Origin of the sequence: Enterobacter chuandaensis (assembly GCF_003594915.1) — a bacterium.
GTDB classification, from domain to species: Bacteria; Pseudomonadota; Gammaproteobacteria; order Enterobacterales; family Enterobacteriaceae; genus Enterobacter; species Enterobacter chuandaensis.
In genome coordinates, this window is the sequence record NZ_QZCS01000002.1 from 343,756 (window position 1) to 459,098 (window position 115,343).

106 protein-coding genes and 2 pseudogenes (2 of these 108 only partly in view) are annotated in these 115,343 nt (G+C 55.1%); 40 read left to right on the top strand and 68 right to left on the bottom strand.

Annotated features, from left to right (window positions below; all coding sequences use genetic code 11):
• Positions 1–840 carry the 3' portion of an acyl-CoA thioesterase II gene (gene tesB / locus D5066_RS04825; RefSeq protein ID WP_080328051.1) on the top strand. Its footprint begins 21 nt before the window's first position, so the window shows 840 of its 861 coding nt (coding positions 22–861); the start codon falls outside the window, past its left edge; the stop codon is at positions 838–840.
• A gap of 96 nt (positions 841–936) precedes the next feature.
• Here tesB and amtB read toward each other — a convergent pair whose 3' ends face one another.
• The 5 genes from amtB to D5066_RS04850 form a co-directional block, all read right to left on the bottom strand.
• A complete protein-coding gene (gene amtB / locus D5066_RS04830) occupies positions 937–2,223 on the bottom strand; it encodes an ammonium transporter AmtB (RefSeq protein WP_014882787.1) in 1,287 nt (428 codons plus the stop codon).
• Between the two features lie 35 nt (positions 2,224–2,258).
• Complete coding sequence (gene glnK / locus D5066_RS04835) at positions 2,259–2,597, bottom strand: P-II family nitrogen regulator (RefSeq protein ID WP_008503304.1); 339 nt, start codon at positions 2,595–2,597, stop codon at positions 2,259–2,261.
• Between the two features lie 220 nt (positions 2,598–2,817).
• Positions 2,818–4,599: a SmdB family multidrug efflux ABC transporter permease/ATP-binding protein gene (locus D5066_RS04840; protein ID WP_119915232.1), complete on the bottom strand. Its 1,782-nt coding sequence runs from the start codon at positions 4,597–4,599 to the stop codon at positions 2,818–2,820.
• Positions 4,592–6,364: a SmdA family multidrug ABC transporter permease/ATP-binding protein gene (locus tag D5066_RS04845; protein WP_119915233.1), complete on the bottom strand. Its 1,773-nt coding sequence runs from the start codon at positions 6,362–6,364 to the stop codon at positions 4,592–4,594. The genes D5066_RS04840 and D5066_RS04845 overlap by 8 nt, the downstream gene beginning before the upstream one ends.
• Before the next feature lie 30 nt (positions 6,365–6,394).
• Positions 6,395–6,853 (bottom strand): Lrp/AsnC family transcriptional regulator, encoded by a 459-nt coding sequence (locus D5066_RS04850; protein ID WP_008503307.1) that lies wholly within the window; start codon positions 6,851–6,853, stop codon positions 6,395–6,397.
• Positions 6,854–6,968: 115 nt separating this feature from the next.
• Between D5066_RS04850 and D5066_RS04855 the strand changes: the two genes are divergently transcribed.
• Positions 6,969–8,015, top strand: coding sequence for a PLP-dependent cysteine synthase family protein (locus tag D5066_RS04855; protein WP_119915234.1), 1,047 nt, complete (start codon positions 6,969–6,971; stop codon positions 8,013–8,015).
• A 41-nt stretch (positions 8,016–8,056) separates the two neighbouring features.
• Here the strand turns inward: D5066_RS04855 and cof are convergent, their stop codons facing one another.
• The gene (gene cof, locus D5066_RS04860) at positions 8,057–8,875 is read right to left on the bottom strand and encodes an HMP-PP phosphatase (protein ID WP_119915235.1); all 819 of its coding nucleotides are present in this window, start codon (positions 8,873–8,875) and stop codon (positions 8,057–8,059) included.
• Positions 8,876–8,976: 101 nt separating this feature from the next.
• Between cof and D5066_RS04865 the strand changes: the two genes are divergently transcribed.
• Complete coding sequence (locus tag D5066_RS04865) at positions 8,977–10,677, top strand: SgrR family transcriptional regulator (RefSeq protein WP_119915236.1); 1,701 nt, start codon at positions 8,977–8,979, stop codon at positions 10,675–10,677.
• A gap of 66 nt (positions 10,678–10,743) precedes the next feature.
• On the top strand, positions 10,744–11,439 hold the full coding sequence (gene queC, locus D5066_RS04870) for a 7-cyano-7-deazaguanine synthase QueC (RefSeq protein ID WP_119915237.1): 696 nt from the start codon (positions 10,744–10,746) through the stop codon (positions 11,437–11,439).
• Between the two features lie 2 nt (positions 11,440–11,441).
• On the opposite strand, the gene D5066_RS04875 is transcribed toward queC, so the two are convergent.
• From D5066_RS04875 to bolA, 10 genes are all read right to left on the bottom strand, one after another.
• Positions 11,442–11,771 (bottom strand): helix-turn-helix domain-containing transcriptional regulator, encoded by a 330-nt coding sequence (locus tag D5066_RS04875; protein ID WP_119915238.1) that lies wholly within the window; start codon positions 11,769–11,771, stop codon positions 11,442–11,444.
• Between the two features lie 164 nt (positions 11,772–11,935).
• Complete coding sequence (locus D5066_RS04880) at positions 11,936–12,334, bottom strand: YbgC/FadM family acyl-CoA thioesterase (protein ID WP_014830880.1); 399 nt, start codon at positions 12,332–12,334, stop codon at positions 11,936–11,938.
• Between the two features lie 97 nt (positions 12,335–12,431).
• On the bottom strand, positions 12,432–12,812 hold the full coding sequence (locus tag D5066_RS04890; RefSeq protein WP_119915240.1) for a helix-hairpin-helix domain-containing protein: 381 nt from the start codon (positions 12,810–12,812) through the stop codon (positions 12,432–12,434).
• Between the two features lie 148 nt (positions 12,813–12,960).
• Positions 12,961–14,832: a peptidylprolyl isomerase gene (gene ppiD, locus D5066_RS04900; RefSeq protein ID WP_119915241.1), complete on the bottom strand. Its 1,872-nt coding sequence runs from the start codon at positions 14,830–14,832 to the stop codon at positions 12,961–12,963.
• 212 nt (positions 14,833–15,044) lie between these two features.
• The gene (gene hupB, locus D5066_RS04905; RefSeq protein ID WP_002444653.1) at positions 15,045–15,317 is read right to left on the bottom strand and encodes a nucleoid-associated protein HU-beta; all 273 of its coding nucleotides are present in this window, start codon (positions 15,315–15,317) and stop codon (positions 15,045–15,047) included.
• A 210-nt stretch (positions 15,318–15,527) separates the two neighbouring features.
• On the bottom strand, positions 15,528–17,882 hold the full coding sequence (gene lon / locus D5066_RS04910; RefSeq protein ID WP_023334706.1) for an endopeptidase La: 2,355 nt from the start codon (positions 17,880–17,882) through the stop codon (positions 15,528–15,530).
• Positions 17,883–18,065: 183 nt separating this feature from the next.
• On the bottom strand, positions 18,066–19,340 hold the full coding sequence (clpX, locus tag D5066_RS04915; protein WP_080328063.1) for an ATP-dependent protease ATP-binding subunit ClpX: 1,275 nt from the start codon (positions 19,338–19,340) through the stop codon (positions 18,066–18,068).
• A gap of 127 nt (positions 19,341–19,467) precedes the next feature.
• Complete coding sequence (gene clpP, locus D5066_RS04920; RefSeq protein ID WP_014069126.1) at positions 19,468–20,091, bottom strand: ATP-dependent Clp endopeptidase proteolytic subunit ClpP; 624 nt, start codon at positions 20,089–20,091, stop codon at positions 19,468–19,470.
• Between the two features lie 260 nt (positions 20,092–20,351).
• Positions 20,352–21,650 (bottom strand): trigger factor, encoded by a 1,299-nt coding sequence (gene tig, locus D5066_RS04925; protein ID WP_008503318.1) that lies wholly within the window; start codon positions 21,648–21,650, stop codon positions 20,352–20,354.
• Between the two features lie 330 nt (positions 21,651–21,980).
• Positions 21,981–22,298 carry a transcriptional regulator BolA gene (bolA, locus tag D5066_RS04930; RefSeq protein WP_003859051.1) on the bottom strand — a complete coding sequence of 106 codons (318 nt, stop codon included), beginning with the start codon at positions 22,296–22,298 and terminating at the stop codon, positions 21,981–21,983.
• A 306-nt stretch (positions 22,299–22,604) separates the two neighbouring features.
• Here bolA and D5066_RS04935 point away from each other — a divergent pair, with 306 nt between their 5' ends.
• From D5066_RS04935 to D5066_RS04970, 8 genes are all read left to right on the top strand, one after another.
• Positions 22,605–23,183 (top strand): lipoprotein, encoded by a 579-nt coding sequence (locus tag D5066_RS04935; RefSeq protein WP_023310568.1) that lies wholly within the window; start codon positions 22,605–22,607, stop codon positions 23,181–23,183.
• 46 nt (positions 23,184–23,229) lie between these two features.
• Positions 23,230–24,705, top strand: coding sequence for a muropeptide MFS transporter AmpG (gene ampG / locus D5066_RS04940; RefSeq protein ID WP_119915242.1), 1,476 nt, complete (start codon positions 23,230–23,232; stop codon positions 24,703–24,705).
• 478 nt (positions 24,706–25,183) lie between these two features.
• Positions 25,184–26,131, top strand: a complete 948-nt coding sequence (gene cyoA, locus D5066_RS04945) for a cytochrome o ubiquinol oxidase subunit II (protein ID WP_080328065.1) — start codon at positions 25,184–25,186, stop codon at positions 26,129–26,131.
• Between the two features lie 16 nt (positions 26,132–26,147).
• Complete coding sequence (cyoB, locus tag D5066_RS04950; protein ID WP_116341615.1) at positions 26,148–28,139, top strand: cytochrome o ubiquinol oxidase subunit I; 1,992 nt, start codon at positions 26,148–26,150, stop codon at positions 28,137–28,139.
• Positions 28,129–28,743, top strand: a complete 615-nt coding sequence (locus D5066_RS04955) for a cytochrome o ubiquinol oxidase subunit III (RefSeq protein WP_003859057.1) — start codon at positions 28,129–28,131, stop codon at positions 28,741–28,743. Before cyoB ends, D5066_RS04955 begins: the two co-directional genes overlap by 11 nt.
• Entirely contained in the window at positions 28,743–29,069 is a 327-nt protein-coding gene (locus D5066_RS04960) for a cytochrome o ubiquinol oxidase subunit IV (protein ID WP_006176899.1), read from the top strand. The genes D5066_RS04955 and D5066_RS04960 overlap by 1 nt, the downstream gene beginning before the upstream one ends.
• Positions 29,070–29,080: 11 nt before the next feature.
• The gene (gene cyoE / locus D5066_RS04965) at positions 29,081–29,968 is read left to right on the top strand and encodes a heme o synthase (RefSeq protein WP_119915243.1); all 888 of its coding nucleotides are present in this window, start codon (positions 29,081–29,083) and stop codon (positions 29,966–29,968) included.
• A 148-nt stretch (positions 29,969–30,116) separates the two neighbouring features.
• Positions 30,117–31,478: an MFS transporter gene (locus D5066_RS04970; RefSeq protein ID WP_119915244.1), complete on the top strand. Its 1,362-nt coding sequence runs from the start codon at positions 30,117–30,119 to the stop codon at positions 31,476–31,478.
• A 32-nt stretch (positions 31,479–31,510) separates the two neighbouring features.
• On the opposite strand, the gene D5066_RS04975 is transcribed toward D5066_RS04970, so the two are convergent.
• Complete coding sequence (locus tag D5066_RS04975) at positions 31,511–32,002, bottom strand: YajQ family cyclic di-GMP-binding protein (RefSeq protein ID WP_023293165.1); 492 nt, start codon at positions 32,000–32,002, stop codon at positions 31,511–31,513.
• Between the two features lie 121 nt (positions 32,003–32,123).
• Here D5066_RS04975 and panE point away from each other — a divergent pair, with 121 nt between their 5' ends.
• The gene (panE, locus tag D5066_RS04980) at positions 32,124–33,035 is read left to right on the top strand and encodes a 2-dehydropantoate 2-reductase (protein ID WP_119915245.1); all 912 of its coding nucleotides are present in this window, start codon (positions 32,124–32,126) and stop codon (positions 33,033–33,035) included.
• Complete coding sequence (gene yajL / locus D5066_RS04985) at positions 32,998–33,588, top strand: protein deglycase YajL (RefSeq protein ID WP_119915246.1); 591 nt, start codon at positions 32,998–33,000, stop codon at positions 33,586–33,588. Before panE ends, yajL begins: the two co-directional genes overlap by 38 nt.
• Before the next feature lie 67 nt (positions 33,589–33,655).
• Here the strand turns inward: yajL and thiI are convergent, their stop codons facing one another.
• A complete protein-coding gene (thiI, locus tag D5066_RS04990) occupies positions 33,656–35,104 on the bottom strand; it encodes a tRNA uracil 4-sulfurtransferase ThiI (protein WP_080328069.1) in 1,449 nt (482 codons plus the stop codon).
• Between the two features lie 191 nt (positions 35,105–35,295).
• Between thiI and xseB the strand changes: the two genes are divergently transcribed.
• The 4 genes from xseB to D5066_RS05010 all read left to right on the top strand — a co-directional run bounded on the left by xseB (position 35,296) and on the right by D5066_RS05010 (position 39,363).
• On the top strand, positions 35,296–35,538 hold the full coding sequence (gene xseB / locus D5066_RS04995) for an exodeoxyribonuclease VII small subunit (protein WP_008503331.1): 243 nt from the start codon (positions 35,296–35,298) through the stop codon (positions 35,536–35,538).
• A complete protein-coding gene (gene ispA / locus D5066_RS05000) occupies positions 35,539–36,438 on the top strand; it encodes a (2E,6E)-farnesyl diphosphate synthase (RefSeq protein ID WP_008503332.1) in 900 nt (299 codons plus the stop codon).
• A gap of 24 nt (positions 36,439–36,462) precedes the next feature.
• A complete protein-coding gene (dxs, locus tag D5066_RS05005; RefSeq protein WP_119915247.1) occupies positions 36,463–38,325 on the top strand; it encodes a 1-deoxy-D-xylulose-5-phosphate synthase in 1,863 nt (620 codons plus the stop codon).
• Between the two features lie 63 nt (positions 38,326–38,388).
• Positions 38,389–39,363, top strand: coding sequence for an aldo/keto reductase (locus tag D5066_RS05010; protein ID WP_119915248.1), 975 nt, complete (start codon positions 38,389–38,391; stop codon positions 39,361–39,363).
• A gap of 57 nt (positions 39,364–39,420) precedes the next feature.
• Here the strand turns inward: D5066_RS05010 and thiL are convergent, their stop codons facing one another.
• The 5 genes from thiL to nrdR form a co-directional block, all read right to left on the bottom strand.
• Positions 39,421–40,392 carry a thiamine-phosphate kinase gene (gene thiL, locus D5066_RS05015; protein WP_119915249.1) on the bottom strand — a complete coding sequence of 324 codons (972 nt, stop codon included), beginning with the start codon at positions 40,390–40,392 and terminating at the stop codon, positions 39,421–39,423.
• 77 nt (positions 40,393–40,469) lie between these two features.
• On the bottom strand, positions 40,470–40,889 hold the full coding sequence (nusB, locus tag D5066_RS05020; RefSeq protein ID WP_006809908.1) for a transcription antitermination factor NusB: 420 nt from the start codon (positions 40,887–40,889) through the stop codon (positions 40,470–40,472).
• A gap of 21 nt (positions 40,890–40,910) precedes the next feature.
• A complete protein-coding gene (gene ribH / locus D5066_RS05025) occupies positions 40,911–41,381 on the bottom strand; it encodes a 6,7-dimethyl-8-ribityllumazine synthase (RefSeq protein ID WP_006176874.1) in 471 nt (156 codons plus the stop codon).
• An 87-nt stretch (positions 41,382–41,468) separates the two neighbouring features.
• Entirely contained in the window at positions 41,469–42,572 is a 1,104-nt protein-coding gene (gene ribD / locus D5066_RS05030) for a bifunctional diaminohydroxyphosphoribosylaminopyrimidine deaminase/5-amino-6-(5-phosphoribosylamino)uracil reductase RibD (protein ID WP_119915250.1), read from the bottom strand.
• A gap of 4 nt (positions 42,573–42,576) precedes the next feature.
• Positions 42,577–43,026 (bottom strand): transcriptional regulator NrdR, encoded by a 450-nt coding sequence (gene nrdR / locus D5066_RS05035; protein ID WP_008503337.1) that lies wholly within the window; start codon positions 43,024–43,026, stop codon positions 42,577–42,579.
• A gap of 152 nt (positions 43,027–43,178) precedes the next feature.
• Here nrdR and D5066_RS05040 point away from each other — a divergent pair, with 152 nt between their 5' ends.
• Together D5066_RS05040 and D5066_RS05045 are read left to right on the top strand one after the other, a co-directional pair.
• Complete coding sequence (locus D5066_RS05040; RefSeq protein ID WP_119915251.1) at positions 43,179–43,718, top strand: SadB/YajI family lipoprotein; 540 nt, start codon at positions 43,179–43,181, stop codon at positions 43,716–43,718.
• Positions 43,719–43,988: 270 nt separating this feature from the next.
• Entirely contained in the window at positions 43,989–44,867 is an 879-nt protein-coding gene (locus tag D5066_RS05045; RefSeq protein WP_080328174.1) for a nucleoside-specific channel-forming protein Tsx, read from the top strand.
• 120 nt (positions 44,868–44,987) lie between these two features.
• Here the strand turns inward: D5066_RS05045 and D5066_RS05050 are convergent, their stop codons facing one another.
• From D5066_RS05050 to queA, 7 genes are all read right to left on the bottom strand, one after another.
• Positions 44,988–45,668: a helix-turn-helix transcriptional regulator gene (locus tag D5066_RS05050; protein ID WP_119915252.1), complete on the bottom strand. Its 681-nt coding sequence runs from the start codon at positions 45,666–45,668 to the stop codon at positions 44,988–44,990.
• 14 nt (positions 45,669–45,682) lie between these two features.
• A complete protein-coding gene (locus D5066_RS05055; RefSeq protein ID WP_119915253.1) occupies positions 45,683–46,048 on the bottom strand; it encodes a VOC family protein in 366 nt (121 codons plus the stop codon).
• Positions 46,049–46,191: 143 nt separating this feature from the next.
• Positions 46,192–47,163, bottom strand: coding sequence for a protein translocase subunit SecF (secF, locus tag D5066_RS05060; RefSeq protein WP_119915254.1), 972 nt, complete (start codon positions 47,161–47,163; stop codon positions 46,192–46,194).
• Between the two features lie 10 nt (positions 47,164–47,173).
• Entirely contained in the window at positions 47,174–49,021 is a 1,848-nt protein-coding gene (secD, locus tag D5066_RS05065) for a protein translocase subunit SecD (protein ID WP_080328076.1), read from the bottom strand.
• Positions 49,022–49,048: 27 nt separating this feature from the next.
• Positions 49,049–49,381, bottom strand: a complete 333-nt coding sequence (gene yajC / locus D5066_RS05070; protein WP_000007630.1) for a preprotein translocase subunit YajC — start codon at positions 49,379–49,381, stop codon at positions 49,049–49,051.
• A gap of 22 nt (positions 49,382–49,403) precedes the next feature.
• On the bottom strand, positions 49,404–50,531 hold the full coding sequence (gene tgt / locus D5066_RS05075; RefSeq protein ID WP_047347295.1) for a tRNA guanosine(34) transglycosylase Tgt: 1,128 nt from the start codon (positions 50,529–50,531) through the stop codon (positions 49,404–49,406).
• A gap of 53 nt (positions 50,532–50,584) precedes the next feature.
• A complete protein-coding gene (queA, locus tag D5066_RS05080) occupies positions 50,585–51,655 on the bottom strand; it encodes a tRNA preQ1(34) S-adenosylmethionine ribosyltransferase-isomerase QueA (protein ID WP_080328077.1) in 1,071 nt (356 codons plus the stop codon).
• 92 nt (positions 51,656–51,747) lie between these two features.
• Between queA and acpH the strand changes: the two genes are divergently transcribed.
• Both acpH and D5066_RS05090 read left to right on the top strand, forming a co-directional pair.
• Complete coding sequence (acpH, locus tag D5066_RS05085; protein WP_080328078.1) at positions 51,748–52,329, top strand: ACP phosphodiesterase; 582 nt, start codon at positions 51,748–51,750, stop codon at positions 52,327–52,329.
• Positions 52,330–52,456: 127 nt separating this feature from the next.
• On the top strand, positions 52,457–53,059 hold the full coding sequence (locus D5066_RS05090; protein ID WP_013095829.1) for a peroxiredoxin: 603 nt from the start codon (positions 52,457–52,459) through the stop codon (positions 53,057–53,059).
• Between the two features lie 43 nt (positions 53,060–53,102).
• Here the strand turns inward: D5066_RS05090 and D5066_RS05095 are convergent, their stop codons facing one another.
• From D5066_RS05095 to phoB, 7 genes are all read right to left on the bottom strand, one after another.
• Complete coding sequence (locus D5066_RS05095; RefSeq protein ID WP_119915255.1) at positions 53,103–54,488, bottom strand: DUF3999 domain-containing protein; 1,386 nt, start codon at positions 54,486–54,488, stop codon at positions 53,103–53,105.
• Entirely contained in the window at positions 54,485–57,106 is a 2,622-nt protein-coding gene (locus tag D5066_RS05100; protein WP_119915256.1) for a DUF2339 domain-containing protein, read from the bottom strand. The genes D5066_RS05095 and D5066_RS05100 overlap by 4 nt, the downstream gene beginning before the upstream one ends.
• An 86-nt stretch (positions 57,107–57,192) precedes the next feature.
• Positions 57,193–59,010 (bottom strand): maltodextrin glucosidase, encoded by a 1,818-nt coding sequence (malZ, locus tag D5066_RS05105; protein ID WP_119915257.1) that lies wholly within the window; start codon positions 59,008–59,010, stop codon positions 57,193–57,195.
• Positions 59,011–59,151: 141 nt separating this feature from the next.
• Positions 59,152–60,525, bottom strand: coding sequence for a proline-specific permease ProY (gene proY, locus D5066_RS05110; protein WP_119915258.1), 1,374 nt, complete (start codon positions 60,523–60,525; stop codon positions 59,152–59,154).
• A gap of 80 nt (positions 60,526–60,605) precedes the next feature.
• Positions 60,606–61,925: a branched-chain amino acid transporter carrier protein BrnQ gene (gene brnQ, locus D5066_RS05115; RefSeq protein WP_080328083.1), complete on the bottom strand. Its 1,320-nt coding sequence runs from the start codon at positions 61,923–61,925 to the stop codon at positions 60,606–60,608.
• 409 nt (positions 61,926–62,334) lie between these two features.
• On the bottom strand, positions 62,335–63,630 hold the full coding sequence (gene phoR, locus D5066_RS05120) for a phosphate regulon sensor histidine kinase PhoR (protein WP_119915259.1): 1,296 nt from the start codon (positions 63,628–63,630) through the stop codon (positions 62,335–62,337).
• A gap of 21 nt (positions 63,631–63,651) precedes the next feature.
• Complete coding sequence (phoB, locus tag D5066_RS05125) at positions 63,652–64,341, bottom strand: phosphate response regulator transcription factor PhoB (protein WP_003859122.1); 690 nt, start codon at positions 64,339–64,341, stop codon at positions 63,652–63,654.
• A gap of 187 nt (positions 64,342–64,528) precedes the next feature.
• On the opposite strand from phoB, the gene sbcD reads away from it, so the two are divergent.
• Positions 64,529–65,734 carry an exonuclease subunit SbcD gene (sbcD, locus tag D5066_RS05130; protein WP_119915260.1) on the top strand — a complete coding sequence of 402 codons (1,206 nt, stop codon included), beginning with the start codon at positions 64,529–64,531 and terminating at the stop codon, positions 65,732–65,734.
• The gene (gene sbcC, locus D5066_RS05135; RefSeq protein ID WP_119915261.1) at positions 65,731–68,862 is read left to right on the top strand and encodes an exonuclease subunit SbcC; all 3,132 of its coding nucleotides are present in this window, start codon (positions 65,731–65,733) and stop codon (positions 68,860–68,862) included. The genes sbcD and sbcC overlap by 4 nt, the downstream gene beginning before the upstream one ends.
• 532 nt (positions 68,863–69,394) lie before the next feature.
• Here sbcC and mak read toward each other — a convergent pair.
• Positions 69,395–70,300, bottom strand: coding sequence for a fructokinase (gene mak, locus D5066_RS05140; RefSeq protein WP_119915262.1), 906 nt, complete (start codon positions 70,298–70,300; stop codon positions 69,395–69,397).
• Between the two features lie 123 nt (positions 70,301–70,423).
• Between mak and rdgC the strand changes: the two genes are divergently transcribed.
• The gene (gene rdgC / locus D5066_RS05145; protein WP_080328087.1) at positions 70,424–71,338 is read left to right on the top strand and encodes a recombination-associated protein RdgC; all 915 of its coding nucleotides are present in this window, start codon (positions 70,424–70,426) and stop codon (positions 71,336–71,338) included.
• A gap of 46 nt (positions 71,339–71,384) precedes the next feature.
• Here rdgC and ppnP read toward each other — a convergent pair whose 3' ends face one another.
• The 5 genes from ppnP to D5066_RS05170 form a co-directional block, all read right to left on the bottom strand.
• Complete coding sequence (ppnP, locus tag D5066_RS05150) at positions 71,385–71,672, bottom strand: pyrimidine/purine nucleoside phosphorylase (RefSeq protein ID WP_045328300.1); 288 nt, start codon at positions 71,670–71,672, stop codon at positions 71,385–71,387.
• A gap of 71 nt (positions 71,673–71,743) precedes the next feature.
• On the bottom strand, positions 71,744–72,421 hold the full coding sequence (locus tag D5066_RS05155; protein ID WP_028012129.1) for an AroM family protein: 678 nt from the start codon (positions 72,419–72,421) through the stop codon (positions 71,744–71,746).
• 237 nt (positions 72,422–72,658) lie between these two features.
• Complete coding sequence (yaiA, locus tag D5066_RS05160) at positions 72,659–72,850, bottom strand: protein YaiA (RefSeq protein WP_013095817.1); 192 nt, start codon at positions 72,848–72,850, stop codon at positions 72,659–72,661.
• Between the two features lie 44 nt (positions 72,851–72,894).
• Positions 72,895–73,419 carry a shikimate kinase AroL gene (gene aroL, locus D5066_RS05165; RefSeq protein WP_119915263.1) on the bottom strand — a complete coding sequence of 175 codons (525 nt, stop codon included), beginning with the start codon at positions 73,417–73,419 and terminating at the stop codon, positions 72,895–72,897.
• 144 nt (positions 73,420–73,563) lie between these two features.
• Positions 73,564–74,022 (bottom strand): YaiI/YqxD family protein, encoded by a 459-nt coding sequence (locus tag D5066_RS05170; RefSeq protein ID WP_010428006.1) that lies wholly within the window; start codon positions 74,020–74,022, stop codon positions 73,564–73,566.
• A 97-nt stretch (positions 74,023–74,119) separates the two neighbouring features.
• On the opposite strand from D5066_RS05170, the gene proC reads away from it, so the two are divergent.
• On the top strand, positions 74,120–74,929 hold the full coding sequence (gene proC, locus D5066_RS05175; RefSeq protein WP_014882733.1) for a pyrroline-5-carboxylate reductase: 810 nt from the start codon (positions 74,120–74,122) through the stop codon (positions 74,927–74,929).
• Between the two features lie 14 nt (positions 74,930–74,943).
• Here proC and adrA read toward each other — a convergent pair whose 3' ends face one another.
• From adrA to D5066_RS05205, 5 genes are all read right to left on the bottom strand, one after another.
• Positions 74,944–76,047: a diguanylate cyclase AdrA gene (gene adrA, locus D5066_RS05180; protein ID WP_119915264.1), complete on the bottom strand. Its 1,104-nt coding sequence runs from the start codon at positions 76,045–76,047 to the stop codon at positions 74,944–74,946.
• A gap of 102 nt (positions 76,048–76,149) precedes the next feature.
• Complete coding sequence (gene psiF, locus D5066_RS05185; RefSeq protein ID WP_080328091.1) at positions 76,150–76,470, bottom strand: phosphate starvation-inducible protein PsiF; 321 nt, start codon at positions 76,468–76,470, stop codon at positions 76,150–76,152.
• Between the two features lie 286 nt (positions 76,471–76,756).
• Positions 76,757–77,017: an anti-adapter protein IraP gene (gene iraP / locus D5066_RS05195; protein ID WP_080328092.1), complete on the bottom strand. Its 261-nt coding sequence runs from the start codon at positions 77,015–77,017 to the stop codon at positions 76,757–76,759.
• A 211-nt stretch (positions 77,018–77,228) separates the two neighbouring features.
• On the bottom strand, positions 77,229–78,443 hold the full coding sequence (locus D5066_RS05200; RefSeq protein WP_119915265.1) for a multidrug efflux MFS transporter: 1,215 nt from the start codon (positions 78,441–78,443) through the stop codon (positions 77,229–77,231).
• Positions 78,444–78,611: 168 nt separating this feature from the next.
• A complete protein-coding gene (locus tag D5066_RS05205) occupies positions 78,612–79,295 on the bottom strand; it encodes an extensin-like domain-containing protein (RefSeq protein WP_080328094.1) in 684 nt (227 codons plus the stop codon).
• A gap of 103 nt (positions 79,296–79,398) precedes the next feature.
• Between D5066_RS05205 and ddlA the strand changes: the two genes are divergently transcribed.
• Positions 79,399–80,499 carry a D-alanine--D-alanine ligase gene (ddlA, locus tag D5066_RS05210; RefSeq protein ID WP_119915266.1) on the top strand — a complete coding sequence of 367 codons (1,101 nt, stop codon included), beginning with the start codon at positions 79,399–79,401 and terminating at the stop codon, positions 80,497–80,499.
• Here ddlA and D5066_RS05215 read toward each other — a convergent pair.
• Positions 80,496–80,726, bottom strand: coding sequence for a DUF2754 domain-containing protein (locus tag D5066_RS05215; protein ID WP_028012119.1), 231 nt, complete (start codon positions 80,724–80,726; stop codon positions 80,496–80,498). The two genes, ddlA and D5066_RS05215, sit on opposite strands and share 4 nt — an antisense overlap.
• 249 nt (positions 80,727–80,975) lie before the next feature.
• On the opposite strand from D5066_RS05215, the gene D5066_RS05220 reads away from it, so the two are divergent.
• Positions 80,976–81,275: a DUF2755 family protein gene (locus D5066_RS05220; RefSeq protein WP_080328096.1), complete on the top strand. Its 300-nt coding sequence runs from the start codon at positions 80,976–80,978 to the stop codon at positions 81,273–81,275.
• On the opposite strand, the gene D5066_RS05225 is transcribed toward D5066_RS05220, so the two are convergent.
• From D5066_RS05225 to D5066_RS05235, 3 genes are all read right to left on the bottom strand, one after another.
• A complete protein-coding gene (locus D5066_RS05225; protein ID WP_119915267.1) occupies positions 81,272–82,369 on the bottom strand; it encodes a DUF1615 domain-containing protein in 1,098 nt (365 codons plus the stop codon). The two genes, D5066_RS05220 and D5066_RS05225, sit on opposite strands and share 4 nt — an antisense overlap.
• Before the next feature lie 14 nt (positions 82,370–82,383).
• On the bottom strand, positions 82,384–83,604 hold the full coding sequence (sbmA, locus tag D5066_RS05230; RefSeq protein WP_119915268.1) for a peptide antibiotic transporter SbmA: 1,221 nt from the start codon (positions 83,602–83,604) through the stop codon (positions 82,384–82,386).
• Positions 83,605–83,719: 115 nt separating this feature from the next.
• The gene (locus D5066_RS05235; protein ID WP_119915269.1) at positions 83,720–84,253 is read right to left on the bottom strand and encodes an isochorismatase family protein; all 534 of its coding nucleotides are present in this window, start codon (positions 84,251–84,253) and stop codon (positions 83,720–83,722) included.
• A 204-nt stretch (positions 84,254–84,457) separates the two neighbouring features.
• On the opposite strand from D5066_RS05235, the gene ampH reads away from it, so the two are divergent.
• Positions 84,458–85,618, top strand: a complete 1,161-nt coding sequence (gene ampH / locus D5066_RS05240; protein WP_119915270.1) for a D-alanyl-D-alanine-carboxypeptidase/endopeptidase AmpH — start codon at positions 84,458–84,460, stop codon at positions 85,616–85,618.
• Between the two features lie 2 nt (positions 85,619–85,620).
• On the opposite strand, the pseudogene D5066_RS05245 reads toward ampH, so the two are convergent.
• Both D5066_RS05245 and D5066_RS05250 read right to left on the bottom strand, forming a co-directional pair.
• Positions 85,621–86,244 (bottom strand): annotated as a pseudogene (locus D5066_RS05245) (helix-turn-helix domain-containing protein).
• Positions 86,245–86,331: 87 nt separating this feature from the next.
• Entirely contained in the window at positions 86,332–89,106 is a 2,775-nt protein-coding gene (locus D5066_RS05250; RefSeq protein WP_119915271.1) for an autotransporter YaiT-related protein, read from the bottom strand.
• Positions 89,107–89,557: 451 nt separating this feature from the next.
• Between D5066_RS05250 and hemB the strand changes: the two genes are divergently transcribed.
• Positions 89,558–90,532: a porphobilinogen synthase gene (gene hemB / locus D5066_RS05260; protein WP_119915273.1), complete on the top strand. Its 975-nt coding sequence runs from the start codon at positions 89,558–89,560 to the stop codon at positions 90,530–90,532.
• Between the two features lie 72 nt (positions 90,533–90,604).
• Positions 90,605–92,305 (top strand): bifunctional ornithine lipid synthase OlsF, encoded by a 1,701-nt coding sequence (olsF, locus tag D5066_RS05265; protein WP_119915274.1) that lies wholly within the window; start codon positions 90,605–90,607, stop codon positions 92,303–92,305.
• 79 nt (positions 92,306–92,384) lie between these two features.
• Here olsF and tauD read toward each other — a convergent pair whose 3' ends face one another.
• From tauD to mmuP, 6 genes are all read right to left on the bottom strand, one after another.
• Entirely contained in the window at positions 92,385–93,236 is an 852-nt protein-coding gene (tauD, locus tag D5066_RS05270) for a taurine dioxygenase (protein ID WP_119915275.1), read from the bottom strand.
• The gene (gene tauC, locus D5066_RS05275) at positions 93,233–94,060 is read right to left on the bottom strand and encodes a taurine ABC transporter permease TauC (RefSeq protein ID WP_119915276.1); all 828 of its coding nucleotides are present in this window, start codon (positions 94,058–94,060) and stop codon (positions 93,233–93,235) included. Before tauC ends, tauD begins: the two co-directional genes overlap by 4 nt.
• Complete coding sequence (gene tauB / locus D5066_RS05280) at positions 94,057–94,824, bottom strand: taurine ABC transporter ATP-binding subunit (protein WP_119915277.1); 768 nt, start codon at positions 94,822–94,824, stop codon at positions 94,057–94,059. The genes tauC and tauB overlap by 4 nt, the downstream gene beginning before the upstream one ends.
• 10 nt (positions 94,825–94,834) lie before the next feature.
• On the bottom strand, positions 94,835–95,797 hold the full coding sequence (gene tauA, locus D5066_RS05285) for a taurine ABC transporter substrate-binding protein (protein ID WP_119915278.1): 963 nt from the start codon (positions 95,795–95,797) through the stop codon (positions 94,835–94,837).
• Between the two features lie 208 nt (positions 95,798–96,005).
• Entirely contained in the window at positions 96,006–96,938 is a 933-nt protein-coding gene (mmuM, locus tag D5066_RS05290; RefSeq protein ID WP_119915279.1) for a homocysteine S-methyltransferase, read from the bottom strand.
• Positions 96,925–98,325: an S-methylmethionine permease gene (gene mmuP, locus D5066_RS05295; protein ID WP_001194698.1), complete on the bottom strand. Its 1,401-nt coding sequence runs from the start codon at positions 98,323–98,325 to the stop codon at positions 96,925–96,927. Before mmuP ends, mmuM begins: the two co-directional genes overlap by 14 nt.
• 364 nt (positions 98,326–98,689) lie before the next feature.
• Between mmuP and D5066_RS05300 the strand changes: the two genes are divergently transcribed.
• The 6 genes and pseudogenes from D5066_RS05300 (at position 98,690) to catA (ending at position 105,343) form a co-directional block, all read left to right on the top strand.
• Entirely contained in the window at positions 98,690–99,799 is a 1,110-nt protein-coding gene (locus D5066_RS05300; protein WP_119915280.1) for an AI-2E family transporter, read from the top strand.
• A gap of 119 nt (positions 99,800–99,918) precedes the next feature.
• Positions 99,919–101,727, top strand: coding sequence for a diguanylate cyclase (locus D5066_RS23295; RefSeq protein WP_133300900.1), 1,809 nt, complete (start codon positions 99,919–99,921; stop codon positions 101,725–101,727).
• A pseudogene (locus D5066_RS05310) lies at positions 101,699–101,851 on the top strand (YjhX family toxin); the annotation flags it as partial. The gene D5066_RS23295 and the pseudogene D5066_RS05310, both read left to right, overlap by 29 nt.
• A 306-nt stretch (positions 101,852–102,157) precedes the next feature.
• The gene (locus tag D5066_RS05315; protein ID WP_080328175.1) at positions 102,158–102,652 is read left to right on the top strand and encodes a putative pterin-binding protein; all 495 of its coding nucleotides are present in this window, start codon (positions 102,158–102,160) and stop codon (positions 102,650–102,652) included.
• Between the two features lie 17 nt (positions 102,653–102,669).
• The gene (locus D5066_RS05320; protein WP_119915283.1) at positions 102,670–104,643 is read left to right on the top strand and encodes a putative bifunctional diguanylate cyclase/phosphodiesterase; all 1,974 of its coding nucleotides are present in this window, start codon (positions 102,670–102,672) and stop codon (positions 104,641–104,643) included.
• A gap of 22 nt (positions 104,644–104,665) precedes the next feature.
• Positions 104,666–105,343 carry a type A chloramphenicol O-acetyltransferase gene (catA, locus tag D5066_RS05325; protein WP_119915284.1) on the top strand — a complete coding sequence of 226 codons (678 nt, stop codon included), beginning with the start codon at positions 104,666–104,668 and terminating at the stop codon, positions 105,341–105,343.
• Positions 105,344–105,670: 327 nt separating this feature from the next.
• Here the strand turns inward: catA and D5066_RS05330 are convergent, their stop codons facing one another.
• From D5066_RS05330 to D5066_RS05350, 5 genes are read right to left on the bottom strand one after another with little or no spacing between them, the layout of a single operon-like run.
• Positions 105,671–108,004, bottom strand: coding sequence for a primase-like DNA-binding domain-containing protein (locus D5066_RS05330; RefSeq protein WP_119915285.1), 2,334 nt, complete (start codon positions 108,002–108,004; stop codon positions 105,671–105,673).
• Between the two features lie 14 nt (positions 108,005–108,018).
• Positions 108,019–108,339: a DUF5375 domain-containing protein gene (locus D5066_RS05335; protein WP_114260741.1), complete on the bottom strand. Its 321-nt coding sequence runs from the start codon at positions 108,337–108,339 to the stop codon at positions 108,019–108,021.
• A complete protein-coding gene (locus D5066_RS05340) occupies positions 108,336–108,563 on the bottom strand; it encodes a hypothetical protein (protein WP_115285440.1) in 228 nt (75 codons plus the stop codon). The genes D5066_RS05335 and D5066_RS05340 overlap by 4 nt, the downstream gene beginning before the upstream one ends.
• A complete protein-coding gene (locus tag D5066_RS05345) occupies positions 108,560–109,111 on the bottom strand; it encodes a host cell division inhibitor Icd-like protein (protein ID WP_114260743.1) in 552 nt (183 codons plus the stop codon). Before D5066_RS05345 ends, D5066_RS05340 begins: the two co-directional genes overlap by 4 nt.
• Positions 109,108–109,374 carry a helix-turn-helix transcriptional regulator gene (locus D5066_RS05350; RefSeq protein ID WP_000556587.1) on the bottom strand — a complete coding sequence of 89 codons (267 nt, stop codon included), beginning with the start codon at positions 109,372–109,374 and terminating at the stop codon, positions 109,108–109,110. Before D5066_RS05350 ends, D5066_RS05345 begins: the two co-directional genes overlap by 4 nt.
• Positions 109,375–109,912: 538 nt before the next feature.
• Between D5066_RS05350 and sid the strand changes: the two genes are divergently transcribed.
• From sid to D5066_RS05365, 3 genes are read left to right on the top strand one after another with little or no spacing between them, the layout of a single operon-like run.
• Positions 109,913–110,650: a capsid size-determining scaffold Sid gene (sid, locus tag D5066_RS05355; RefSeq protein ID WP_119915286.1), complete on the top strand. Its 738-nt coding sequence runs from the start codon at positions 109,913–109,915 to the stop codon at positions 110,648–110,650.
• A complete protein-coding gene (locus D5066_RS05360) occupies positions 110,647–110,892 on the top strand; it encodes an ogr/Delta-like zinc finger family protein (RefSeq protein ID WP_114260546.1) in 246 nt (81 codons plus the stop codon). The genes sid and D5066_RS05360 overlap by 4 nt, the downstream gene beginning before the upstream one ends.
• Positions 110,893–110,908: 16 nt before the next feature.
• Complete coding sequence (locus D5066_RS05365; protein ID WP_114260545.1) at positions 110,909–111,475, top strand: phage polarity suppression protein; 567 nt, start codon at positions 110,909–110,911, stop codon at positions 111,473–111,475.
• A gap of 211 nt (positions 111,476–111,686) precedes the next feature.
• Here the strand turns inward: D5066_RS05365 and D5066_RS05375 are convergent, their stop codons facing one another.
• The 3 genes in view from D5066_RS05375 to D5066_RS05385 are tightly spaced (each overlapping or abutting the next) and all read right to left on the bottom strand, a layout consistent with a single transcriptional unit that may run on beyond the window.
• Positions 111,687–113,309, bottom strand: coding sequence for a UvrD-helicase domain-containing protein (locus tag D5066_RS05375; protein WP_119915287.1), 1,623 nt, complete (start codon positions 113,307–113,309; stop codon positions 111,687–111,689).
• Entirely contained in the window at positions 113,306–115,009 is a 1,704-nt protein-coding gene (locus tag D5066_RS05380) for an ATP-dependent nuclease (protein WP_114260542.1), read from the bottom strand. Before D5066_RS05380 ends, D5066_RS05375 begins: the two co-directional genes overlap by 4 nt.
• On the bottom strand, positions 114,999–115,343 hold the 3' portion of the coding sequence (locus D5066_RS05385) for a tyrosine-type recombinase/integrase (RefSeq protein WP_114260541.1). The gene runs 837 nt beyond the window's last position; 345 of the gene's 1,182 nt are visible here — the last part of the coding sequence; the start codon falls outside the window, past its right edge; its stop codon occupies positions 114,999–115,001. Before D5066_RS05385 ends, D5066_RS05380 begins: the two co-directional genes overlap by 11 nt.

Consider the following 115,343-nt stretch of genomic DNA (forward strand, 5'->3'; position numbering starts at 1 on the left):
CTGCTGACATTACTGAATCTGGAAAAAATTGAGGAAGGACTCTATCGCGGACAGAGCGAAGACCTCGGCTTACGTCAGGTGTTCGGCGGCCAGGTCGTCGGACAAGCGCTGTACGCTGCAAAGGAGACCGTCCCTGCAGACCGTCTGGTGCACTCATTCCACAGCTATTTCTTACGCCCTGGCGACAGCGCAAAACCGATTGTGTATGACGTTGAAGTCCTGCGAGACGGCAACAGCTTCAGCGCACGCCGCGTGGCGGCCGTTCAGAACGGCAAGCCGATCTTTTATATGACCGCCTCTTTCCAGGCGCCGGAGCCGGGGTATGAGCATCAGAAAGTGATGCCGCCGGCCCCCGCGCCGGACGATCTCAAATCAGAGACCGATATCGCCCGTGCGCTGGCGCATCTGCTTCCACCGCAGGTCAAAGAGAAGTTTCTCTGCGATAAACCGCTGGAGATCCGCCCGGTTGAGTTCCATAACCCGATGAAAGGCCACACTGCCGAGCCGAAGCGCCAGGTCTGGATCCGCGCTAATGGCACCGTGCCGGAAGATTTCCGCGTGCATCAGTATCTGCTGGGCTACGCGTCTGACTTCAATTTCCTGCCGGTAGCGCTGCAGCCGCACGGCGTTGGCTTCCTGGAAAAAGGGATGCAGGTCGCAACCATCGATCACTCCATGTGGTTCCACCGTCCGTTCAACATGAATGAGTGGCTGCTCTACAGCGTGGAGAGTACATCAGCGTCGAGCGCTCGCGGGTTTGTGCGTGGAGAGTTTTATACCCAGGACGGCGTGCTGGTCGCCTCGACGGTGCAGGAAGGGGTAATGCGTAATCGCGGGTGAATGTGTGCGGCCTGATGCCCTCACCCTGGCCCTCTCCCACGGGGAGAGGGAATACACATTAAAAACGGCAACCTAAGGTTGCCGTTTTGCTGTTTATCAGGCGTTATACGCATTCTCGCCGTGGCTGTTCACATCCAGACCTTCGCGTTCCTGCTCTTCCGGTACGCGCAGCCCAACCGTCATGTCCGCCAGCTTATAGCCGATGAAAGCGACAACAGCAGACCACACAACGGTGATAGCAATACTTTCCAGCTGTACCAGCACCTGATGAACCATGGTGACGCCTTCAGCGTAGCCTACGCCACCCAGCGATTTCGCGGCGAAGATACCGGTCATGATACAGCCGACGATGCCGCAAACGCCGTGGACGCCGAACACATCGCAAGGGTCGTCAACGCGCAGCACACGTTTCAGAGCGGTGACGCCCCACAGACCCGCAAGACCCGCGACCAGACCCACCAGCAGCGCACCACCGACACCCACGTAACCGCACGCCGGAGTGATACCGACCAGACCGGCAATCGCACCTGAACAGGCACCCAGCAGGGAAGGTTTACCGCGCACTGCCCACTCGCCGAACACCCAGGAGAGGATTGCACCCGCCGTCGCCACAACGGTGTTCACGAAGGCCAGCGCGGCGATTTCGTTCGCGGCACTTGCTGAACCGGCGTTGAAGCCAAACCAGCCAAAGTAGAGGATAGCCGTACCGGTAAACACCATCGGCAGGTTGTGAGGTTTGAACGCCTCTTTACCGAAGCCTACGCGTTTGCCAATCAGATACGCCCCCACCAGACCCGCTACCGCGGCGTTGATGTGCACAACGGTACCGCCCGCGAAGTCCAGCGCGCCGTGCGTTGCCAGCAGACCACCGCCCCAGACCATGTGCGCAATCGGCACATAGGAGAGCGTCAGCCAGACCACCACGAAGATCAGAACCGCAGAGAAACGAATGCGCTCGGCCAGCGCGCCCACGATCAGCCCGACGGTGATGCAGGCGAACGAGCCCTGGAACGCAACGTGGATGTACTGGTAGAAGCTGCCCATCAGCGCGGTCAGCTCAATATTTTTCAGCATCACCCAGTCGAAGTTACCAAAGAAGGCGTTGCCGGTACCGAAGGCCAGCGAGTAACCGTAAACCACCCACAGCACGCAGACCAGCGCGAACGTCACGGCAACCTGCGTCAGCATGGAGAGCACGTTTTTGCCGCGGATCAGACCGCCGTAAAACAGCGCAATGCCCGGGATAGACATGAACAGCACCAGCGCGGTGCTGATCATCATAAAGGCGTTATCGGCCTTGTCTGCCACGGCAGGGGCAGCCAGCGCCAGGCCCGGCAGCAGTGCCAGCGAACCCAGACCCGTTTTAAGTGTTGCTATCTTCATTTTCTCGATCCCTATCACTGTGTGCCAGGAGTTACTTACAGTGCCGCTTCGTCAGATTCGCCGGTACGAATGCGAATGACGCGCTGCAGTTCGGCAACGAAAATTTTGCCGTCGCCAATTTTGCCGGTGTAGGCCGCTTTGCTAATCACATCAATCACTTCATCAAGCTGATCGTCCGCAATCGCAACATCGATTTTTACTTTTGGCAGGAAGTTAACGCTGTATTCCGCCCCGCGGTAAAGCTCGGCATGACCCTTCTGACGACCAAAGCCTTTCACTTCGGTGACAGTCAGTCCCTGAATACCCATGGAAGATAACGCTTCGCGCACGTCTTCCAGTTTGAATGGTTTGATTACCACCGTAACCAGCTTCATAGATCCCCTCCAGTCAGAATTCGGTAATGGCCGCAGCTCACGCAGAAGGTATTGCAAGGGATGTGCCAGAAATGAAAACGAGGGAGAAAAGCGGTGCGACGAGCGTTACGCCGCCTTCATTAACGAACCGGTGAAAAAAAACGCACCATGGCAGTGCACGGTGCGTTTCAGTCTTGCACCAACAGGAATGACTGTTAGCGCGTTGCTTTGTTTTGGTGCATCAGGCGCTGAGGGACTCTTCCTCGCGCACGCTGGCGGCCAGCTCTTCACCCGCCAGCTGAAGCTGGTACATCTGCCAGTAGCGCCCTTTGGCTTCCAGCAGTTCACGGTGCGTGCCGCGCTCCACGGCTTGTCCACGATGCAGCACCAGAATGGTATCGGCATCGACAATGGTGGAAAGACGATGGGCAATCACCACCAGCGTCGTATGGTCGCGTACCGCGGCCAGCGCCTGCTGGATGGCCTGCTCGGTACCGGAGTCAATGCTGGCCGTCGCTTCATCCAGAATCAGTACCTGCGGGGTTTCAATCAGCACCCGCGCCAGCGCGAGAAGCTGCTTTTGCCCAACGGAGAGATTGTTCCCCTGCTCGCCCAGCTTTGTATTTATGCCGTCGCTAAACCCGCGCGCCAGATCCGCCAGTTGCACTTTTTCCAGCACCTCCCAGACCTGCTCCTGGGTGTAGTCCCGGCCCAGGGTCACGTTGGCGTAGAAGGTGTCGGCCAGCACGACCGGATCCTGCTGCACCATCGCGACGCCTTTACGCAACACGTTGTGGCTGAGAGACGCGAGCGGGCGTCCGTCGAGGCGGATTTCGCCGTGCGTGACCGGGTAATACCCCATCAACAGGCTGGCGAGCGTGCTCTTGCCGCTGCCCGTATGCCCCACCAGCGCCACGAAACCGCGCGACGGAACATCCAGCGTAATGTCCTGCAACACCAGCCGGTCTTCGCGATAGGCAAACGAGACGTTATCAAAGGCGATTGTCCCACTTTGCAGAGGTCGCTCATCATTGCCGTAGGCCTGGCGCGGCCTGTCCATCAGCTCAAACACGCGCTCACCGGCGACGACCGCCTGCTGCAGCATCGATTGCTGGGTGGTGAGCTCGATCAGCGGCTCGTTAAGGCGGCCCAGATAGCTAATAAAGGCGTAGAGCACGCCCACTTCAATCGTACCGTTTGAGCTCAGACCAAAGAGCATCAGCAGCCCGCAAAGCACCAGCGCAGAGAAAAGGCTCAGCAGCGGGCGCAGCAGGAAACCGTCGAGGCGCAGCGTCTGCATACGCGCCATGTAGTGCGAACGGCTGGCTTCCCCCATCCGCTCGCCAAAGCGCGCCTGCTGGCGGAACTGCTGAATGACACTCATGCCGTTGATCACTTCGTTGAAGCCATCGTTGATGTCGGCCAGATAGGCGCGCACCCGGCGCACGATTGGCGTGCTGTAGCGCTGGTAGATGATCATCACGATCAGCACCGCCGGGAAGATGGTAATCGCCACCAGCGCCATGCGCCAGTCGAGGCTGAACATCGCCACCAGCATCGCGCCGATCAGCGCCGCGCTGCGTAACACCGTCGCGACCACGGTGACGTACAGGTCGCGGATCACCTCGGTATCGTTGGTCACGCGCGAAATCACCTGCCCGACCGGCTGGATATCAAACTCGCTGAGCGGCTGGCGAAGCGCCGCGTCCATTACATCCGTGCGCAGCTGCTGAACCACGCCGACGGCGGCACGGTTAAACAGCAGCGACTGCGCATAGTGCAGCCCTGCCGCCGCCAGCTGTAAACCAACGTAGGCCACTCCCAGCCCCGCCACCAGCCCCAGGGGCAGGTAGCTTTTCGCGACCATATTGTCGATGAAGTAGCTGATAAGCAGCGGCCCGCTGACTTCAGCAATCGCCGCTATCCAGAGTAAAAGTACGGCAACGGAGAGCGGTTTACGCCACGGCGAGCCGTAGGCCAGCAGACGTTTGAGCGTCGGCCACATCGTTCCGAGCTTACGCATTGGCGGCCTCCTCATCCTGCTCCGGCGCATCGTCCAGCGCCGCCTCAAGCTGTTGATAGCGATACATATCGCGATACCAGCCCGGCTGCCCGGCAAGCGTGTCATGCTGCCCGCGCTGGGCAATGTGACCGTGCTGTAAGACCAGAATTTCACTGGCTTCCGTGAGTGCCGACAAACGGTGGGCGCTGATAATCACCGTGCGGCCATCGCCCCACTGGCGCAGGTTATGCAGAATTTGATGTTCGGTACGGCCATCCACGGCGGAAAGCGCATCATCCAGAATAAGGATTTCAGCATTCAGCAGCAGCGCGCGGGCAATCGAGATACGCTGTTTCTGCCCGCCGGACAGCATGACGCCACGTTCCCCAACTTCCGTTTCGTAACCCTGCGGCAGCCGCAAAATATCGTCATGTACGCTGGCTAAGCGCGCCACGTGCTCGATCTCTTCCTGCGTCGCCGACGGGTGACCAAGCGCAATGTTATTCGCCACGGTATCCGAAAATAAAAACGGCGTCTGGCTGACCACCGCCAGACGGCCACGCCACTCGTCCAGCAGCAGGTTCGGCAGGGGGATATCATGGAAACGAATATCGCCCTCGGTGACGTCAAAGTGGCGCTGAAGCAGAGAAAGCACGGTACTTTTTCCGGAGCCCGTCGGGCCGCAGATGCCCAGCATCTGGCCTGGCTGCAGCGTAAAGCTGACGTTTTCCAGCACCGGATGTTCCGTTTGTGGATAGACAAACTTGCGGACGTCGACATGCATGACGCCGCGCCCTTCCGGTACCGCTTCGCTGCCGTCATTGACCACCGGTGCTTCGGCCAGCATGGCGCGAATGCGGCTGTAGGCAGCGCTGCCGCGCTCCACAATGTTAAACATCCAGGCCAGCGCCAGCATCGGCCAGATCATCAGCCCCAGATACATCGCGAAGCTGGTCAATTGTCCCAGGGTTAACGTGCCCTGCACCACCATCCAGCTTCCGCCGCCAATGGCAAGCAGGTTTGCCATGCCGATTGCGACATAAATCGTTGGATCAAATCGCGCATCAATACGCGCGACGCGCATGTTTTTCGCCCCCGTGTCTGCCGCATCGGCGGCAAACAGTGCGGACTGCCTGTCTTCCAGGCCAAACGCTTTAATCATGCGGATGCTGGTCATGCTCTCCTGGGTGCGATCGTTCAGAGAAGAAAACGCCGCCTGCGCCAGCTTGAAGCGTTCGTGCAGCTGTTCGCCGTAGCGATTGATCGCCAGCGCCATCAGCGGCATCGGCAGCAGCGCAAGCAGGGTCAGCTGCCAGCTGATCTGCGTGGACATGACGATCAGCACCGCGCAGCCCATCACCAGCGAGTCCACCAGCGTTAATACGCCTTCTCCGGCGGCAAAGACCACGCGATCGACGTCGTTCGTCGCGCGGGCGATGAGATCCCCGGTGCGGTGGCGGAGATAAAACTCAGGATGCTGTCGGCTCAGCTGGCGGTAAAAATCTTCACGCAGCTCAACGGCCAGCTGATAGGACGCACCAAACAGCAGCACGCGCCAGACGTAGCGCAGCAGATAAACAATGACCGCCGTCAGCACCAGCGTGCCAACCCACATCAACACCCGTGCGGTGGTGTAATGCTGTTCAGTGACGCCATCCACGACGTAGCCCACCACTTTCGGCGGGATCAGCTGCAGGATGGCAATGATAATAAGCAGGGCGACTGCACCGAGGTAGCGTTGCCACTCCCGACGAAAGTACCAGCTTAATTGGGCAAATAATCGCACGCGGTTTGTTCCTGAAGGTATTTTACGAAGTTATTCAATGGGTAATGCTGTGGTGTACTTAATCTGTTCCATGGCGAAGCTTGAGGTGACGTCCGACAAGCCCGGGACGCTGTTCACCAGCCGCTTGTAGAAATCATCATAGCGCTTCATGTCTGCCACCTGGACGCGCATCAGGTAGTCGTACTCGCCGGCCATACGCCAGAAGCCGAGCACCTCGGGCATTTCAGATACCTGTGTGACGAAGCGGCAATACCACTCGCTGCTGTGATGTTGGGTTTTTATCAGCACAAATGCCGTCAGCCCAAGCCCCAGTTTTTCGGGATCGAGTAACGCGACGCGGCCCAGAAGAATGCCGTCATCTTCCAGCTTTTTGAGGCGCTTCCAGCACGGCGTGGTGGTCAGATTAACGGCATCTGCCAGCGCCTGCAAAGAGAGGGTACAGTCACTTTGCAGCAATGAAAGGAGCTTGCGGTCAATTTTATCTAGCATACCCACCTCACAGAGAAAATTTTTCTCCCTTCATTCTATTTTAAAGGCCAGATAGCAACAATTTTTTCTGTGCTTTTCGCTATGCTGGGCACAAAATGACAAACGGATAATTACGATGAATAGCACCTGGGTTAAACATGCCATCAGCGAAATCAATGCCGACTATCAGCGCTCGGCGGATACGCACCTGATTCGCCTCTCCCTGCCGGGATTTGACGGTATTCAGCTCTATCTGAAAGATGAAAGCACCCATCCCACCGGTAGCCTGAAGCATCGTCTGGCGCGTTCCCTGTTCTTATACGGTTTGTGTAACGGCTGGATCAAAGAAGGCACCACCATCATTGAATCTTCATCCGGTTCAACGGCGGTATCCGAAGCCTATTTCGCCCGCCTGCTGGGCCTGCCGTTTATCGCCGTGATGCCCTCCTGCACCGCAAAACGCAAAATCGAGCAGATCGAATTTTACGGCGGTCGCTGCCACTTTGTGGAAAGCGCCTGCGAAATCTACGCCGCCTCTGAAATGCTGGCCCGCGAGCTGAATGGCCACTATATGGACCAATTCACCTTCGCCGAGCGTGCAACGGACTGGCGCGGCAATAACAACATTGCCGACAGTATTTTCCGCCAGATGACCCACGAGCCGCATCCGGTTCCGTCATACATTGTAATGAGCGCCGGTACTGGCGGCACGTCAGCCACTATCGGACGCTACATCCGTTGTCAGGGCTACGATACGCAGCTGATGGTCGTTGACCCGCAAAACTCCGTCTTCCTCGACTACTGGCAAAGCCGCGATGCTGACCTGCGCAGCCCGGTGGGCAGCAAAATTGAAGGGATCGGCCGACCGCGCGTGGAACCCTCATTCATCCCGGACGTGGTGGATGAAATGCTTCGCGTACCGGACGCCGCCAGCGTGGCTACCGCGCACTGGCTGGAAACGCAGCTCGGCCGCAAGGTCGGCGCATCAACGGGCACCAACATGTGGGGCGCATTGCAGCTTGCGGCACGCATGCGCGAAGAAGGCCGTACCGGCTCCATCGTCACATTGCTGTGCGACAGCGGCGAGCGCTACCTTGAGACCTACTACAATGCAGAGTGGGTGCAGGCAAACATCGGCGACATCACCCCGTGGAAAGCGCAGATTGCGCACCTGCTGAAATAAAAAAAAGCCAGACCGAAGTCTGGCTCGCTGGAAGGGTCTCACTATTCGGGGGAATATGGGAGGTTGTTGTTGTCCAGCCAATGCGTCAAAAAATGGGACACCGCTTCGTTACCGCAGTGTCCGATAACCGGCAGATGAGGAAGCTCTGCGATTAGCTGTGGCATCGCATTCCCCATAATCAGACCACGCCCTACGCTGCCCAGCATTTCGCGGTCGTTCATGGCGTCGCCAAACGCCATACACTCCTGCAGCGTTAAGCCCAGGTGGTCGCTGAGCACCGCCAGGGCTGAACCTTTGTTACAGCCCACCGGCAGCACTTCAAGACAATCCACCGCCGAGAAGGTCAGGTGCGCCCGGTCGCCCAGCGCCTCATTCAGTTGAATCCGTAAGCGAGAAAGATCGTCATGATCGCCACAGAAGCAGATCTTGGTCACCGCATGGGCAGGTATCCGACGCAGATCGATAAGCTGATATTGAAAACCGCTATAGACATGGGCGTGCAGCAGTTCAGGGATTTCACGTCCGGTAAACCAGCCCTGGTCGTTAAAGACGTGGATACTGGCCTGTGTGTCCCAGGTGCTGTGCAGGACGATATCCGCCACTTCCGGATTGAGATCCTGGCGGTGCAGCACGTCTCCTTCAACGGTGTGAATGCGCGTTCCGTTACCCGTGATTAAAAACGCATCCAGGGAAAACGCGCCCAGCAAATGGCGCATCTCCAGCACGTGGCGACCAGTGGCAAACGTCAGGGTGACATCACGCTCGCGCAGACGCTTCAGGGTATTCAGTGTTTTCTCCCCCAGACGGTGATCCGGCATTAACAACGTACCGTCCATATCAAATGCAGCGAGGCGGGCCATGATTACTCCTGAAATGTGATGCGATTAACTTGTGCATCAGTATTGCGTGCGATATACGGAAGTAATAGTGAATAGATGAAAATTATTGTTCCGGGTTTCTTATGCGCCAGCTTAACCGCCTTAACCAGTATCAGCGCCTGTGGCAACCTTCCGCCGGCGCTCCGCAGCTCGTAACCGTAAGCGAGCTTGCCAGCCGCTGCTTTTGTAGCGAGCGGCATGTCCGCACCCTGCTGCGTCAGGCCCAGGAGGCGGGCTGGCTCAGCTGGCGCGCGCGGTCTGGTCGCGGCAAGCGCGGTGAGCTGACGTTCCATGCCAGCCCGGAGTCACTGCGCAATGCGATGATGGAAGAGGCGCTTAAGAGCGGGCAGCAGCACAACGCGCTGGAGCTGGCCCAGCTTGCGCCTGACGCGCTGAGATCGTTATTGCATCCATTTCTGGGCGGGCAGTGGCAAAACGACACGCCGACGCTGCGCATCCCCTACTACCGCTCGCTGGAGCCGCTTCAGCCGGGCTTCTTGCCTGGCCGGGCGGAGCAGCATCTGGCGGGACAAGTATTCTCAGGTTTGACGCGTTTTAACGGCAGCAGCAGTGAACCTACGGGCGATCTGGCGCATCACTGGGAGGTCTCTGCTGACGGCCTGCGCTGGCATTTCTACATTCGTTCCACCCTGCACTGGCATAACGGCGATAAAATAGAAACGGCGCAACTCCAGCGAAGCCTGACGGCGCTGTTGACGCTCCCCGCCCTGCGAACGCTGTTCCGGAGCGTTTTGCGTATCGAAACAACGCATCCACAATGCCTGACGTTTGCGTTACATCAACCGGACTACTGGCTGGCACACCGACTGGCAACCTACTGTAGCCGTCTGGCACATCCCGATAACCCTGAGCTTGGCTGCGGCCCCTTCCGGCTGGCCGCCTTTGAGCCAGACCTGGTCCGTCTGGAAAGCCATGAGCAGTACCACCTGAGCCATCCGCTGCTTAAGGCCATCGAATACTGGATCACCCCTCAGCTTTTTGATTACAGGCTGGGCACCAGCTGTCGCCACCCGGTGCAAATCGCGATCGGCGAGGCCGACGAGCTGGAAAGTCTGCGGCTGGTCAGCAGCAGCACCAGCCTGGGGTTCTGTTACCTCACGCTGAAACAGAGCGCGCGCCTGAGCGAGACGCAGGCAAAGCGGCTTATCAATATCATCCATCTCTCCAGGCTTCTGCACACGCTTCCGCTCAACGAAGGGCTCATTACGCCCACCGAAGAACTGCTTCCCGGCTGGACGATCCCCGAATGGCCTGATTTAACGGACGTTGCCCTGCCGGAGGCGCTGACGCTGGTTTACCATCTGCCCGTTGAGCTTCACACCATGGCCAGTCAGTTAAAGGCGTACCTGGCGCGACAGGGGTGTGAACTGACCGTCATCTTCCACGACGCCAAGACGTGGGACGGATGCCAGCAGCTTGCCGAAGCCGATATGATGATGGGAGACAGGCTGATTGGTGAAGCGCCAGCGTATACGCTCGAGCAGTGGCTTCGCTGCGATGCGCTCTGGCCGCATCTGTTAAGCGCACCAGCATATGCGCACCTGCAGGCCACGCTGGATGCGGTGCAGACTCAGGCCGAGGCTCGGGACCGGCACGCGGGCCTGCAGGTCATTTTCGGCCGCTTAATGGAGAGTGCAGTACTGACGCCGCTCTTTAACTATCAGTATCAAATCAGCGCCCCGCCGGGCGTGAATGGGATACGCCTTAACACCCGCGGCTGGTTTGATTTTACCGAAGCCTGGCTGCCCGCCCCGAAATCGTGAAGAAGCTGGTCGCCGTCCTGGCCAGACGGTAACATAACGTTTTTACCGTTACTGTCGAGATGATTTATGAAACGTGCCGTCGTCGTGTTCAGCGGAGGACAAGACTCTACTACCTGCCTGGTACAGGCCCTACATCAGTATGATGAAGTTCACTGTGTGACGTTCGATTATGGTCAGCGTCACCGCGCTGAAATCGACGTTGCCCGTGAACTGGCCCTCAAATTGGGCGCACGCGCGCACAAGGTGCTGGACGTTACGCTGTTAAATGAACTGGCCGTCAGCAGCCTGACCCGCGACAGTATCCCGGTTCCGGACTACGAACCAGACGCCAGCGGCATTCCGAACACCTTCGTGCCGGGGCGGAATATTCTGTTCCTGACCCTGACGGCGATATACGCCTACCAGGTAAAAGCCGAAGCGGTAATTACGGGCGTGTGCGAGACCGACTTCTCAGGATATCCGGACTGCCGTGATGAGTTTGTGAAAGCGCTCAACCACGCCGTCAATCTGGGCATGGCGAAAGAGACGCGCTTTGAAACCCCGCTCATGTGGCTGGATAAAGCCGAAACCTGGGCGCTGGCCGACTACTGGGGCAAGCTGGACCTGGTTCGCAGCGAAACGCTTACCTGCTATAACGGCCTCAAAGGCGACGGCTGTGGCCAGTGCGCAGCCTGTAATCTGCGCGCTAACGGGCTGAACCATTACCTGTCTGATAAGGTCGGCGTGATGGCCGCGATGCAGAAAAAAACCGGGCTTAAATAGGGTTATTTGACCGTGCTGTCGAACAGTTTTACACCGGCAGCACGCTTGATTTTCATCAGCGTTGTCAGCGTTGGGTTGCCGTTGTCTGATAAGGTTCGGTATAGCTGCTGACGGGACAGGCCTGCTTTGGTAGAGATTTCACCTATGCCGCCGCGGGCTTCGATGACCTGACGGAGTGCAATGAGATAGGCAGGGATCCCCTGGTCTTCATAGATCTCATCCAACGCAACATTCAAATAAATTTGAGCAGAGGAAGGATCCTCGCGTAGCATTTTTATTACTGCTTCATCGTGATTGACGCTACTCGAAAATTTTCGTTCTAGCATATTCATCGTTATTCATCCTGAAACTGATAAATTTCACCAATGCGTTACGAGCCATTTCAGCGAATTTCACTTCGATGTTGGTTAACGCCAGGATCCATGCATTTTCGAACCCTGGCTCTTTGCTATGCTATCTCGGTGATAACATCATTTCTTGTACTGAAGCCAAATATCTACACGATCATCAACTCCAGCTTTTCCCGCAATTCCCCTTCCAGCGGCAGCGCCTTTTGCGTTTTCAGATCGATACAGACAAAGGTGATCAGTGCATCAGCCACCACCTGCCCTTCTGGATCGAGCGTTACCACCTGGCTTAACACGCCGCTCTTGCCGTTTAGCTGTTGTACCTGGCTGGTGACCGTGAGCACATCACCCAGCACGGCCGGACGACGGTAGTTGATGTTGATATTGACGACCACGAACGCGATGTTGTGCGCGGTCAGCCACTGAAAGCTTTCGCTGTTTTCCAGCCCGTCCCAGCGCGCTTCTTCAAGAAACTCAAGATAGCGAGCGTTATTGACGTGCTGATAAACATCAAGATGGAAACCGCGTACTTTGATTTTTGTCTGCATAGCGCAATAGCCTTTCGTTGTTATAGGATCAGAGGTCATAACTGGTATGACCTCTTTATCCTGGCAAACTTTTGCCGCAGTGCAAGGAATTGCGTAATTACAATGTCAGGTGTGAGAGGTTGCGCTCAACCAGCGCGCTGCCCATGCCCGGGACCTGTTTGAGATCGTCGACCGTTTTGAAAGGACCGTACTCTTCACGATAGCTGACGATAGCCTGCGCTTTTTTCAGTCCCACGCCATTCATCGCGCGGGCGAGATCGTCCGCAGAGGCCGAATTGATACTGACCCGCGTACCGTCATCATCCGCATTTTTACCGGCGTCAGTCGCTTTGGTTTGCCCTTGCACCGACGCTGCCGCGTCAGACTTGCTCTGCGTAGCCTGTGGTTTGGCTGCGGGCGTCGCCGCCAGCGCCCCCGCGCTCATCCCGGTGGTGGCAATAGCCAGCGTAATTAACAGTGCTTTGATTCCACATTTCATGCTGTTATCTCCTTGTTTGTTGACAGCCACGCAACAATAGCCGCCGGAGAAAACAGGCACAAACAGCAGATTGCAGAAATGGAAAAGGCCGCGAAAGCGGCCTTTAGTTTTTGCAGTACGTTACGAAAATCTGCGAGCAGACACGTAATTATTGCTGCTGAGTCATGATATCGCCCAGCTTGATTTTCGCATCTTTGCGCAGGTTGCTCATCATCGCTTCGAAGGCAATCTGGGCATTGTTCTGGGTAATCCCCTGAACCATCGCTTTCTTCTGCGCTTCTGGCATAGTGCCAGCTTTCACTTCATCCAGCGCCAGCAGAACGACGTTACCCTGCATATCGGTGGTGGTACCGAAGCTTGGTTTGTCCTTCGCAGGCAGGCTCAGACCAAACGCGGCCTGGCTGATAGGGTCCTGACCGGTACGGCTCAGCGTTTTCGCCTCACCGAAGCTCAGGCCCGCCGCTTTCAGCGCGTCCTGTTTGCCCGCTTTCAGATCAACCAGAATCTTCTCAGCATCCAGTTTGGCCTGCTGTTCCGCTTTGTTGTGCTTAACCTGAGCGACAACCTGATCCTTCACTTCCGCCAGCGGTTTGACCGCTTCTGGCTTGTGCTCGCTGACGCGCAGAACGAACGCACGGTCACCGTCAACGGTAATGATGTCAGAGTTGCTGCCCGGCGTGCCGTTCTCGCCCACCAGACCACCGTTAAAGATGGCATCGGAAACCGGCTTGAAGTTCAGCTCTTCCGGCAAGTTGTCACGACCAAACCAGCCGGTCTCAACCGCTTTCACACCCGCCGCCTGCTCTGCACCCGCCAGAGATTCGTTATCGTTGCTGGCAGCATCACTTACCTTCTGCTGCAGCGCATAGTAAGCATCCAGCGCTTTTTCCTGTTTCACTTTCGCAGCGATATCATCACGAACCTCAGCCAGCGGCTTGGTTTTCGCCGCAGTGATGTCGTCCAGGCGTACGACCAGGAAACCCACGGAAGACTTGATGACGCCAGACAGCTGGCCTTTCTCTTTCAGACCCGCATTTTTCAGCTCATCAGGCGTGGTTGCGTCTTCCAGCCAGCCCATATCACCGCCGTTTTTCGCAGAGATGATATCGGTGGATTTTGCTTTTGCGAGGGTTGCGAAATCCGCGCCTTTGTTCAGCTCGTCCAGTACCGCCTTAGCATCTGCTTCAGTTTTAGTCTGGATCACGCTGTAGCGGTTACGCTGCGGCTGAGTGAACTGATCCTGATGCTGATCGTAGTAAGACTGGATTTCCGCATCAGACGCAGTTTCCTGCAGCGCGGCTGCATCCAGCTTGATGTAGCTGACGCGGAACTGCTCTGGAGAAACAAAGGCGTTTTTATTCTGCTCGTAGTAAGCATTAACGTCTGCGTCGCTGACCTGCTGTTTAGCCGCCAGGGCGTTCACATCGATGGTCGCTTCACGGACCACGCGCTGCTGTGCCACCAGCGCGGCCAGTTCGTCGGTTTCCCCTTTGAGCATGAAATCGGTACCCACGACAGCGTTGATGAGCTGCTGGGTTGTCAGCTGGTTACGCAGCGCCTGAGCGTATTGATCGGCCGTCATGCCCATTTGATTAACGATGCTGTTGTAACGCGCGTTGTCGAATTTACCGTTAGACTGGAATGCCTGAGTGGCGAAGATCGCTTTTTTCACCTGCTCATCGCTGATGCCAAGGCCCAGCTTTTTGGCATACTGATCCAGCAGCGCTTCGTCGATAAGACGGTTCAGTGTCTGTTGGCGCAGGGTCTTCATGTACCCTTCATTCGCCGCCAGTTCAGAGAATTGGTCGCCCAGCTGTTGCTGCATACGGTTACGTTCACCAGCAAAAGCATTCTCGAACTGACCGCGGCTGATCTCCTGGCCATTCACTTTTGCGGCATAGTTCGCGCCACCGCCAATAAGGTAACTGCTCACGCCGGTCAATATGAACGACACGATAATGATACCGAAAATAATCTTGAGCACGAGACTGTTAGCAGCCGTGCGTAAGCTGTCCATCATGGTGTAACAACACTCCGCTGTAGGTGACTGGTTACCTGACGCTGACGGAAAATCCTGCCCGTCGCGCGTAAAGGCGTATTGTGACAAGAAAACGGGGCGATTGTCAGCCCACAACTCGCATAAACTCGCACAAATCAGGTCTGGACAAACAAAAAAGGCACATCAAATGATGCGCCCTTGTACTATCCGGCTTCCCTGAAACGGGAAAGCAATCAGTTTACTGCGTCTTTCAGCGCTTTACCTGCACGGAAACCCGGCACTTTAGCAGCAGCAATGGTGATCTCTTTACCGGTCTGAGGGTTGCGGCCAGTACGGGCAGCACGCTCTTTAACAGCAAAAGTACCGAAGCCTACCAGTGCAACGTCGTCCCCAGCCTGCAGAGATTCAGTAACAGAAGCAATTAATGCATCTAACGCACGTCCAGCTGCAGCTTTAGAAATATCAGCACCAGCAGCAATTTTGTCAATCAGTTGAGATTTATTCACTGTTCTCTTCCTCTCTTTATAATTTATATCGCGCCTGAATCCTTCACAACGCGACCGCGCAGCAGTTATATCAGGCCTGCCATGACCTTACAACACCCGTTGTTGATGGCTGACCTAATCAGCAATCTAAATTAGCTATACAAAAAAAGGCTGGCAAGTGCGAAATGACTTACCAGCCTTGTTTTTATTGACGCTCTTTGCGCGAGGTCACTATTTTGCGGTTACAACCTGCATTCCGGAGGGTTCATTCTGCAGTGCGAGACTGAGAACTTCCTCAATTCGCTTAACAGGATGGATCTGCAGATCGGCAATCACGTTGTCCGGAATCTCTTCCAGATCGCGTTTGTTTTCGTAAGGGATCAATACGGTTTTGATCCCACCGCGGTGTGCCGCCAGCAGTTTTTCTTTTAACCCGCCGATTGGCAGAACCTGACCACGCAGGGTGATTTCACCGGTCATTGCCACGTCGGCACGCACCGGGTTACCCGTCAGACAGGAGACCAGAGCGGTACACATGGCAATACCCGCGCTCGGGCCATCTTTCGGCGTCGCCCCTTCCGGAACGTGAACGTGAATGTCGCGTTTTTCGTAGAAATCCGGGTTGATACCCAGTTTTTCCGCGCGCGCGCGCACCACGGTCAGCGCCGCCTGGATGGACTCCTGCATCACTTCACCCAGCGAGCCGGTGTAGGTCAGCTTGCCTTTGCCCGGTACACAGGCGGTTTCGATGGTCAGCAGATCGCCGCCCACTTCCGTCCATGCCAGACCGGTCACCTGACCCACGCGGTTTTCGTTATCCGCGCGGCCATAGTCGAAGCGCTGAACGCCCAGGTACGCATGCAGATTGTCGCCGTTAATCACGATGTGTTTCAGGCTCTTATCCAGCAGCAGCTGTTTCACCGCTTTTCGGCACAGTTTAGAGATTTCACGCTCAAGGCTACGCACGCCCGCTTCACGGGTGTAGTAGCGAATGATGCCGATAATCGCGCTGTCCTCGACGGTCAGCTCGTTGGCTTTCAGCGCGTTACGCTCAATCTGTTTCGGCAGCAGGTGCTGTTTAGCAATGTTCAGCTTCTCGTCTTCGGTATAGCCGGAGAGACGAATCACTTCCATACGGTCCAGCAGCGGTGCCGGAATGTTCATGGAGTTGGAGGTCGCCACGAACATCACATCGCTCAGGTCGTAGTCCACTTCCAGGTAGTGATCGCTGAACGCCACGTTCTGTTCTGGATCAAGCACTTCCAGCAGTGCAGACGCCGGATCGCCACGCATGTCCGAAGACATTTTGTCGATCTCATCGAGCAGGAACAGCGGGTTTTTAACCCCCACTTTCGCCATCTTCTGAATCAGTTTACCCGGCATAGAACCGATGTAGGTACGGCGGTGACCGCGGATTTCCGCTTCATCGCGTACGCCACCCAGCGCCATACGGATATACTTACGTCCGGTCGCTTTAGCGATGGACTGACCCAGAGAGGTTTTACCTACCCCCGGCGGCCCAACCAGGCACAGAATTGGGCCTTTAATTTTGTTCACACGGCTTTGTACCGCGAGGTACTCAAGAATGCGGTCTTTCACGCGTTCCAGACCGTAGTGGTCGGTATCGAGGATCTCCTGAGCCTGACGCAGGTCTTTCTTGACCTTGCTGCGGGCATTCCACGGAACCTGCACCATCCACTCAATGTAGCCGCGCACGACGGTCGCTTCTGCCGACATCGGAGACATCATTTTCAGCTTCTGCAATTCTGCTTCGGCTTTCTCTTTCGCCTCTTTCGGCATCTTCGCCGCGTCGATCTTACGCTTCAGCGCTTCGTTTTCGTCCGGCGCATCGTCCATCTCGCCCAGCTCTTTCTGAATGGCCTTCATTTGCTCATTCAGATAGTACTCACGCTGGGATTTCTCCATCTGCTTTTTCACGCGGTTGCGAATACGCTTCTCAACCTGCAGCAGATCGATTTCAGACTCCATCATCGCCATCAGGTATTCCAGACGTTCGTTGACGTCGGACATTTCCAGTACGGACTGTTTGTCAGCCAGCTTCAGCGGCATGTGTGCAGCGATGGTGTCCGCCAGACGCGCAGGATCGTCGATGCTGTTCAGCGACGTCAGCACTTCTGGTGGGATTTTCTTGTTCAGCTTGATATAGCCTTCGAACTGGCTAATCGCGGTGCGCACCAGCACTTCCTGCTCGCGCTCATCAAGCTCAGGCGAATCAAGGTACTCTGCCTTCGCAGAGAAGTGTTCGCCATCGTCTGACAGGGTGGTAATACGCGCACGCTGCAGGCCTTCGACCAGCACCTTCACGGTGCCGTCAGGCAGTTTCAGCATCTGCAAAATAGAGGCCACGGTCCCGACGGTGAAAAGATCGTTTACACCCGGCTCATCCGTTGATGCTTCTTTCTGCGCCACCAACATGATTTTTTTATCATGATCCATGGCGGCTTCGAGGCAACGGATAGATTTTTCCCGCCCTACAAATAAGGGTATGACCATGTGCGGATAAACCACCACATCGCGCAACGGCAATACGGGGATTTCAATGCGTTCAGAACGCTCAGGATTCATAGAGCTCTCTCTTAGTTTAGTGTCCGCCAGGTAAACTGGTCATGTAACTGTGCTTCACACAACCATTAACATGTATCCAGTATATGGGGATGTTTCCCACACATTCAACGCTATGAATACGGAAAAAGTAAAGGGGAGATAAAATCCCCCCTTTTTGATTAACTGCTTGTATGATTTGGTGAATTATTCGCCAGATGCCTGCTGGGCTTCCGGTTTACCGTAAATCAGCAGCGGCTTGGTTTGGCCGCTGATCACGGACTCGTCAATCACCACTTTCTCAACGTCTTCCATAGATGGCAGATCGTACATGGTGTCGAGGAGCGCCGCTTCAACGATAGAGCGCAGGCCGCGCGCGCCGGTTTTACGAATCATCGCTTTCTTGGCAATAGCATCCAGCGCTTCATCACGGAATTCCAGATCGACGCCTTCGAGATTGAACAGCGCCTGATACTGCTTGGTCAGCGCATTTTTCGGCTCTTTCAGGATCTGAATCAGCGCCTCTTCGCTCAGTTCATTCAGCGTTGCCACAACCGGCAGACGACCAATGAACTCAGGAATCAGACCAAACTTGATCAGATCTTCAGGTTCAACCTGCGACAGCAGCTCACCTTCATTGGCTTTCTCGGACTTCGCCTTCACCGTTGCGCCAAAACCAATGCCGGAGCCGGTTTCAACACGGTGGGAAATGACTTTATCCAGACCGGCAAACGCACCACCACAGATAAACAGGATCTTGGAGGTATCAACCTGCAGGAACTCCTGCTGCGGATGTTTACGCCCACCCTGCGGCGGAACAGCAGCCACCGTGCCTTCGATCAGCTTCAGCAGTGCCTGCTGAACGCCTTCACCGGATACGTCACGGGTAATAGACGGGTTGTCTGACTTACGGGAGATCTTGTCGATCTCATCAATATAAACAATCCCGCGCTGTGCTTTCTGAACGTCGTAATCGCACTTCTGCAGCAGTTTCTGGATGATATTTTCAACGTCTTCACCCACATAACCGGCTTCGGTCAGGGTGGTGGCATCCGCCATGGTAAACGGAACATCCAGCAGGCGCGCCAGGGTTTCAGCCAGCAGCGTTTTACCGGAGCCAGTCGGCCCGATCAGCAGGATGTTACTTTTGCCCAGTTCTACGCCATTGCTGGTGTCGCCATTACGCAGACGTTTGTAGTGGTTATACACCGCCACCGCCAGCACTTTCTTCGCCTGCTCCTGACCGATGACATAGTCGTCAAGGTGATGACGAATCTCATGCGGCGTTGGCAGTGCGCTACGCTCACGGTGCGGCGCAACTTCTTTAATCTCTTCGCGAATGATGTCGTTACATAAATCGACACATTCGTCGCAGATATACACGGACGGCCCGGCAATCAGTTTACGCACTTCATGCTGGCTTTTGCCGCAAAAAGAGCAGTACAGCAGTTTGCCCGAACCATCTTTGCGTTTATCTGTCATGAGTCCAAACCTCTTTTTAAGTTCTTTGTGCCGCACATGACGACGCAAATGCCATTTTCAGACGCGAACTGCGCTCAGGCAGTGTGCCGCCCTACCTTAGTATAGCGGCACGCTCGCGTCGCGGGCATCAATTACGATGGGTCAATACGGAGTCGACTAAGCCGTACTCAACTGCCTCTGGAGCAGAGAGGAAGCGATCGCGCTCGGTATCGCGCTCGATCTGCTCAAGAGATTGACCTGTATGCTGCGCCATAAGTTCATTCATGCGCGCTTTTACTTTCAGAATTTCGCGGGCGTGGATTTCAATATCCGTCGCCTGCCCCTGGTAACCACCCAGCGGCTGGTGAATCATCACGCGGGAGTTAGGCAGGCAGAAACGCTTACCTTTCGCCCCTGCGGTTAACAGGAACGCCCCCATGGATGCAGCCTGCCCCATGCAGATAGTGCTGACATCAGGCTTGATGAATTGCATGGTGTCATAAATGGACATGCCCGCCGTAATCACACCGCCCGGCGAGTTGATGTACAGGTAAATGTCTTTTTCCGGGTTTTCCGCTTCCAGGAACAGCATCTGCGCCACGATCAGGTTAGCCATATGGTCTTCTACCTGGCCGGTCAGAAAGATAACGCGTTCCTTGAGCAGACGGGAATAGATATCGAAAGAACGCTCACCGCGTGAGGTCTGTTCAATAACCATCGGCACCAGCGCCATATGGGGTGCAAAGTTATCTCGTTCGCCACTGTATGACATTTCCGTCTCCTGGTTCAAAATTGAAAACACCTGCTGTGCTGATTGTAACCTTATGGACGGATTATCAGCCAGTCTCAATCATCGTGATTACATACTTATGGGGTTCGCCACGCCCTATTTCAAGCATAACAACCTTTTGTTGTAACGCTAACACTGAAAGGGCGTTTTAGCACCCTTCCAGAACTAAAGCAGCGATAAAAAAAACCCGTCGCCGGAGGGCAACGGGTTTTTTGTTCAAACTTTAAACCGTTAGGGCGAAATTACGCCTGCTGGTTCATCAGTTCGTTGAAAGAGGTCGCTTTTTCGGTCACTTTCGCTTTCGCCAGTACCGCTTCAACAGCCTGCTCTTCCAGTGCGACGTTGCGCATGTTGTCCATCAGCTCTTTGTTCTTACCGTAGAACTCGATCACTTCTGATGGATCTTCGTATGCAGAAGCCATCTCTTCGATCAGGCCTTTCACACGCTCTTCGTCAGCTTTCAGCTCGTGGGTACGAATCACTTCGCCCAGCAGCAGGCCAACAACAACGCGGCGTTTCGCTTGCTCTTCAAACAGCTCGCGCGGCAGTTCCATCGCTTGCTGCTGGTTGCCACCGAAGCGCTGTGCAGCCTGACGGCGCAGAACGTCGATTTCGCTGTCAATCAGGGCAGCAGGAACGTCGATTTCGTTGGCTTTCACCAGACCTTCAATCGCCTGAGATTTCACACGGTTACGCACAGCACCGTTCAGCTCGCGCTCCATGTTCTTACGCACTTCGGTACGCAGGCCTGCAACAGAACCATCTTCCACGCCGAAACGCTTGATGAATTCTTCAGTCAGTTCTGGCAGTTCGCGCTCTTCAACTTTCTTCAGGTTGATGACGAACTTCGCTGCTTTACCTTTCAGGTTTTCAGCGTGGTACTCTTCAGGGAAGGTCACGTCGATGGTGAACTCTTCGCCCGCTTTGTGGCCTTTGATGCCGTCTTCGAAGCCTGGGATCATACGACCCTGGCCCATTGCCAGTACGAAGTCAGACGCTTTGCCGCCTTCGAACTCTTCGCCGTCTACAGAACCGGTGAAGTCGATGGTTACGCGGTCTTCCGCGTCAACAGCGCCTTCTTTCTCTTTCCAGTTCGCCTGCTGCTTACGCAGGGTATCCAGCATGCCGTCAACGTCTTCGTCAGTGACGGAAACGATCGGTTTTTCAACTTCGATAGATTCCAGACCTTTCAGCTCAACTTCCGGGTACACTTCGAACTCTACGGAGTAAGTGAAGTCTTCACCCAGTTTGTATTCGCCTGGCACGTAGTTTGGCGCGCCGGCCGGATTGATTTTTTCTTTGATGATCGCGTCGATAAAGTTGCGGCTCATCAGTTCACCCAGCACATCCTGACGCACGGAAGCGCCATAACGCTGAGCAACAACATTCATTGGTACTTTGCCCTTACGGAAGCCGTCAATACGTACTTTTTTTGCTACGTTGACCAGCTCGCTTTTCACAGCAGTTTCGATGCTGTCAGCAGCGATAGTAATCGTTACACGGCGGCCAAGGCCTTGAGTGGTTTCAACTGAAACTTGCATCTTGTTACCTCAAAAAAATCACAGTGCTCGGTCAACTCTGAATCTGTCTGTTATACCGGGATGCTCTCTTAGTGCAGATTCACATTCCCTGTCGCCAGAATCATCCCGAAGACATTCATTAAGACGCGGCATTATAGCGGCATCACTTAGGTGAGTCGAGAACGGTTGGGGCATGTTGCTGCGGCTTTTTTCACACTTTAAGGCTATTTTTAGCCTTAAAATCGCACCATCCGCTCAAAACTCAGACAAAACAAAACGGCCCGGAGGCCGTTTTGAGGAAATCTGTAAGCAACATACTGGAAAAGCTCCAGCCGTTGCAAATCCGATTTATCAGGCGATGGTGCCTGCACCGCGACAAGGCGGCGACGCGAAAACCGTATCCTGCAAACCTTCCCATTCCTTAATGGTGTAGGTATGCAGTGCCAGCGCATGCACGGTTGTGGAGAGTTCTTCCGTCAAGGTGCTGTAGATCAGGCGGTGTCGGTTCAGGAAACGTTCTCCCGTGAAGCGATCGCTAACCAGAACCACTTTAAAGTGGCTTTCAGAACCTGCCGGCACGTTATGACGATAGCTTTCGTCGACGACTTCGAGGAACACAGGGTTGAACGCTGCCCTTAATTTTTCTTCTATCTGTTCACGTATCATCATGAAATTACTCCTCCGACAACGCTGAGATGTCACCCATCCCTTTAAATATTAGCCGCTTTTACCGTTTCCATTACACCTTGACAACAAATATTTAGCTTTCGTCTGATTTTCTCATTCAAACGAATGAAGTTCCCTGTGAGACTCATACCTTTCGTCACTCGCGGGAGGAGAAAAAGGATGAGCTGGTCAGTTTTCAGACAAGACGATGAATTTACATGCGTTGACCACTTCCCCTGGCCGTAGTCGATGTTATGATGGCGGCAATTTTTCTCTCTTTAATGCTTACGATTCGTTGAGAACCTGAAAATGTTAAAAAAACTCTTCTTTCCGTTGGTAGCCCTTTTTATGCTGGCAGGCTGCGCTACCCCGCCTACCACCATTGATGTTTCACCAAAAATCACCCTGCCTCAGCAGGACCCTAGCCTGATGGGCGTCACTGTGAGTATTAACGGTGCCGATCAGCGTCAGGACCAGGCGCTGGCAAAAGTGACCCGCGATAACCAGCAGGTAACGCTGACCGCGTCCCGCGACCTGCGCTTCCTGCTGCAGGAAGTGCTTGAGAAGCAAATGACCGCTCGCGGCTACATGATTGGCCCAAGCGGTGCGGTTGATCTGCAGATCATCGTTAACAACCTGTACGCTGACGTGTCTCAGGGCAACGTGCGCTACAACATTGCGACCAAAGCGGATATCGCCATCATTGCCACCGCGAAGAACGGCAACAAGATGACCAAAAACTACCGCGCCAGCTACTCCGTTGAAGGCGCGTTCCAGGCCTCCAACCAGAACATTGCTAACGCCGTGAATAGCGTGCTGACTGACACCATCGCCGATATGGCGCAGGACACCAGCATCCACGACTTCATCAAGCAGAACGCGCGTTAATCCCGCTCGCTGACCCGGTTCCTGGCCGGGTCAGTTTTATAAGAACATGTCCAGCCATTACTTACGCATTTTCCAGCAACCGAAATCAGCGATTCTGCTGATCCTCGGCTTTGCCTCCGGTTTACCCCTTGCGCTCACTTCCGGCACGCTTCAGGCATGGATGACGGTCGAGAACATCGATCTTAAAACCATTGGTTTCTTCTCGCTTGTCGGTCAGGCCTATGTCTTTAAGTTCCTGTGGTCGCCGGTCATGGATCGCTACACGCCACCGTTCCTGGGACGTCGTCGCGGCTGGTTAGTAATGACGCAGGTCATGCTGCTGCTGGCGATCGCGGGGATGGGCTTTCTTGAGCCGACCACACAGCTTCGCTGGATGGCCGCGCTTGCGGTGGTGATTGCCTTCTGCTCCGCTTCACAGGATATCGTGTTCGATGCCTGGAAGACGGACGTGTTATCTGCGGAAGAACGCGGTGCCGGTGCGGCCATCAGCGTGCTGGGCTATCGCCTCGGGATGCTGGTCTCCGGCGGGCTGGCGCTGTGGCTGGCCGACCGTTACCTCGGCTGGCAGGGCATGTACTGGCTGATGGCCGCCCTGCTGATCCCCTGCATTATCGCGACCCTGTTTGCTCCCGAACCGAGTGACGTCATCCCGGTTCCCCGCTCGCTGGAGCAGGCCGTCGCCGAACCGCTGCGTGACTTCTTTGGCCGCAACAATGCCTGGCTGATTCTGCTGCTCATCGTCCTTTATAAGCTGGGCGATGCTTTTGCCATGAGCCTGACCACCACCTTCCTGATCCGCGGCGTCGGTTTTGACGCCGGTGAAGTGGGTGTGGTGAATAAAACGCTGGGGCTGTTTGCGACCATCGTCGGCGCGCTTTACGGCGGCGTATTGATGCAGCGCCTGACGCTTTTCCGCGCGCTGCTGATCTTCGGCATCCTGCAGGGCGCATCTAACGCGGGCTACTGGCTGCTGTCGGTTACTGACAAACATATGTTCAGCATGGCTGCGGCGGTGTTCTTTGAAAATCTCTGTGGCGGCATGGGAACGGCGGCATTTGTCGCCCTGCTGATGACCCTGTGCAATAAATCGTTTTCCGCCACGCAGTTCGCGCTGCTCTCGGCGCTCTCGGCCGTTGGCCGCGTGTACGTCGGACCGATTGCCGGCTGGTTTGTGGAAGCTCACGGCTGGCCAACGTTTTATCTCTTCTCGGTCGCGGCTGCCGTGCCGGGGATTTTATTGTTGCTGGTGTGTCGCCAGACGCTGGAATATACCCAGCGTACCGAACACTTTATGCCGCGCACTGAATATCACCGCGCTTACCGTTTTGCGTTACGTCTGTTAATGGCGGGCTGCGGCGCGCTGGCGCTCTGGCTTGTGGTGCTCATTATTAATGCCAGCACGTCCCTGGCGCTCCCTCCAGAAGCCCTTCTGCTGGATGTCGGAGCCCTGCTGGCCATCGCCGGGATCCTGACCGGCGGTCTGCTCGATTTCATGGCGTTGCGTAAAACGCAGATGACCTGAAGAAAAAACGAAAGGTTATTTCCCGTTGTAATCACCAACCGAAATTATAACGGTGAAATAGCCACCAACCGCTAAAAAAAATATTTGTTGTTTTGTGCGGGATAGGTTTTGGAAATTATTGGAGCCAATTCCAAAACGCTATTTTTCATTAAACGATTCAGCAGTGGAAAGTTTGATTTTTCGTTTTTTAGATGTCTTTTTATTGATAATTAATTGTTAATTTTTTGTTTATTTTTAACAATGGTTATACCAATTGCCCCTTTTAGGGTATGCTTGGGGGTCCTTTCGTTATAAAGCCCATGCCATGCGGCTTCGGTCATAAAAACCGACATAATTTGCAACACTTGTGACACGTGCGGCAGAACCCGGTAACACCTTCCTGACACAGGCCTAATGATGTTTACAGTAATGTAACCTTCCCGTAAAATGCCCGCACACTTTAAACGCCACCAGACTCCCGTGGAATTGAGGTCGTTAAATGAGACTCAGGAAATACAATAAAAGTTTGGGATGGTTGTCATTATTCGCAGGCACTGTATTACTCAGTGGCTGTGATTCTGCACTACTAGACCCCAAAGGACAGATTGGACTGGAACAACGTTCACTGATATTGACGGCTTTTGGCCTGATGTTGATTGTGGTTATTCCTGCCATTTTGATGGCTGTTGGTTTCGCCTGGAAGTATCGTGCGAGCAATAAAGATGCGAAGTATAGCCCTAACTGGTCACACTCCAATAAAGTGGAAGCTGTGGTCTGGACGGTACCTATTCTGATCATCCTGTTCCTTGCCGTACTGACCTGGAAAACCACTCACGCACTTGAGCCAAGCAAGCCGCTGGTTCACGATGAAAAACCGATTACCATTGAAGTGGTCTCCATGGACTGGAAATGGTTCTTCATCTACCCAGAGCAGGGCATTGCTACCGTGAATGAAATCGCCTTCCCGGCGAACACTCCGGTTCAGTTCAAAGTGACCTCCAACTCCGTAATGAACTCCTTCTTCATCCCACGTCTGGGTAGCCAGATTTACGCGATGGCCGGTATGCAGACCAACCTGCATCTGATCGCGAATGAAGCAGGCACCTACGATGGTATCTCCGCCAGCTATAGCGGCCCGGGCTTCTCAGGTATGAAGTTCAAAGCTATCGCGACGCCGGACCGTGCCGCTTTCGACCAGTGGGTTGAGAAAGCGAAGCAGTCTCCAAACACCATGTCTGACATGGCGGCGTTCGAAAAAGTGGCTGCACCTAGCGAATACAACAAGGTGGAGTACTTCTCTAACGTGAAACCAGATTTGTTCAAAGACGTTATTGGCAAATTTATGGACCACGGTATGAGCATGGACATGACCCAGCCTGAAGGCGAGCACAGCGCGCATGAAGGTATGGAAGGCATGGACATGAGCCACGCGGAAACCGCTCACTAAGGGGCCGAGGAAGAAAATGTTCGGAAAATTGACACTGGATGCAGTGCCCTACCATGAACCGATTATTATGGTTACGGTGGCTGCAATTATCATTGGTGGCGCGGCCTTAGTTGGCCTTATCACTTACTTCGGTAAGTGGAGCTACCTGTGGAATGAGTGGCTGACTTCGGTTGACCACAAAAAACTCGGTATCATGTACTGCATCGTCGGTATCGTCATGTTAATTCGTGGCTTTGCGGATGCGATCATGATGCGTAGCCAGCAGGCACTTGCGTCTGCGGGCGAAGCCGGCTTCCTGCCACCGCACCACTACGATCAGATCTTTACCGCCCACGGCGTTATCATGATCTTCTTCGTGGCGATGCCGCTGGTAATCGGTCTGATGAACGTTGTCGTTCCGCTGCAAATTGGCGCGCGCGACGTCGCGTTCCCGTTCCTGAACAACCTGAGCTTCTGGTTCACGGTTGTCGGCGTTATCCTGGTTAACCTGTCACTGGGCGTGGGCGAATTCGCACAGACCGGCTGGCTGGCGTACCCGCCGCTGTCAGGAATTGAGTACAGTCCGGGTGTAGGCGTTGACTACTGGATTTGGGCGCTTCAGCTCTCCGGTGTCGGTACTACCCTGACCGGTATCAACTTCTTCGTGACCATCCTGAAGATGCGTGCACCTGGTATGACGATGTTCAAGATGCCGGTATTTACCTGGGCATCTCTGTGCGCCAACGTACTGATTATCGCGTCGTTCCCAATTCTGACCGTCACCATCGCGCTGCTGACCCTGGACCGCTACCTGGGCACCCATTTCTTCACGAATGATATGGGTGGCAACATGATGATGTACATCAACCTGATTTGGGCCTGGGGTCACCCGGAAGTGTACATTCTGGTTCTGCCTGTCTTCGGTGTGTTCTCCGAAATCGCGGCAACCTTCTCGCGTAAGCGTCTGTTTGGTTACACCTCTCTGGTGTGGGCAACCGTGTGTATTACCGTTCTGTCGTTCATCGTTTGGCTGCACCACTTCTTCACCATGGGTGCGGGCGCGAACGTAAACGCCTTCTTCGGTATCACCACCATGATTATCGCCATCCCTACCGGGGTGAAGATCTTCAACTGGCTGTTCACCATGTACCAGGGCCGTATCGTGTTCCACTCAGCAATGCTGTGGACCATCGGCTTCATCGTAACCTTCTCCGTAGGTGGGATGACCGGCGTACTGCTGGCGGTACCAGGTGCTGACTTCGTTCTGCACAACAGTCTGTTCCTGATTGCGCACTTCCATAACGTTATCATCGGTGGCGTGGTCTTCGGCTGCTTCGCTGGTGTGACCTACTGGTGGCCAAAAGCGTTCGGCTTCACGCTGAACGAAAAATGGGGTAAACGCGCGTTCTGGTTCTGGATCATCGGCTTCTTCGTGGCGTTTATGCCGCTGTACGTGCTGGGCTTCATGGGTATGACCCGTCGTCTGAGCCAGCAGATCGATCCGCAGTTCCACCCAATGCTGATGGTTGCAGCGGGCGGTGCAGCGCTGATTGCCTGCGGTATTCTGTGCCAGCTGATTCAGTACTACGTGTCTATCCGTGACCGTAACCTGAACCGCGACCTGACCGGTGACCCATGGGGTGGCCGTACGCTGGAGTGGGCGACCTCTTCTCCACCGCCGTTCTATAACTTTGCCGTAGTGCCGCACATTCACGAGCGTGATGCATTCTGGGAAATGAAAGAAAAAGGTGAAGCGTACAAGCAACCTGAGCATTACGAAGAGATCCATATGCCGAAAAACAGCGCGGCGGGCATCGTGATTGCCGCTTTCGCAACGGTATTTGGTTTCGCAATGATCTGGCACATCTGGTGGATGGCGATTGTTGGCTTCGCTGGCATCGTAATCAGCTGGATTGTGAAGAGCTTTGACGAGGACGTGGACTACTACGTACCAGTCCGTGAAGTTGAAAAGCTGGAAAATCAGCATTTCGACGAGATTTCTAAAGCGGGGCTGAAAAATGGCAACTGATACTCTGGCGCACTCAACTGCCCACGCGCATGAGCATGCGCACCACGATACGGGACCGACCAAAGTCTTCGGTTTCTGGATCTACCTGATGAGCGACTGCATTCTGTTCTGCTGTCTGTTCGCGACCTATGCCGTTCTGGTGAACGGCACAGCGGGCGGCCCAACCGGCAAGGACATTTTTGAACTGCCGTTCGTTCTGGTTGAAACCGCACTGCTGTTATTCAGCTCCATCACCTACGGCATGGCGGCTATCGCCATGTACAAAAACAACAAGAGCCAGGTTGTCTCCTGGCTGGCGTTGACCTGGCTGTTTGGTGCTGGCTTTATCGGGATGGAAATCTATGAATTCCATCACCTGATCATGGAGGGCTTCGGCCCGGATCGCAGTGGCTTCCTGTCCGCGTTCTTCGCGCTGGTGGGTACCCACGGTCTGCACGTGACTTCAGGTCTGATCTGGATGGCAGTTCTGATGTTCCAGATCTCCCGTCGCGGCCTGACCAGCACTAACCGTACCCGTATCATGTGCCTGAGCCTGTTCTGGCACTTCCTGGACGTGGTGTGGATCTGCGTGTTCTCTGTTGTCTATCTGATGGGGGCGATGTAATGAGTCATTCTAACGATCATGGCGCTTCCCACGGCAGCGTAAAAACCTACATGACAGGTTTCATCCTGTCGATCATCCTGACGGTGATCCCGTTCTGGATGGTGATGAGCGGTTCTGCGTCCAAGCCGGTTATCCTGGGAGCAATCCTGGTGACCGCGGTGATTCAGATTCTGGTGCATCTGGTTTGCTTCCTGCACATGAACACCAAGTCCGATGAAGGCTGGAACATGACGGCCTTTATCTTTACCGTGATTATCATCGCTATCCTGGTAGTCGGTTCCATCTGGATTATGTGGAACCTCAACTACAACATGATGGTTCACTAAGAGCGGCGAGTATGTTTAAGCAATACCTGCAAGTAACGAAACCAGGCATCATCTTTGGCAACCTGATCTCCGTGATTGGAGGGTTCCTGCTGGCCTCTAAGGGCAGCATTGATTACGCCCTCTTTATCTCTACGCTGGTCGGTGTGTCACTGGTTGTTGCGTCCGGTTGTGTATTTAACAACTACATCGACATGGATATCGACAAGAAGATGGAAAGGACCAAAAATCGGGTGCTGGTTAAAGGCCTGATCGCCCCTTCCGTCTCGCTGGTGTACGCCACCTTGCTGGGTATTGCTGGCTTTATGCTGCTGTGGTTTGGTGCTAACCCGCTGGCCTGCTGGCTGGGGGTGATGGGGTTCGTGGTGTATGTGGGCATCTACAGCCTGTATATGAAACGTCACTCCGTCTACGGCACGCTGATTGGTTCTCTCTCCGGCGCTGCGCCGCCGGTGATTGGCTACTGCGCGGTCACGAACGAGTTCGACAGCGGCGCGCTGATCCTGCTGGCTATCTTTAGCCTGTGGCAGATGCCGCACTCCTATGCCATCGCGATTTTCCGCTTTAAGGATTATCAGGCAGCGAACATCCCGGTTCTGCCGGTCGTGAAGGGCATTTCGGTTGCCAAGAACCACATCACTCTCTACATCATCGCCTTTGCCGTGGCAACGCTGATGCTCTCTCTGGGTGGCTACGCTGGATACAAATATCTGGCGGTTGCCGCTGCGGTGAGCGTCTGGTGGCTCGGTATGGCGCTGCGCGGATACAAAGTGGAAGATGACAAAGTCTGGGCGCGCAAGCTGTTTGTGTTCTCTATCGTTGCCATCACTTCGCTGTCCGTGATGATGTCCGTGGACTTCATGGTGCCGGATTCACATAACCTGCTGACTTACGTCTGGTAAGCCAAATCAGGTCTAAAAAGGGTGCTTCGGCACCCTTTTTTATTCACTAAATCTATTAATAACGCATGTAATATTTGTTAAATAAGCCTTTATTTACCCCGCCCCTTCCCCGCACTACACTATGGCCTGCTTTTGAACTGAGGTGGTAATGAACGATTATAAAATGACGCCAGGCGAGCTCCGCGCGACCTGGGGCTTAGGGACTGTCTTCTCGCTACGGATGCTTGGCATGTTTATGGTCCTGCCTGTTCTGACCACGTACGGCATGGCGTTGCAGGGAGCCAGCGAGGCGCTGATTGGGCTCGCGATCGGCATCTACGGTCTGGCGCAGGCGGTCTTCCAGATCCCGTTTGGCCTGCTCTCGGATCGCGTTGGCCGAAAACCGCTGATTGTCGGCGGTCTGCTTATTTTTGTTCTTGGCAGCGTCATTGCCGCCCTCTCCCACTCTATCTGGGGCATTATTCTTGGCCGCGCCTTACAGGGTTCCGGCGCGATTGCCGCTGCCGTCATGGCGCTGCTGTCAGACCTCACCCGCGAGCAGAACCGTACGAAGGCGATGGCCTTTATCGGCGTCAGTTTTGGCGTCACCTTCGCCATTGCGATGGTGCTGGGCCCGATTATTACCCACACGCTCGGCCTGCACGCCCTGTTCTGGATGATTGCCGTGCTGGCGACCATCGGGATCGCGCTAACGCTTTGGGTTGTGCCGGACAGCAAAAATCACGTTCTGAACCGTGAATCCGGCATGGTGAAGGGCTGCTTCAGCAAAGTGCTGGTTGAACCGCGCCTGCTGAAGCTGAACTTCGGCATCATGTGTCTGCACATTCTGCTGATGTCGACCTTTGTCGCCCTGCCCGGCCAGCTTGCCGCGGCGGGTTTCCCGGCGGCTGAGCACTGGAAAATCTATCTGGTAACGATGCTGATTTCGTTTGTCTCCGTGGTGCCGTTCATCATCTATGCCGAAGTGAAGCGCAAAATGAAGCGCGTCTTCATTGGCTGCGTGGCGCTGTTGCTGATTGCCGAGATCGTGCTCTGGGGCTCCGGCCCGCACTTCTGGGAGCTGGTGGCAGGCGTACAGCTGTTCTTCCTGGCGTTTAACCTGATGGAAGCGCTGCTGCCTTCGCTTATCAGCAAAGAGTCTCCGGCCGGTTACAAAGGCACGGCGATGGGCATTTACTCCACCAGCCAGTTCCTCGGCGTGGCGATCGGCGGGTCGCTCGGCGGCTGGGTCGACGGTCTGTTTGATTCACAAACCGTGTTTCTTGCAGGCGCGCTGCTGGCAACAATCTGGCTGATGGTCGCCAGCACCATGAAAGAGCCGCGCTACGTAAGCAGCCTGCGGGTAGAAATCCCGGATGATGTAGAAATCAGCGATGCGCTGAAGCAGCGTCTGGAAGCAAGAGAGGGCGTGACAGAGGTGCTCATTGTCCCGGAAGAGCGCAGCGCTTATGTCAAAATAGACAGCAAAGTGACGAACCGCTTTGAGGTCGAGCAGGCGCTCAAAGCCTGAAAAAAAGCCCGGTTGAACCGGGCTTTTCTGTCTTAATCGCGGAAGTTTTTGAACTGGAACGGCTGTCCCAGATCCCCGCCGCGCACCAGCGCCATCACCGACTGGAGGTCATCACGAGATTTGCCGGTCACGCGAATTTCTTCGCCCTGGATCTGCGCCTGCACCTTCAGCTTGCTGTCTTTGATGAGCTTAACGATCTTCTTCTGCACCGCGCTCTCAATGCCCTGCTTCAGCTTCGCTTCCACAAACCAGTTTTTACCGCTGTGCACAAACTCGTCCGGTACATCGAGAGACGTTCCTTCAATGCCGCGTTTTAACAGCTTGGCACGCAGAATGTCGAGCAGCTGATTCACCTGGAAATCTGACTCGCTCAGCACTTTAATGGTCTTATTTGCGTCGTTCAGCTCAAACGACGCCTCAACGCCACGAAAATCGAAACGTGACTCAACTTCGCGGGTTGCGTTCTCAACGCCGTTGCGAACTTCCTGGATATCAACTTCGGAAACAATATCGAAAGATGGCATCTTTTCTTCTCCCTTCACTTTTGTTGCGTTGCATAATACCCGCTACGAGGCATAACTCAACAGAAGCTTAGCTGTATAATTAAGCTGTAACACCTGGCGCAGTTGCAGGTGAGGAGGAACAATGAAAATTACGGTGCTCGGATGCGGAGCGCTTGGCCAGCTGTGGCTGACCGCACTGTGCAAGCACGGACATGAGGTTCAGGGCTGGCTGCGCGTGCCCCAGCCCTATTGCAGCGTTAATCTGATAGGTGAAGACGGAAGCATTTTTAACGAATCTCTCACCGCGAACGATCCTGATTTCCTCGCGCAAAGCGACCTGCTGCTGGTGACGCTCAAGGCGTGGCAGGTCTCGGATGCGGTAAAGACATTGGCCGCGCAGCTCCCCCCCACGTCCCCCATTCTGCTGCTGCATAACGGCATGGGGACACTTGACGAGTTGCAAAGCGTTCCACAGCCCATGCTGATGGCGACCACCACGCACGCTGCACGTCGCGACGGCAATATCATCGTGCATGTCGCCAGCGGCGTGACGCATATCGGTCCGGCCCGCGAGCAGGACGGCGATTACAGCTATCTGGCCGATGTCCTGCAAAAGGTGTTGCCGGACGTGGCCTGGCACAACAACATTCGCCCTCAGCTATGGCGCAAGCTGGCGGTAAACTGCGTGATCAACCCGCTGACGGCGCTGTGGGACTGCCCGAACGGCGAGCTAAAAAACCATCCGCAGGAGATAGCGACGCTGTGTGGAGAAGTGGCTTCGGTGGTGGAGCGCGAAGGCTTGCACACCTCGGCGGATGATTTACGCTATTATGTCGAGCAGGTGATTGATAGCACGGCAGAAAATATCTCTTCGATGCTGCAGGACGTTCGTGCGTTACGCCACACCGAAATCGACTACATCACCGGCTATCTGCTAAAGCGCGCCCGTGCGCACGGTATCGCGGTCCCTGAAAACGCCCGCCTGTACGATCAGGTTAAACGTAAGGAGAATGAGTATGAGCGCGTCAGCACTGGTATGCCTCGCCCCTGGTAGCGAAGAGATGGAAGCCGTCACTACTATCGACTTAATGGTGCGGGGCGGTATCACGGTGATCACCGCCAGCGTTGCCAGCGACGGCAATCTCGCGGTCACCTGTTCGCGTGGGGTGAAAATCCTGGCGGACGCACCGCTTGTTCAGGTGGCTGACGGCGATTACGACATTATCGTCCTGCCCGGTGGCCTGAAAGGGGCGGAATGTTTTCGCGACAGCCCGCTGCTGGTCGAGACCGTGCGTCAGTTTCATCTGTCGGGGCGTATCGTCGCAACCATCTGCGCTGCCGCCGGAACGGTTCTGATTCCGCACGACATCTTCCCCATCGGCAATATGACCGGTTTCCCGGGGCTGAAGGACACGATCCCGGAAGATCATTGGGTGGATAAACGCGTCGTCTGGGATCCGCGCGTTAACCTGCTGACCAGCCAGGGACCGGGCACCGCAATTGATTTTGGCTTAAAAATTATTGACCTGCTGGTCGGGCGCGAGAAGGCGTACGAAGTGGCGTCATCGCTGGTGATGCCGGCGGGGATTTATAATTATTACGAATAGGTGTTCTCCCTCTCCCACAGGGAGAGGGCCGGGGTGAGGGCAACAGGCCGCACTCCCCGGCAATACACTACGGACGATACACCTTCACATTCGCAAAGCCCTGCTCGCGCAGATACAGCGCCTGCAGGCGGCTCATCACCCCGCGCTCACACCACAGCAGGTAGGTTTTGCTCTGATCGAGGTCGCCAAACTTCGTGCTCAGCTTGTAGAACGGCAGAGAAACCACGTCGACGCCTTCAACCTTCAGCGGCTTATCATCCTGCTCGTCAATGGAGCGGATATCCAGAATCGCGTCGTTAGCGCCGAAACCGCTTACGGTTTCAACTTCAACGACTTCCTGCTCGGTCTGCTGAGCAATCTCGCGGATGTCAATGTTGGACGCTTCCGCCACCACTTTTTCCAGGATGCTGAAATCGAAGTTCTCTTCTTCCGCTTCGATCTTCGCCTTCACCGCTTTCACCGTTGGGCTTTTTGAGATCACGCCGCAGTATTCCGGCATGGTACGGGCAAAATCTTCGGTGCCGATTTCGCGCGCCAGGTCGATGATGTGCTCTTTATCATGGGAGATCAGCGGACGCAGGATCAGCGTATCAGACACATTGTCGATCAGACGCAGGTTGGTCAGCGTCTGGCTGGAGACCTGGCCCAGCGCTTCGCCGGTGACCAGCGCCTGCACGCCGTAACGCTCGGCGACTTTGGACGCCGCGCGCACCATCATACGTTTCAGGATCACGCCCATCTGGCCGTCGTCCACTTTTTCGAGGATTTCGCCGACCACGGGTTCGAAGTTAATCGCCACAAAACGCACGCGGTGGGAGCTGCCGAAGCGGTTCCACAGGTAATGCGCCACCTGACGAACGCCGATTTCGTGCGCCGCGCCGCCCAGGTTGAAGAAGCAGTAGTGCACGCGGCAGCCGCGACGCATCAGCATATAGCTGGAAACGCCGGAGTCGAACCCGCCGGAGATCAGGGACAATACGTCTTCCTGGGTGCCGATCGGGAAACCGCCGATACCTTCGTAGCGCCCTTTTACCAGCAGCAGGCGATCGTTTTCGATCTCCAGGTTCACGGTCACGTCCGGGTTAGTCAGACGTACGCGCGCCGTTTCAACGTGCTGGTTCAAACCGCCGCCGACGTAACGTTCCACTTCAATAGAGCTGAATTCGTGCTTACCGCGACGCTTCACACGCACGCAGAAGGTTTTGCCTTCGATCTGGTCGCGGTACTGGACCAGCGCTTTTTCGAAGATGTCATGCATATCGCTGAACGGAACATCTTCCACTTCCAGGATATGGTGGATCCCAGGAATACGGGTCAGCGCATCGCGAATATCCTGACGTTTGTTTTCGTCTTTGGCGCGCACCTCCACATGATCCCAGTGGCGCACTACGGCGAGGGTTTCGTCGTAGTGCTTTAATACGTTACGAATGTTCCCGGTGAGAATTTTAATAAAGCGCAAACGCACAGATTGGCTTTTGATGGTGATTTCAGGGAACAATTTAATGATAAACTTCATGGCGGCAATGTTTCTTAGGCAAGCGTATTAAGGCTTGTAATGGAAAAGAGTACAGCAGCCCACACCCGTGGCTGCATCCAGGCGCGCAAGTATACCACCATCGCGCCGCTCCTGTGCACATTGCGCGTTATTTGCTTATCCGCCCGAGTCCGTTACCATATCAGGGCTGAGAATATAAGAGTCAATTCACTATGCCGAAGAAGAACGACGCACCGGCCAGTTTTGAAACTGCGCTGAGTGAACTGGAGCAAATCGTTACCCGTCTTGAAAGCGGCGATCTCCCGCTGGAAGAGGCGCTCAACGAATTCGAACGTGGCGTGCAGCTGGCGCGACAGGGGCAGGTCAAACTGCAGCAGGCCGAGCAGCGCGTGCAGATCCTGCTTTCCGACAGCGAAGACGCGAAAACCACGCCTTTCACACCGGACGCCGAGTAAATGGATTTTGCCAACGAGCTTCAGGCGCGCGTCGTGCGTGCCAACGACGCCCTGCGCCGATTTATTGCGCCACAGCCTTTTCAGAACACTCCACTGGTTGAAGCCATGCACTATGGCGCACTCTTGGGTGGAAAGCGCCTGCGCCCGTTCCTGGTGTACGCCACCGGCAATATGTTTGGTATCAGCGATAACACGCTGGACGCCCCGGCAGCCGCTGTGGAGTGCATCCACGCTTATTCGCTGATCCACGACGATCTCCCGGCCATGGACGATGACGATCTGCGCCGGGGTCAGCCAACCTGCCACATTAAGTTTGGCGAGGCGAATGCCATTCTGGCGGGGGATGCCCTGCAGACGCTGGCGTTCTCGATTCTGAGCGACGCGCCGATGGCGGAAGTGGCTGACCGTGACCGCCTGGCGATGATCTCCGAACTGGCGATGGCCAGCGGCGTGGCTGGCATGTGCGGCGGACAGGCGCTGGATCTTGAAGCGGAAGGACGTCAGGTTAATCTGGAACAGCTGGAGCGTATTCATCGCCATAAAACGGGCGCACTTATTCGTTCCGCCGTTCGCCTGGGCGCGCTGAGCGCGGGTGAGCAAGGGCGCAAAGCCCTGCCGATTCTGGACAGATACGCAGAAAGTATCGGTTTGGCATTCCAGGTTCAGGATGACATTCTGGATGTGGTGGGCGATACTGCAACATTGGGTAAACGTCAGGGTGCCGACCAGCAGCTTGGCAAAAGTACCTACCCCGCCCTGCTGGGTCTTGAGCAAGCCCAACGTAAAGCCCGGGATCTGATAGACGATGCCCGCCAGTCGCTAAATGAACTGGCCGCGCAATCGCTGGATACCTCGGCACTGGAAGCGCTAGCGGACTATATAATCCAGCGTGATAAATAAACTATATATCTCGATGAGCCTTTGATGAGTTTTGATATTGCCAAATACCCGACACTGGCGTTAGTTGACTCCACCCAGGAGTTACGTCTGCTGCCGAAAGAGAGCCTGCCGAAGCTGTGCGACGAGCTGCGTCGCTACCTGCTCGACAGCGTAAGCCGCTCCAGCGGCCATTTCGCCTCCGGGCTTGGCACGGTAGAGCTGACCGTGGCGCTGCACTACGTCTATAACACGCCGTTCGATCAGCTTATCTGGGACGTGGGCCACCAGGCCTATCCGCACAAAATTCTGACCGGACGTCGCGATAAAATTGGCACTATTCGTCAGAAAGGCGGCCTGCATCCGTTTCCGTGGCGCGGTGAGAGCGAGTTTGACGTGCTCAGCGTCGGCCACTCTTCCACCTCCATTTCCGCCGGCATCGGTATTGCCGTTGCCGCCGAAAAAGAGAACAAGCAGCGCCGCACCGTCTGCGTGATTGGCGACGGCGCGATCACCGCCGGGATGGCCTTCGAGGCCATGAACCACGCGGGCGATATCAAGCCGGACATGCTGGTTATCCTTAACGATAACGAAATGTCGATCTCCGAGAACGTCGGCGCGCTGAACAACCATCTGGCGCAGCTGCTTTCCGGCAAGCTCTACTCGTCGCTACGCGAAGGCGGCAAGAAAGTCTTCTCCGGCGTACCGCCGATTAAAGAGCTGCTCAAGCGCACCGAAGAACACATCAAAGGCATGGTCGTGCCCGGCACGCTGTTTGAGGAGCTGGGCTTTAACTACATCGGCCCGGTTGACGGCCACGACGTGCTGGGGCTGGTGACCACGCTCAAGAACATGCGCGACCTGAAAGGCCCGCAGTTCCTGCATATTATGACCAAAAAGGGTCGTGGTTACGAACCGGCGGAAAAAGATCCGATCACCTTCCACGCGGTGCCGAAATTCGACCCGTCCAGCGGCTGCCTGCCGAAAAGCAGCGGCGGTATGCCGAGCTATTCTAAAATCTTCGGCGACTGGCTGTGCGAAACCGCTGCGAAAGACAACAAGCTGATGGCGATTACCCCGGCTATGCGCGAAGGCTCCGGCATGGTGGAGTTCTCCAGAAAATACCCTGACCAGTATTTCGACGTGGCGATTGCCGAGCAGCATGCGGTGACGTTTGCAGCGGGCCTGGCGATTGGCGGCTATAAACCGGTTGTGGCGATTTACTCCACTTTCCTGCAGCGCGCCTACGATCAGGTGATCCACGACGTGGCGATTCAGAAGCTGCCGGTACTGTTTGCCATCGACCGCGCGGGCATCGTCGGTGCCGACGGCCAGACGCACCAGGGCGCGTTTGACCTGTCGTTCCTGCGCTGTATTCCGGATATGGTTGTTATGACGCCAAGTGACGAGAACGAATGCCGTCAGATGCTGTTCACCGGCTACCACTATCAGGATGGCCCAAGCGCCGTTCGCTACCCGCGCGGCAATGCGGTGGGCGTCGAGCTGCAGCCGCTGGAAAAACTGCCGATCGGTAAAGGTCTGGTGAAGCGTCGCGGTGAAAAAGTGGCGATCCTGAACTTCGGCACGCTGATGCCAGAGGCCGCGAAAGTGGCTGAAACGCTGAATGCCACCCTGGTGGATATGCGCTTTGTGAAGCCGCTGGATGAATCCCTGATTCTGAGCATGGCGGAAAGCCACGACGTGCTGGTCACGCTGGAAGAAAACGCCATTATGGGCGGCGCGGGCAGCGGCGTGAACGAGGTGCTGATGGCAAACCGTAAGGCCGTTCCGGTGCTCAATCTCGGCCTGCCGGATCATTTCATTCCTCAGGGTACGCAGGATGAAGCCCGTGCGGCTATTGGCCTGGACGCAACTGGCATAGAAGCCAAAATCCGCACCTGGCTGGCATAACCCCTTCCCCCTTTTCCGCTCCTGCTATGCTTAAACCTGGTGTTTAAACAGCAGGAGCGGACAGTGCAATACACAACTTTAGGAAAAACCGACCTCAAGGTTTCCCGGCTTTGTCTGGGATGCATGACCTTTGGCGAACCCGATCGGGGAAACCACGCCTGGACGCTGCCGGAAGAGAGCAGTCGTCCGATTATCAAACGCGCCATTGAAGGCGGCATTAATTTCTTCGACACCGCCAATAGCTACTCCGACGGCAGCAGCGAGGAGATTGTTGGCCGCGCCCTGCGCGATTTTGCCCGTCGTGAGGACATCGTCGTCGCCACCAAGGTTTACTACCCGTCAGGCGATCTGACTGAAGGCCTTTCTCGCGCGCAGATCCTGCGCTCCATTGATGACAGCCTCAGACGCCTGAACATGGATTACGTCGACCTGCTGCAAATTCACCGCTGGGATTACAACACGCCGATTGAAGAGACGCTTGAAGCGCTGAACGATGTCGTGAAAGCGGGTAAAGCGCGCTATATCGGCGCGTCATCTATGCATGCGTCGCAATTTGCTCAGGCGCTCGATCTCCAGGCGCAGCACGGCTGGGCGCGCTTTGTCACCATGCAGGATCACTACAACCTGATTTACCGGGAAGAAGAACGTGAGATGCTGCCGCTCTGCTACCAGGAAGGCGTGGCGGTGATCCCGTGGAGCCCGCTGGCGCGCGGACGCTTAACCCGTCCGTGGGGAGAAACTACGGCTCGTCTGGTATCGGATGAAGTGGGAAAAAATCTTTATTCCGGAACAGAGGCCAGCGATGCGCTAATTGCCGAACGCTTAGCCGGGATCGCCGACGATACCGGAGCCACCCGCGCACAGGTGGCGCTGGCATGGCTGCTGAGCAAGCGCGGGGTTGCGGCACCGATTATTGGCACGTCGCGGGAAGAACAGCTGGATGAGCTGCTGAATGCGGTGGATATCACGCTGACGCCGGAGCAGATTGCCGAGCTGGAGACGCCGTATCAGCCGCATCCAGTCGTGGGGTTTAAGTAATCGAATCCGCAGGCCGGGTAAGGCGTAGCCGCCACCCGGCAATACAAAGGCACAACATCACGCGAAGTGATCGTACCCTTTCCAGTCCAGCGTAACGGGCGCACCGTCTTTCACAAACTTCAGCCCTTCGCTCTCGGGCATGATCTGACCGATGCAGGTAAATTTCGCGCCGAGATGCGCTAACGCCACGTCCAGCGTTCCACGGTTGAGCTCAGGAACGGTGAAGCACAGTTCGTAATCCTCGCCGCCGGATAACGTCCAGCGCAGCGCCTGCTCAGGCTCTACATGGCGAAGCAGTTGCTCAGACAGCGGGAACAGGTCCAGGTCAACGCGCGCCCCCACCCCGCTGGCCTTCAGGATATGGCCGAGGTCCGAGATGAGACCGTCAGAGAGATCGATAGCCGAGCTTGCCCGTTCACGCAGCGCCTGGCCGTGCAGAATACGCGGCGTCGGGCGCAGGTGACGCTTCACCAGATACGCCGCATCATCGGCATCTTCAACCGTTAAACGATTCTGAAGAATGGCCAGCCCTGCCGCGCTGTCACCCGGCGTGCCGGTCACGTAGATCCAGTCGCCAGGTTTTGCGCCCGAGCGCTTGAGCGCCCGGCCAAACGGCACGTAGCCGTGGATCGCCAGCGTCATCGACAGCGGCCCGGCGGTCGTATCACCGCCAATCAGCTGCATATCGTAGTAATTCAGCTGTTCAAACAGCGCGTCGCTAAACGCTTCCAGCCAGGCTTCATCCACCTCTGGCAGCGTCAGTGCCAGCGTCAGCCAGGCAGGATCAGCGCCCATTGCGGCCAGATCGCTGACATTCACCGCCAGCGCTTTATACGCCAGATCCGCAGGATCGATATCCGGTAAGAAATGACGTCCGCACACTAAGGTGTCGGTGCTGATTGCCAGCGTCTGTTTTTCGGGAATGTTGAGAAGTGCGCAGTCATCGCCAATGCCAGTTTCAACATCAAGACGAGAGGTTCTGACACGGTCGAAATAACGGGCAATCAGGGAGAATTCGCCGCATGCCATACGTTATGCCTCAGCAAATAAAAGAAAAAACCGGAGCCGCACTGCCCGTCAGGCAATGCAGAACTCCGGTTTGCGGATCACTTTTTGTGGGGACGGATCGCAGGTGCTGCTTTATCAAGTACGCCGTTTACAAACTTGTGGCTGTCTTCAGCGCCGAAGGTTTTCGCCAGTTCGATCGCTTCGTTGATGGCCACTTTGTACGGCACATCATCACGTTTAGACAGCTCAAACAGCGCGATACGCAACACTGCTTTTTCCACCTGGCCCAGCTCTTCGAGCAGACGAGACAGGTATGGCTTCATCAGACCATCGAGATACGCGCTATTAGTCGCCACTCCCGACAGCAGTTCACGGAAGTACAGAACGTCAACGTCTTTCACGTCCTGTTCTGACAGGAACTGGTATTCAACATCAGCGATGTCGTTCTGGGACAACTGCCAGGAGTAAAGTGCCTGAACGGCACATTCACGGGCGCGGCGACGAGCAGCAGGTTTCACGGAATTCCCCTTACAAAAAAATCAGGCCTTAATGGCTTTCAATACATTGATCATTTCAAGCGCGGTCAGTGCAGCTTCTGCACCTTTGTTACCGGCTTTGGTGCCAGCACGTTCGATGGCTTGTTCAATACTTTCGGTGGTCAGCACGCCGAACGCGACAGGAATTTCAGCATCCTGCGCAACGTGTGCCAGACCGTTGCTTGCACCGCCCGCAACGTATTCGAAGTGCGCAGTGCCGCCACGAATAACAGTACCCAGCGCAATCACCGCGTCGTATTTACCGGTTTTCGCCAGCGCACCCGCCGCCAGTGGCAGTTCGTAAGCGCCTGGAACCCAAACAACGGTAATGTTGTCATCTTTAACCTGGCCGATACGTTTCAGGGCGTCAATCGCACCTTCCAGCAGGCTGTCGTTGATGAAGTTGTTGAAACGCGCAATGGTGATGGCGACGCGAGCGTCCGGGGTAGCTACAGCAGCTTCAATAATGTTCATACTCTTCCTTTACGGGTTCATTTGGCCCCGCAGGGGGGCGGATTTTATCATAATACTTTGCGCACTGCTTCCCTATTTCGGGAGCAATTACGCTGTCGTTAAATGGAGGCAAACATCCGGACCCACCGGACGAATCTCGCTGAATGTGAGTTGCGGTGCGTCGGCCAGTTTTTCAAGGCCGGGCAGCACAAACAGGCCGCGCGCGTCCTGACCTAACAGTTTAGGCGCAACGTAGACGAGCAGTTCATCCACCAGCCCCGCCTGGAGCAGCGCCCCGGCAAGCGTCGGACCGGCTTCGACCCAGATGCTGTTCACCTGCTGCTTACCGAGCAGCATCATCAGCACCACGAGATCCAGATGCCCGTTATGCTCCGGCACCATAATGCTGCGCACGCCTTCCGGCCACTCGCGCGTATCTTCTTTGGTGCGCGCAATCCAGGTTTCCCCCGGCTGCTGCACGATACGGTGCTGCGGCGTCACGCGGTTCTGGCTATCAATAATAATACGCAGCGGCTGGCGCAGGTTCTCCTGCGGATAAAGCGCCTGGGTATCGGCATTCAGTTCGTCCCAGCGCACGATCATGGCCGGATCGTCAGCGAGAACCGTTTCACTGCTGGTGAGGATAGCATGGCTTTGCGCGCGCAGGCGTTGCACATCGCGCCTTGCCTGCGGCGAGGTGATCCACTGGCTTTCACCGTTTGCCATCGCCGTACGGCCGTCCAGCGAAGCGCCCAGCTTGAGCTGAATATACGGAAAACCGGTGCGCATGCGCTTCAGGAAGCCTTTATTCAGAGCTTCCGCATCCTGCATCATCAGCCCATGGCTGACGTCGATCCCTTCCTGCTGCAGGCGATACAATCCACGCCCGGCGACCTGTGGATTCGGATCCTGCATCGCTGCCACCACGCGAGCCACGCCCGCCGCGATCAGCGCTTCACAGCACGGCGGCGTGCGCCCGTGATGGCTGCAGGGCTCGAGCGTCACGTAGGCCGTGGCGCCGCGCGCCTTCTCGCCCGCCATGCGCAACGCATGCACTTCTGCATGCGGCTCACCCGCGCGATGGTGATAACCTTCCCCCACGATTTCGCCATCTTTCACGATAACGCACCCGACGTTCGGGTTGGGATGGGTAGTAAAACGACCGCGCTGCGCCAGCTTCATGGCTCGCGACATGTACATCTCATCGTGCATGAGCTTAATCCTGTAAGCGGGCGATCTCTTCGCCAAACTCTTTAATGTCTTCAAAGCTGCGGTAGACCGAGGCAAAGCGGATGTAGGCAACTTTATCGAGCTTTTTCAGCTGCTCCATCACCAGGTTGCCGATCATTTTGCTCGGCACCTCGCGCTCACCCAGGCCACGGAGATACGATTTAATGTGGTTTAACGCCATTTCGACATCGTCTGCGCTGACGGGGCGTTTTTCGAGGGCTTTTAGCATCCCGCTGCGCAGCTTTTCTTCGTTGAACGGCTCGCGCACGTCGTTGCTTTTCACCACGCGCGGCATTACCAGCTCTGCAACCTCAAAGGTCGTGAAACGCTCGTTGCACACCAGACACTGCCGACGACGGCGTACAGAAGACCCTTCGCCCACAAGACGAGAGTCGATGACTTTGGTATCCACAGCGGAGCAGAATGGGCAATGCATACGGTATCCCTGTTATCCGGTTAACTGATTTTCATTTTACCCTGATCTGGCCCGACAACAAAGGAAGAGCTTTTTGAGACAAAGGATCTATGTCTGGCGGTACGTTGCTGGCTACCATTATATGGATCCGTTATTTCAAGGAAATAAACGCTATGACAAGACGTTACCTGAAAATTTTACTGGTGGGGAGCCTCTTCACCCTCAGTGCCTGCGCACAGCAAACCGAAGTCCGCCAGATGAAACAGAGTGTGAACACGCTCAATACGGCAATGGACAAACTGAACAAAGAAACGGTCAAGATCACCCAGCAAAACGCGCTGAACGCGAAATCCACCAGCGGGGTATATCTGCTGCCGGGGGCAAATACACCCGCCCTGCTTAACAGCCAGATTGGCACGCTGAAAATGTCGCTGGTGAACGTGGCGGCGAATGCGGATGGTACGCGCGCAACATTGCGTATTCATGGCGAATCAAACGATCCGCTGCCCGCCTTTAGCGGCACCGTTGAGTGGGGCCAGATCCAGGGCACCACGGAGAGCTACCAGGAAGTGAACGTGAAGAACCAGCTTTTTACCGCCCCGGCCAGCGTTCTGGCACCCAGCGATGTGGATATTCCGCTTCAGCTAAGAGGCCTTACGCCTGAGCAGTTAGGCTTTATCCGCATTCACGATATCCAACCCGCCGCGCAGTAATTCCTTCCTTTTGGGCGGAGTGAAATGTCACTCCGCTAACATTTACATTTCGTATGGATTGGCAACATAAATGATTGCCGCTACAATCCCGGCCGTTTAAAGTACGCAAACGTGAACGCAATCGATTACGCGTGTGAGAGATATGTGAAACAACACATATTTTTGTGAGCAGGGATTCCTATAATAGGCACCGCAGAAACACGAAATATTTAGAAACGCAATTCGCGCATTTTTCACTCCCGGAAGGGAATTTCAATCAGTGGCATGATTATGAAAAAAACATTACTCGCAGCTGGCGCCGTGCTGGCACTGTCCTCCTCTTTCACTGTTAACGCAGCGGAAAACGACAAACCACAATACCTCTCCGACTGGTGGCACCAGAGCGTTAACGTGGTTGGTAGCTACCACACCCGTTTCGGACCGCAGATCCGCAACGATACCTACCTGGAATATGAAGCGTTCGCCAAAAAAGACTGGTTTGATTTCTACGGCTATATGGATGCTCCGGTCTTTTTCGGCGGTAACACCGATGCAAAAGGTATCTGGAACCACGGTTCTCCGCTGTTTATGGAAATCGAACCACGTTTCTCTATTGATAAGCTGACGGGCACCAGCCTGGCGTTTGGTCCGTTTAAAGAGTGGTACTTCGCAAACAACTATATCTACGACATGGGGCGCAACGAGTCCGGTCGTCAGAGCACCTGGTATATGGGTCTGGGTACCGACATCGACACCGGCCTGCCAATGAGCCTGTCCCTGAACGTATACGCGAAATATCAGTGGCAGAACTACGGTGCTGAAAACCAGAATGAGTGGGATGGCTACCGTTTCAAAGTGAAATACTTTGTGCCAATTACCCAACTGTGGGGCGGCAACCTGAGCTATATCGGCTTCACCAACTTCGACTGGGGTTCAGATCTGGGCGATAAGAGCGGTTACGCAGAGAACGGCATCAAACAGCGTACCAACGACTCTATCGCCTCCAGCCACATCCTGGCGCTGAACTACGATCACTGGCACTACTCTGTTGTTGCGCGTTACTGGCACAACGGTGGCCAGTGGAACGACGACGCCGACCTGAACTGGATGAAAGAAAACGTCCGTTCTACCGGTTGGGGTGGTTACCTGGTCGTAGGTTATAACTTCTAATCAGTGCGGGACCGTGCGGGCTGATGCCCTCACCCTGACCCTCTCCCACGGGGAGAGGGAAAAAACACTAAAAACGGCAATAGACATTGCCGTTTTGCTTTTACCTCGCCACCCGGCTTTTTACTGCTTCACCTTGCGCAAAAAATCTGCCAGAGATCTGTCCGCACTCTCGCTGAACCGCCTCTCCGTCATCACAATTTTGAGACACCGGTCGAGCCGGAAACAGCGGTAGTCATCGCGCCGTTCGCACCACGCCGCCAGCAGCCAGCGCTCCCCCCAGAAGAACAGCCCCAGCGGCTGAACCTCACGTTTAGAAAGCTGCCCTGCCTCATCACGATAATGTAGCGCCAGTACGCGCTGGGCGGAAATCGCCTGATGAATCACATCAAAACCGCTGCGTGAATGGGGCTGTAGAGCAATATCTGGCGCATAAATTCGCGTTTGCTCCGCCTTTCGACGACTCTCCTCGGGCAGAATGGCCAGCACCTTCTCCTGGGCCGACTCCAGCTCGCGCGACAGCGATTCCCCGCCCCAGGTTTTAAGCAGGCGAATCGCGACCATCAGCGCTTCGGACTCCTTATTTGTCAGCATCAGCGGCGGCAGGTCAAAACCCGACATCAGCCGATATCCGCTTCCCGCCTCGCCTTCCACCGGCACGCCGGAAAGCGACAGGTCGCGGATATCGCGGTAGACCGTGCGCTCAGACACGCCAAGCCGCTCCGCCAGATGCGCTGCCGTTGTCAGACGCCTGCCCCGCAGGATCTGCACAATCTGAAACAAACGGTCAGCGCGTCGGGTCATATCGTAATCCGCTCTCAGGCAGGTTGATGGAGGCCGACGCGATTACCCTCGCTATCGGTAAACAATGCAATAGTGCCGATACCATGCGGCAGTTCCAGCGGGCCAAACACGCACTCGCCGCCCGCAGAGGCAATGCGATCCAGCGTGGCCGCCAGATTGTCAGTATGCAGATAAATAATAGCGCCCTGCAAAGATGGCGTAACGCCATCAAATTTTGCCAGCGCCCCGCCGGTGGCCGGGTCCTCATGCGGGAAAACCGCCAGTTCAGCCACGTCCATTTTCTCGCGACGCAGCGCGAGCTGCATGACCGGCTCATAAAATTTGATGGCGCGATCCATATCCGAGACCGGAATTTCAAACCAGTTAATTACGCTTTTCATACATCCTCCTGCCTGTTGTTTGGGTTCAGAAGGAGTCTACGACAGGGCTCCTGACAGCATACTGTCAGGAGTGTTTGTCAGGAGCAGATAAAAAAAAATCCCGGTCAACAGACCGGGATTTCAATCACGCGCTAAACGTCGGCTTACGGCAGAATGGACGGCTGATCCGCCCCTTCTTTCTCGACTTTCTGCTGGAGCAGGTGCTCGCGCTTCATGCCGAGTTTCAGTGCCAGAGCGGACGCCACATAGATGGACGACGCCGTACCGATGGAGACACCGATCAGCATGGTCAGCGAGAAGCCTTCCAGCACCGGGCCACCGAACAGGAACAGCATCAGGATCACCATCAGGGTGGTACCGGATGTGATCAAGGTACGGTGCAGCGTCTGGGTCAACGACACGTTAAAGATTTCGTACGGCGTACCGCGACGGATCTTACGGAAGTTTTCACGGATACGGTCAGATACCACGATACTGTCGTTCAGTGAGTAACCGATAACGGACATCAGGGATGCCACGATGGTCAGGTCAATCTCAATGTGGAACAGAGACAGTATGCCCATGGTGATCACCACGTCGTGCGCCAGGGCGATAACCACACCGGCTGCCAGTCGCCACTCAAAGCGGAAACCGACGTACACCAGGATGGAGATCAGCGCCACCAGCAGCGCCATGGCGCCGGTCTGCGCCAGGTCCGCACCTACGCTCGGGCCAACGAACTCAATACGTTTGACCGCCGCGTTCTGGCTGGTGGTCTCGTTAATGACCTGTACGACCTTGCTGCCCAGTTCCTGGCTGCCGTTGGCATCGTGCACCGGCGGCATACGCACCATGATGTCGCGGCTGCTGCCGAAGTTCTGCAGCAGCGGCTCTTCAAAGCCCGCCTTCTGCAGAGACAGACGCATCTGGTCCATATCGACCGGTTTTTCCAGGGAGATCTCGATGACCGTACCACCGGTGAAATCCAGACCCCAGTTAAAGCCTTTCACGCCCATAACGATGATGGACAGAATCAGCAGTAAACCTGAAATGCCGAAGGCCCAGTAGTCCCAGCGCATAAAGTCCCAGACTTTACGGCCATGGTTCAATTGTTCAACAGTATATTCCTGTGCCACAACGCACTCCTCAGATAGACAGCTTTTTGACGCGCTTGCCGCCGTACAGCAGGTTCACGATGGCACGGGTGCCGACAATAGCGGTAAACATTGACGTTGCGACACCGATACCGGTAGTAATCGCAAAGCCTTTGATCGCGCCAGTACCCACTGCATACAGGATAAGAACCTTAATCAGTGTTGTTACGTTCGCATCGAAGATAGAGCTGAACGCGCCTTTATAACCTTCGTCAATCGCCTGCTGAACAGAGCGACCGTTGCTCAACTCTTCTTTGATACGTTCGTTAATCAGTACGTTGGCGTCGACCGCCACCGCAAGGGTCAGAACGATACCCGCAATCCCCGGCATGGTCAGCGTCGCCCCTGGCAGCAGGGACATAATGCCGATGATCAGCACCAGGTTCGCAATCAGCGCGGAGGTCGCAATCAGACCAAACTTCTTATAGAAGAAGATCATGAAGAGGATAGAAACCACGAGACCAGCCAGACACGCTTCCAGACCCTGCTGGATGTTTTGCATACCCAGAGTTGGACCAATGGTACGTTCTTCAACAATCTGAATTGGCGCAATCAGCGCACCGGCACGCAGTAGCAGAGAGAGCTGACGCGCTTCGTTCGGGTTGTTAATACCGGTAATACGGAAGCTGTTACCCAGACGAGACTGGATGTTGGCGATGTTAATCACCTCTTCCTCTTTCACCAGCACCGCACGACCATTTGCATCTTTCTTACCGCTGTCTTTGTACTCCACGAACAGGGTCGCCATCGGTTTGCCGATGTTGTCCTTGGTGAAGTTAGACATGATGTTACCACCCGCGCTATCCAGCGAGATGTTAACCTGCGGCTGGTTGTACTCATCCTGGCTTGAAGTAGAGTCGGTGATGTGGTCACCGGTCAGGATCACGCGTTTGTACAGCACAACCGGCTGACCTTCGCGGGTCTGTTTCACTTCAGAGTCACCCGGAATACGGCCAGACGCCGCGGCGGACTGATCGACATTGGAGTTCACCAGACGGAATTCCAGCGTTGCGGTCGCACCCAGAATCTCTTTCGCACGCGCAGTGTCCTGGATACCCGGCAATTCAACCACGATACGGTCAGCACCCTGACGCTGTACCAGCGGCTCAGCCACGCCCAGTTGGTTTACACGGTTACGCAGAATGTTGATGTTCTGCTGAACGGCATATTCACGCGCTTCTTTCAGACGCGCATCGGTCATCACCGCGCGCAGCTGGTTGCTGCCCTGAGAGGTGATCACCAGGTCACGGTGACGTTGAGTCAGGTAATCTACAGCCTGATCGCGGGCCGCGCTGTCGCGGAACGTGATGCTCATGCCGTAGTTATCTTCTTTACGCACGGTGGTGTAGGCGATGCCTTTATCACGCAGATCGCTGCGCAGGCTGTCGATATTCTGTTCCTGCAGCTTGCCGAGCGCGGTATCCATATCCACTTCCATCAGGAAGTGAACGCCGCCACGCAGGTCAAGACCCAGCTTCATTGGCTCTGCGTTCAGCGCAGCCAGCCAGCGAGGGGTTGCAGGAGCAAGGTTAAGCGCCACGACATATTTGTCACCCAGCACGCCCATCAGCGCTTCGCGAGCGCGGAGCTGCGTGTCGGTGGTGTCGAAGCGAGCAAGAATTGCACCCTCTTCCAGAGCCACAGACTTAGCGGTAATTTTTTCTTCTTGTAACGTTTTCTGGACCTGGATCAGCGTTTGCTCACTGGCGGCGACACCGCGCGCGCCAGTGATTTGAACAGCCGGATCCTCACCATACAGGTTGGGAAGCGCGTACAGCAGGCCGACGATAATCACGACGACCAGCATGATGTACTTCCACAAAGGATAACGGTTTAACACGGCAGTTCCCTTTGGGAAAAGTTGGGATTACAGCGCCTTCATGGTGCCTTTCGGCAGAACGGCAGCTACGAAGTCACGTTTGATAACCACTTCAGTGGTGTCGTTCAGGGCGATAGCAATGTAGCCGCTTTCAGCCACTTTGGTTACGCGACCGACCAGGCCACCGTTGGTCAGCACTTCATCGCCTTTCGCGATGGAGTCCATCAGCTTTTTGTGCTCTTTAGTACGCTTCTGCTGTGGGCGCAGGATCATGAAGTAGAAAATCAGACCGAACACAACCAGCATCAGAATCAGAGACATCGGGCTGCCCTGCGCTGGTGCACCCGTTGCTGCTACCGCATCAGAAATAAAAAAGCTCATTCAAATTCCCTCATTATTAATATTAATCAACGTTCAACGGTGGAACATCCCGCCCCTGACGTTGGTAAAAATCGGTCACGAAGCTCTCTAATTTACCCTCTTCGATAGCCTTGCGTAAACCAGCCATTAAGCGCTGATAGTAGCGAAGATTATGAATGGTATTGAGACGCGCCCCCAAAATCTCATTACAACGATCGAGATGATGCAGATACGCGCGAGAATAATTGCGACAGGTATAGCAATCGCACTCGGCATCGAGCGGGCTGGTGTCACTCTTATGCTTCGCGTTACGGATTTTCACCACGCCATCGGTCACGAACAGATGGCCGTTACGCGCGTTGCGGGTTGGCATTACGCAGTCGAACATATCAATGCCGCGACGTACGCCTTCCACCAGATCTTCGGGTTTACCCACACCCATCAGGTATCGTGGTTTATCCGCCGGGATTTGCGGGCAGACATGTTCCAGAATGCGATGCATGTCTTCCTTCGGCTCACCCACAGCCAAACCGCCGACAGCGTAGCCATCAAAACCTATCTCTACCAGACCTTTAACGGAGATATCGCGTAAATCTTCGTAAACGCTGCCCTGAATGATGCCGAACAGCGCATTTTTGTTCTGCAGGGAGTCAAAACGGTCGCGGCTACGCTTCGCCCAGCGCAGCGACATTTCCATAGAGCGTTTCGCGTAATCCCAGTCCGCCGGATACGGCGTACATTCGTCGAAGATCATCACGATGTCAGAGCCGAGATCGTACTGAATCTCCATCGACTTTTCTGGATCGAGGAAAATCGGATCACCGTTGATCGGGTTACGGAAGTGAACGCCCTGCTCGGTGATCTTGCGGATATCGCCCAGGCTGAAGACCTGGAAGCCGCCGGAGTCGGTCAGGATCGGGCCTTTCCACTGCATAAAATCGTGCAGGTCGCCGTGGAGCTTCATGATCTCCTGACCCGGACGCAGCCACAGGTGGAAGGTATTGCCGAGGATAATCTGTGCGCCAGTGGCTTCTACTTCTTCCGGCGTCATCCCTTTTACGGTGCCGTAGGTGCCCACAGGCATAAACGCGGGGGTTTCCACCACGCCGCGATCAAACACCAGACGACCGCGACGCGCGCGGCCATCGGTGGTATCGAGTTCAAATTTCATTTTTTCTCCGACGTCAGAAAAACAGTCCAACGTTGTCATACGGTGCCGCGGACTTATTCCCCGACACGCTCATTCAAAGCCAGCGGATTGTACGTGATAAACATCGCGTCCCCGTAGCTAAAAAAGCGATATTTTTGTTCTACCGCAGACTTGTACGCATTCATCGTATGCTGATAACCCGCAAACGCGGAGACCAGCATAATCAGCGTCGATTCAGGCAGATGGAAGTTGGTCACCAGCGCGTCAATCACTTTGTACTGATAGCCCGGGTAGATGAAGATCTGCGTATCGCCAAAGAACGGCTCAATCAACTCGCTTTTCGCCGCCTGCGCGGCGCTCTCCAGTGAACGCACGGAGGTCGTTCCGACGGCCACGACGCGGTTACCGCGCGCTTTCGCCGCCAGCACCGCGTCCACCACTTCCTGCGGCACTTCGGCATATTCAGAGTGCATGATGTGGTCTTCAATGCTGTCCACGCGCACCGGCTGGAAGGTCCCCGCGCCGACGTGCAGCGTCACAAACGCCATCTCAATGCCTTTGGCGCGCAGCTTTTCCAGCAGCGGTTCATCAAAGTGCAGACCTGCCGTTGGCGCCGCGACCGCACCAGGCTTCTGGCTGTAGACGGTCTGGTACAGCTCGCGGTCGGCCTCTTCGTCCGGACGCTCAATGTACGGTGGGAGCGGCATATGGCCGATGGCGTTCAGGATGTCGAGCACCGAGCGCTCGTCATCGAATTCCACTTCAAACAGCGCATCGTGACGCGCGGTCATCGTCGCTTTAATGCTCTCATCATCGCCCAGCAGCAGTTCTGCGCCCGGCTTCGGCGCTTTGGAAGCGCGAATATGTGCCAGAATACGTTTATCATCGAGCATACGTTCGACCAGCACTTCAATCTTGCCACCGCTGGCTTTACGGCCAAACAGGCGCGCCGGGATCACGCGTGTATTGTTAAAGACCAGCAGATCGCCAGGGTTGAGCTTGTCGAGCAAATCGGTGAAAGTACCGTGCGTCAGATCGCCCGTTGGCCCATCCAGTGACAGTAAGCGACAGCTGCTGCGCTCAGGCATGGGATAGTGAGCAATCAGGGATTCAGGTAGTTCAAAGGAGAAATCGGCGACGCGCATGACGTATACTCGTGACTTAAAAACAGGCGGCATAGTCTAGTGCTCACACCCTTTTGCTGCAACAACTAGCCGCCACTGGACAAATAAAACGCATGAATTTTCTCGCTCACCTGCATCTCGCCCACCTCGCTGACAGCTCCCTTTCCGGCAATTTGCTGGCCGATTTCGTGCGCGGCAACCCCGCGGAAGACTTTTCCCCTGAGGTTGTCGACGGGATATTTATGCATCGTCGCATCGACGTGCTGACCGATAACCTGCCAGAGGTGACGGAAGCCAAAGCCTGGTTTCGCCCTGAAACCCGCCGCGTTGCGCCGATCACGCTCGACGTGATGTGGGACCACTTCCTGTCGCGCCACTGGGAACAGCTGTCGCCGGAGATGCCGTTGCCCGAGTTTGTGCGCTACGCCCACCAGCAGGTGTCGATCATTTTGCCCGACTCTCCGCCGCGCTTTGTGAATCTGAATAACTATTTGTGGTCAGAGCGCTGGCTGGAGCGCTATCGCGAGATGGATTTCATCCAGAATGTGTTGAACGGGATGGCGAGCCGTCGCCCGCGGCTGGATGCGCTGCGCGATTCCTGGTACGACCTGGATGAACATTACGACGCGCTGGAAACGCGTTTCTGGCAGTTTTACCCGCGCATGATGGCGCAGGCGAAAAACAAACAGCTGTAACAGAATTCGCATTGATAGGTAAAAGCTGGCGGAACGATTGTCACCACCTCTTTGTCTTATCCATGAACACTCTCTATACTGGCTCGCGTTGCGTTCCAAATAACCTTAGTATCTACAGGAGAATCATATGGTTCTGGTAACTCGTCCGGCTCCGGATTTTACAGCTGCAGCAGTTCTGGGCAACGGTGAAATCGTTGAAAACTTCAACTTCAAACAGCACACCAACGGTAAAGCGACCGTTCTGTTCTTCTGGCCAATGGACTTCACTTTCGTTTGCCCGTCTGAGCTGATCGCCTTCGACAAACGTTATGAAGAATTCCAGAAGCGTGGCGTGGAAGTTGTTGGCGTCTCCTTCGACTCTGAATTTGTACACAACGCATGGCGTAACACCCCTGTCGACAAAGGCGGCATCGGTGCGGTGAAATACGCAATGGTTGCGGACATCAAACGCGAAATCCAGCAGGCTTACGGTATCGAACATCCGGACGCTGGCGTTGCGCTGCGCGGTTCCTTCCTGATCGACGCAAACGGCATCGTTCGTCACCAGGTTGTGAACGATCTGCCGCTGGGTCGTAACATCGACGAAATGCTGCGCATGGTTGACGCGCTGCAGTTCCACGAAGAGCACGGCGAAGTGTGCCCGGCTCAGTGGGAAAAAGGTAAAGAAGGTATGTCTGCTTCCCCAGACGGCGTTGCTAAATACCTGTCCGAGAACGTATCCAGCCTGTAATCGGCACGGTTTACGAAGAAGGCCCGCTTATGCGGGCCTTTTTTTATGCGTGACGCTGCGTCTCTCGCCAGATGCGCCAGGCCATGCCCGCCAGCAAAATCACGCCCGCAATCAGCACGCCCCACACCAGCAGGGTGTTCATCCGGCTCTCCCGATCGGCTGCTGAGGTAGCGGTCAGGCGAGCCTCCCCGCCTAACGCGACATCCTTCAGAATACCGGCCTGCGGCAGGTTCGCCATATCATACGTTTTACGCAGCCCGGCAGGGATCAGCATGTCAGGCTCCACGCTGGCAGGCTTTGCAGCACCGTTGCCCCAGGCGAGCACATACGGCGCTTTTCCCTGCGCGTTGAACACCAGATCATAGCGGTCGCGATGCCCGATGACGCCCGGCAGGTATTCCGGCAGGCGCGCATTCAGCGTCGTGATTTTCACCGCCTGCACCAGGCCTCCGCTAAGCGAAACCGGTGGAGACGTTTTGCCCTCCAGACGGTAAAGCACCTCTTTTTTCAGCGGGTGCCAGGTATCTTTTTCCGTACTCCGCCACGCGATCTCGACAGGAAGGACGCCATCGCCATTCAGTAAAATGCTGACAACACTCAGCGGCTGCGGCCGCGCCCAGTGCCACTGCGCTTCGCTTGTCGATAGCTGTTCTCCTTCCCCCTCAAGGTCGATCGCTTCCGGGGCCGCCTGCGCAGAGGCGCTAATCGCGTTTACGCCGGTCAGGGTTATCCCCTGGCTCTGCGCATTCAGCACCACCATAAGATAGCGATTCGCATCGGGAGATAGAACCGTATCAATATCGATCCGATCGAGCTTAAGACGATCCTCGCCACTGACGACGTCAAGCAGCGGCATATCCTCGCGCAGGGTATACCAGCGCTTAAGATCCTCGCTGTAATAGACCGACGCCGTTCCCTGCCACGGGGTCTGCGGGTTATTCCAGACTAGCTGCAGCTGAGACAAGGCAATCTCACCCGAAGCCTGCTCCGGCAGGGTCAGCAGATAATGTTGGCCCGCTGCGGCAGCTTTTTGCCCTTCCAGCACAATCTCAACGCCGTTTCGGGAACGGAGCAGGATTTTATCGCTGCCCTCATCCCCTCGCGCAGGCGCTAGCGGCGAGGCGTCCAGCGGGAAGAGGCGCAGCGCCGTGGATTGCGCTGCCGCCTGCGGACGCGTCGCGGCGACCAGGCTGAACGGAACCAGCTCGCCCGACTGATTAAAGACGCGAACGTCATGCAGATCCGGCGACGTGCTCTGCGCATAGACGGCGAGCGGCAACGTCACCCGATACCACTGGGAAGGAGCTGACGTATCCAGCGAAAGACCGAAGGCATAATCCCGCGGTGATTCCGTTTTTGCCTCGTCGCAGAACGCCGGGCCGGAAAGCGCCAGCAGCGCGGTACATGCTACCGCTTTCATCCATTTCATTTTTCTTCTCCTGTTTTGGGCGGTAGCGGTGAGAAATACCCCACGATCAGCACCAGTATCGCCACGCCGATAAACGCCACCGCGCGCGACAGACCGCCTCCGCCCGCGCTGTCTACCAGCATCAGTTTCACCATCACCACCCCCAGCAGCCCGGCACCGCTGAGCCACTCCTGACGGGAAGCCCGACGGGTGGCGTGGACCATCACCACCAGCGCGATCAGCATCCAGAACAGGGCAAAGGTGGTCTGGATAAGCCGCGAATCCCATAGCGATGCCATATTCCAGGCCACGTCGCCGTACCAGGCCAGAGCGCGCATCAGCGCACCGTTAAGCCACCAGAAGCCAAACGCGACGATCGCGACGGCAGGCCACGGACGGGCCTGCGAGAGCAGCGCCGGGTAGTAGCGATCCACTGCCCGATAAAAGACCACCAGCCCCAGCAGCGCGAACGCTGCGCCTTCCTCAAGCGGATTCACCAGCGGCAGCCAGGTCTGACGATAAACCACGCCGTCCTGGAAATTGGTCACCACCAGTAATACCAGCAGCGCCGCGAGCACGGGGATCGGTGCCACACACGCGTAGAGCGCAGGCCACGCACGGAACGGCCACACGCGACGGCGCACCGCCGCAGAGAGTGCAATAATCACCCCGCCGCCTGCGGCCATCACCAGCCCGCTGCCCCAGGCCGCCATGCCCCACGGCAGCGACCGGGCAAACCAGTAAAGCTCCGCCGCCAGCGCCAGTAAAATCATCCAGAACAGCGAAATATGCAGCCCCATTGAGACACGCGGCGCTAAACGAGCGCCGTCTCGCCACAACAGCGTCAGCGCGGCAGACAACGCAATACCCCATGCCAGATTTGCCCAGCCAGCGGCAAACATCTGCTGGTGCCAGAGCTGATAGCCTACCATCAGCAGCATAACCGGCCACAACAGCCATTTACTGGCATCCAGCTCCCGCCACGTCAGACGCGCGGCTACCTGCCGCCAGCCCCAGACAGAGATGGCCAGGAGCGCCAGCACGCCTGCCAGAACAGGCAATTCGTGTTTCAACACCATCCGCGACGCACCCAATAGCGCCACGAGCCAGAACAGCAGCCCGCCTGCCAGCAGCGTCCAGCTGACCGGCAGCACAATACGCCGCCACAGCCAGGCCGCAGCCAGCCAGCAAAGGCTGAGGATGGCGAAGATCAGCAGCAGGCTCAGCGACGTCACGCCGTTCATCAGCGCCCAGATCGCGCTGCCAAGCGCCAGCACCAGCAGCGCCGTCCCGCTATAGCTCATGCGCCGCTGGTTCTGCTGCACACCCAGCCAGAGGATGCCCAGCCCCTCCAGCGCCCAGGCCATTGCCGTCCAGCGTGCGGAGAGCGCCAGCGGAATGGCGAGCGTGGCAAACCCACCGCCAATGGCCAGCGCCGCCATCACCAGCGGTCGACCGATGGACGGATAGCGGCGCAGCGCGAGGAACGCCAGCGAGAGGTAAAACGCACCGTACCCCAGCGCGCTGAGCGCCGGGCCGTACGTCCAGTGCTGAGTCATACCGTACTGCATCCCGAAGCCTATCAGCGGCGGGGCAAACAGCAGCACGCCGTCAATAATCTGCTTCCCTTTCTCCTGCGCCCGCAGCGACAGCGCCACGCTCAGCACGCCGAATATCAGCGTATTGGCAATCAGGAACAGCTGACAGATCCAATAGTCTTCAGGCTGGTAATCACTCAGTCCCCACAGGCCGCCCACGCCAAAGGTAATGAGCAGCCCGAGCAGGTTAAGCTCGCGCCAGTGCTGCCAGATGCTGATGGCGAGAATGCCGATGGAAAGCAGGAGATAGAAGGAGAACAGCGCCACAAAGCTCCCGCCCCCGGTAGATAGCAGCAGCGGCGCAAGGTATCCGCCGAGGCTCGCCAGCATGGCAAGGCTCAGGGCTTTCTGCAGCACGGCCAGCCCGACGCTCGCGGCGCAAATCACCACCAGCAGCGCAAAGGCCAGCGTTATCGGCAGCATCTGCCAGAGCCGGAAGGCGCCGAAGACCGTCAGGTAGAGAATACCCGTCGCCCCGCCCTGTAAGATAAGCGCGTAGATCGGCTGCTTGTGACGCAGCCGCCAGCCAACCGCCAGCAGCACGATGGCAAACAGCGCCGTCGCCACCAGGCGCAGCTCAAGCGGGAACAGGGAGTGTTCAACGGTGTAGCGCAGCAGGAAAGAGAGGCCGAGGAAGAGCAGCAGAATGCCAAGCTTCGCGAGCGGATTGCCCTGCATAAACCAGCGCGCCAGCGACGTCACAATGCCGCCAAAGGCAGAAGGCTGTTTAGCCGCAGGGGCTGGGGCCGGAGCGGGTTTTGCTTCGGCTGTGGGAGTTTCGGGACGCCAGGGATCGACAGGCGCGGGCGCGTCCTCAGCCACCGGCGCGGCCTCAACCGCCGGAGTGGTCGCTTGCACCTGTTCTGGCTCCGGCGCTATCTCAGCCGCGCCGCGCTGCTCAAGCGCCTCAATGCGCTGGCGTAGCCGGGCGATCTCCTGCTGCGCCGCCGTGCTTCGATTAAACCCGATAACCGCAAGTACGGGCGCAACCAGCAGCGCAAAAACCAGGAATAAACAGCCAAGGATGTAAAGCTCGTCCATGTTTCCACCTTCACCGTAAACGATCCGTTAAGATTGACACAAATCGTTGCATTTGCGCCATCTTAAAAGGTGGAAACCTTAGCGCTTTAGCTACCGAACCAGACCGCCGCGGATACCGCAGGCAGCGCCAGCACGCCATCCTGTATCGTCGCCTTGCCCTCTTTGTTCGTCCACCTCGCCACCTTCAGCAACGGGGAATCATCCAGCACCACTTCGCAGGCCTCGCCCCGGTTAATCGCCACCAGCACGCGCTGCTGGTTATAGACGCGAGCAAAGACGACCACGTTATCGTGGGCGTACATCACCTGGCAGCCGCCGTAGCGCAGGGCGAGACTCTGTTTGCGCAATTTCGCCAGCCGCTGGTACAGGCTAAACAGCACCTTGTCCTGTTTCTCTGGCTCCCACGGGAAGGTTTTGCGGCAGAACGGATCGTTGTTGCCGTCCAGCCCGACCTCATCGCCATAGTAAATACACGGCACGCCCGGCCAGGTGAAGAGCCAGGTGACCGCCAGCGGCAGGCGCGCGACATCCTTGCCGAGCAGGGATTTAAAGCGTGCGGTGTCGTGGCTATCGAGCTGGTTAAACATCCGCAGCTGCTGCTGGTGCGACAGGCCAGCACGATAGTTGTCCATCCACGCCATGCAGGTTTCGGCGTCGATATGGTTCGGATCGTAGGAGATATCGGTGTTTGCGAGGAATCCCCACAGCGGGAAGGTAAAGCCGCGATAGTTCATCGCCGCATCTTCCGCATCGTTCTGCAGCCACTGGCGCGCGTCGCCAAAGTGCTCGCCAAAGACAAACGCCTCCGGCTGGGCCACTTTCGCCGAACGCGCGATCCCGGCGACGTGCTGAAGGTTATTCCGCGCGCCGCCCGCTTCACCGAGCATATGCACCACGTCCAGACGCCAGCCGTCCATGTTCCACGGAGCCTTCAGCCAGTGACGGACGATGCTGTCTTCACCGCCGTAAATCTCATTCACCAGAGACGGGGACTGGAAATCCAGCTTCGGCAGGCTCGGGTAGCCCAGCCAGTCCAGCGCGCGCCCCTCCTCGTTAAAGCTGTACCAGTCGCGCTGCGGCGAATCCGGGTTATGACACGCCCCGCCCATCGACTGGTTATGACGGTCAAACCACGCGTGCGAATCGCCGCTGTGGTTAAACACGCCGTCCAGGATCAGGCGCATGCCTTCGTTTTTGGTGTTCTCACGCAGGCGCAGCAGCGCCGCGTCGCCGCCAAACTGCTCATCAACGTGACGATAATCCTGGGTATCGTATTTGTGTACGCTCGGGGCTTTAAACACCGGGTTGAGGTACAGCGCCGTCACGCCGAGCTTTTTCAGGTACGGCAGCTTTTCGCTGATGCCGTCGAGATCGCCGCCGTAGAACGTCGAGCCCCCCGCCTGCGCCGTCACCGGTTCATCCCATTTTTTCAGGATGATGTCGTGACCGGCGGCATGATGGTAATAGACCTTGTCCTGGTCGGCGGTGCGTTTTTCGCTGCGTGCAAAGCGGTCCGGGAAAATCTGGTAAAAAATCTGATCGTTAACCCATTGCGGACCGTTATCCGGGTAATCAACCGCGAACTGCTCCAGCCGGGCCGGAGGGAAACGGCTAAACCCCTGCGGGGTAAACCACAGCTGGCGGTTGTTCCACAAAAGTTTGAAGCTGTAGCGACGGCGCGGTTGCCCGCTGCGCAGGTCGATATTCGCCCGCCACGCCGTGATCCCCGGCTGCGGCTGGCTGCGCTGTTTGTGCATTTTCAGCGACGTTTCTTCGTTATCCACTTCGGCGCGAAGGGTCACACGCTCCGGCTGATTTTCCCCCGCCAGCCAGAGCGTAATCACCAGGTTGTCTTTGTTTTGCTTAACAAATGGGGCAACCGGAAGGTGCCAGGCGTTTAACATCACGAATCCCCTTTGATGAAATTGACGTCACCTTGCCACAGGGTGATTAAGGTTAGCTCACCATGACGAGATTTATTGGGGGAGGAGGACGGGGGATGAGGCAAAAATCCCCTCTCCCGCGAGGGAGAGGGAATAAAAATATTACTGCGCTTCCGCCATCTGGCGGTCACGGCGACACTTAAACACCCAGCCGATCAGCAGCAGAACGATCCACGCGCAGCCCACGTACAGGGAAATACGGGTATCCGGGTGGTAACCAATCAGGCCAATGATAAACACCAGGAAGATCAGCCCGACCACGGTCGTCGCCACCCCGCCCGGCACTTTAAACTTCAGCGCTTTCGCCTCATCCGGCGACAGACGGCGGCGGAAGGCAATCTGCGACAGCAGGATCATGATCCACACCCACACGGTCGCGAAGGTCGCCAGGGAGGCAATCACCAGGAAGACGTTCTCCGGCATGATGTAGTTCAGGTAAACCGAGAACAGCAGCGCCACCGTCATCACCACCACCGTCACCCACGGCGTGCCGCGGCGTGAGGTTTTGGCGAACACCTTCGGCGCACTGCCCTGCTCCGCCATACCGTGCAGCATGCGGCCCACGCCGAACACATCGCTGTTAATGGCCGAGAGCGACGCGGTCAGCACCACAAAGTTCAGAATACTGGCCGCAAAGGCAATGCCCATATGCTGGAAGGTCAGGACAAACGGGCTACCGTTAGTGCCCACCTGGTTCCACGGGTAGATGGACATGATCACAAACAGCGTGCCCACATAGAACACCAGAATACGCATCGGCACCGAGTTGATGGCGCGCGGAATGGATTTCTCCGGGTCTTTAGCTTCCCCGGCGGTGATGCCGATAATCTCGATGCCGCCGTAGGCGAACATCACCATCTGCAGCGACATGACCATCCCGAGCCAGCCGTTGCTGAAGAAGCCGCCGTTGCTCCAGAGGTTATGGATGCCGGTCGGCTGTCCGCCGTTGCCGATTCCCCAGATGATGATGCCGAAACCGGCGAGGATCATGATGATAATGGTCGCGACTTTAAAGAAGGAGAACCAGAACTCCAGCTCGCCGAACACCTTCACGCTCATCAGGTTGACGGCGCAAATGATCAGCACCACGCTCAGGACCCAAATCCAGTGCGGCACCGCCGGGAACCAGACGCCCATGTAGATGCCAAACGCGGTCACGTCGGCGATGGCCACAATCAGGATTTCAAAGCAGTAGGTCCAGCCGGTGATAAACCCAGCCAGCGGGCCTAAATTTTCCTGCGCGTAGCGGGAGAAGGAGCTGGCGGACGGGTTGTGAACCGACATTTCGCCGAGGGCGCGCATGATGATATACGCCGCCACGCCGCCGATGATGTAGGCCAGCAGAACGCTTGGACCGGCCATTTTGATGGCATCTGCCGAGCCATAAAAAAGACCGGTGCCGATAGCAGAGCCCAGCGCCATAAAGCGGATGTGGCGAGTGCTGAGTCCACGTTTAAGTTTGTTAGTGCTTTCCATTAAAATCTTGCCATTCAACACGAAAAAACAAAAAACCACGGGGCCTTAAGCCCCGTGGTTAAACAGTTTGTTGCCGTTGATTAATGGGCGTTCGATGCGACCTGACGCCCTGCAGCACGGTCCCAGATAACGGCCAGAACCAGCGCAACAACGGTAGGCATCAGCCAGGCCAGGCCCTGCTCGGACAGCGGCAGACGCTGTGTCCAGGCTGGCAGAATGTCTGCGAACGCTGATGCTTTGATCCCGTCAAGGATACCAAAAATCAGGCTGATAAACATGGCTGGCGCAATAATTCGTGAGGAGTTATGCCACCACGGGCGGGTGAAGCTCAGCACCACCAGCACGATGCATGGCGGATAAATCGCTGTCAGTACCGGAATAGAGACCTGAATCAGGTGGCTCAGACCGAGGTTAGACACCGCCATGGAGAAGATACCGAGGATAAACACCAGGGTGCGGTAAGAGAGCGGCAGATACTGCGCAAAGAACTCTGCGCAGGCGCAGGTCAGGCCAACCGCCGTCACCAGGCAAGCCAGGAAGATCAGCGCCGCCAGCAGCATGCTGCCTGCGCCACCGAAGGTGTGCTGAACGTAAGCGTGCAGGATAGCCGCGCCGTTCGCGTTCTGATCAACCAGCATCGCGCTATCGGAACCCAGGCGGAACAGCGCCAGATACAGCAGCGTCAGGCCCACACCGGCCATCAGGCCAGCCCAGATGGTGTAGCGGGTCAGCAGACGCGCTTCGGTCACGCCGCGGGAACGCGCGGCGTTAACGATAACGATACCAAACACCATCGCGCCCAGGGTATCCATCGTCAGATAGCCGTTCACAAAGCCGTTAGAAAACGCGGCGTTTTTATAGGCGTCCATCGCGTCGCTAATCGGGCCGGCTGGCCAGATGATGGCCGCTACCGCCAGCACGATCAGCGCGACAATTTTCAGCGGTGCCAGGAAGTTGCCGACCGTGTCCAGCAGCTTACCCGGATAGAGGGAAACCAGAATCACAATCGCGAAGTAGATCAGGCTGTAGATAAACAGCGGCATCGCACCGTCACCGGTCAGGGGAGCAATACCCACTTCGAAGGACACGGTTGCCGTACGCGGGGTGGCAAACAGCGGGCCAACGGCCAGATAGCAGACGGTCGCCAGCAGGACGCCCGCCACTTTGCCAATCGGGGTGCTGAGGCTATCAACACCGCCGCCGACTTTCGCCAGCGCGACGACGGTCAGCACCGGCAGGCCCACGGCAGTAATCAGGAAACCAAACGCGGCGGTCCAGACGTGTTCACCCGCCTGTAAGCCAACCATTGGAGGGAAAATGATGTTGCCTGCGCCAACGAACAGCGCAAATGTCATAAAGCCCAGCGCGATGATGTCACGCGATTTTAAGTGATGGGTCATAAAACCTTACTGCCTGTGGATGTGGTGTTGAAAACATTGAGATTTTCGATTTCCCTGACGGGACGATACAGCCGAAAATTTGCTCAATTTCAGCGGGAAATGCTCCCGTCCTGGCGTGGAGAAGAATAGTTTTTCGATTTACCACGCAAATACAGTCGGTCTGACAGTATCTGGGGGGCAATTTAAACGCTTATAACGTTTAAAGGCAAGGTGGGATCGCAAAACCAGAACAATATGCCAGCATGAAAAATCAATCCAGCACAATGCGCTAATTATGAGAAAAACCCATGGCTAATCATGCGAACAAAAAAAAGACAGCCGTATAAAATTCACACGCGTTTCGCTTGACTGCAAAGCAAACGGGCCAGCAAACGCTGGCCCGTGGAAAGGTAAAATGACACGCCTGCCGTCAGGCGATTTTTTTGGCAATTAATCGTTCCGGCATCACAAAGCTGAAGCGGGTTCCTTTGCCCGGCGTACTCTGAATATCAAGACGGCTCTCATGGTGATTGACCGCATGTTTCACAATCGCCAGCCCCAGGCCGCTTCCCCCGGTCTGCCGCGAGCGCGCTTTATCCACGCGATAGAACCGCTCGGTCAGACGCGGAATATGCTCAGGCGCGATCCCCGGCCCGTTGTCCTCCACGCTAAACTCGGCCCCTGCCGGGGTGTGCTGCCAGCGCACCACGATCTTCGTCCCTTCCGGGGTATGATTCACCGCGTTGTACACCAGGTTGGAGATGGCGCTACGCAGCTCATCTTCGCTGCCCAGCACCTTTAGCGTGTTGTCGACGTCAAAAGTAAGGTGGTGTTTTTTATGGCTTAAGGTTTGGGCTTCCCGCTCCACCACCCGCAGCATCATCGGCACATCGATGGTGTCAGTCAGCGCGAGCGAAGGCGCCGCTTCAATCTTCGACAGCGTCAGCAGCTGCTTCACCAGCCCTTCCATCCGGTGCGTTTGCTCGCGCATGGTGTGCAGCGCTTTTTCGCGCGGCGCGCCTTCCAGGGTTTGCTCCTGCATCATCTCCAGGTAGCCCTGCAGCACGGTCAACGGGGTGCGTAGCTCGTGGCTGACGTTGGCGAAGAAGTTGCGACGCGCCCCTTCCAGCTGGTGCATCTGGGTCACGTCGCGCGCCACCATCAGCCACTGGCGATCGCTGTAAGGCATCACGCGGATTTCCAGATGGCGGCCATTATTCAGCTTCAGATTGTGCGGACGGGTGAAATCACGCTTTTTCAGATACAGCGTGAACTCGGGATAGCGCAGAAGGTTGAGGATGTTCTGACCATTATCGTCCGGCCAGCGCAGGCCCAGCAGCTGTTGCGCAAGCCCGTTACACCAGAAAATAGTGCCTTCTTCTGTCGTCAGGATCACCGCATCCGGCAGCGACTCTGCGCCGCTGCGAAAGCGTTTGATCAGGCTTCCCAGCTCGCGGCGACGCTTTTTATTACGCATCTGCATCTGGTGCAGACCGTACAGCAGCGGCTCCCAGCTACCGCTTCCCGGCGGTGGCGTCATACTGCGGTCAACCCATAGCCACCATGAAAGGCGCAGCAGGTTCCAGAAATGCCAGATCAGCAAACCGGTCACCGACGCCAGCAGAAACCACGGCAGATACCCAAAAATGGCCCCCAGAAGGAAGGCCGGAATACAGCATAAGATCAGTTCAAAGACGAGCCTTTTCCATGACAGACGTTCCAGCACGCATCACACTCCTGTCATTGTTCAGAAACGGGTAGAAAAACGATAACCCGTGCCGCGGACCGTCTGCACCATGCGATCGTGGCCGCTCAGTTCCAGCGCTTTTCGCAGGCGGCGGATGTGGACGTCAACCGTCCGGTCTTCGACATACACGTTAGTTCCCCAGACGTTATTCAGCAACTGCTCGCGGCTGTAAACGCGTTCCGGGTGAGTCATAAAGAAGTGCAGGAGTTTAAATTCGGTAGGCCCCATATCAAGGGGATTTTCGCCAGTCATCACGCGGTGTGACGTTGGATCAAGGCTGAGGCCCTGCATCTCAATCACCTCTTCCACCGCCATCGGCGAAATGCGGCGCATCACGGCTTTAATGCGCGCCACCAGCTCTTTCGGGGAGAAAGGCTTGGTGATGTAATCGTCCGCGCCGGTCTCCAGACCGCGCACGCGATCCTCTTCTTCACCGCGCGCCGTGAGCATGACGACCGGGATGTCGCGGGTCATCGCCTCACGCTTAATGTGTTTGATAAACTGCAGTCCGGAGCCGCCGGGCAACATCCAGTCAAGCAGAATCAGATCGGGCCAGGGTTCATTCAGCTGGTTCACCGCGCTGTCATAATCTTCCGCTTCAACCGGCTGAAAGCCATTTTGTTCGAGCACGAAGCACACCATTTCACGAATTGGAGCTTCATCTTCTACGACCAGAATACGTCTCGCCATACTTTGCCCTGTCTTATCTTATTTAAGTTACAAGTTTGTAATGCGGCGTCATTATGCGTCAGATTTATGACAGATTTATGAAAAACAGTACCACTATAAATGGCAAACTGTTGTTTTATTACAGCGGTTATTTTCCTTTCCCTGAGAGTTTATAATCGTCCGCATCTTTTTTCGCCACGGATCTCCTATGCGCATACTTCACACCTCGGACTGGCACCTGGGTCAAAACTTTTACAGCAAAAGCCGTGCGGCTGAACATGAAGCGTTCCTGAACTGGCTGCTGGAAACGGCCCAGGCGCACGAGGTGGATGCCATTATTGTGGCGGGTGACATCTTCGATACCGGTTCGCCGCCGAGCTATGCGCGTGAATTATACAACCGTTTTGTGGTGAACCTGCAGCAGACCGGGTGTCATCTGGTGATTGTCGCCGGGAACCATGACTCCGTGGCCACGCTGAATGAGTCCCGCGACATTCTGGCGTTTCTCAATACCACCGTGGTGGCCAGCGCCGGGCACGCCCCGCAGATCCTGAATAAACGCGACGGTACGCCGGGCGCGGTACTGTGCCCAATCCCCTTTTTACGTCCGCGCGACATCGTGCAAAGCCAGGCGGGGCTGTCGGGTGCGGAAAAGCAGCAGCATTTATTACAGGCCATCACCGACTATTATCACCGGCAGCATGCGGAAGCCTGCACCCTGCGCGGTGAACAGGCCATTCCGGTGATCGCGACCGGGCACCTCACGACCGTCGGGGCCAGTAAAAGTGACGCGGTCCGCGAGATCTATATCGGTACGCTGGACGCCTTTCCTGCGCAAAACTTCCCGCCTGCCGACTACATTGCGCTCGGGCACATTCACCGGGCACAGGTCATCGGCGGCTGCGAGCATATCCGCTACTGTGGTTCCCCTGTTTCGCTCAGTTTCGATGAAACTGGCAAGACCAAGTCCGTGCATCTGGTGAGCTTCAGCGAGGGCAAACTCAGCGCCGTTGAGACGCTGGAGGTGCCGGTCACCCAGCCGCTGGCGGTGCTGAAAGGCGATCTTGCCGCGATTACGCAACAGCTTGAGCAGTGGCGCGGCGCAGATCTTGATCCGCCGGTCTGGCTGGATATTGAAATCACCACCGATGACTACCTGCATGATATGCAGCGAAAAATTCAGGCGCTCACTGAAGATTTGCCGGTAGAGGTGCTGCTGGTGCGCCGCAGCCGCGAGCAGCGCGAGAAAATTTTGCTCGGTGCCCAGCGTGAAACGCTTAGCGAACTGCGCGTTGAAGAGGTGTTCGAGCGCCGCCTGTCGCAGGAAGAGATCGATGATGTGAAGCGGGCCCGGCTCAACGAGCTGTTCAGCCATACCCTGCATGCGCTCAATGACGAGGAAGAAAACGCATGAAAATTCTGAGCCTGCGTCTGAAAAATCTCAACTCCCTCAAGGGCGAGTGGAAAATTGACTTCACCGCCGAGCCGTTTGCCAGCAACGGTCTGTTTGCCATCACCGGCGCAACCGGCGCGGGTAAAACCACCCTGCTTGATGCCATCTGTCTGGCGCTCTACCACGAAACCCCGCGCCTGAATAAGGTCTCCCAGGCGCAGAACGATCTGATGACGCGTGACACCGCCGAATGCCTGGCGGAAGTGGAGTTTGAGGTGAAAGGCGTCGCCTACCGCGCCTTCTGGAGCCAGAACCGGGCGCGCAACCAGCCGGATGGGAACCTCCAGGCTCCCCGCGTGGAGCTGGCCCGCTGCGAAGACGGCAAAATCCTGGCCGATAAGGTCTCGGATAAACTGGAACAAACCGCAGCGCTTACCGGGCTGGACTACGGCCGTTTTACCCGCTCGATGCTGCTCTCCCAGGGGCAGTTTGCCGCCTTCCTGAATGCTAAACCGAGCGATCGCGCAGAGCTGCTGGAAGAGCTCACCGGCACCGAGATCTACGGCCAGATTTCCGCCATGGTGTTTGAAAAACACAAAGCCGCCCGCAGCGTGCTGGAAAAGTGCGAGGCGCAGGCGGCGGGCGTTGTGCTGTTGAGCGAAGAGCAACAGCAGCAGTTGCAGGAAAGTTTGCAGGCACTTACTGACGAAGAGAAAACCCTGCTGGTGCGACAGCAGAGTCAGCAGAAAGATTTTCAGTGGCTTACGCGTCATGACGAGCTTGCGCGCGAGCAACAGCGCGTTGCTGCGTTGCAGCAGCAGGCGCAACAGGCGCTGACGGACGCTGCGCCTGATCTGGCAAAGCTCCAGCTTGCTCAGCCCGCCGCCCAGCTGCGTCCGCTCTGGGAGCACCAGCAGGAACAAACCGCGCGTCTGGCGCAAACCCAGCAGCGAATTATAGAAGTAAATACTCGCTTACAAGCCAAAACCGTGCTGCGCGCGCGAATTCGCACGACCGCACTGCGTACCCACGAGCGGCTACAGGCCGAACTGACGGCGCTGACGCAGTGGCTGGCGGAGCACGATCGTTATCGCCTGCTGGGCCAGGAAATTGCCGGCTGGCGCGCCCAGTTCTCGCAGCTAAACCGTGATAAAAGTCAGCTCGCCGCGCTTGCTGCGCGGATTGCTGAGCTACGAAACAAGCTGGCTGCAATGCCGGACATTACGCTGACGCTGACGGCTAATGAAGTCAGCGAGGCAATGGAACAACAATCCCGATCACGCGCGCTGCGCCAGAGATTGACGTCACTGCATGCCCGCTATCAGCCGCTGCAAAAGCGCCTGAGCCAGAGCGGTGAAAGCGTGCAGAAAGCCCAGGCGGAGCAGAGCAAGCTCAATGAAACCCTGGCGCTACGCCGCCAGCAGTACAAAGAGAAACAGCAGCACTATCTGGACCTGAAAGCCCTGTGCGAACGTGAAGCGACGATTAAAGATCTGGAAAACTACCGTTCACAGCTTGAGGCGGGTAAACCCTGTCCGCTGTGCGGCTCCAGCGAGCATCCCGCCGTTGAGCAATACCAGTCGCTTGAACTGACTGACAACCAGCGCCGCCGTGATGCGCTGGAAAAAGAGGTCGCCGCGCTTAAAGAAGAAGGCCTGCTGGTGCTGGGACAGGTCAATGCCCTGACTCAGCAGATCCAACGCGAGACGGACGAAGCGCAGACCCTGACTCAGGAAGAGCAAGCGCTCACTAAAGAGTGGCAGGAAACCTGCGCGTCCCTGAACGTCACGCTGGCGATTCAGGACGATATCGCGCCCTGGATGAACGAGCAGGAACAGTACGAGCGCCAGCTTTATCAGCTCAGCCAGCGCCAGACCCTGCAAAACCAGCTCAACGAACAGGAAATGCAGGAACGTCAGTATCAGCAACAGCGGGCCGCGACGCGCCAGGCGCTGGAACATACCCTGCTGGCGCTGTCCCTGAGTGTTCCTGAAGAGAACCGCGAAGCCGCCTGGCTGCAAGCCCGCGAAGCGGAATTCGCCCAGTGGCAGGAGAAGCAAACGCAGCACGGCGTGCTTCAGGAACGCGTGAACGCCCTGAAGCCGCTGCTCGATACGCTTCCGGCAACGAGTGAAGAAGAAGCCGAACCGGCCATTCCCGATAGCTGGCGAGAAATCCATGATGAATGCGTGTCGCTACAGAGCCAGCTTACCGCCCAGCAGCAACAGGAAGCACTGGAGCGAGAACGCCTGCAACAGTCGCAGACGCAGTTCACCGCCGCGCTCTCAGCAAGCTGTTTTGCCGATCGGGAGGCGTTTCTTGCCGCCCTGCTGGATGACGACGCTATCCGCCACCTCGAACAGCTGAAACAGTCGCTGGAAAATCAGATACAGCAGACCGCGGCCCTTTCCGGCCAGGCCAGCCAGCAGCTTCAGGCGCATCTGGCGCTGCGGCCGGAAGCGCTCGACACCGATGCAGCAACCCTGCAAAGCCAGCTGCAGCAGCTGGCGCAACGGCTTCGTGAGAACACCACGCATCAGGGCGAGATCCGCCAGCAGCTCAAGCAGGACAGCGATAACCGTCAGCGCCAGCAGGCGTTAATGCTGCAAATTGAAGAGGCCGGTCGCCAGGCAGACGACTGGGGGTATCTGAACGCGTTGATCGGCTCCAGCACCGGCGATAAGTTCCGTAAGTTCGCTCAGGGGCTGACGCTGGATAATCTGGTCTGGCTCGCTAACCAGCAGCTTAACCGCCTGCACGGGCGTTATCTGCTGCAGCGCAAAGCCAGTGACGCGCTGGAGCTGGAAGTGGTGGATACCTGGCAGGCGGACGCGGTGCGCGATACCCGCACGCTCTCCGGCGGCGAAAGCTTCCTTGTCAGCCTGGCGCTGGCGTTAGCGCTGTCCGATTTAGTGAGTCACAAGACGCGGATTGATTCCCTGTTCCTGGACGAAGGGTTCGGCACGCTGGACAGCGAAACGCTGGATACCGCGCTGGATGCGCTCGACGCGCTGAACGCCACCGGGAAAACCATCGGGGTGATTAGCCACGTCGAGGCGATGAAAGAGCGCATTCCGGTACAGATCAAGGTGAAGAAGATCAACGGGCTGGGGTATAGCAGGCTGGACAGGGAGTTTGCGGTGGGGTGAAGGGTGGGATGGTGCGGTCTGGTGCCCTCACCCTGGCCCTCTCCCCGTGGGCTGAGGAATCCCCACAAATTAATGCGAGCAGTGAACAATCCCCTCTCCCCTTTGGGGAGAGGGTTAGGGTGAGGGGAACATACAGCTCTGGTGGTAATTCCGTTCACTTTACGTTCATTGCTACTCTGTAACGACAATACCTGTGAACGTGCCAGGGCGGCTCAATCGCCACCGCCCTGGCGACCCGGGCTCCCGGCGGTAAATCGCCGCTTCGCGGTGCCCTCAGCTTATTCCTTCAGGCTATCGGGTCGGGCATGAGCCTGCATCCCTGCAGGCCACACCCTCTCGGCGCATCCGTGCGCCTCGCCCCGGCCTTACGGAAACGCTTCGGCGATTTACAGCCGGACCAGGGCGTCGCTGAAAGCATTAACTCGTTCTGAAACAACCTTAATGCTTCTGCTTATAAATTACTGGGGATCCCTCAGCCCCGTGGGAGAGGGGACAAACATCAAAAACAGCAACTTGCGTTGCTGTTTTGCGTTTATTCCGGCCATAACCACGCCGCGCCTCGCACCCCGCTGGAGTCGCCGTGAACGGCTTTGCGGATCGGGGTTTCACACTCGCCGCCGAAGACCCACTGTTTCACCAGGTTCGGTACCGTGGCGTACAGCCGGTCAACGTTGCTCATGCCGCCGCCCAGCACAATCACGTCCGGATCGAGAATATTCACCACGTGCGCCAGCGATTTCGCCAGGCGCATTTCGTAGCGGCTGAGCGCCAGTTCGGCCACCGGATCCTGTTCCTCCACCAGACGCATAATTTCATTCCCCTTGAGCGGCTGGCCGCTCAGGCGGTGGTAGTCGGTCGCAAAACCGGTGCCGGAGATAAACGTCTCAATACAACCTTGCTTGCCGCAGTAGCACGGCACCTCGGCACGGTATTTGAGTTCATCTTCATCCATCCACGGCAGCGGGTTGTGCCCCCACTCGCCTGCCGTGCCGTTGCCGCCAATATGTGAACGTCCACCAAAGGCCACGCCCGCGCCGCAGCCGGTACCGATAATTACCGCAAAGACGGTTTGCGCCCCGGCTGCCGCGCCGTCAACGGCCTCAGAGACTGCCAGGCAGTTGGCATCGTTAGCCAGACGCACTTCCCGGTTCAGGCGCGCGCTCAAATCTTTATCAAACGGCTGACCGTTGAGCCAGGTGGAGTTGGCGTTTTTTACCACCCCGGTATACGGCGAGATCGACCCCGGGATCCCCATTCCGACGCTGCCGGTTTGCCCTGTCGCCTGCTCGGCCATCTCAACCAGTTGGGCAATCGTCTCGATCGTCTGGTGATAGTCATCGCGCGGCGTCGGCAGACGGTGGCGGAACAGCTGTTCCCCCTGCTCGCTCAGTGCGATGACTTCTGTTTTGGTGCCGCCCAAATCAATCCCAATACGCACAAGACTCTCCTCATTATTTTGATTATCAACAGAGTAGAAGCACGCTTCCCGATTAGCAATGCAAGCGATGCGACAATTCGTTATCATGCCCGCTGATTTAACGACAAGGCCGTGGAAATTATCATGCTGTGGTTCAAAAATTTGATGGTTTACCGTCTCAGCCGCGACGTTTCGCTGCGCGCAGAAGAGATGGAAAAACAGTTAGCCGCTTATAGCTTTTCCCCTTGCGGTAGCCAGGATATGGCGAAAACCGGTTGGGTTCCCCCAATGGGTTCACAAAGCGATGCACTGACCCACGCCAGCAGCACGGGTCAAATTATCGTCTGCGCCCGCAAAGAAGAGAAAATACTGCCCACCCCGGTGGTTAAGCAGGCGCTTGAAGCAAAAATTTTCAAGCTGGAAGCCGAACAGGGCCGCAAGCTGAAAAAAACCGAAAAAGACTCGCTGAAAGATGAAGTTCTGCACTCTCTGCTGCCGCGCGCCTTCAGCCGCTTCAGCCAGACGATGATGTGGATCGATACCGTCAACGGGCTGATCATGGTGGATTGCGCCAGCGCCAAAAAAGCGGAAGATACGCTGGCCCTGCTGCGCAAAAGCATCGGCTCCTTGCCGGTTGTCCCGCTGGCGCTGGAAACGCCGATTGAGCTGACCCTGACCGAGTGGGTCCGCAGCGGTACCGCAGCGCAAGGTTTCCAGATCCTGGACGAAGCCGAGTTAAAAGCCCTGCTGGAAGATGGCGGCGTGATCCGCGCGAAGAAGCAGGATCTGGTGAGCGACGAGATCGCCGTACACATTGAAGCAGGCAAAGTGGTCACCAGGCTGGCGCTCGACTGGCAGCAACGCATTCAGTTCGTGATGTGTGACGACGGCTCCGTGAAGCGTCTGAAGTTCTGCGATGAACTGCGCGATCAAAACGAAGATATCGACAGAGAAGATTACGCCCAGCGCTTTGATGCGGATTTTATCCTGATGACCGGCGAGCTGGCCGCGTTAATTCAGAATCTGGTGGAAGGTCTCGGCGGCGAAGCGCAGAGATAATTTCCCCTCACCCTGCCCCTCTCCCCAAAGGGGAGAGGGAAGAAGATTATTTCAGGTAGCGGCACAGATAAGAGGTAGGTTCTGCAACCTGCAGATGAAATTCGCTGTGGCCAGGAACGTTGAAAACTTCCCCGGCAGCGTAAACTTTCCATTCCGTTTCACCCGGCAGTAAGACGTTCAGCGCGCCGCTGACCACCGTCATCTCTTCCGCTTCAGCCGTGCCAAAGGTGTATTCGCCTTCAGCCATAACGCCCACACTGGCGCGGCCAGTGCTGCTGCTGGTAAAACCGATGGATTTCACTTTACCGGAAAAGTATTCGTTACTTTGAAGCATGAACTGGCCCTTATATTCAGAGATAAAAATTCACTATAGGGGCCATGCTCATCACCTGTCACGCAAAATCATTACGTCAGAAGCTCTGAGGCCAGGCGAGCCATCAAAACGTTGGACAACAGCACCGGCACGTCCAGCGCCTTTTGCAGTAAATCACGATGATGCTGGTGGAACCCCAGGCAGTCCAGAATCAACACGTCTGCCCCTCTTTCCAGCAACTCCTTCCCGGCAGCAATGAGTTTAGCCTCGCTGTCCCAGAAGGGGTTTGCCAGGGCATACAGGGGCGTTTTTTCAAGCACATGCCATTTTGCTTCCTGGTTGTCCATGAGCTCCTCAATGGGGACGATCACTCCCACCTGGTGCCCGTCAACAATGGAGGCCACCAGCGGCGGAATGATTCGCATCGGCTCAAGCAAAATCGCATTGCGCGCGATGAGTCCCTTAATGGGGGCGGTGCTCATCAGCAAAATAACGTCATATTGCTGATTATCGAGTACTTCTATAACTGCCTGCAGCGAACGCTCTATTTTCTGTCGTGAAACATGCGCCAGTTTACCGTCACTTAATAACGTCGCCAGGGGATCCTCCCCCGCCTCAACAGCGTAGTCTTCCATGACCTCTTCCCGACTCATCTTACCCAACAGGCTGAGATGCGTGATCTGTTGTTCAGATACATGCTCGGTTAAGAGCGGTAACACTTCGCTTACAGGGACCACACCAATGGTGAGGATCGCCAACGTTGCCTTCATCTTCTTTGCCTTCCATCACTACAAAAACGTGTACACAGGTACAGGCTCACTACGCTGCACAGTTCGTTTTTTCAACAAAACAGCACCAAGCGTAGCAGGTGATCTCTGTCCCGAAATGTAAAGATCACCTGCCGGAAACGGAGCTTCCTGTAATAACTAAATATTAACTCCTGCTTAACATTAGCGATGAGTAAAAAGTGTGATTCAGGCACGGTATTGGAGCGTTTAGGAAAACAACTACGACTTATCGGGATCTTCGTAGCGCCGTTTGGCATCCAGCGCTTCCTGTTCAGTCTCATGTTCACTGATCAGCGAGTCCGGTTTGGGGTGATCGGCACGCAGCTGATACCAGGTGACGGTCTGGTCGCCATTGCCTTTTTCAACAGTAACAATACGTGCTTCGCGCGGATAGGGAGGTCTGGTTGGCATAGCTCATCCTTTTTTTATGTCTGAGCTATCAGTATAGACGGCGGTTAGCTGGCGCAGGCCAGACGCAGGGCGGTAATAATCTGAATTACCACCTCTTCCGGGGCCGCAGAAGCATCCACAACATGGTGCGCCGCTTCACGGTACAGTGCATCGCGTTCGGCCAGCACTTCGCTCACCTCTTCGCTGAGCGGTCTGGAGGTCAGCGCCGGGCGTTGTCCCTCTTCCGGGAAGGCTTCAAGACGCCCTACCAGAGCCGCCACCGGTGCGCAGAGATAAATCACAATGCCTTTCTCGCGCATAAAGTGACGATTGCACTCGGCCAGAACAATGCCTCCCCCCGTCGCAATGACGGCTGAGGGCGTGGTGACCGCTTTCAGCGCAGCCGTTTCGCGTGCGCGAAAGCTCTCCCATCCCTCTTGCTCGACAATCTCCGCGATGGTTTTGCCAGCCTCGGTTTGCAGCCAGTGATCGGTGTCGACAAACTGACGATGACACGCGCGCGCCAGTTCCAGGCCAACGGTGGTTTTCCCACAGCCGCGGGGGCCAACTAAAAAGATGGGTTGGGTCATAGTCAGGTGTTCCCCTTGATGCCGGATGGCTGAAGAGTGTAAAGAAATAATTGCAGAAGATGTGTCGATTACTTTACTGCAAAGCGGTACGGGATGACAACCCTGTGGAGGCCACACTGTACCACAAATTGACAATAATTATCATTACGCTGTGCGGCGCTTCACTTCCAGTAGCCATTTATCCAGCTCGGCAGCAAACTGCTGGCGATCGCGCTGGGAGAGGCTATCCGGTCCACCGGTCTGCACGCCGCTGGCCCGCATTGTATCCATAAAATCACGCATAGTGAGTTTTTCACGGATGGTGGAAGGCGAGTAACGTTCACCGCGCGGGTTGAGCGCCGCCGCCCCTTTCTCCAGCACTTCCGCCGCCAGGGGAATATCCGCCGTGATCACCAGGTCTTCCGCGCTGCACAGACGCACAATTTCGTTATCCGCCACGTCGAATCCGGCTGGTACGCGCAAAGAACGGATGAACCGCGATGGCGGTACGCGAATATTCTGGTTCGCCACCAGCGTCAGCGGCATCTGAACGCGCTCGGCGGCGCGGAATAAAATCTCTTTAATCACATTCGGACACGCGTCCGCATCAACCCAAATCGCCATGTTGTCTCCCCATAATGACTCTGGCGACTATTGTCGCCTGCATTTCGTTGTTAAGCTATCAATCAGAGAAAACAACGCATAATGACGGAGAATCGTGATGGACAAGAAAATCGGGTTTATCGGCTGCGGTAACATGGGCAAAGCCATCCTGGGCGGCCTGATCGCCAGCGGGCAGGTTCTGCCGGGTCAGATTTGGGTCTATACCCCGTCACCGGATAACGTCGCCGCCTTGCGCGATCAATACGGGATCAACGCCGCCGAAAGTGCCCAGGAAGTGGCCCAGGTTGCCGATATCGTCTTTGGCGCCGTTAAGCCGAACATCATGATCAAAGTGTTAAGCGATATCACTTCGAGCCTGAACAAAGAGACGCTGGTTGTGTCGATTGCCGCGGGCGTCACGCTCGATCAGCTGGCGCGCGCGCTGGGCCACGACCGTAAAATCGTCCGCGCAATGCCCAATACGCCTTCCCTGGTCAATGCCGGCATGACTTCCGTCACGCCGAACGCGCTGGTGACCTCAGAAGAGGTGGCGGACGTGCTGAACATTTTCCGCTGCTTCGGTGAGGCGGAAGTCATTGCCGAATCGATGATCCATCCGGTGGTCGGGGTGAGCGGTTCAGCCCCTGCGTACGTCTTCATGTTTTTAGAAGCGATGGCGGACGCCGCTGTGCTCGGCGGGATGCCGCGGGCGCAGGCGTATAAATTTGCCGCGCAGGCAGTGATGGGCTCCGCCAAAATGGTGCTGGAGACTGGTAAGCATCCGGGTGAACTGAAGGATATGGTCTGCTCTCCTGGCGGTACGACCATCGAAGCGGTGCGGGTGCTGGAAGAACGCGGGTTCCGTTCTGCGGTTATCGAAGCGATGGCAAAATGCATGGAAAAATCAGAGAAGCTGAGTAAATCCTGATAGAGAGTCGGGCGTCAGGCGGCCACTTCGGTGCGGCCTCGCCCGGCATTTTTCGCCTTGTACAGCGCCACGTCAGCCGCTTTCAGCCATTCCCGATAATGCACAAACTGCGGCCCCCAGGGGGCCACGCCGACGCTTATGCGCAGCGTCTCTTTCGGTGCGCAGGGCAGCGACAGCGTTTCCAGCCTCGCGTGAACCCGGGACATAACGGCGATGGCGCTTTCCGCCGCGGTCTGCGACATGATCACCGCGAACTCATCCCCGCCAAACCGGCCTATCGCATCCCCCGCGCGCACCGACATCTGAAGCTGGCGCGTAATAGCAACAATCGCCTGGTCGCCCACGTCGTGGCCCCAGGTATCGTTGATGTTTTTAAAGTGGTCGATATCAATCAGCAATATCGTGGCGGTGCAGTGGTTGCGGCGACAGTGCTCAAACTCATTGCGCAGCAGCACTTCCCAGTGCCGACGATTGAAGACCCCGGTCATACCGTCGCGGGTGCTCATCATTTCCAGCCGCCGCTTATGTTCCGCCAGCCTGATGGCCGTGCGGTGGCTGAGCCAGGCATAGAGCGTGGGATAAAACATAAGGACGGGAAGGGTTAAGCCCCACTCCAACGCCCCCGGATTGAAGGGCACCACGCTGCCAGCAAGCGGTAACGTAAGCAGCGCTGTAAGCAGGGTGAGCACGATCCCCGCAATAAAAAGGCGGCAGCCGCCGGAGCCCATCATGTTCATCCCCACCATCATCACCAGCGCCGCCGCGGGTAATACATACATCCCCATCACGCCGATCCAGACCCCGGCCATAACGGCATCCATCTTGAGGTTAAAGATCTCCTGCTGATGAGGTGACGCGGCGCGGCAGGCTAGCTGCCAGGCAAAATGGGGCCAGACGAATGTCCATCCCACCAGTAACAACCACCAGCCGCCGGGTAAAAAATGGGTGACCAGGATCCCCGCAACGGGGAAAAACATCGCCGCCAGCCCGACAACGCGCGCCAGCCGAACTCGCCTGGCAAACTGGATGCCGGTACGGTGAGGGTCATCCTGAGAAAGGGTTAAACTCCACTCTTCCCGAATGCGCTTTTGGGTGTAATAAATGTCATCATTCATCATTTTTGGGAATATTCTGAAACATTTTCCCAAATTATAGAGAGGGGGTCTGCGGGGAAAGTATGAAATTTCGGGTGAGCCGCCGGAGCCGCTCACCCGTTAGAACTACACTTTTTTCTTCAGGCAGGCACTCATGAACTTGCTGCGATCGTCGCCCTTGAGGGATTGCTCGGTCGCTTTGGCATTACACTCGCGCATCTTTTGCTGCTGCGGCGTCAGGCTTTTTTCCGCTGGTTTCGCGGCGCCGTTTTTCAGGCAGTCGCTCATGTAGGTCTTACGGGCGTCGCCTTTCAGACTCTGTGACGTCGCCTGTTGATTACAGGTGGTCATACGTTGCTGTTGCGGCGTTAATGTTTTTTCTTCCGCGTTCGCCGAGGAGATCAGGAACAGGCCGGAGAGCAGAGTAACCAGTAATGTTGTTTTCATTGCACCATCCTTTTGTGAACATTCCCTGTAAGTCTGGTCCGTGGCAGGAAAAAAACCACCCGGCAGATGAGATTTCCGCCGGGAATTTATCATTTTAAATCCAGAACGTGAGTATTGACGGTATCGGCATAAATGACAGGGGTAATAAACAGGGGAAGTAATACAATGAAAAGTGCGCTCTGTTTCAATTTATTTTCTCCCTGTACAAATACTTAAAAATAAAACAGAGCGACTCCAGGCATCCTGCATGACAATTCTATGACACGTCGTTACGTTCACTGACGGCTTAGCTGCGCGGATGCCTCAACAGCTTCTTTACGTATTGCTGCAACAATTCCGCATCTTCGGCAGGGACCTGTGAATCGGGGCGAGCCTTTTCCAGCGCGCCTTCGACATTGTCGATCAGCGCCTCTTGATCCGGTTTTGCCATCTGTCGCAGCAGCGCCGTGACGACGATCTCCAGCGCCTCAACCTGGGCGACCAGCTCTTTTGACTCCTCTTCCTTTTGTGCAAGTTTGACCAGCAACTCAGCAATGAGATTTTTCATCGTGCTATTTCCTTATGGGATTTTCTCTGAAATTAACATCCGAAATGAAATATGCAAAGTGGAGAAAAGTATTATCTTATGCAAAAGTGACACCACCGCCAAATTAGGCGGCACGGTATTTTCAGCGAAACGTTTTTCTATAAAAAAACGCCGCATTTTGTTATATAAAAATGCGGCTACCATAAGAATATATAATACATCTGAGAAAAGGTTATTTCGCCGATTTCGCCTCCGCTAATTGCCTGCGACGATGCAGGGCAATAGCCAGCTGGATAATATTAATCAATACCACAATCGCCGTTGCGGCAAATACCCAACGAAAACCGGCCATTGCAGAAACGGATGCGCCAATAAGCGGACCGGCAACGTTGCCTAAATACATAAACGACTGGTTATATCCAAAAATACGCCCCGTGACCTGATCGCTGGAATATTTGACCAGCAGCGTCTGGACCGCGGGCAGCATAGCGCCATCCGCAAAGCCGAGTAAAAATCGCAGCACGCCGAGCTGGAGCGGAGAAGTGACAAACGACATGGCGAAAAAGAGCACGACCGCAAAAATCAGCGTCGCCATCAGGATACGCGCCGTGCCGATCCTGTCACCCAGTTTACCCAGACGCGGCGCAGAGATCAGCGCGGAGACGCCCGGCACGGCGGCAATCATACCGCTGAGGAAGGCGATATTGTTGCTGTCTGGCTCCATCGACTTAATAAACAGCGCCAGAATCGGGCCGACCGAGCCGTTACAGAGTTGGATCACCATGGTGGTGACAAACAGGCTAATCATCAGCCCCGGATAAGGCAGCGAGGCGAAAACGGCCTTGCCGCTCAGGCGCTCAGATTTACTGATAACCGGTCGGCCTCCTTCTTTAATAAGAAAGAGCGTCACCAGAAAACTGACCACCAGCAGGATCGCGGTGATGATGAACACCGCGCGCAGACCGACGTGGTCCGCCAGAAAGCCCCCCAGCAGCGGGCCGCCGATAACGCCGCTTATCTGGGCGGTGGAGAGCGTGCTCAGCGCCCAGCCGCTGCGTTCGCGCGGTACCTGAGAGGCAACCAGCGCCATAGCGTTCGGAATATACCCGGATGTTAGCCCCATCACAGCACGCAGGAAAAACAGCTGCCAGACGTTGGTGGCGAAGGCCTGCAGAAGAATGGCTATCGCCATCCCGAGCGAGGCGCGCAGCAGCATCAGCTTACGCCCTTTTCTGTCGGCCAGGCTGCCCCACATCGGTGACACAATGGCGGAGACCAGAAACGTGACGCTGAACGTCAGGCCGGACCACATAGAGAGCGCTTCGTGGGAGGTGACCCCCAGCTGTGACACGTACAGCGGCAGGAATGGCAAGATCTGGCTGATGGCAAGCCCGGTGAAGAAGCAGCCGAACCAGACCGAGATAAGATTAACTTTCCAGGATTCCATAAAGAAATAGTCTTCATTTTTAGGCGAATTCGCCGTCAGATTAGCAAGTTACGCGCCTTAACGTCGCACCAGAGATGCGCCCTTGCTGACTTTGGTGTTTTATCTTCCCAGTCATCATATTTGTGAAATAAGTCACAATTCATCCATTTTCTGGCGGAATATTATGCTTCAGCGGCAGAGCCCGAAACCGCGCATTCCCAGATGGAAATGGTTGGCATGCGCCGCGTTATACTCCGGCCCCAGACCGTTCCCGTAGTAGCCGCAGCTTGCCGCCAGCATGGCTTTCAGCCACGGCTGCGTTTTTGCCGATCTCCAGCCGTTCAGTACCGTAACACGCTCCCCGTTCGCCAGCCGGAAAGCAACGATATCCAGGGCTTCTGCCGTCGCATGCTCGCTGCGCCGCGCGTCAGGCCGGTGGTAAATATTGCGACAGGCAAAGCTGCCGAGATGCTCAATGCGCGTCAGTTCGCTTCCCGTGAAGCGTTTGGTCAGAGGCCGGGCCTGCTGGCTGACGAACAGCGCAGAGCCGAGCGCCAGGGGGCAGCTGGCAAGAAAACTGCCGTTCAGGCTGACGGGGCCGAAGTCACGGACGCGGACGACGTTGCTCAGCGGACACGCTCCGCCGCTGTCCGCGACCGGTTGCGTGCGGATAAGATTTCGTTGATTAGCCTGCGCCAGCAGGTTCACGCAGGCTTCTGGCGTTAAGCGCCGCAGCTTATACTGGGTAATGCGGCCCGGCGGGTCGTCCAGGGACAGCGGCGTAAAAGGGTTGTAGTAAGACGGCAACCAGCGATAGCCCGCCGTTGCGATTGCCCCAAGGATGAAAACGGTCAGCAGCGTTTTTCCTTTCACTCTCCCCCCTCATTGTTCCCCAAAACATTATGGCAGAAGGCCGCGAAACCCGCAGGGCATCGTGGTATGTTATTGGCTTTTCGTCAGACTGGAAGAGAGTGAGATGGCAAAGCAGCGCGTAGGTATTGTCTTTGGGGGAAAATCAGCGGAGCACGAGGTTTCATTGCAATCGGCTAAAAATATTGTCGATGCGATCGATAAAAGCCGTTTTGACGTGGTGCTGCTGGGCATTGATAAACAGGGCCAGTGGCATGTTAACGATGCCAGCCAGTATCTGCTGAATGCCAACGATCCGGCACACATCGCCCTTAATCCTTCGGAAATCAGCGTCGCCACCGTACCCGGCGTTGTGAAAGGTCAGCTCATCGACGCCGGCAATGCGCAGGCTCTCGCCCAGATCGACGTGGTCTTCCCCATCGTTCACGGCACCCTCGGCGAAGACGGTTCCCTGCAGGGGATGTTACGCATGGCCAACCTGCCGTTTGTGGGCTCGGACGTGCTGGGCTCCGCCGCCTGCATGGACAAAGACGTCACCAAACGCCTCCTGCGCGATGCCGGGTTGAATATCGCGCCGTTCGTGACGCTTACCCGCGCCAACCGCGACAAACACAGTTTCGCGCAGGTTAGCGCTGAACTGGGTCTGCCGCTGTTTGTGAAGCCAGCCAACCAGGGCTCCTCCGTGGGGGTCAGCAAAGTCACCACCGAAGCAGAGTTCACGCAAGCCGTCCGTCTGGCGTTCGAGTTCGACCATAAAGTGGTGGTTGAGCAGGGGATTAAAGGCCGAGAAATTGAGTGCGCGGTGCTGGGCAACGATTTTCCACAGGCCAGCACCTGCGGTGAAGTGGTCTTAAACAGCGACTTCTACTCGTACGACACCAAATACATTGATGATAAAGGCGCCCAGGTTGTTGTTCCTGCGGATATCGATCCGGCCATCAACGATAAGATCCGGGCGATCGCCATTCAGGCCTATCAGACGCTCGGCTGCAGCGGAATGGCGCGCGTGGACGTGTTCCTGACGCCGGAGAACGAGGTGGTGATCAATGAAATCAATACGCTGCCGGGTTTCACCAATATCAGCATGTATCCAAAACTGTGGCAGGCCAGCGGGCTTGGCTACTCTGAGCTGATCACCCGTCTGATCGAGCTGGCGCTGGAGCGTCATGCCGCCGACAGCGCCCTGAAAAGTTCCGTTAACGGTTAATCGGCACCTTTAGCCGTCTCCTCCGCTGTCGTCTCTTCAGGACGACGGCGGATAATCAACCCTGCCAGCCAGAAACTGATTACCCAGGTCACCAGGCCCACGGCATAGGTTTGCCAGCCTTTTGCCTCAAACCCCAACAGCCCCACGACGCCGTTAAGAATAAAAATCAGGCCAATAGCAAAAGCGTAGTAGTGCCAGTCACGGCGAAGTTTGGACGTGAGCTTCATAACAACTCCGGCAGGGAAAAAAGACATCCTCTCACAGTTTTACCGCCAGGTCTGTGGCAGATGCGTAAATTCTGAAATGCGATAATGTTTCACTTAAGTTAATAAATTGTGATGTGATGCAGAAATCGACAATCCAGGAGAATTCCTGAGCGTAAATTACCACGATTCTGATATTGACAAATGCGATGACCTGTCAAACTCACCCCGTAAGACGCGTATTAAAACAGAGTGATACCACGGGAGGTCAACATGGCTGACTTTACATTGTCGAAACCGATTTTTGGCGGCAAACCAAAAACCTCCACGGCGGGTAATATCGCGTATGCCCTGTTTGTCCTGTTCTGCTTCTGGGCAGGCTCCCAGCTGCTCAATATGCTGGTACATGCGCCTGGCGTTTATGAACACCTGATGCAAGTGCAGGATAACGGACGCCCGCGCGTTGAAATCGGGTTTGGCGTCAGCACCCTGTTCGGTCTGATCCCCTTCCTCGCGGGTTGTATGATTCTGGGCGTCGTCGCGTTAGTGCTGCGCCTGCGCCGTCGTCATTAATGCCCCATACAGCGAGCCCGGCGATCGTCCACGCGTTTTGCGAACCAGGCTGTGGTCAGGTTACGCGTGATCTTCGGGCTTTCCAGCTGGATCCCCGGCAGGATAGCCCTCGGTAACGTTTTCCCGCTCTTCTTCTCTGCAAGGGCAAACACCTTTTTGTAGAGATCCGTTTTCTCAAATGCCAGGCTGTCGCCTTTCTCAAGCTGACGGCGAATGTCGCTGTTGCTCATATCAAGCGTTGCCGATAATTTCCGGATCGCCCGCTCGGTGCTTCCCGCCTCGCTGCTGCCGTAGGCGATGAGATCGCCGTCCAGCGCCAGCTTGACGCCGCTTGCGCGGCTGACCGCGCTCTGAAATGCCGCGTTACGGCTGGCATACCAGCCCGCGTTAAAGTCTGCGAAGCGGTACAGGGGCTCGCTGTAGTTCGCCGGATAGTTCAGCAGATGATACGTACCGAACCACAGTCCGCCGCGTAGGGAGAAGACCTCCTGACGCACCGTACCGTCGATGTTCCACGGGTAGCCGTCGGTATGCTTCTCGGCAAATGCAATGCTCACCTGCATCGGGCCACCGGTGTGAACCGGGTTCAGTGAGCCAAACAGTTTTTGCCCCATCGGCACCATGTTAATGAAATCATCAAAGATGGCGCTGAGCTGTTTTTCGGTTTTCACCGTATCCAGCCGTTCGCTGTAGCTTTTGCCGTTTGGCGAGGTGATTTTCAGCGCGGTATGCACGAGGAACACCGGGATATGCATTGATTCCGCGCGGCGGTCGATCTCTTTCCAGGCAATTTTGTTGAGACCCGGCACCACCGGGTCTGACTGGTACATCGACTCCTGCTGCGCCACCGCCAGCACCGAGCAGATGTTCTCCTCCGTGGGGGCAATCTTCTGGCTTTCAAAGGTTTTTGCCAGCGCATCCGCCCACGCGTTGCGATCCTTCACGCTGGCGGGCATTTTTTGCCGCACAACGCTTGCGACATCCACGGGCTTCTCGCCCTTTTTAAGCGGAGCAGCCCCTTTTTCGGCACAGCCCGCCAGAACGAGGGCGGCCAGCAAGGACAGCGGTAACGCGCGCGGTACGGCAAAAGACATAGCAACTCCCTGTATTAGCTAAATGTGTTGGTGACTTCCTGCAGGTCACGATCGTCCAGCTCTCGCTCGAAGCTGCGCAGACGTTTGTAGATGGACATCAGTTCTACCAGGGTGGTCCAGGAGTTAATCAGATACTGGAACGAGTTTCTGACCTGATCGAACACGTTGGTAATCTGGGTCAGTAAGCCCAGCGTGATTGTTCCCGCAACAATAGACGGGAACAACAGGAATAGTCCAAAAACAGTATCGACCTGCAGATAGAAAATACGGGCAATATTGAAATACATGTAGTGGAAATAGAGCCGGAAATAGTTGAAACGGACGTTGCGGAACAGCTCTTTTATCGTCGGAGGCGCAGCGCGCGTTGGGTCGTCCTCTCCGTAGACCAGTTCCTTACGATAGGCCGCTTCCACACGCTGATTCTTAAACTCTAAGCCCGGCAGCTTAATCCCGACGACGGCGAGCAGGCCTGTGCCCATAAGCGACCAGACCAGCGCCAGGATGAGCAGGCCGTACGGTAAATGTCCGACAATCGGCAAGGCTGAAATATGGGGAGAAAGCGCAACCAGAATCGGTAAGAACGCAAACAGTTTCAGGATGGCATTAAGCAGGCTGACGCCCATATCCTCAAGCGTTGACGCGAAACGCATGGTGTCTTCCTGAACGCGCTGAGCAGCACCTTCAATATGGCGCAGACGCTCCCAGTGGGTCATGTAGAATTCGTTCATCGCCGTACGCCAGCGGAAAACGTAATGGCTGACGAAGAAATTATTCAGCACCGCCACGGTGACAGCGATCATCGCAATGCCCATAAAAATTTTTAACTGATTATAAAGCTCGCCAATTGGCACCCTGTTAGGGGCGCTCAGCGCCTTCTGGATGAGATCGTAGAACGGGGCATACCACGCGTTAATGGCTACGCTCACTTCGACCAGAAACCAGGTGACAAAAATAATCAGCGACGTTCCCAGAATGGACCACGTCTGCCAGCGATGAGGGGAATAATTAAACCAGAACAGCGCAAACAGCCCGACGCACAGCGCGTAATAGGCATAAAACAGCAGATAGCTGAACGACCAGAAGCGCGCCGCGCTAATCGGCACCTCGCCTGTCGCCCCCACGATGCGTGTCAGCCATGCACCGCCGCCCGCCAGCCAGAACACGACGGCGATCAGTGCCCAAATAAATGCCGACAGGAAAAAAGGCCCCGGCTTTGGGAAAAAAGACTTAAACATGATACTTCCTTCTTGTTGTTATGGTTGTTGCTGTGCTCAACACATTACCACATGAATACCTTGCCCGAGCCGGTGTCCCGGCTCGGGCAAAAAGGTCAGACCCGTGGGTTGATTATTAGTTCGCTTTCCAGTTTTCGAGAATTGTTTCGGTGCGTTTCACCGCGAGAGGGTTCGCTGGCGCAATGAAGTTCCGCCAGACGTCGTTGTGGTGGTGAATCAGAATTTGCGCTTCAGCAGCCGGGCGGTTGGCGGTGGTATGGGCATCTTCTGCCACGGTAATATGGTAACCCCGGCTGACGCCGTTTTTGATTGTCGCGTCGACACAGTAATCGGTGGCGCAGCCGCAGATGACAAACTCGCGAATGCCCTGCTCGCGTAACAGCGCTTCAAGCGTGGTGTCGTAAAAAGCATCACACGCGGTCTTGGTCACGTACAGCGCGCCAGCAGGTTGATGGAGTTCAGGCAGCAGCGCAAATCCGTCACTTCCCTCTTCCAGCCCCCCGGCCTCGGCATGCTGAATAAAAATCACCGTGTCGGCAGCCTGCGTAAGCTGGTTGATCAAAGAGACACACTTCTCGCGCTGATGACGAGGCGTTTCAAACACCCCGTTCTGCATATCAACCACCATTACCACACGCTTTTCAGACATACCGTTCTCCGTAAAATTGAGTGACACTGGCATCTATCATAAGCCTGATGTCACAAAATGGGAGAGCGCTCGCAGGGAAATTGTTCATATTTACCCATGGTTACGTTTTTCTCGCTATCGTTATGTCATTCGGGGCATTGCACGGTGCCGATTAGTAGTATAAATACCCATTACTTTCCTCATTCACTTCATGGATGCTTTTCGTTGAAACGTTGTCTGCTCTCTTTTGCCGCGCTGTGTGCGGTGAGCTTTTCTACTGCCCAGGCAGCCCAGCCGCTGACGGCACCCGTTTTGGCTTCAGATATCGCCGATCGCTACGCGAACCTTATCTATTACGGCAGCGGCGCGACCGGGATGGCAATGGTGGTCATCGACGGCAACCAGCGCGTTTTCCGCAGCTTTGGCGAAACGCGTCCAGGCAATAACGTTCACCCGCAGCTGGATTCCGTTGTTCGCATCGCGTCCTTAACCAAACTGATGACCAGCGAAATGCTGGTGAAGCTGCTCGACCAGGGCGTGGTGAAGCTCGACGATCCGCTCAGCAAATACGCCCCGCCGGGGGCCCGCGTGCCGACGTATCAGGGCACGCCAATTCGCCTTGTGAACCTCGCGACGCACACCAGCGCTCTGCCGCGCGAGCAGCCGGGCGGCGCGGCGCACCGCGATGTTTTTGTCTGGCCAACGCGCCAACAGCGCTGGAACTACCTGAGCACCGCCACGCTGAAATCCGCCCCGGGCTCGCAGGCCTCGTACTCAAACCTGGCGTTTGACCTGCTGGCGGATGCGCTCTCCGCGGCGGCGGGCAAACCTTATCCGCAGCTGTTTGAAGAGCAGATCACGCGTCCGCTGGGTATGAAAGACACTACCTTTACTCCTTCCCCGGATCAGTGCCGTCGCCTGATGGTGGCGGAGAAAGGCGCAAGCCCGTGTAACAACACGCTGGCAGCAGTGGGCAGCGGCGGGGTCTACTCCACCCCGGGCGACATGATGCGCTGGATGCAGCAGTTCCTCTCTTCAGATTTCTACGCGCGCAGCAGCCAGGCCGATCGTATGCAGACCCTGATTTATCAGCGCGGCCAGCTGCAGCGCGTCATTGGGATGGACGTGCCGGGTAAAGCCGACGCGCTCGGCCTGGGATGGGTTTATATGGCACCGAAAAATGGCCGTCCGGGCATTATTCAGAAAACGGGCGGTGGCGGCGGGTTCATTACCTATATGGCGATGATCCCGCAGTCCAACGTGGGCGCGTTTGTGGTGGTTACCCGTTCTCCGCACACGCGTTTCGTTAATATGAGTGATGGCATTAATAACCTGGTGGCCGAGCTGAGCGCCAACAAAGCCCAGGTGCTTACCGCGTCTAATTGATCTTAATATTCCGTGGGCAAGCGGTTGATGCTGACCAGCTTGCCCCGGCTCATATTAATGTAGTTACCTTGCCGCAGAGCGGCGAGAACCTCAGCAACAACTGAACGCGAAATACGTGTACTCTGTTGAATATGATTCATCACACCAATTTTTGAGCGCAGCGTTTCATCCCACTCCGCCATATTCAGCAGCATGGCTCGAATCTGATGATAGGAATTATTTCCCACCAGCTGCATATCACGTTTTTCAAGCATGTAATTTATCTAGGATAACCAACCGAAAGCCTCTTTCCATAACGCGTTCTGTTGTATAAGTTGACGGGTGGTTTCAGTGGACAAATAAAAACCCGTGCAGGGTGTTTTGGCTATCACTTTATATTCCCGATAGTGATTAATCATTACTGTGGACAGCCCAAAAATAAACGGGGCTTTCGCGATACCCACAAGCAGTTCATCGGAATGACGACAGATTTCGATTATACCGGTTTGTAATACGGTCGTACGGGGTTCATGACACTCACCAGATGTAATTAATTGTTGTGGAGCATATTTAAAAGGGGTACTGGCTGATTTCAGACACTGTTCGAGCCGGCTTAATTCAGAAAGTGGTTTCGCATTAACATTCATGCAGACCTCAAGACATCCGTATTTGTCGGTTCAATATTGTTTTTATGAATAAAAAAGCGGGGGGATATCCTCCCCCACTTTTATGCATTACCAGGTATACTTCACACCCAAATTGGCGCCCCAATTCTGGTCAACGTCGCCGCCGCCCAGATAAGTGGCATCCGTATACGCACTGAAGTTCTTCGTGAAGCTGAACTGGGTGCCCAGCCCGACCCGCACAGCGGAGCCTTTCACACCGTTATCAATGCTGTCACCGTTAATATCAGCGTTGTTATCGGCATCGTCGTAGACGTAGGCCAGTTTGAAGTAAGGCGTCAGGGCCTGATCGCCACCGTAGTTGAAGGTATAACCCGTATCCACTCCCAGCTCATAACGCAGGCTATCGTAAGATTGACCATCCATGCGCATATCATTGCTGAGGCGATAATCATCACCTGACTGGAAGAGCCCAGACACGGCTGCGTACGGCGTGACATAGCCGGACAGGTTTGGCTTCCAGTCATAGCCCAGTTTCAGCCCAAAACCAACTGCGTCATTGGTGGTGTTGCCGTCAACATATTGACCGTTGCTCATGTTAGCAGACAGATCGCTGTTGAAGCGGGTATAGCTCAGGGAGCTGTCGAGGAAGAGATCGTTCATGAACTTCGCTGATGCGTAGATCATCGCCGTCTGGCTGTCCTGATCGACCTGACCGGTACGATCGCTGATATCCCCCTTCGCGAAACCTGCCGCACCACCGACAATCCACTTCGCATTATTACCGTCAATCTGCGTATCCAGACCAACCATAATACCGCTCACATCCTGGTCGTAGCTAATAACGCCATTGTCGCCGTCGAAGTTACCCCCGAAGTAGCTCACCCACGCCCCGCCGTTATCCGCCAGGCCGTGACGGCTGTTAGTCAGACGCGTACCTACGGTATCCTGCTGCAGATTCCAGATGTTGGTATTGGCTGATGGGATGCTCAGCGCCATATTGGCGGAGTCGGTCAGCTCTTTCTGCTGGAGGACAACGGAGTCACCCTGCTGCTGCGCCTGGTAGGTGTAAGCACCTAAATCGGCTTTGTTTGCGGCTGTCAAGCTGGCTGCGGTGCCCGTGTTGCTGTCATAAACGTGGATAATTTCCTTGTTTTTATAATCAGCAACGGAACCCGCTCCAGTCGCATCATCGATGCGCACTTTGTAGTTACCGCTAACGTCACCGTTCACAGCCAGATGACCGTCAGAATTCAGCGCGACGACGCCATAGTCGTACTCCGCCTGATACGGATCGTTGGTAATATAGCGTGCGTTGTTCAGATCGCTATTTAACACATAATCGCGGCTGGCAACATTCAGCACACCACCATCGGTAAGTACCATATTGTGCGTATCAATCTGGCCCAGACCCAGCGCCAGTTCAGCACCATTGTCTACGGTAATGGTGTTGGCATAGAGTTCTGCCGTCTCTTGCGTCAGCGCTGTACGGCTATAGCTGTCCAGATACAGACTGTCGGTCGCGACGGCACCGCTGTCGCCAATATTCAGCGTTGAAGCATTGGTCAGCGTAATGGAGTCCGCCAGCAGTCCAGAGTTTTCTACATTCACCTGCGACTGATTATTCACCGCCAGCGTATCGATGTTAGAAACTTTACGGGTATCCCACTCGGAGCCCTGATCCAGCGTAACGTTGAACAACCCGCTTTGATAGACCTCTTCACCCGCAACATGACCATTACTGTCATAGGTGGAATCAGGCCAGATGCTGTCAGGAGAAAGGGTGCTCCAGTCAACATCGCTGTATCCCTGGCCGTACATCCGGGAGGTGCCAATAGCTTCAACACTCGACTGAGCTGCACCCACCCATTTACTGCCGTTGGTCAGCGTGACATCGAGCCTATCGGTACCGTCCCAGCCGTTAGTGGTTGGGTTATACACACCGTCGTCAGTGGTATCGGTTTCCGGGTCGCCATTCTCGTAGAAGTTGTTATCAAAGGTGCTGGAGAACAGGATGTCGCCGGTGACGGTAGAATGATCAAAGATAGCTGTCGTCTGCATCGCATTATCAGACGCGCTCGCGGCGACGATCAGCGCCGCGTCATCCGCGCCCGTCGCGTTGGTTTCACCATAGTCGCTCGGCTTAGCCGTCTGGCCGTAGAACCCGCTGGTCCCCAGATCGCTGTACGCACCGGAGGTCAGCACAGAGTCTTTCATCACCAGCGTATCGGTAAAGACATTGCTGCTGTCAGCAACGCCTTCAACACCGTCGTATGGTGTGTTATCGAGTTCCTGATAACCCTGCGTCAGCGTGATACCCGCGATGTGGGAATTGTTCTGAATAACGATATCAGATTCAACGTCCAGAGTGATTGCGTTACCCAGACCATAGGTGTCCAGATAATCCGTTTCAGTAGCTTCGCCATTGACGACGTCATACGCGTAATGCTCGTAGGTATCGTTGATGGTGGAGTTATTAACCGTCAGGCTAAAACGATCATACTGGGCATGACTGGTACCGTCGGTATCCACGCCATCCGCACACGTCGTGGTCATACACTCTGACGTGATCATGCCGTTAATAGTGCTATTAGAAATACTTAACGCGTTCGCACGACCATTGATTCCATCATCCAGATAGTATGTTGAAATAACACCGTTCACCGTTGATTGATTAATCACCGGATAAATATCACCATCGTGGGTAACGTCTGAGTAATCCCAGTCAGCGTAGCCATAATACCATGGGCCAGATGCTGTATTATCATATCCAAAAGTATTATATGTCGTGCCGGAAATATCCTTCGCATTGGCCTGAGAAGCGATAGCCAGGGTACAGGCTAATGCAAGTTGAGATACAACCAGTTTCTTTTTCCATATTTGCATTGGGTCATCCCTCCTCAGGGACGTAAGCAAGTTTATCCATCAAACCATTTGGCAATATTTTATTGCCGGGGGGATTATGCATTTCCATTTCGAAAAGGTTCAATGAATGTTTCCATTAAGTCCGTATCCAGACCAATAACACTTCAATACGATAAACGCATAGGGCATCGTAGATAAATATCATAAAAACAAAACGTTAAAATACAGGCACGCCAATACAAAACACACAACAACAAAAAATAGATTATTTTTAATGATGCATTCCCATTAATATAGAAACAACACGAATACCTCCTCTCTTTTTAGCAATACATCGCCCTGTATTATATATATTGATGATATGAAACTGACTGGCCGCATTTCGCAAAAACAAAATGCCCACTTTAGTAAAACACCTGTCTTCACTTTGAGGTACACTAACCTTCTTTGTTCCACAAACATCAGGCATATCATGACCGATTTAATTGCACGTCCCCGCCGCCTGCGTAAGTCACCTGCACTGCGCGCTATGTTTGAAGAGACAACACTGACCTTAAACGATCTGGTGTTGCCGATTTTTGTCGAAGAAGAGATTGATGACTACAAAGCCATCGAAGCCATGCCGGGCGTGATGCGCATTCCAGAAAAACATCTGGCGCGCGAGATCGAACGTATCGCCAACGCGGGGATCCGCTCGGTGATGACCTTCGGCATCTCCCACCATACCGATGCGACCGGCAGCGATGCCTGGAAAGAAGATGGCCTCGTTGCCCGCATGTCCCGTATCTGCAAAGAGACCGTGCCGGAAATGGTGGTCATGTCCGATACCTGTTTCTGCGAATACACCTCCCACGGCCATTGCGGCGTGCTGTGTGACCACGGCGTGGACAACGATGCCACCCTGCTGAACCTCGGTAAGCAGGCGGTCGTGGCTGCCGCTGCGGGTGCGGATTTCATCGCGCCGTCTGCCGCGATGGACGGCCAGGTTCAGGCGATCCGTCAGGCGCTGGACGCGGCTGGCTTCACCGATACCGCCATCATGTCCTACTCCACCAAATTTGCCTCCTCCTTCTACGGCCCGTTCCGTGAAGCAGCGGGTACGGCGCTGAAGGGCGATCGTAAGACCTACCAGATGAACCCGCTGAATCGCCGGGAAGCGATTCGCGAATCCCTGCTCGACGAAGCTCAGGGTGCAGACTGCCTGATGGTGAAACCGGCTGGCGCATACCTCGATATTCTGCGCGACATCCGCGAACGCACCGAACTGCCGCTTGGGGCATACCAGGTGAGCGGTGAGTACGCGATGATCAAATTCGCCGCGCTGGCCGGGGCAATCGACGAAGAGAAGGTGATCCTCGAAAGCCTGGGGGCGATCAAACGCTCGGGCGCGGATCTGATCTTCAGCTACTTCGCGCTGGATCTGGCCGAGAAAAAAATCCTCCGCTAATCTTCACCAAACTGCAATACAACCGACATCTGCTCCTTCTACTGTCTTCGCAAGACGGCAGGAGGAGTAATCATGTTTAGCCTCGATAGCGTTCTCGACGATCTTTGGCCTCAGGCGAGGCCTGCACCCTGGCAAAAAAGTCTGTTAAAAAGGCTGTTTTACGAAGACGAATTCCAGCAGTTTGCCGCCGCTCACCGCCACCTGAAAGGACTGGATATGGTGGAGCAAGTTCTGGAGCACCTTGATATTCTCTGCACCGTTTCCGCCCGCGATCTCGAACAAATCCCCGAACATGGCCCGCTGGTCATTATTGCCAACCACCCGACGGGCACGCTGGACGGGCTGGCGCTGATGTACGCCGTCTCCCGCGTGCGACGCGACGTTAAAGTCGTGACCAACCGGATGCTGACCCACCTTGAGCCCCTCAGTTCGCTGTTTATTCCGGTGGACAATATGGGCGGCAGAACGGCGAAATCGTCGCTGGTGCAAATGGAGCAGCATCTGCAAAACGCGGGCGTGCTGATCTTCTTCCCGGCAGGAGAAGTTTCGCGGCCCACGCGCAAAGGCATTCGCGATAAGAAATGGCACTCTGGCTTTATCAAACTCGCCAGCAAGCTGCGCGCCCCGCTGCTGCCGGCGCATATTCAGGCGCACAATAGCCTGCTCTTTTATGCCAGCACGCTGGTGTCGCCGACATTGTCGATGCTGCTGCTGATGCAGCAGATGTTCCGCCGACGCCATAGCCAGCTGCCGATTAAAATCGGCCAGCAGATCGCCTGGCATCACTGGCATAGCGCCACCCTTTCGTCGCGTGAGTTGGCCGAGCAGTGCCGTCAGCATGTGATGCGTCTTGGCAAGGGATTGCCTGGCGTCTTTAAAACCCAGTGCGCCATCGCCCGTCCGGAAGACCGGGCCACCCTGAAACGCGAGCTGGCGCAGGCCGAGTGTCTGGGGAAAACCAGCGACGGCAAAACCATCTACCTGTGGCAGCGCAACGGGCAGGAAGAGGCGCCTCTTCTGCGCGAGCTGGGCCGCCTGCGCGAGATTGCGTTTCGCGCGGTGGAGGAAGGAAGCGGTAAACGCCGGGACACCGACAGCTACGATGACGATTATCTGCACCTGATCCTGTGGGATGATGATGACTTAGAAATTGTCGGTGCGTATCGCTTTATGCCAACGGCCATGCAGGTCGAAAAACGCGGCGTTGACGGGCTGTACAGCTACAGCCTGTTCCACTACGACGACAAAATGCAGGACGTTCTGGAACACGGCATTGAGCTCGGGCGCAGCTTTATTCAGCCGCGCTACTGGGGACGTCGGGGGCTGGACTATCTGTGGTCCGGCATCGGGGCTTACCTGGCGCGTTACCCACACTACCGCTATCTGTTTGGCCCGGTTTCCATCTCCGGCGGCTTACCGCCTGCGGCACGGGATCTGCTGGTGGCCTTTTATCGCCTGTGGTTCCCGGCAACGCATCCGTTGGCCGCGTCACGTCAGCCGTATCCGGCGTCGTTACCGGACGTGCTGGCACAGTTTGGCGGCGTGGATTACGTGGACGATCTGACGAAGCTGAAATCCCTGCTCGGTAATCTGGGCTGCGGTATACCGCCGCTGTACAAACAGTATTCCGAGCTGTGCGAGCCGGGCGGCGTGCAGTTTATTGATTTCGGCAGCGACCCGGCGTTCAACGACTGCGTCGACGGGCTGGTGCTGGTGGATTTGTGCTACCTGAAGGCGAACCGCTATCAGCGGTATATTGAGGTGCACCTTTAACCCCGTTGCCCGGTGGCGCTACGCTTACCGGGCCTACAATGGAACGTAGGCCCGGTAAGGCAACGCCGCCACCCGGCAATCAAAGCGCACGATAAAACGGCTTATCCCCCAGAATCGTCGCCCGCTGCATAATCCTTCGCTGCGGCAGATAGTCCGCATTGGCATAGTGCTGCGTCACGCGGTTATCCCAGATCGCCAGGTCGTTTTCCTGCCAGCGCCAGCGCACCTGAAACTCCGGCTTAGTGATATGCGCGAACAGGAATCCCAGCAGCGCTTCACTCTCTTTTTCCGTCACGTCCACGATGCGCGTCGTGAACCCTTCGTTCACGAACAGCGCCTGTTTGCCCGTGACCGGATGGGTGCGCACCACCGGATGCAGCAGCGGCGGATGCTTCGCCACCGCCTCCTGCCAGCGCAGGTGCTCCTCTTCGGTTTTACGGTATTTGTATTCCTGGAACGATTTTTTAAAGTCGTGCTCCGCCCGCAGTCCGCTCAGCAGCGTCCGGAACGGCGCGGAGAGCGCCTCATACGCCGCAATCCCGCTGGCCCACAGCGTATCCCCGCCCGTCTCCGGCAGCAGCTTCGCCGCCAGAATCGCCCCGGCGGGAGGCGTCTCGATAAAGGTCACATCGGTGTGCCAGTTGTCGTTATCCGGTGGGTTATCATTGTGGGTGTCCAGAACGATAATCTCCTCCACCCCTTCCGCATGCGGATAGACCGGGTGGATATGCAGATCGCCAAAGCGCAACGCCAGCGCGCGCTGCTGCTGCGGGGTGATTGCCTGCTCGCGCAGGAACACCACCTGATGGCGCAGCACCGCGTGGTACAGCTGCTCGAACTGGTTGTCGCTCAGCGGCCGGGTCACATCCAGGCCCGACACCTGCGCGCCAATGTACGGCCCCAGCGGGGTAATGGTCAGACGTTCACTCATTGTATTTCTCCATGCCAGGGCGTCAGGCTGCGCTGTAGCGCGCGCAGCCCCAGTTCTAATCCGAAGGCGATGACGGCAATCACCGCTATCCCCGCCAGTACCACGTCAGTCGCCAAGAACTCCCCCGCCGACTGCACCATAAAACCAAGGCCGCGCGTGGCCGCAATCAGCTCCGCCGCCACCAGCGTGGACCAGCCCACGCCGAGGCCAATGCGCAGACCGGTTAAAATCTCCGGCAGCGCGCCAGGTAAAATCACGAACAGCAGCACCTGCGCGCGGCTGGCCCCCAGCGACTGCGCCGCACGGATCCGCACCTGCTGGGCACTCTTCACGCCCGCCAGCGCCGACATGGCAACCGGGGCAAAAATCGCCAGATAAATCAGCAGGATTTTTGACGTTTCGCCGATGCCGAACCAGATCACCATCAGCGGCAGATATGCCAGCGGCGGCACCGGACGGTAAAGCTCAATCAGCGGGTCGAGAATGCCGCGCACCGTCGGGCTCAGGCCCATCGCGATCCCAACCGGAATCCCGATAATCACCGCCGCCAGCAGCGCTACCAGAATGCGCGCCAGGCTTGCGCCCAGGTGCTGCCAGAGCGTTGCATCCATAAAGCCCTGCGGCCCGGCGATGGTAATGAGTTTTGCCAGCACCTGCCCCGGCGGCGGCAAAAACAGCGGGCTGATCCACGCCTGCGCCGCCACTATCCACCACACCGCCAGCAGCACCAGCAGCGTGCCCACGCTCAGCGTAAACTGCCGGGAGAACGGCCAGCGTACAGTAAGGCGCGTGCGGCGCTTTTTTTCACTGAAGACGATGCTCATGAGAAAGCCTCCCGCTGTTCGAACACGCGGCTTAAGACGTATTCCCGTTGCTCAATAAACCGCGGGTCGGATTTGATGCTGCGCACGGGCTCTCCCGCGACGTAGCGGCGGGCGAATTCGAGCGGCAGACGCTCCAGCACGCGCCCCGGCCCCGGCGATAGCAGCACCAGCTCGGTCGCCATAAACACCGCCTCTTCGATGTCGTGGGTAATCAGCAGCACCTGCTTGCCCGTCTCATGCCACAGGCGCAGCAGCAGGGTCTGCATCTGCTCGCGGGTGAAGGCATCCAGCGCCCCGAACGGCTCGTCCAGCAGCAACAGCCGAGGGTTTGCCGCCAGCGCGCGGGCAATGCCAACGCGCTGACGCTGGCCGCCGGAAAGCTGCCAGATAAAGCGTTTTTCAGCCCCTTCCAGACCGACCTTTTTCAGCATCTCCCGCGCCGTTGCCAGCCGTTGTTCACGGCCAACGCCCGCCAGCTGCAGGCCAAAGGCCACGTTTTCCTGTACGTTGCGCCACGGCAACAGCCCCTCATTCTGGAAGACCACGCCGCGCTCTGCGCCCGGGCCCTCCACCTTTTTGCCTTCCAGTTGAATGGTGCCGTACTGATACGGTACAAACCCGGCGATCAGATTCAGCAGCGTGGTTTTTCCGCACCCTGACGGGCCGAGCACCACCAGCAGTTCACCGCTGTCCAGCGTCAGGTTGATGTCCTCCAGCGCGGGTTTACCACCGTAATCGGCGTACAGGTTCGTAATATTCAGCATGGCGGACTCCTTATTTCACAAAACGATCGGTCACGTACTGGCTGTAATCCGCCGCCACCGCGGGCACTTTGCCCTGCTCCTTCAGGAAGGTGGCGGTATCGACAATCGCTTTATTTACCGGCCCGGTCAGCTGCTGCACCTGCTGCGCGGGCGTCAGATAGGTATTGCCTTTCACCAGCCCCGGTACGTCCGCTTCCGGCACGCCGCTCAGGCGGGAGAGTTTTTCCAGGTTGGCGGGCTGCTTCAGCCACTCATCCGGGTTACTGATGTACGGCTGCTGGGCGTCGATCGCGCTTTTAGCGAAGGCTTTGACTACCTCAGGATGTTTCTCGGCAAAGTCTTTGCGCACCACCCACACGTCGAGGGTTGGCGCGCCCCACTGGCCCACTTTTTCGGAGTCGGTCAACACGGTGCCGTCTTTTTCCAGCTCGTTCACGGCGGGCGCCCAGACGTAAGCGCCGTCAATGTCGCCGCGCTGCCAGGCCGCAATAATCGCCGGAGGTTGCAGGTTGAGAATTTGTACCTGACCCGGCTTGATGCCCCAGTGTTTGAGGGCTGCCAGCAGGCTGTAATGGGTGGTGGAAATGAACGGTACGGCGATACGCTTGCCGATCAGATCTTCCGGTTTGGTGATGGTTTTCTTCACCACCAGCGCTTCGGAATTACCGAGCTGCGAGGCGAGCAGGAAAACTTCAATCGGCACCTGCTGGCTGGCCGCCACCGCCAGCGGGCTGGAGCCGAGGTTGCCAATCTGCACGTCGCCGGAGGCCAGCGCCCGCACGATGGCCGCGCCGCTGTCGAACTTGCGCCAGTCGACGTTCGCGCCGCTCTCTTTAGCAAAGGTATTGTCCGCCTGCGCGACTTTCGCCGGTTCCGCAGAGGTTTGATACGCGACGGTGACGTCCACCGCCTGTGCCTGAAATGCCCACAGCGCCAGCGCGCCAAGAAATGTGATTCGCGATGAAATTGCCATAATGCCTGCTCCCCTTGTTGTTATGAGGGCAGTATTTCCGGCGCGGGAATTTTGATAAAGGAATAAAAATGAATCGCTCATAACGATTCGTTTTTAGATAAAAAGCGGGAAAGGATAGTTGGTTTTGTGCGGTTGGTTTTTTCCCCTCACCCTCTCCCCAAAGGGGCGAGGGGATTGTTCACTGCCCGCATTAAATTGTGGGGATTCCTCAGCGCTGCGCGTTCAGCTCCGCAATATCCTTCGGCGTGGTGCGACAGCATCCGCCGATTAACTTCGCTCCCGCTTCCAGCCACTGAGGTAAATATCCCGCCAGCGTCTCGCACGTTTCACCGTGGTGATGCCAGGTTTTGGTTACCGCATCATAATGCTCCCCCGAATTCGGGTAGACCACCAGCGGCAGCGATGTCAGGCTGTGCAGGTGCTTCAGCGCCGCCGTGGTGTTTTCCAGCGCGATACAGTTGATGCCCAGCGCGACGACCTGCGGATAGTGCTCCAGAGAAGAAACCACGTCACGCAGCGGCGTACCGTCGCTCAGGTGCTCGCTGTCCCGCAGGGTAAAGGAGAGCCACGCCCGGGCGCGGGGGTACTCGGCCAGAAGCGCCACCAGTGCCTTAATCTCCGCAAACGAGGGCAGCGTTTCGCAGGCCAGCAGGTCTGCCCCTGCATCCAGCAGTGCTTCCACGCGCGGGCGGTGGAATTCTGTGAATTCTTCGACGCTGCGCACGTAGTCGCCACGATATTCTGAGCCATCCGCCAGATACGCGCCGTACGGCCCAACGGAGCCCGCTACCAGCAGCGTGCCCGCATGCGGGTTTTCGGCCAGGTACGCTTCGCGCGCCTTACGCGCCAGCTCCACGCTTTTACCAATCAGCGCGCGGGACTGCGCCTCGTCCAGGCCGCGCGCTGCAAAACCCGCAGGCGTGGCCTGGTAGCTGGCGGTGATCGCCACCTGGGCACCTGCGCGGTAGTAATCAAGATGCACTTCGCGGATAAGATCCGGGTTTTCTACCAGCACTTTGGCAGACCAGAGGCTGTCTGCAAGGTTACAGCCGCGCGCTTCCAGCTCCGTTGCCATTGCGCCATCCAGCACCACAAACGGCTGTTTTTCGAGGATGGCGGTAAGCGGATTATTCTGCGACATGTTCAGGCTCCTGCGATGTCATATTTCGGGTCAGGTAGTAGGCACCATAACACAGGGCGACGAACGGGAGCCCGCAATAAAGGGCAATACGCTGGCTCGGGTCAAACCACAGCCCGACGCAGGCCACCACGCAGAGAATAAAGCCCAGCACCGGCACCAGCGGATACCACGGCGCGCGGTACTGCAGCGCAGAGAGCGGCTGGCCGGACTGCAGATGGCGACGACGGAAGACGAAGTGCGACGCACAGATGCTGATCCACACCGCCACCACCGCAAACCCGGAAATTGCCGAGAGCGCCACAAACACCGTGTCCGGGGCCACCACGCTTGAGAACAGCGCCAGCACGCCGCCGAGCATGGAAACCGAGAGCGCCGTCAGCGGCACGCCGTTTTTGTTCACGCGGGCAAAGCAGCGCGGGAGCGTTTTCTCATTCGAGAGCGACCACAGCATGCGGCCAGACGCGTACAGCCCGGAGTTCGCCGCCGAGAGGATCGCCGTCAGGATCACGAAGTTAAAGATATCAGCCGCATAAGGAATGCCGACCTTCTCAAACACCAGCACGAATGGGCTCTTTTCCACGCCCGCCTGCTGCATCGGGATCAGCGCCGCCAGCACAAACACGGTACCGATAAAGAAGATGATCAGCCGCGCAATGGTGGTGCGGATCGCCACCGGAATCACCTTGTGCGGATTTTCGGTTTCCCCCGCCGCGATGCCGATAAGCTCGGTCCCGGAGAAGGCAAAGTTCACCGCCACCATGGTCATCAGGATCGGCAGGCCGCCGTGCGGGAACCAGCCTTCGGCGGTGATGTTGCTTAACCCCGGCGCGGGTGAACCGTCCTGCATCGGGATAAAGCCAAAGACCGCCGCCCCGCCGAGGATGATAAAGGCGATGATGGTGATGACCTTCACCAGCGAGAACCAGAATTCACCTTCGGCAAAGAAGCGCGTGGAGATGACGTTAAGGCCGAAAATCACCACGCAGAAGACCACGCACCACGCCCAGACAGGCACCTGCGGGAACCAGTACTGCATGCAGAACCCGGCGGCGGTAAAGCTCGAGCCGAGCGCCACCGTCCAGGTGAGCCAGTAGAGCCACGCCACGGTGTAGCCCGTCGCCGGGCCAAGATAGCGGGCGGCGTAGACGTGGAACGCGCCGGTTTCCGGCATCGCCACGGAGAGCTCGCCCAGACACTGCATCACCAGCCAGACCACCAGCGCGCCGATCAGGTACGCCAGCAGCGTGCCTGCCGCACCGGTGGTGGAAATGATGTATCCGGTATTGAAAAATAACCCTGTCCCAATCACGCCGCCCAGCGAGAGCATAATCAGGTGGCGTGTTTTCATGGTGCGCTTAAGCTGTCCATTTTCTTGTTGTGTTTGCATATCACCTTCTATACGTATGGACATCTAAACATCCAAAGAAGGTGTGTTATACCGCGATTGTTAATAAAAAGCTAGATGACCAGACGCAAACGGGCACGCCGCGCACTGAGTCTGGGATGGGTTGTGAGGATCACATAGAGAATCGGACGCCAGGCCATAAGCACCTCCGCAAGCAGATACTTACAGCATGGTGCGGGTGCGTGCGTTCTTCGGTCAGTCGAAAGTGGTATCCGTGAAGAGCGGGTTCATACCGCAACACCGTCCATAGGCCGGGTAAGGCGCAGCCGCCACCCGGCGGAAGGGTTGGTAAATCCTAAAATCAGTTCTATAGTCGTCACAGTTTCTTAGTAACCAGGACTGACTGATGCGCTTTAACGGACTGACCAAAGGTTTCTTTATTTTTATTCTCGCCCTTGTCACCTGGGCTTTCTTCGACGTGCTGTCGCCCTACTTCTCCGCGATACTGTGGGCAGCTATTCTGACCGTCATTTTTAACCCGGTAAAAAACAAGCTGCGCGCCGCGCTGGGGGATCGCAACGGGCTGGCCTCGCTGCTGACGATCGGCATTATCTGCCTGATCGTCTTTATCCCGCTGATGGTGATCTTCTCCTCGCTCGCCATTGAGCTGAACGTGGTTTACACGAAGCTCCAGGAGAACAACACGCAATTCCCGGAAGTGGTGGCGAGCATCTTCAACCACCTGCCGGACTGGGCCAGCGGCTTCCTGGCGGATCACAACCTGACCAACGCGGCGCAGATCCAGAAAAAACTCTCCGATGTCGCGCTGCAGGGCGGGCAGTATCTGGCGGGCAGCGCGTTTTTGATCGGCAAAGGCACGTTTGGCTTTGCGATTAGCTTCGGCATCATGCTTTATCTGCTGTTTTTCCTGCTGAAGGATGGGCCGTATCTGGTGCGTCAGATCCTCGATTCCCTGCCGCTGTCTGATTTTGTTAAACAGCATCTGTTCGCTAAATTCGTCGGCGTCTCCCGGGCGACGGTGAAAGGGACGGCGGTGGTGGCCGTGGTTCAGGGCACGCTCGGCGGGATCGCGTTTGCCATCGTCGGCATTGACGGCAGCGTGCTCTGGGGCGCGCTGATGGCGTTCCTGTCGCTGGTTCCCGCCGTCGGCTCGGCGATTGTCTGGGTGCCAGCCGCCATCTTCCTGTTCGCCACGCACCAGCTCTGGCAGGGGCTGTTTATTGTTGGCTTCTTCGTGATTATCGTCGGGCTGGTGGACAATATTCTGCGCCCGCTGCTGGTGGGAAAAGACACCAAAATGCCGGACTACCTGATTTTGATCACCACCCTCGGCGGCATGGAGCTGTACGGCATTAACGGCTTTGTTATTGGGCCGCTCATTGCCGCGCTGTTTATCGCCTGCTGGAACCTCTTCTCCGGCCGCGATCACGCGGGCAATGCCGAAGAGCTGGACGCGGATTTCATCGAAGAGGGAAAAAACCCTCCAGATTTGTAGGGATGTGACGATAACGACCACACCAGGCGGCGCTGTGCCGCCTTTTTTTTCGCCTTAAATCAAACGTTTTCTATAATTTGAAGAACGCCATCCTCTTCATGTTGTAAAAGGATCTCCAGGTGCGAATCGCGACAATAACAAACTGGGCCTACGGTGCCACAGTCTGCCTGACTATCGCCTCCGGCATTATCATGCTGATGGCCTCCGGAGCGGATACCGCTGAACGTCAGGCCATTGAACAACGTCAACGTTTTGATGAGCTTACCGAAAATATTGAAACCGATGCCTGGATACAATCCGATTTAGCGCGCCTGTACGTCATCAAAAAAGACCCGCAGATCCTCAGAGAATATAACCAGTCAGAAAACAGCCTTAAGAACATTGAGCTGAAGCTGGAAAAACTGCAGGACAGCGGTGCTTCTGATGACGAGCTGGCCCTGCTGCATGATGGCCTAAAGATCATCGATCAACTGCAGGACGAGCAGCAGACGGCACTGACGAGCGCGGCACGGGGTGAAGATGAACAGGCCGTTGCCCTGCTCTATGGCATGCCCTACGAGCAGGAGCTTGAGCGCGCGCAAACCCAGATCGATCGCTTTCGCCAGATACTCGACAAGCGTGTGATTGCCTCCGTGCGGGAGGCGACGAAAAAATCGAAAGCGCTGCGCACGGCCTCTGAAGTGATGGTTGGCCTGACCGCACTGCTGTTTTTGTTTGTTCTCGGCTTCATACTGAAACGCCGCGTGCTCCGCCCGGTGGTACGCCTGAGCGACGTGGTGCACCGCCTGGCATCGCAGGATTACGCCGTCGAGACGCCCAACTTCAGCCAGATTGATGAGATTGGTGACATGGCCCAGGCTATCCGCATCTTTCGTGAAAACGGCCTTGCGCGACAGCGTCTGGAAAAGGAGCGCGATGCCGACTGGGCCATCCGCGAGCTGCTGGCGCGCATGACCCAGCGGCTGCAGGGGTGTGAAAGCTTTGACGACGTGATTAACGTGGCGGAGCTGTTTGCGCCCAATATCGCGCCGGGGATAGCGGGCCGGCTCTACGTTTTTGACCGCGATCCGTGGCAAATGCGCTGCGCCGCGCAATGGCTGTCGCCGACCGGTGAAGAGACGACGTTCCACCCCGATGCGTGCTGGGCCGTGCGTCGCGGTCAGAGCCACCCGCCTGTTAACGGTGAGCCGGATATCGCCTGCTATCATCTCCCTCCATCACAGGCGGAAAGCGCGCTGTGCGTGCCGCTTATCGCCCAGGGCGAAGCCATTGGGTTGCTCTCGTTCCAGAACATTACTCCGGAGAATGCCCCTGCACGCGCGTATCTGGAACTGATGGCCGAGGCGCTCGGGCTGGCGCTGGCCAACCAGCGCCTGCGTGACGCGCTGCTGGAAAAAGCCTTGTTTGACCCGCTTACCGGCTTGCGTAACCGTCATCATCTTGAAGACACCCTGCACACGCAGATGACGCAGGCAATGCGCAACAGCGAGCCGTTAAGCTGCATGATGATCGACATCGATCACTTCAAGAGTATTAATGACCGCTTTGGTCACGAGGCGGGCGATCAGGTGATCAAAAGCGTGGCGTCGATTGTTCAGCGGGTCGCGCATGACAGCGGCCTGGCATTCCGCTACGGAGGCGAAGAGTTTCTGGTTCTGCTTCCCGGTGCCGATGATCAAGAGGCGCACGCCTGCGCGCAGAAGATTTACAATGGCGTGCATGAGCTGTCGCTTCGCTACGGACTGACTGAGATTGGGCCGGTGGATGTTTCAATTGGCATCGCCAGCTATCCGGAACATGCCCAGAGCGACAACCTGCTGCGCGCCGCGGACGTGGCACTGTACCGGGCGAAAGAGCTGGGCCGGGCGCGCATTGTAAGCTTTGGGATGCTGGAAGCGGTACACGCCCGAAGGACTGGTGCTGAGTGATTGCACACTCGCTGCTTTTAAAAAACTCCGCACTAAAAAGCAGATCCGCTCTGTTAACGGGCAGCCTTATCGCATCACCACCACCGGGCTGAACAACGTTCGCGCCCAGCTGGATAATCGTTAAATACGAGTGCGCCATCCGTTGGGTGGCGTTTTTTTGGTTTTTCTGAAAAGTAAATCCGTGACGTGAGAAAATATTAATCAATTAAAACGATCGTTTTTTAAACGCAGGAGAGTTTATTCAAGTAACGGTATCGTGTTTCAAAAAATCAGGCCTCGTTCAACAACCGAACATTTAACATTAACTTGTTGATTTTCAAGTACATTAGAAAGGCAGAAGTATAAAAATCATCGTGTCTTAACAAAATACATAAACTCATTTGATAACTAAATTATAATCCTTATACATGAGACAAAAATGGAGGCCCAAATGCGACTAATCCTAATGCTGTTATGCTGCCTGGTACAGAGTTTTGCCTGGGCTGGCGAACTGCCAAAACCCGTTGGAAAACCCATTTTGACGATTTACGGTAATATAGAAAATACCAATGAAGAGGGGAAAGCAGTGTTTGATCTCGCCAGCCTTGAAAAACTGGGTATGGTGAGTTTCGAGACGACATCTCCCTGGTACACTGGTCGTACTAAATTCGAGGGTGTCCCGATGCAAAAACTTATGGATTATGTGGGTGCAAAGGGTACTGCCGTTAATGTTATTGCCCTCAATGATTACGCTACCGAGATCCCTCTCAGCGACTTCAAAAAATACAACGCCATACTTGCCCTAAAGATCAATGGCGAATATATGCGCATTCGCGATAAAGGTCCATCATTCATTGTTTACCCGTATGACAGTCTTCCTGAATTGAATAATCAGATTTATTACTCGCGTTCAGCCTGGCAGGTTAGCAAAATGAAGATTGAATAGCAGTTCAGGAGAACATAATGAACAGGATACTGGTTGGTATCATTTTTTCTCTTTTTATCACGACAGGATATATTGCATTTCTTGTTTACGATCGTCAGCAAGAATTGCAAAAACTGACTCACTACACTGAGTCCTGGTCCGTGGCTCAACTGGTATCTGAGTACTACCGATTTGAATCATGGCTTGGTCTGTACGCAACCGATACCGATGAGGTTACGGTAGACCAGGCCCGCATGCGCCTCGAAATTATGCTCAGCCAGGGTGAGTTAATGAAGGGGGGAGATTTAGGTCGCTATATTGAAAGTGATAAAACGCATCAGGCGCTCGCTGCGCGTCTGGAGCAAATACTTACCTATCTGGATAGTAATCTGGAAAAAATGAGCCATGCTGAGTTAAAAAAATACCTGGCTAATATGCATCTGCTCGACGCGCCACTCAGTCAACTCTCTTCAAGTGCGTTAACAAAAGATATTAATACGATTAATGAATCCAATAATAAAATACAAATCCTTTATTATATTTATTCCGCACTGTCGTTACTCCTGGTGATCTTGAGTTTTATTCTGGGGTTCTTAATGATTTATCAGAATAAAAACATCCTCAAAGCACATATGCAGGTTAAAAGCCTTGCCGACGAACTGCAGTTATCAAAAGAAACGCTGCAAATTCAGAATTCTAAGCTGGAATATGATGTTTATCATGATTCCCTCACCGGCATGAAAAACCGTCTTTACTTCTGGGACGATCTCAACAAAATTAATCTTCAGGCGGATAAAGACCACGTCCCTGTCACGGTGATGTTATTTGATTTAGACCGCTTCAAAGAGGTTAACGATACCTATGGCCATGATGCCGGGGATTTATTGTTAAATCAGGTATCCAGACGGCTCACCTCCATGAGCAGTGGTTCAGATACATTTTACCGTTTAGGAGGAGATGAGTTTGCGCTTCTGTCCAGCGGCTTGACCGAAAGCGCTGCCGTTTCGCGCGCTAAAGAAATCAGCGATTATATCAGCCAGCCCTACTCGATTAATAATCAACTCATTAAAATCGCCACCTGTGTGGGGATCGTTTTATCCGATAATGAACGCCGTTCTGATTATCTCTATAAATTTGCCGACCTGGCGCTCTACGAAGCTAAAAATGAAGGCTCACGCCAGATAAAAGTCTTTCGTCAGTGGATGCTGGAAAAATTGCAGGAAAGCCGGACCCTTGAACATGATATGGCGCTGGCGCTCGACAGAAATGAATTCGTTGTTTATTACCAGCCGATTGTCGATTCGTTCAGCAAAGACATTTACGGCTATGAAGCGCTTATTCGCTGGATGCACCCGGTAAAGGGCATTCTTTCACCTGATTATTTTATCTCTGTCGCTGAAAAAACCGGCATGATCAATGAGATAGGAAAAATGGTACTTGAGCTTTCCTGCCGGGAAGCGGCTTCCTGGGCGGTTCCGGCGCGGATCTCAGTGAACGTCTCACCTGTTCAGTTGGGCACCAAATCGTTTACGACAATGGTACAGTCTATTCTGGAAGAGACAGGGTTACCGGCTGGCCGCCTTGAGTTAGAGGTGACAGAGTCTTCACTTTTCAGCGATAGCAATACGCCGCTCACTATTCTCAAAAAGCTAAGGGCAATGGGTGTAAAAATTTCCATCGACGATTTCGGTACGGGATATTCTTCACTCTCAAGGCTGAGTGAACTTAATTTTGATAAAATTAAAATAGACAAATCCTTTGTGAACTCGATCTCTACGCAAGATAATGCGCTTAATATCGTCAAACTGATTACCGGTATGGCAAAGAGCCTTAATATGAGGGTCATTGCAGAAGGGGTTGAAACTGAAGAGCAACTTCAACGGCTTCAGGCACTTGGCTGCGATCTGGTGCAGGGATACCTGTTCGGAAAACCACATCCCGAGGTTAACGAGAAGATCAGATGCGGTTGCAAAGGATTTGAGACCGTTTCTGGCCAGGACACTTGTCAATGATTGCATCATCAAAGGTTAAATAATGAAAAAAACAACGCCAGAATATACGCCTGTTGACATGTCTCGTTGGGCAAGGAAGGAGCACTTTGAAGTTTTTCAGTCATTTGCTCAATGTACAATTAATCAAACGGTTCTGATTGATATTACCGCATTGCGAAAACATATTAAAAAGGTTGGCTGGAAGTTTTACCCGACAATCATTTTCCTTCTTTCTAAAATCATGAACCGGCATGCCGAGTTCCGTATGGCTATGAAGGACAATGAGCTGGTTATATGGAATGAAATTCATCCAAGCTATACCATTTTCCATGATGAAACGGAGACCTTCTCGTCATTATGGAGTCACTATGATGGCAATATTCATCACTTCCAGAACACTTATTCAGAAGACGTTGCACGCTATGGAAATAACCTTTCTTATTGGCCGAAGGAAGAATCCCGGGAAAATGTCTTTTTCGTCTCGTCTATTCCCTGGGTCACGTTTACTAACTTTAATATGAACATTGCTCATATGCAGAACTTTTTTACCCCGATGTTCACGTTTGGAAAATACTACGAACAGGATGGAAAAGTGTTGTTGCCGCTCGCGGTGCAGGTCCATCACTCCGTGTGCGATGGTTTCCATGTGGCAAGGATGTTCAATGAGTTGCAGGAGATGTGTGATGGATTATCGGAGCTGTCAGAGGAAATTGATGGCTGATACTTTAGAGGGCTTTTTTAAAAGATGGTGCGATAATAGGAACCGACAAATAACATCAACATAATGATTTTATTTATAAAAATAAAATCGAAAAACATTCCTATACACACCACTATACACATTGACGGGTGCGTTCATTTTTCATACGAACTAAATAACAGAAAAAAACTTTTTTTTAGAAAAACTGTTCACACTGTTCACCGTGTGCTTTTGTTTATAAAAATCATTTAGTTATGCGGTGAATGGTTGGTGAACAGTGAACACTTTACTGTTCACTTTTGCCGTTTTTCAGGTAAAAAAAGACCGGCGATTGCCGGTCAGGTCAGGTTATTTCGCTGTGGGGTCATCACATCTCGGTAGCCAGTCGGCGTTGCTTTCTTCCCTTAGCGCGAGATTGGTCTGTATGCCCTGATTTTTACGGCGCTTCTCATAACTCAGTCCATACTCTTTCAGCATCGCTGACAGCCCCTTGCCGAACATGGTGAGACTGAGTGTATTTTTGTAGCCGTGGGCTTCCATATACGCCAGATAGGCATGATACAGATACAGGCGCGGCTGACGCGGAATAATGCTGGCATTGCCGATATACATCCCCTCAGGCTCCGGCAGCGCTTCAAGGTAACCACAAAAATCAAAGGTTGGGTCGGCTTCGCGTTTAATACTGAGCGCCTCGTCGGAGTTTTGCTGCGACTGGAGCAGTGCGCGGGCGGTCATCGGGTCGCTGAACTTCTGCATTAGCTGGCGCACAATCACGGCCAGCTCACGGGCGATTTTGTTCTTGAGCTGCGGGTCGCGTTCCTCCGGGGCAATCTGTTCCGGGAAATGCAGGATCACCCGGCGACGGGAAACACCGCCGCTGCGGTCGGTAAAGCGCATCGGGTTATTGTTCACGGCCAGAATCACCGCCGGAATATGGGTGGAGTACGCATCCTTGTATTTCGGGTCGACCGATACCGCATCACCGCCGGTGATGGCCTTGAGCCCTGCCCCATCACCGCTCCATTTCTCCTGGTCAGGCAGGCGTATTAGTGAGAAGCCAATCAGCGCCGCGCGCTCACGTGGTGATTCCAGCGTTTCGATGGTGGCCGACGTGGCGTTATCTTCCCCGGCAAGCATGGTCGCAATTTCGGCCAGAATACTTTTCCCGCTGCCACCCGGCCCGGTCACTTCGAGAAAGAGCTGCCAGTCATAGCGGTTCGCCAGCACCATAAACAGCGCGGCCAGAATCACGTCACGCTTTTCCGGCCTGCCACCGGCGGCGCGGTCGAGCCAGCGCCAGAAATCCGGGGCGTGAGTTTCCAGCGTTTCACCCTCCACCGGCGGGGTAAAATCGACATCACAGAGTGTGCGCAGCCAGTGCGATTTATGGTGCGGGCTGAATGTGCCGGTGGCGGTATCGAGTACGCCGTTGCGAAAGCCAATCAGACGCCGTGCCGGGGCGTCCTGCTGCGGAATAATCAGTTTCAGGGTCTCCACCACTGAAGCAATTTTCCCCGACGAGAACGGCGCGCGCAGACGCTGAAACAACCCGGCCACGTCGCGGGCAAAATCCGACGGCGGAATGATTTTCCATATACCGGCCTCATAGCGGGACAGGAGCTGGCCGTTCGCATCCACGGCCAGCGCTTCGCCGTAATGTTCATGCACCCGCATCGATTTTTCACTGGTGCTCATGGCGGTAAATTCCGCCTCGCTCATGGTAGTGAAAGGACTGTCAGCCGGTGGCCGGATGGCGTCATAAATCGCTTTCCGCGTCGCCTCTTCGCCGTGCTGCATAAACGCATCATTCCAGTCACCGAACACCGGCGGCAGGGCAACAACACCCTCACAGGCGTCTGCGGCCGCTGCGGCTTTTAACTGGCCGTCGCCGTTAAGGTCGCGGTCGGCGGCCAGCACAATCTGACAGGCCGGGTGTTTTTGTCGGGCAAGGCTCGCCAGAGAAAGGAGGTTCACGGAGGACAGCGCCACCATGACGGTTTCCCCGGTCAGGTGATGCACGGTGAGCGCGGTCACATAGCCCTCCGCAATCCACAGGCGTTTTCCCGCCTGCTTTTTCCCTTCGATGGTGTGGCACGCTCCTTTTACCGCCCCGCCTTTCAGGGTGCGTTTGAGACCGTCAGAATTAATAAGCTGAACGTTAACCAGCGCCCCGGCATCGTCATACAGCGGGACAACCATATCACCGGTGCGGAACGTCACGCCGCCGGTTTTGTGTGTGGCCGTCAGCATGACACACTCATGACCGGGGAATCCCTTGCGGGTGAGGTAGGCGTTGCCGCTGGCCGGTCGGGTTTTCTCCATGAGCTTTACGGCCAGCGCGGCCGCCGCTTTGCGGGCAACCTCCGTTCCTGCTTCTGCGGCCGCAATCACTTCCGGGGCAACCGGCGGCAGGTTGCCGGTCACGGCGTTCACCTTTCCGGCGGCCTCGGAGGCCGACACGCCAAATACTTTCTCAACCAGCTTAAGCCCGTCACCTGCGCCGCACTGGTTGCAGAACCATGTGCCTCGCCCCTCTTTATCGTCAAAGCGGAAACGGTCAGAGCCGCCGCATACCGGGCAGGACTGATGGCGGTTTTTAATCACTTTCACCCCCAGCGCCGGGAGAATGTTCGGCCAGTGGCCGCACGCCTGTTTTACGGTTTCCGTTACATTCATTTTCATTGTTATTTTCTCCCTCAGTGCAGTACCGGTGCGGTGATATGACGGGCGCAGAGTTCATCCATCACGGCCAGCCCGAGGAAGGACAGCGACGGCGCGGCCTTGAGTGGTCCGGCTTCCATTAAATCTTCCAGCAGTGCACAGGCAATCTGACGGCCTTTTTCCTCGCCATGCTGGCGCAGGTAGAAGCCCTCCAGCTCGGCAGCAATGGCGCTTTCGAGCACGTCGAGGGTGAGCTGCGGGTAGCGGTGCTGACGCTCGCATACCGTCAGCCAGGCACAGGCCACGGCACGACGATACAGCGCGGCGCGTAATACGAGTGGTAATGGCTTTTTCATACATTTCCCTCCCCGGTCAGCCACTGCTGATTGCAGCGCTCGACCACACCGTCTAGCTGGACGGTCATAAGGTAAATCACAGAGGTGAGCTGTAACTGCTGCGCAGGGTCACGCCTAACGGTCGCGCAGTCCTGCACCTGCATCAGGTCGCCGACGAGCTGGCCGACGTTGCGCATATGCTCCAGACATTCGAGGTCCCGGGCGGTAATGGTGGTGTGTCTCATGCGCGCACCTCCGCAACCGGCAGACGGCCAGCAAACGAGAGGACGTAATCGCGAACGAGGGAAAGACGTGCGGCGTGTTCATCACCGGCAACGGTGCGAAGCATACAGATACGGGGTTTACGGTCTGCGCGACGGACGGCAGCAAACACAAAGACAAACTGCGGGTGTGACGGGGTGAGGGTCGTAGCCATAGTGGCAACCTCCAATAAGTAGCGGTTATCGCCACCACCAGAGCTGCAAATCTCATGGGTGGTAGCCCGGACGGGGTTTGCAGTACCGGCCTTATTGGAAACCGGCCAGCCCGAAGGCTGCCCCGCCCGGACCACCATTATCTGACAGGAGCCACGGTGTAAGCACCACAGCCCGAAAAATAGGTGTGTCTGAGCAACGACATAAAAAAACACGCTCGGCGCGTGTTGTGTCGCCAATAAGTTACACGGGCTGCAAATCCCGGCTGCCGATTTTGCGACAGCGGGAAAACTATACCTGGAAACGACGAAAAGAAGCAAGCCAGAAAAAGGGGCTGTTTGCTGAACGGTCATCATCATGCGTCATAGCCCCGGTTACGTTCGGCAATGCGATCCGCCATCCATGCAGTAATTTCAGACTGCGCCCACGCCACATTTTTTCCGCCGAGGGAGATTTGTTTCGGGAAAGCTTCCCGGCTGATGAGGTCGTAAATGGTCGAGCGGGACAGGCCGCACAGATGCATCACTTCGGGCAGACGGATAAAGCGCTCGTGAACGGTATCAGAAACCGGCATCAGCGGCGCGGCAGGAGCAGAAGACGGGGAAGAAAAAGCGGTGTGCATCGGGCTACCTCACAAAGTCCATACAGTGCCGGTCGTGTCCGTCCGGCTTCGGGTAGCTCTCTATTTTGTGAATATTTTTACGCAGGGCAACAAGTCATTTTGTAGTGCTTCACCACACAACAGAACGATTTTTATACAGTGGCAAACGTTGGCCATCTTTTGGTAAACGCTGGCAAACTGGTGGCCCATTCCTGATTACTTTTATTTATATATTTTCATTTTTTAATCGAAATAAAGTCTAAAAAAGCAAGCCGGTAAAAATCAGAAAGGTGAACAGTAGTGAACAGTCGGTGAACAGTCTGACCTTCAACTGTTCACCCTTTAATTAACTGTATTACTTATCTTTTTTCTCAAAGTGAACAGTAGTGAATAGTTATTAGTAAAAAACAAACAGTGAGTAAGGTTTTCCTGAGACCTTTCTCTGGCCAGCCGGGTTTTAAGGTCTGTTTGTGCCATTTTTGCCACAACGGCAATGAATCGTGTTGTTGTGTCTGGCGCGGCAGAATCTCCTCAGATTGAAACGAAGAGGAGACCCGACATGACTCAGACCGCTGTTATTCCCGACTACCTTAAACCCGCAATGGAACGCCTTGAGACTGCCCGCTCGGCGCATCTCGCCAATGCCAGCCGTATGGATGAAACCACGACGGCCATCAGCCAGGTGCAAACGCAAAAAAATGAACTGGAGCAGGAAAACGGCAATGATTCCGGCGCATGGCGCGCCGCCTTTCGTGCAGGTGGTGCTGTCATTACCGACGAGCTGAAACAACGCCATCTGGCGCGCGTGGCACGGCGGGAACTGGCGCAGGAATGTGACAGCATGAACGAGGTACTGTCTTTTGAGCTGGACAGGCTCAAAGGAGCCTGTGACCGCACGGCCAGAGCATACCGTCAGGCACATCACGGCGTCCTCAGTCAGTATGCAGAGCATGAACTCGATGCTGCCCTGCGTGAAAGCTGCGGTGCCCTCATCAGAGCAATGAAACTCAACATACTGGTTCTGAATAATCCGCTTGCTAATACCACCGGGCATCAGGGATATATCGAACCGGAAAAAGTTGTAATGCAGCAGGTGAAAGCGTGGCTTGAACAGGCCGTAAAGGGCTGCAATATCCGTCTGACCGATGAACCGGTGCTGTTTAAAACAGGGCTGTCGGCTTCCACACTGCCGCATATGGAACATGACGTTGCGGCCACACCCCTCCAGCGTAAGGTTTGGCAGGAAAAAATGCGGGAACGTGAAGCTGACCTGAAAGCACGGGGGTTACTGTCATGATGCGCTGTCCTTTCTGCCGCACTGCGGCCCACGTTCGCACCAGCCGCTATATGTCTGACAGCGTCAAAGAGAGTTACCTGCAGTGCCAGAATGTGCACTGCTCGGCGACATTCAAAACGCATGAGTCCATCTTTGAAGTGATACGTTCGCCGGTCATCGATGAGAAACCCGCGCCGGTGCCGACAGTCCCCGTGGCACCCCGTCGGGTAAAAGGCTGCTACAGCTCGCCGTTCCGCCATTAATCAGGAGAGACAACCCGTGACCACCCTGACCTTACAGCAGGCCTATGACGCCTGTCAGACGAACAAAACCGCGTGGCTGAACCGTAAAACCGAACTGGCCGCCGCAATGCAGGAATATCAGGAATTATTGCTGGATGACAATGCATCAGGCTCCCGCAGATTGCAGACGCTGCGTGACCTGATTGACGTAAAAAAATGGGAAGTTAATCAGGCCGCCGGTCGCTACATCTTCTCGCATGAGGAGGTGCAGCGCATCAGCATCCGTAACCGGCTGCATGATTTTATGCAGCAGAACGGCGCGGAGCTGGCCGCCGCACTGGCACCGGAGCTGATGGGGATTAAAAACCAGCCCGCGATGATAAAAAATCGCGCGCTTGACCGTTCAGTCACTTACCTGAGAGAAGCTCTTTCCGTCTGGCTGACCGCAGAAAATGAAATTAATTATTCTGCACAGGATAACAACATTTTAACGGCCATCGGATACAGGCCTGACGCGCCTTCGCGGGATGATAATCGTGAAAAATTCACCCCTGTACAGAACATGATTTACGCCCGTCGACGCGCCGAACTGGCCGCGCAGTAACCTGTCAAAAAATCCCCGTAATTCCCGCAATTTTTCCCGAATTAAGCCATGCATCCAAAGGGTGCATGGTTTTGCATGCGTTTTCCCGCTCCTGTACTCCCGACCAGCGCCAGTCCCGGAGCGGCCTGAGGCCGCCTTTGCACCTGCATTAAAAGCGACCCCTTAAGCGGGCAGGCGTGGCGGGGAAAGCATTGCGCGCTAAGATACGTAATTAAATTTTTTTATACAGACCTTCAAGTCCTTTTAGTGACAAGAACTGAGAAGGTTTCGCTTTTTTTAATTCCCCTTGGTAATTTAAACGCTCGGTAGAATTTATTAATACCACAGCTTTTTTTGCCCTAGTGACCCCAACATAATGAAGATTCAGGCATTGCTCATATTGCGAAAAAACCTCATCAAAACAACCTTTTATATACTCTCTCCGTGGTAATATCCAATCATAAAGATCTAAATGAAAAACAAAGTCGAACTCTAGTCCTTTAGCTTTATGTAAAGTCATTATTTGTAACTCATCATCACCCACTGGCAAGTAATTATTTAGCATCATTTTATTGTGTAAAATTGAGTTAATGGCATCAATATGGCGAGCTGAAATATCACCACTGATTAATAATCTTATTGCCTTACGTAAAGCTGGAATAAGTTGGTCATCATCAGAATCCCTAACCTCTCTAATAACACCCCGCATTTTCCTTATTGTATTTCGCTCTAGTACCTTGTGATTTAAACTATCAATGATAGCCTGTGCTGTAATTATTTTATTAAAACGATAATTTAAAAGGCTCTTTAACAAAAGAGATACTTCTCCACCAAGCACAGATAGCTCATCATCAAGATATGCTCTTGCTTTAGAATTTATAAGGCCAGATACTAAAGAGACAGAACTATTCGTTGCAGTAAGTATCGCTATTTCTTTTTCTTTTGAAATATTGAATTTCTGTTTAATGTTGTTAATATTAATATCAATCCACTTAGCTATTTCACGCTGAGTACCATTAACAAGCTTTCTGTAGACACGAATTTCATCAGTAATTAACAAATCAGAGTTTTCATTCAATAGTCGAGAAGCATAATTAACTATAGATGAATGTGAGCGATGATTTATAGTTATTTTAAAAGGGGTGAACCCACTTTTTTTATCCAGTAAAGAGGTTAAGTATTTTGAGTTTTTACCCGCATATAAATATATGGACTGGTCAACATCACCAACTGCAACTGCTTTTATTCCAAGATCGAAAAGCAAAAGAAAAAGAAGATGTTGGACAAATCCAGCATCTTGATACTCATCAATATATATAGAGGTGTATTTTTTAGCGATATAACGGCGACACGATAACGAGTTGCACAATATATAAAATGCAAGTAATGGTATAAACTCCAGTATTAGAATACCCTTAGCGTATAGTTCCTTAACATCCTTAAAATCATACTCATCAATCTTTTCACATATGGATTCGACATTAAAGAAAGCAGAAAGCCTATCTTGTTCAGAAGAATTTAGCTCGTTAAACTTAACTACATGTAAATCATCAACTCCTCCCCATAATTGCTTAATGAATTGATAAATCACTTCGGTCAAATAAAACTTATCTATTGTCCCAAAAAAGCTTGATTTTGAGTTTGGTGTAGCCTTTAAACATCTCTTTTTCAGTTCATCGCTTGCTTTGTTAGTATACGATATAGCAATAACGCCCTGATATTCCTTGCATCCCGCTAAGTCACGGACAATCTTCTCTACGATTACTGCTGTTTTCCCACTTCCAGGACAAGCCGTCAGTACCATACTATATGGGTAATCTATTGCAACTTTTTGCTCATGGGTAAAATTTATCATTTCAACTCCTCTGTAGCTAGTTTTACGGCAGTCAAAAGGGGTTGAATTAATTCACCTGTTGAAATAGTTTTAAGTGCATGAGAGTATTCTCTCAAGAACTCTTGCATTCTTATTGCTTTTTTCCCCCTTAGATAATCAGCAGCAATTTCCTCATTATCAACACCTACATATTCTTTCAGTTGCTTACTTAACTCAACGCTAATATCACCTTCGAGATCATTAATTGAAACAAATATATTATTACGTTTAAGTGCATCTTTATAAACTTTATGTTTCTCTATCCTTTGAACTTGAGATATTTCCATTAATTCATTCTTTAGTGGTTTCATACCACATAGAACCAAAGCTCGATTTAAACCTGAATATTGCCACTCTTTTTTCTTTGGAACTTTAGACGAATCATTGTCTGTACGAGCAACCCACTTAATCTCGAAAGCATCAAGTATTTTCCTATAAACTTCAAATTGAACGCCATCAACTGATAATATGCTTATATTAAAAAAATCCAGATCAATTTGGCACTCTTTTGCAAGAGCCTGATAAAACAACATTTCAGAAGGTCCTTCGACCAAAAATACGACATTAGCGAAGAATGCCTCTGCTGGGAGTATACTCATCCGGTATCCCATTCCACTCCAAGCATCACTAATACAATCAGAACACCCTTCACTTGCTGCGTAAGATTCGCCGTTATAAGAGCAAATTTTAATTATCGAATCCGGTGAATAATTAACGGCAATTTGTGGAGAATGAGTAGTAACTAGTGACTGCCCCGGCAATTTACTAATTAAATACTCAGATAGTTTTCTCTGTTGGTGCGGATAAAGGTGTGATTCAGGTTCTTCAACGCAATATATAACCACTTCATTTTCAGTATCATGTTCGCGTACACTCTTGGCTTTCCATAATGCAAGCAATACTTGGTTATTGAATCCATCCCCTCCAAGCATTACCTTTTTGCCATTTGTATTTGAACTTAATTCTAATTTTTCAATAAACTGATCAACACCAATTGCTCCAGAATCGAGCATTACAGAAACCTTTTCATTGTTATATGATAATTTCTTCAACTCATCATTTAACTCTTCCGTAGCGGTCGAAACGTAGCTTATTTCTTTTACCTTATTATTAACATCATTTAGTAAATCAGTTAATGAATTTAAAGTATTTTCATCCTTCCTAACCTGCTCCTCGCTTCTCATTTCTTGAGCAAGCCGAAGTAAATGTTTTTTCTCTGTAGATATATATTTAGCAAGATCTCGTTGTGAATTCACATAGCGTAAATTTAGATATTTAAGATAAAATCTACCACTAATCTCATCCATTTCGGATTCTTTGTGCCCTATATATAATTTGTAATCAAGAGTAGTTCTGTGCGCTTTATATTTGATGTATGTTTGCGCATCCTCACTGACATACCCCGCTAACTTAGAGAGAACGGCATCCTCTTTTACCTCACGAAAATTAATTATTATTTCTAACTCTTCACATTGATTTCCTTTTGCATCAATGTGGAAATCGCTATTTTTAGGTTCTAAATCTAAATCTGAAAAACTCTTATCTAACAAAATCCTTAATGAATACAATAGGTTTGTCTTACCAATGTCATTACTACCAATAATAAGAGTTGAATGATTAAATTTAATGAAACTATCGGAATAGTTCCTAAATCCCTTTAAATATACATTATCAATATACATTTTCGTGCTCCATTATAAAAGAAGAGTACCACCGAAGCATATCTCTTCGCTTTTCTAAATACAGCGCATGATTATAAGTTCCGCGAATATTATTTTTATCGACATGGGCTAATTGAATCTCGATCCAAAATGAATCAAAACCCTGCTCATGCAGCAATGTAGACATCATATGCCTAAATCCGTGCCCGGTAAGTTTTCCGCCATAACCAATCCTTTTGATAAGCTGGTTTATACTCGCCTCACTCATAGGCTTGTTCGGATCGTTCCGTCCCGGAAAAACATAACGATAGTTCCCTGTCATGATCTTGAGTTCATTGAGTAAATCTAACGCTTG

Bases quoted from the DNA above. Each gene is read 5' to 3' on its own strand.
- tauC (WP_119915276.1), bottom strand. From the start codon at position 94,060: ATGAGCATCGTCTTCAGTGAAAAAAAGCGCCGCACGCGCCTTACTGTA.
- D5066_RS05155 (WP_028012129.1), bottom strand. From the start codon at position 72,421: ATGAAGGCAACGTTGGCGATCCTCACCATTGGTGTGGTCCCTGTAAGC.
- xseB (WP_008503331.1), top strand. From the start codon at position 35,296: ATGCCGAAGAAGAACGACGCACCGGCCAGTTTTGAAACTGCGCTGAGT.
- D5066_RS04890 (WP_119915240.1), bottom strand. From the start codon at position 12,812: ATGAAATGTGGAATCAAAGCACTGTTAATTACGCTGGCTATTGCCACC.
- aroL (WP_119915263.1), bottom strand. From the start codon at position 73,419: ATGACCCAACCCATCTTTTTAGTTGGCCCCCGCGGCTGTGGGAAAACC.
- olsF (WP_119915274.1), top strand. From the start codon at position 90,605: ATGTTTAGCCTCGATAGCGTTCTCGACGATCTTTGGCCTCAGGCGAGG.
- D5066_RS05345 (WP_114260743.1), bottom strand. From the start codon at position 109,111: ATGATGATGACCGTTCAGCAAACAGCCCCTTTTTCTGGCTTGCTTCTT.
- D5066_RS05235 (WP_119915269.1), bottom strand. From the start codon at position 84,253: ATGTCTGAAAAGCGTGTGGTAATGGTGGTTGATATGCAGAACGGGGTG.
- sbmA (WP_119915268.1), bottom strand. From the start codon at position 83,604: ATGTTTAAGTCTTTTTTCCCAAAGCCGGGGCCTTTTTTCCTGTCGGCA.
- psiF (WP_080328091.1), bottom strand. From the start codon at position 76,470: ATGAAAACAACATTACTGGTTACTCTGCTCTCCGGCCTGTTCCTGATC.
- tauA (WP_119915278.1), bottom strand. From the start codon at position 95,797: ATGGCAATTTCATCGCGAATCACATTTCTTGGCGCGCTGGCGCTGTGG.
- D5066_RS05250 (WP_119915271.1), bottom strand. From the start codon at position 89,106: ATGCAAATATGGAAAAAGAAACTGGTTGTATCTCAACTTGCATTAGCC.
- cof (WP_119915235.1), bottom strand. From the start codon at position 8,875: ATGGCCCGCCTCGCTGCATTTGATATGGACGGTACGTTGTTAATGCCG.
- ampG (WP_119915242.1), top strand. From the start codon at position 23,230: ATGTCCAGCCATTACTTACGCATTTTCCAGCAACCGAAATCAGCGATT.
- iraP (WP_080328092.1), bottom strand. From the start codon at position 77,017: ATGAAAAATCTCATTGCTGAGTTGCTGGTCAAACTTGCACAAAAGGAA.
- D5066_RS05040 (WP_119915251.1), top strand. From the start codon at position 43,179: ATGACAAGACGTTACCTGAAAATTTTACTGGTGGGGAGCCTCTTCACC.
- clpX (WP_080328063.1), bottom strand. From the start codon at position 19,340: ATGACAGATAAACGCAAAGATGGTTCGGGCAAACTGCTGTACTGCTCT.
- D5066_RS05050 (WP_119915252.1), bottom strand. From the start codon at position 45,668: ATGACCCGACGCGCTGACCGTTTGTTTCAGATTGTGCAGATCCTGCGG.
- D5066_RS04875 (WP_119915238.1), bottom strand. From the start codon at position 11,771: ATGAATATGCTAGAACGAAAATTTTCGAGTAGCGTCAATCACGATGAA.
- nrdR (WP_008503337.1), bottom strand. From the start codon at position 43,026: ATGCATTGCCCATTCTGCTCCGCTGTGGATACCAAAGTCATCGACTCT.
- mmuP (WP_001194698.1), bottom strand. From the start codon at position 98,325: ATGCAAACACAACAAGAAAATGGACAGCTTAAGCGCACCATGAAAACA.
- brnQ (WP_080328083.1), bottom strand. From the start codon at position 61,925: ATGACCCATCACTTAAAATCGCGTGACATCATCGCGCTGGGCTTTATG.
- D5066_RS05340 (WP_115285440.1), bottom strand. From the start codon at position 108,563: ATGAGACACACCACCATTACCGCCCGGGACCTCGAATGTCTGGAGCAT.
- panE (WP_119915245.1), top strand. From the start codon at position 32,124: ATGAAAATTACGGTGCTCGGATGCGGAGCGCTTGGCCAGCTGTGGCTG.
- queC (WP_119915237.1), top strand. From the start codon at position 10,744: ATGAAACGTGCCGTCGTCGTGTTCAGCGGAGGACAAGACTCTACTACC.
- yaiA (WP_013095817.1), bottom strand. From the start codon at position 72,850: ATGCCAACCAGACCTCCCTATCCGCGCGAAGCACGTATTGTTACTGTT.
- D5066_RS04935 (WP_023310568.1), top strand. From the start codon at position 22,605: ATGTTAAAAAAACTCTTCTTTCCGTTGGTAGCCCTTTTTATGCTGGCA.
- clpP (WP_014069126.1), bottom strand. From the start codon at position 20,091: ATGTCATACAGTGGCGAACGAGATAACTTTGCACCCCATATGGCGCTG.
- D5066_RS04955 (WP_003859057.1), top strand. From the start codon at position 28,129: ATGGCAACTGATACTCTGGCGCACTCAACTGCCCACGCGCATGAGCAT.
- sbcC (WP_119915261.1), top strand. From the start codon at position 65,731: ATGAAAATTCTGAGCCTGCGTCTGAAAAATCTCAACTCCCTCAAGGGC.
- D5066_RS05360 (WP_114260546.1), top strand. From the start codon at position 110,647: ATGATGCGCTGTCCTTTCTGCCGCACTGCGGCCCACGTTCGCACCAGC.
- ispA (WP_008503332.1), top strand. From the start codon at position 35,539: ATGGATTTTGCCAACGAGCTTCAGGCGCGCGTCGTGCGTGCCAACGAC.
- adrA (WP_119915264.1), bottom strand. From the start codon at position 76,047: ATGATGAATGATGACATTTATTACACCCAAAAGCGCATTCGGGAAGAG.
- D5066_RS05380 (WP_114260542.1), bottom strand. From the start codon at position 115,009: ATGTATATTGATAATGTATATTTAAAGGGATTTAGGAACTATTCCGAT.
- thiL (WP_119915249.1), bottom strand. From the start codon at position 40,392: ATGGCATGCGGCGAATTCTCCCTGATTGCCCGTTATTTCGACCGTGTC.
- tig (WP_008503318.1), bottom strand. From the start codon at position 21,650: ATGCAAGTTTCAGTTGAAACCACTCAAGGCCTTGGCCGCCGTGTAACG.
- D5066_RS05330 (WP_119915285.1), bottom strand. From the start codon at position 108,004: ATGAAAATGAATGTAACGGAAACCGTAAAACAGGCGTGCGGCCACTGG.
- D5066_RS04975 (WP_023293165.1), bottom strand. From the start codon at position 32,002: ATGCCATCTTTCGATATTGTTTCCGAAGTTGATATCCAGGAAGTTCGC.
- D5066_RS04850 (WP_008503307.1), bottom strand. From the start codon at position 6,853: ATGCTAGATAAAATTGACCGCAAGCTCCTTTCATTGCTGCAAAGTGAC.
- D5066_RS05100 (WP_119915256.1), bottom strand. From the start codon at position 57,106: ATGGACGAGCTTTACATCCTTGGCTGTTTATTCCTGGTTTTTGCGCTG.
- rdgC (WP_080328087.1), top strand. From the start codon at position 70,424: ATGCTGTGGTTCAAAAATTTGATGGTTTACCGTCTCAGCCGCGACGTT.
- phoB (WP_003859122.1), bottom strand. From the start codon at position 64,341: ATGGCGAGACGTATTCTGGTCGTAGAAGATGAAGCTCCAATTCGTGAA.
- glnK (WP_008503304.1), bottom strand. From the start codon at position 2,597: ATGAAGCTGGTTACGGTGGTAATCAAACCATTCAAACTGGAAGACGTG.
- dxs (WP_119915247.1), top strand. From the start codon at position 36,463: ATGAGTTTTGATATTGCCAAATACCCGACACTGGCGTTAGTTGACTCC.
- cyoB (WP_116341615.1), top strand. From the start codon at position 26,148: ATGTTCGGAAAATTGACACTGGATGCAGTGCCCTACCATGAACCGATT.
- D5066_RS05320 (WP_119915283.1), top strand. From the start codon at position 102,670: ATGAACAGGATACTGGTTGGTATCATTTTTTCTCTTTTTATCACGACA.
- D5066_RS05220 (WP_080328096.1), top strand. From the start codon at position 80,976: ATGGCTGACTTTACATTGTCGAAACCGATTTTTGGCGGCAAACCAAAA.
- D5066_RS05335 (WP_114260741.1), bottom strand. From the start codon at position 108,339: ATGAAAAAGCCATTACCACTCGTATTACGCGCCGCGCTGTATCGTCGT.
- D5066_RS04880 (WP_014830880.1), bottom strand. From the start codon at position 12,334: ATGCAGACAAAAATCAAAGTACGCGGTTTCCATCTTGATGTTTATCAG.
- yajC (WP_000007630.1), bottom strand. From the start codon at position 49,381: ATGAGCTTTTTTATTTCTGATGCGGTAGCAGCAACGGGTGCACCAGCG.
- catA (WP_119915284.1), top strand. From the start codon at position 104,666: ATGAAAAAAACAACGCCAGAATATACGCCTGTTGACATGTCTCGTTGG.
- ribH (WP_006176874.1), bottom strand. From the start codon at position 41,381: ATGAACATTATTGAAGCTGCTGTAGCTACCCCGGACGCTCGCGTCGCC.
- D5066_RS04960 (WP_006176899.1), top strand. From the start codon at position 28,743: ATGAGTCATTCTAACGATCATGGCGCTTCCCACGGCAGCGTAAAAACC.
- sid (WP_119915286.1), top strand. From the start codon at position 109,913: ATGACTCAGACCGCTGTTATTCCCGACTACCTTAAACCCGCAATGGAA.
- cyoE (WP_119915243.1), top strand. From the start codon at position 29,081: ATGTTTAAGCAATACCTGCAAGTAACGAAACCAGGCATCATCTTTGGC.
- D5066_RS05090 (WP_013095829.1), top strand. From the start codon at position 52,457: ATGGTTCTGGTAACTCGTCCGGCTCCGGATTTTACAGCTGCAGCAGTT.
- bolA (WP_003859051.1), bottom strand. From the start codon at position 22,298: ATGATGATACGTGAACAGATAGAAGAAAAATTAAGGGCAGCGTTCAAC.
- D5066_RS05375 (WP_119915287.1), bottom strand. From the start codon at position 113,309: ATGATAAATTTTACCCATGAGCAAAAAGTTGCAATAGATTACCCATAT.
- tauD (WP_119915275.1), bottom strand. From the start codon at position 93,236: ATGAGTGAACGTCTGACCATTACCCCGCTGGGGCCGTACATTGGCGCG.
- yajL (WP_119915246.1), top strand. From the start codon at position 32,998: ATGAGCGCGTCAGCACTGGTATGCCTCGCCCCTGGTAGCGAAGAGATG.
- sbcD (WP_119915260.1), top strand. From the start codon at position 64,529: ATGCGCATACTTCACACCTCGGACTGGCACCTGGGTCAAAACTTTTAC.
- D5066_RS05315 (WP_080328175.1), top strand. From the start codon at position 102,158: ATGCGACTAATCCTAATGCTGTTATGCTGCCTGGTACAGAGTTTTGCC.
- tauB (WP_119915277.1), bottom strand. From the start codon at position 94,824: ATGCTGAATATTACGAACCTGTACGCCGATTACGGTGGTAAACCCGCG.
- thiI (WP_080328069.1), bottom strand. From the start codon at position 35,104: ATGAAGTTTATCATTAAATTGTTCCCTGAAATCACCATCAAAAGCCAA.
- cyoA (WP_080328065.1), top strand. From the start codon at position 25,184: ATGAGACTCAGGAAATACAATAAAAGTTTGGGATGGTTGTCATTATTC.
- malZ (WP_119915257.1), bottom strand. From the start codon at position 59,010: ATGTTAAACGCCTGGCACCTTCCGGTTGCCCCATTTGTTAAGCAAAAC.
- D5066_RS04970 (WP_119915244.1), top strand. From the start codon at position 30,117: ATGAACGATTATAAAATGACGCCAGGCGAGCTCCGCGCGACCTGGGGC.
- ribD (WP_119915250.1), bottom strand. From the start codon at position 42,572: ATGCACGATGAGATGTACATGTCGCGAGCCATGAAGCTGGCGCAGCGC.
- acpH (WP_080328078.1), top strand. From the start codon at position 51,748: ATGAATTTTCTCGCTCACCTGCATCTCGCCCACCTCGCTGACAGCTCC.
- D5066_RS05215 (WP_028012119.1), bottom strand. From the start codon at position 80,726: ATGAAGCTCACGTCCAAACTTCGCCGTGACTGGCACTACTACGCTTTT.
- D5066_RS05170 (WP_010428006.1), bottom strand. From the start codon at position 74,022: ATGGCGATTTGGGTTGATGCGGACGCGTGTCCGAATGTGATTAAAGAG.
- hemB (WP_119915273.1), top strand. From the start codon at position 89,558: ATGACCGATTTAATTGCACGTCCCCGCCGCCTGCGTAAGTCACCTGCA.
- proY (WP_119915258.1), bottom strand. From the start codon at position 60,525: ATGGAAAGCACTAACAAACTTAAACGTGGACTCAGCACTCGCCACATC.
- D5066_RS04840 (WP_119915232.1), bottom strand. From the start codon at position 4,599: ATGCGTAAGCTCGGAACGATGTGGCCGACGCTCAAACGTCTGCTGGCC.
- ddlA (WP_119915266.1), top strand. From the start codon at position 79,399: ATGGCAAAGCAGCGCGTAGGTATTGTCTTTGGGGGAAAATCAGCGGAG.
- D5066_RS05095 (WP_119915255.1), bottom strand. From the start codon at position 54,488: ATGAAATGGATGAAAGCGGTAGCATGTACCGCGCTGCTGGCGCTTTCC.
- D5066_RS04855 (WP_119915234.1), top strand. From the start codon at position 6,969: ATGAATAGCACCTGGGTTAAACATGCCATCAGCGAAATCAATGCCGAC.
- D5066_RS05300 (WP_119915280.1), top strand. From the start codon at position 98,690: ATGCGCTTTAACGGACTGACCAAAGGTTTCTTTATTTTTATTCTCGCC.
- D5066_RS05350 (WP_000556587.1), bottom strand. From the start codon at position 109,374: ATGCACACCGCTTTTTCTTCCCCGTCTTCTGCTCCTGCCGCGCCGCTG.
- proC (WP_014882733.1), top strand. From the start codon at position 74,120: ATGGACAAGAAAATCGGGTTTATCGGCTGCGGTAACATGGGCAAAGCC.
- lon (WP_023334706.1), bottom strand. From the start codon at position 17,882: ATGAATCCTGAGCGTTCTGAACGCATTGAAATCCCCGTATTGCCGTTG.
- tgt (WP_047347295.1), bottom strand. From the start codon at position 50,531: ATGAAATTTGAACTCGATACCACCGATGGCCGCGCGCGTCGCGGTCGT.
- ppnP (WP_045328300.1), bottom strand. From the start codon at position 71,672: ATGCTTCAAAGTAACGAATACTTTTCCGGTAAAGTGAAATCCATCGGT.
- D5066_RS05225 (WP_119915267.1), bottom strand. From the start codon at position 82,369: ATGTCTTTTGCCGTACCGCGCGCGTTACCGCTGTCCTTGCTGGCCGCC.
- ppiD (WP_119915241.1), bottom strand. From the start codon at position 14,832: ATGATGGACAGCTTACGCACGGCTGCTAACAGTCTCGTGCTCAAGATT.
- D5066_RS05200 (WP_119915265.1), bottom strand. From the start codon at position 78,443: ATGGAATCCTGGAAAGTTAATCTTATCTCGGTCTGGTTCGGCTGCTTC.
- queA (WP_080328077.1), bottom strand. From the start codon at position 51,655: ATGCGCGTCGCCGATTTCTCCTTTGAACTACCTGAATCCCTGATTGCT.
- D5066_RS05045 (WP_080328174.1), top strand. From the start codon at position 43,989: ATGAAAAAAACATTACTCGCAGCTGGCGCCGTGCTGGCACTGTCCTCC.
- mmuM (WP_119915279.1), bottom strand. From the start codon at position 96,938: ATGTCGCAGAATAATCCGCTTACCGCCATCCTCGAAAAACAGCCGTTT.
- D5066_RS04865 (WP_119915236.1), top strand. From the start codon at position 8,977: ATGCGCCAGCTTAACCGCCTTAACCAGTATCAGCGCCTGTGGCAACCT.
- amtB (WP_014882787.1), bottom strand. From the start codon at position 2,223: ATGAAGATAGCAACACTTAAAACGGGTCTGGGTTCGCTGGCACTGCTG.
- D5066_RS05055 (WP_119915253.1), bottom strand. From the start codon at position 46,048: ATGAAAAGCGTAATTAACTGGTTTGAAATTCCGGTCTCGGATATGGAT.